Source organism: uncultured Xanthomarina sp. (assembly GCF_963971605.1).
Classification (GTDB): domain Bacteria; phylum Bacteroidota; class Bacteroidia; order Flavobacteriales; family Flavobacteriaceae; genus Xanthomarina; species Xanthomarina gelatinilytica.
Genome location: NZ_CAXATZ010000005.1, coordinates 1 through 115,343 on the forward strand (window position 1 = coordinate 1; position 115,343 = coordinate 115,343).

The 115,343-nt window shown below is 36.4% G+C and carries 107 protein-coding genes (1 of these 107 running past the window's edge); 39 read left to right on the forward strand and 68 right to left on the reverse strand.

Going from position 1 to position 115,343, the window contains the following annotated elements; translation table 11 throughout:
- From AACY93_RS03125 to AACY93_RS03240, 24 genes are all read right to left on the reverse strand, one after another.
- The coding region (locus AACY93_RS03125; protein WP_339611125.1) for an asparagine synthase-related protein at nt 1-948 on the reverse strand (948 nt) is incomplete at its 3' end.
- A 115-nt stretch (nt 949-1,063) separates the two neighbouring features.
- A complete protein-coding gene (gene asnB / locus AACY93_RS03130; protein WP_286854365.1) occupies nt 1,064-2,917 on the reverse strand; it encodes an asparagine synthase (glutamine-hydrolyzing) in 1,854 nt (617 codons plus the stop codon).
- 6 nt (nt 2,918-2,923) lie between these two features.
- Nucleotides 2,924-4,036, reverse strand: a complete 1,113-nt coding sequence (locus AACY93_RS03135; RefSeq protein ID WP_286854366.1) for a glycosyltransferase family 4 protein — start codon at nt 4,034-4,036, stop codon at nt 2,924-2,926.
- Between the two features lie 10 nt (nt 4,037-4,046).
- A complete protein-coding gene (locus tag AACY93_RS03140) occupies nt 4,047-4,781 on the reverse strand; it encodes a class I SAM-dependent methyltransferase (RefSeq protein WP_286854367.1) in 735 nt (244 codons plus the stop codon).
- 9 nt (nt 4,782-4,790) lie between these two features.
- Nucleotides 4,791-5,813: a glycosyltransferase gene (locus AACY93_RS03145; RefSeq protein WP_286854368.1), complete on the reverse strand. Its 1,023-nt coding sequence runs from the start codon at nt 5,811-5,813 to the stop codon at nt 4,791-4,793.
- A 1-nt stretch (nt 5,814) separates the two neighbouring features.
- Nucleotides 5,815-6,600, reverse strand: a complete 786-nt coding sequence (locus AACY93_RS03150) for an FkbM family methyltransferase (RefSeq protein ID WP_286854369.1) — start codon at nt 6,598-6,600, stop codon at nt 5,815-5,817.
- A gap of 623 nt (nt 6,601-7,223) precedes the next feature.
- A complete protein-coding gene (locus tag AACY93_RS03155) occupies nt 7,224-7,826 on the reverse strand; it encodes an acyltransferase family protein (protein ID WP_286854370.1) in 603 nt (200 codons plus the stop codon).
- 2 nt (nt 7,827-7,828) lie between these two features.
- On the reverse strand, nt 7,829-8,737 hold the full coding sequence (locus AACY93_RS03160; RefSeq protein WP_286854371.1) for a glycosyltransferase: 909 nt from the start codon (nt 8,735-8,737) through the stop codon (nt 7,829-7,831).
- A 1-nt stretch (nt 8,738) separates the two neighbouring features.
- Nucleotides 8,739-9,704, reverse strand: coding sequence for a glycosyltransferase family A protein (locus AACY93_RS03165; RefSeq protein ID WP_286854372.1), 966 nt, complete (start codon nt 9,702-9,704; stop codon nt 8,739-8,741).
- Nucleotides 9,705-9,769: 65 nt separating this feature from the next.
- Complete coding sequence (locus AACY93_RS03170) at nt 9,770-10,918, reverse strand: glycosyltransferase family 4 protein (protein ID WP_286854373.1); 1,149 nt, start codon at nt 10,916-10,918, stop codon at nt 9,770-9,772.
- 4 nt (nt 10,919-10,922) lie between these two features.
- Nucleotides 10,923-11,846, reverse strand: coding sequence for a glycosyltransferase (locus AACY93_RS03175; RefSeq protein ID WP_286854374.1), 924 nt, complete (start codon nt 11,844-11,846; stop codon nt 10,923-10,925).
- Nucleotides 11,843-12,541 carry a sulfotransferase family 2 domain-containing protein gene (locus AACY93_RS03180; RefSeq protein WP_286854376.1) on the reverse strand — a complete coding sequence of 233 codons (699 nt, stop codon included), beginning with the start codon at nt 12,539-12,541 and terminating at the stop codon, nt 11,843-11,845. The genes AACY93_RS03175 and AACY93_RS03180 overlap by 4 nt, the downstream gene beginning before the upstream one ends.
- Before the next feature lie 71 nt (nt 12,542-12,612).
- A complete protein-coding gene (locus tag AACY93_RS03185; protein WP_286854377.1) occupies nt 12,613-13,479 on the reverse strand; it encodes a class I SAM-dependent methyltransferase in 867 nt (288 codons plus the stop codon).
- A 103-nt stretch (nt 13,480-13,582) separates the two neighbouring features.
- A complete protein-coding gene (locus AACY93_RS03190; protein ID WP_286854378.1) occupies nt 13,583-14,851 on the reverse strand; it encodes an ABC transporter ATP-binding protein in 1,269 nt (422 codons plus the stop codon).
- Between the two features lie 20 nt (nt 14,852-14,871).
- Nucleotides 14,872-15,009 (reverse strand): hypothetical protein, encoded by a 138-nt coding sequence (locus AACY93_RS03195; RefSeq protein WP_286854379.1) that lies wholly within the window; start codon nt 15,007-15,009, stop codon nt 14,872-14,874.
- Nucleotides 15,010-15,177: 168 nt separating this feature from the next.
- Entirely contained in the window at nt 15,178-15,531 is a 354-nt protein-coding gene (locus AACY93_RS03200; RefSeq protein WP_286854381.1) for a four helix bundle protein, read from the reverse strand.
- 210 nt (nt 15,532-15,741) lie between these two features.
- Entirely contained in the window at nt 15,742-16,605 is an 864-nt protein-coding gene (locus AACY93_RS03205; protein WP_286854383.1) for an ABC transporter permease, read from the reverse strand.
- A 266-nt stretch (nt 16,606-16,871) separates the two neighbouring features.
- Nucleotides 16,872-17,507 (reverse strand): hypothetical protein, encoded by a 636-nt coding sequence (locus AACY93_RS03210; protein ID WP_286854385.1) that lies wholly within the window; start codon nt 17,505-17,507, stop codon nt 16,872-16,874.
- Between the two features lie 722 nt (nt 17,508-18,229).
- Nucleotides 18,230-19,195 carry an SDR family oxidoreductase gene (locus AACY93_RS03215; RefSeq protein WP_286854386.1) on the reverse strand — a complete coding sequence of 322 codons (966 nt, stop codon included), beginning with the start codon at nt 19,193-19,195 and terminating at the stop codon, nt 18,230-18,232.
- Entirely contained in the window at nt 19,182-19,493 is a 312-nt protein-coding gene (locus AACY93_RS03220) for a GIY-YIG nuclease family protein (RefSeq protein WP_286854387.1), read from the reverse strand. The genes AACY93_RS03215 and AACY93_RS03220 overlap by 14 nt, the downstream gene beginning before the upstream one ends.
- A 508-nt stretch (nt 19,494-20,001) precedes the next feature.
- Complete coding sequence (locus AACY93_RS03225; RefSeq protein ID WP_286854388.1) at nt 20,002-20,319, reverse strand: GIY-YIG nuclease family protein; 318 nt, start codon at nt 20,317-20,319, stop codon at nt 20,002-20,004.
- A gap of 221 nt (nt 20,320-20,540) precedes the next feature.
- Nucleotides 20,541-21,830 carry a nucleotide sugar dehydrogenase gene (locus AACY93_RS03230; protein ID WP_286854389.1) on the reverse strand — a complete coding sequence of 430 codons (1,290 nt, stop codon included), beginning with the start codon at nt 21,828-21,830 and terminating at the stop codon, nt 20,541-20,543.
- A 334-nt stretch (nt 21,831-22,164) separates the two neighbouring features.
- A complete protein-coding gene (locus AACY93_RS03235; RefSeq protein ID WP_286854390.1) occupies nt 22,165-24,639 on the reverse strand; it encodes a tyrosine-protein kinase in 2,475 nt (824 codons plus the stop codon).
- Nucleotides 24,640-24,642: 3 nt separating this feature from the next.
- A complete protein-coding gene (locus AACY93_RS03240; RefSeq protein ID WP_286854391.1) occupies nt 24,643-25,437 on the reverse strand; it encodes a polysaccharide biosynthesis/export family protein in 795 nt (264 codons plus the stop codon).
- Between the two features lie 105 nt (nt 25,438-25,542).
- On the opposite strand from AACY93_RS03240, the gene AACY93_RS03245 reads away from it, so the two are divergent.
- From AACY93_RS03245 to secA, 5 genes are all read left to right on the forward strand, one after another.
- A complete protein-coding gene (locus tag AACY93_RS03245) occupies nt 25,543-27,405 on the forward strand; it encodes an ABC-F family ATP-binding cassette domain-containing protein (protein WP_286854392.1) in 1,863 nt (620 codons plus the stop codon).
- A gap of 157 nt (nt 27,406-27,562) precedes the next feature.
- Nucleotides 27,563-28,327, forward strand: a complete 765-nt coding sequence (locus AACY93_RS03250) for a class I SAM-dependent methyltransferase (protein WP_286854393.1) — start codon at nt 27,563-27,565, stop codon at nt 28,325-28,327.
- Between the two features lie 260 nt (nt 28,328-28,587).
- Nucleotides 28,588-29,160 (forward strand): cob(I)yrinic acid a,c-diamide adenosyltransferase, encoded by a 573-nt coding sequence (locus AACY93_RS03255; RefSeq protein WP_286854394.1) that lies wholly within the window; start codon nt 28,588-28,590, stop codon nt 29,158-29,160.
- A gap of 159 nt (nt 29,161-29,319) precedes the next feature.
- Nucleotides 29,320-29,541: a DUF2795 domain-containing protein gene (locus tag AACY93_RS03260; RefSeq protein ID WP_007648604.1), complete on the forward strand. Its 222-nt coding sequence runs from the start codon at nt 29,320-29,322 to the stop codon at nt 29,539-29,541.
- 163 nt (nt 29,542-29,704) lie between these two features.
- Nucleotides 29,705-33,061: a preprotein translocase subunit SecA gene (gene secA / locus AACY93_RS03265; RefSeq protein WP_286854396.1), complete on the forward strand. Its 3,357-nt coding sequence runs from the start codon at nt 29,705-29,707 to the stop codon at nt 33,059-33,061.
- Between the two features lie 134 nt (nt 33,062-33,195).
- On the opposite strand, the gene AACY93_RS03270 is transcribed toward secA, so the two are convergent.
- The 3 genes from AACY93_RS03270 to AACY93_RS03280 are packed head-to-tail and all read right to left on the reverse strand — an operon-like array spanning nt 33,196 to nt 35,810.
- Nucleotides 33,196-34,668 (reverse strand): hypothetical protein, encoded by a 1,473-nt coding sequence (locus AACY93_RS03270; RefSeq protein WP_286854398.1) that lies wholly within the window; start codon nt 34,666-34,668, stop codon nt 33,196-33,198.
- 13 nt (nt 34,669-34,681) lie between these two features.
- Nucleotides 34,682-35,275, reverse strand: a complete 594-nt coding sequence (locus AACY93_RS03275) for a hypothetical protein (protein WP_286854399.1) — start codon at nt 35,273-35,275, stop codon at nt 34,682-34,684.
- On the reverse strand, nt 35,259-35,810 hold the full coding sequence (locus AACY93_RS03280) for an RNA polymerase sigma factor (RefSeq protein WP_286854400.1): 552 nt from the start codon (nt 35,808-35,810) through the stop codon (nt 35,259-35,261). The genes AACY93_RS03275 and AACY93_RS03280 overlap by 17 nt, the downstream gene beginning before the upstream one ends.
- 176 nt (nt 35,811-35,986) lie before the next feature.
- Here AACY93_RS03280 and AACY93_RS03285 point away from each other — a divergent pair, with 176 nt between their 5' ends.
- Nucleotides 35,987-36,541: a DUF2911 domain-containing protein gene (locus AACY93_RS03285; RefSeq protein WP_007648583.1), complete on the forward strand. Its 555-nt coding sequence runs from the start codon at nt 35,987-35,989 to the stop codon at nt 36,539-36,541.
- Nucleotides 36,542-36,993: 452 nt separating this feature from the next.
- Nucleotides 36,994-38,070, forward strand: coding sequence for a methylmalonyl Co-A mutase-associated GTPase MeaB (gene meaB, locus AACY93_RS03290; protein ID WP_286854401.1), 1,077 nt, complete (start codon nt 36,994-36,996; stop codon nt 38,068-38,070).
- Between the two features lie 135 nt (nt 38,071-38,205).
- Here meaB and AACY93_RS03295 read toward each other — a convergent pair whose 3' ends face one another.
- The gene (locus AACY93_RS03295; RefSeq protein ID WP_286854402.1) at nt 38,206-39,150 is read right to left on the reverse strand and encodes an NAD-dependent epimerase/dehydratase family protein; all 945 of its coding nucleotides are present in this window, start codon (nt 39,148-39,150) and stop codon (nt 38,206-38,208) included.
- A gap of 157 nt (nt 39,151-39,307) precedes the next feature.
- On the opposite strand from AACY93_RS03295, the gene AACY93_RS03300 reads away from it, so the two are divergent.
- From AACY93_RS03300 to AACY93_RS03310, 3 genes are read left to right on the forward strand one after another with little or no spacing between them, the layout of a single operon-like run.
- Nucleotides 39,308-40,021, forward strand: coding sequence for a glycosyltransferase family 2 protein (locus AACY93_RS03300; RefSeq protein ID WP_287005542.1), 714 nt, complete (start codon nt 39,308-39,310; stop codon nt 40,019-40,021).
- Nucleotides 40,021-40,641: a lipid-A-disaccharide synthase N-terminal domain-containing protein gene (locus AACY93_RS03305; RefSeq protein ID WP_287005544.1), complete on the forward strand. Its 621-nt coding sequence runs from the start codon at nt 40,021-40,023 to the stop codon at nt 40,639-40,641. Before AACY93_RS03300 ends, AACY93_RS03305 begins: the two co-directional genes overlap by 1 nt.
- Entirely contained in the window at nt 40,638-42,275 is a 1,638-nt protein-coding gene (locus AACY93_RS03310; protein ID WP_287005546.1) for a glycosyltransferase, read from the forward strand. Before AACY93_RS03305 ends, AACY93_RS03310 begins: the two co-directional genes overlap by 4 nt.
- Nucleotide 42,276: 1 nt before the next feature.
- Here the strand turns inward: AACY93_RS03310 and AACY93_RS03315 are convergent, their stop codons facing one another.
- From AACY93_RS03315 to AACY93_RS03325, 3 genes are all read right to left on the reverse strand, one after another.
- Nucleotides 42,277-42,849 (reverse strand): phosphatase PAP2 family protein, encoded by a 573-nt coding sequence (locus AACY93_RS03315; protein ID WP_287005547.1) that lies wholly within the window; start codon nt 42,847-42,849, stop codon nt 42,277-42,279.
- Nucleotides 42,850-42,927: 78 nt separating this feature from the next.
- Nucleotides 42,928-43,155, reverse strand: coding sequence for a hypothetical protein (locus AACY93_RS03320; RefSeq protein WP_007648565.1), 228 nt, complete (start codon nt 43,153-43,155; stop codon nt 42,928-42,930).
- Between the two features lie 22 nt (nt 43,156-43,177).
- Complete coding sequence (locus tag AACY93_RS03325) at nt 43,178-44,554, reverse strand: MATE family efflux transporter (protein ID WP_287005549.1); 1,377 nt, start codon at nt 44,552-44,554, stop codon at nt 43,178-43,180.
- A gap of 120 nt (nt 44,555-44,674) precedes the next feature.
- Between AACY93_RS03325 and AACY93_RS03330 the strand changes: the two genes are divergently transcribed.
- Nucleotides 44,675-45,610 carry a hypothetical protein gene (locus AACY93_RS03330; RefSeq protein ID WP_287005551.1) on the forward strand — a complete coding sequence of 312 codons (936 nt, stop codon included), beginning with the start codon at nt 44,675-44,677 and terminating at the stop codon, nt 45,608-45,610.
- 14 nt (nt 45,611-45,624) lie between these two features.
- Here AACY93_RS03330 and AACY93_RS03335 read toward each other — a convergent pair whose 3' ends face one another.
- From AACY93_RS03335 to bshC, 13 genes are all read right to left on the reverse strand, one after another.
- Nucleotides 45,625-46,392 (reverse strand): hypothetical protein, encoded by a 768-nt coding sequence (locus AACY93_RS03335; RefSeq protein WP_287005553.1) that lies wholly within the window; start codon nt 46,390-46,392, stop codon nt 45,625-45,627.
- Between the two features lie 10 nt (nt 46,393-46,402).
- Entirely contained in the window at nt 46,403-47,344 is a 942-nt protein-coding gene (locus tag AACY93_RS03340) for a nitronate monooxygenase (RefSeq protein ID WP_286854409.1), read from the reverse strand.
- A gap of 72 nt (nt 47,345-47,416) precedes the next feature.
- Nucleotides 47,417-49,018, reverse strand: a complete 1,602-nt coding sequence (locus AACY93_RS03345) for a S8 family serine peptidase (protein ID WP_286854410.1) — start codon at nt 49,016-49,018, stop codon at nt 47,417-47,419.
- Between the two features lie 24 nt (nt 49,019-49,042).
- Complete coding sequence (mnmA, locus tag AACY93_RS03350; RefSeq protein ID WP_286854411.1) at nt 49,043-50,236, reverse strand: tRNA 2-thiouridine(34) synthase MnmA; 1,194 nt, start codon at nt 50,234-50,236, stop codon at nt 49,043-49,045.
- 381 nt (nt 50,237-50,617) lie between these two features.
- Nucleotides 50,618-51,322: a toxin-antitoxin system YwqK family antitoxin gene (locus tag AACY93_RS03355; RefSeq protein ID WP_286854412.1), complete on the reverse strand. Its 705-nt coding sequence runs from the start codon at nt 51,320-51,322 to the stop codon at nt 50,618-50,620.
- A gap of 94 nt (nt 51,323-51,416) precedes the next feature.
- Nucleotides 51,417-53,321, reverse strand: coding sequence for a membrane protein insertase YidC (gene yidC / locus AACY93_RS03360; RefSeq protein WP_286854413.1), 1,905 nt, complete (start codon nt 53,319-53,321; stop codon nt 51,417-51,419).
- Nucleotides 53,322-53,414: 93 nt separating this feature from the next.
- Nucleotides 53,415-55,055, reverse strand: a complete 1,641-nt coding sequence (locus AACY93_RS03365) for a CTP synthase (RefSeq protein ID WP_286854414.1) — start codon at nt 55,053-55,055, stop codon at nt 53,415-53,417.
- A 225-nt stretch (nt 55,056-55,280) separates the two neighbouring features.
- Nucleotides 55,281-55,508, reverse strand: coding sequence for a DUF3820 family protein (locus AACY93_RS03370; RefSeq protein ID WP_040491630.1), 228 nt, complete (start codon nt 55,506-55,508; stop codon nt 55,281-55,283).
- Between the two features lie 12 nt (nt 55,509-55,520).
- Nucleotides 55,521-56,078, reverse strand: a complete 558-nt coding sequence (locus tag AACY93_RS03375) for a hypothetical protein (RefSeq protein WP_286854415.1) — start codon at nt 56,076-56,078, stop codon at nt 55,521-55,523.
- 41 nt (nt 56,079-56,119) lie between these two features.
- Nucleotides 56,120-58,036: a LysM peptidoglycan-binding domain-containing protein gene (locus AACY93_RS03380; RefSeq protein ID WP_286854416.1), complete on the reverse strand. Its 1,917-nt coding sequence runs from the start codon at nt 58,034-58,036 to the stop codon at nt 56,120-56,122.
- 164 nt (nt 58,037-58,200) lie between these two features.
- A complete protein-coding gene (gene guaA, locus AACY93_RS03385; RefSeq protein WP_007648546.1) occupies nt 58,201-59,736 on the reverse strand; it encodes a glutamine-hydrolyzing GMP synthase in 1,536 nt (511 codons plus the stop codon).
- Between the two features lie 149 nt (nt 59,737-59,885).
- Entirely contained in the window at nt 59,886-61,256 is a 1,371-nt protein-coding gene (locus AACY93_RS03390; RefSeq protein ID WP_286854417.1) for an aminotransferase class V-fold PLP-dependent enzyme, read from the reverse strand.
- A gap of 4 nt (nt 61,257-61,260) precedes the next feature.
- Nucleotides 61,261-62,865, reverse strand: a complete 1,605-nt coding sequence (gene bshC / locus AACY93_RS03395) for a bacillithiol biosynthesis cysteine-adding enzyme BshC (RefSeq protein WP_286854418.1) — start codon at nt 62,863-62,865, stop codon at nt 61,261-61,263.
- 211 nt (nt 62,866-63,076) lie between these two features.
- Between bshC and AACY93_RS03400 the strand changes: the two genes are divergently transcribed.
- Together AACY93_RS03400 and AACY93_RS03405 are read left to right on the forward strand one after the other, a co-directional pair.
- Nucleotides 63,077-63,613 carry a DUF2975 domain-containing protein gene (locus AACY93_RS03400; RefSeq protein ID WP_286854419.1) on the forward strand — a complete coding sequence of 179 codons (537 nt, stop codon included), beginning with the start codon at nt 63,077-63,079 and terminating at the stop codon, nt 63,611-63,613.
- Between the two features lie 3 nt (nt 63,614-63,616).
- Nucleotides 63,617-63,817 (forward strand): helix-turn-helix transcriptional regulator, encoded by a 201-nt coding sequence (locus tag AACY93_RS03405; RefSeq protein WP_007648541.1) that lies wholly within the window; start codon nt 63,617-63,619, stop codon nt 63,815-63,817.
- 105 nt (nt 63,818-63,922) lie between these two features.
- Here the strand turns inward: AACY93_RS03405 and rimO are convergent, their stop codons facing one another.
- On the reverse strand, nt 63,923-65,233 hold the full coding sequence (gene rimO, locus AACY93_RS03410) for a 30S ribosomal protein S12 methylthiotransferase RimO (protein ID WP_287005554.1): 1,311 nt from the start codon (nt 65,231-65,233) through the stop codon (nt 63,923-63,925).
- Between the two features lie 170 nt (nt 65,234-65,403).
- Between rimO and AACY93_RS03415 the strand changes: the two genes are divergently transcribed.
- Nucleotides 65,404-66,387: a fibronectin type III domain-containing protein gene (locus tag AACY93_RS03415; protein WP_007648539.1), complete on the forward strand. Its 984-nt coding sequence runs from the start codon at nt 65,404-65,406 to the stop codon at nt 66,385-66,387.
- A gap of 20 nt (nt 66,388-66,407) precedes the next feature.
- On the opposite strand, the gene ftsY is transcribed toward AACY93_RS03415, so the two are convergent.
- The 8 genes from ftsY to AACY93_RS03455 all read right to left on the reverse strand — a co-directional run bounded on the left by ftsY (nt 66,408) and on the right by AACY93_RS03455 (nt 71,383).
- Nucleotides 66,408-67,382: a signal recognition particle-docking protein FtsY gene (gene ftsY / locus AACY93_RS03420; RefSeq protein WP_007648538.1), complete on the reverse strand. Its 975-nt coding sequence runs from the start codon at nt 67,380-67,382 to the stop codon at nt 66,408-66,410.
- A gap of 148 nt (nt 67,383-67,530) precedes the next feature.
- Complete coding sequence (locus AACY93_RS03425; RefSeq protein WP_007648531.1) at nt 67,531-67,683, reverse strand: DUF4295 domain-containing protein; 153 nt, start codon at nt 67,681-67,683, stop codon at nt 67,531-67,533.
- Nucleotides 67,684-67,759: 76 nt separating this feature from the next.
- On the reverse strand, nt 67,760-67,942 hold the full coding sequence (gene rpmG / locus AACY93_RS03430) for a 50S ribosomal protein L33 (RefSeq protein WP_007648529.1): 183 nt from the start codon (nt 67,940-67,942) through the stop codon (nt 67,760-67,762).
- A 24-nt stretch (nt 67,943-67,966) separates the two neighbouring features.
- Nucleotides 67,967-68,203 carry a 50S ribosomal protein L28 gene (gene rpmB, locus AACY93_RS03435; RefSeq protein WP_040491586.1) on the reverse strand — a complete coding sequence of 79 codons (237 nt, stop codon included), beginning with the start codon at nt 68,201-68,203 and terminating at the stop codon, nt 67,967-67,969.
- Between the two features lie 114 nt (nt 68,204-68,317).
- Nucleotides 68,318-69,565 carry a competence/damage-inducible protein A gene (locus AACY93_RS03440; RefSeq protein WP_286854422.1) on the reverse strand — a complete coding sequence of 416 codons (1,248 nt, stop codon included), beginning with the start codon at nt 69,563-69,565 and terminating at the stop codon, nt 68,318-68,320.
- On the reverse strand, nt 69,565-69,906 hold the full coding sequence (locus AACY93_RS03445; RefSeq protein WP_007648522.1) for a hypothetical protein: 342 nt from the start codon (nt 69,904-69,906) through the stop codon (nt 69,565-69,567). The genes AACY93_RS03440 and AACY93_RS03445 overlap by 1 nt, the downstream gene beginning before the upstream one ends.
- Nucleotide 69,907: 1 nt before the next feature.
- Nucleotides 69,908-70,519, reverse strand: coding sequence for a fumarylacetoacetate hydrolase family protein (locus AACY93_RS03450; RefSeq protein ID WP_287005557.1), 612 nt, complete (start codon nt 70,517-70,519; stop codon nt 69,908-69,910).
- Between the two features lie 87 nt (nt 70,520-70,606).
- The gene (locus tag AACY93_RS03455) at nt 70,607-71,383 is read right to left on the reverse strand and encodes a 3'-5' exonuclease (protein WP_287005558.1); all 777 of its coding nucleotides are present in this window, start codon (nt 71,381-71,383) and stop codon (nt 70,607-70,609) included.
- Nucleotides 71,384-71,595: 212 nt separating this feature from the next.
- On the opposite strand from AACY93_RS03455, the gene AACY93_RS03460 reads away from it, so the two are divergent.
- On the forward strand, nt 71,596-72,402 hold the full coding sequence (locus tag AACY93_RS03460; protein ID WP_287005559.1) for an alpha/beta hydrolase-fold protein: 807 nt from the start codon (nt 71,596-71,598) through the stop codon (nt 72,400-72,402).
- A 122-nt stretch (nt 72,403-72,524) separates the two neighbouring features.
- Here the strand turns inward: AACY93_RS03460 and AACY93_RS03465 are convergent, their stop codons facing one another.
- From AACY93_RS03465 to recR, 3 genes are all read right to left on the reverse strand, one after another.
- Entirely contained in the window at nt 72,525-73,838 is a 1,314-nt protein-coding gene (locus AACY93_RS03465) for a dihydrolipoamide acetyltransferase family protein (protein ID WP_287005560.1), read from the reverse strand.
- Between the two features lie 80 nt (nt 73,839-73,918).
- Nucleotides 73,919-75,025 carry a glycosyltransferase family 2 protein gene (locus tag AACY93_RS03470; protein ID WP_287005562.1) on the reverse strand — a complete coding sequence of 369 codons (1,107 nt, stop codon included), beginning with the start codon at nt 75,023-75,025 and terminating at the stop codon, nt 73,919-73,921.
- 10 nt (nt 75,026-75,035) lie between these two features.
- Nucleotides 75,036-75,653, reverse strand: coding sequence for a recombination mediator RecR (gene recR / locus AACY93_RS03475; RefSeq protein ID WP_287005564.1), 618 nt, complete (start codon nt 75,651-75,653; stop codon nt 75,036-75,038).
- 134 nt (nt 75,654-75,787) lie between these two features.
- Here recR and AACY93_RS03480 point away from each other — a divergent pair, with 134 nt between their 5' ends.
- Nucleotides 75,788-77,230 carry a sodium:solute symporter gene (locus tag AACY93_RS03480; RefSeq protein WP_007648509.1) on the forward strand — a complete coding sequence of 481 codons (1,443 nt, stop codon included), beginning with the start codon at nt 75,788-75,790 and terminating at the stop codon, nt 77,228-77,230.
- Here the strand turns inward: AACY93_RS03480 and AACY93_RS03485 are convergent.
- Nucleotides 77,201-77,563 carry a CoA-binding protein gene (locus AACY93_RS03485; protein ID WP_007648508.1) on the reverse strand — a complete coding sequence of 121 codons (363 nt, stop codon included), beginning with the start codon at nt 77,561-77,563 and terminating at the stop codon, nt 77,201-77,203. The two genes, AACY93_RS03480 and AACY93_RS03485, sit on opposite strands and share 30 nt — an antisense overlap.
- A 532-nt stretch (nt 77,564-78,095) precedes the next feature.
- Complete coding sequence (locus AACY93_RS03490) at nt 78,096-79,106, reverse strand: beta-ketoacyl-ACP synthase III (protein ID WP_007648507.1); 1,011 nt, start codon at nt 79,104-79,106, stop codon at nt 78,096-78,098.
- Between the two features lie 172 nt (nt 79,107-79,278).
- Between AACY93_RS03490 and AACY93_RS03495 the strand changes: the two genes are divergently transcribed.
- A complete protein-coding gene (locus AACY93_RS03495) occupies nt 79,279-81,711 on the forward strand; it encodes a prolyl oligopeptidase family serine peptidase (protein WP_007648506.1) in 2,433 nt (810 codons plus the stop codon).
- Between the two features lie 153 nt (nt 81,712-81,864).
- Here the strand turns inward: AACY93_RS03495 and AACY93_RS03500 are convergent, their stop codons facing one another.
- A complete protein-coding gene (locus tag AACY93_RS03500; protein WP_007648504.1) occupies nt 81,865-83,433 on the reverse strand; it encodes a GMC oxidoreductase in 1,569 nt (522 codons plus the stop codon).
- 268 nt (nt 83,434-83,701) lie between these two features.
- Between AACY93_RS03500 and htpG the strand changes: the two genes are divergently transcribed.
- Nucleotides 83,702-85,609, forward strand: coding sequence for a molecular chaperone HtpG (gene htpG / locus AACY93_RS03505; RefSeq protein WP_007648502.1), 1,908 nt, complete (start codon nt 83,702-83,704; stop codon nt 85,607-85,609).
- Between the two features lie 82 nt (nt 85,610-85,691).
- On the opposite strand, the gene AACY93_RS03510 is transcribed toward htpG, so the two are convergent.
- Both AACY93_RS03510 and AACY93_RS03515 read right to left on the reverse strand, forming a co-directional pair.
- Nucleotides 85,692-86,459: a hypothetical protein gene (locus AACY93_RS03510; protein WP_040491583.1), complete on the reverse strand. Its 768-nt coding sequence runs from the start codon at nt 86,457-86,459 to the stop codon at nt 85,692-85,694.
- A 285-nt stretch (nt 86,460-86,744) separates the two neighbouring features.
- Nucleotides 86,745-87,602 (reverse strand): YitT family protein, encoded by an 858-nt coding sequence (locus tag AACY93_RS03515; protein WP_286854434.1) that lies wholly within the window; start codon nt 87,600-87,602, stop codon nt 86,745-86,747.
- Nucleotides 87,603-88,069: 467 nt separating this feature from the next.
- On the opposite strand from AACY93_RS03515, the gene AACY93_RS03520 reads away from it, so the two are divergent.
- From AACY93_RS03520 to AACY93_RS03535, 4 genes are all read left to right on the forward strand, one after another.
- Nucleotides 88,070-89,311: a DEAD/DEAH box helicase gene (locus tag AACY93_RS03520; RefSeq protein WP_286854436.1), complete on the forward strand. Its 1,242-nt coding sequence runs from the start codon at nt 88,070-88,072 to the stop codon at nt 89,309-89,311.
- A gap of 130 nt (nt 89,312-89,441) precedes the next feature.
- Entirely contained in the window at nt 89,442-90,416 is a 975-nt protein-coding gene (locus tag AACY93_RS03525; RefSeq protein ID WP_286854438.1) for a hypothetical protein, read from the forward strand.
- Nucleotides 90,409-90,762, forward strand: coding sequence for a MauE/DoxX family redox-associated membrane protein (locus AACY93_RS03530; RefSeq protein WP_286854439.1), 354 nt, complete (start codon nt 90,409-90,411; stop codon nt 90,760-90,762). Before AACY93_RS03525 ends, AACY93_RS03530 begins: the two co-directional genes overlap by 8 nt.
- 62 nt (nt 90,763-90,824) lie before the next feature.
- On the forward strand, nt 90,825-92,660 hold the full coding sequence (locus tag AACY93_RS03535) for a Xaa-Pro dipeptidyl-peptidase (protein ID WP_339611162.1): 1,836 nt from the start codon (nt 90,825-90,827) through the stop codon (nt 92,658-92,660).
- Here the strand turns inward: AACY93_RS03535 and AACY93_RS03540 are convergent.
- Nucleotides 92,657-93,415 carry a uracil-DNA glycosylase family protein gene (locus AACY93_RS03540; protein WP_286854443.1) on the reverse strand — a complete coding sequence of 253 codons (759 nt, stop codon included), beginning with the start codon at nt 93,413-93,415 and terminating at the stop codon, nt 92,657-92,659. The two genes, AACY93_RS03535 and AACY93_RS03540, sit on opposite strands and share 4 nt — an antisense overlap.
- Before the next feature lie 91 nt (nt 93,416-93,506).
- Here AACY93_RS03540 and AACY93_RS03545 point away from each other — a divergent pair, with 91 nt between their 5' ends.
- Nucleotides 93,507-93,644, forward strand: a complete 138-nt coding sequence (locus AACY93_RS03545; RefSeq protein WP_007648484.1) for a 30S ribosomal protein THX — start codon at nt 93,507-93,509, stop codon at nt 93,642-93,644.
- Here the strand turns inward: AACY93_RS03545 and AACY93_RS03550 are convergent.
- The 4 genes from AACY93_RS03550 to AACY93_RS03565 form a co-directional block, all read right to left on the reverse strand.
- On the reverse strand, nt 93,634-93,972 hold the full coding sequence (locus AACY93_RS03550; protein WP_286854444.1) for a hypothetical protein: 339 nt from the start codon (nt 93,970-93,972) through the stop codon (nt 93,634-93,636). The two genes, AACY93_RS03545 and AACY93_RS03550, sit on opposite strands and share 11 nt — an antisense overlap.
- Nucleotides 93,929-94,687, reverse strand: coding sequence for a peroxide stress protein YaaA (gene yaaA, locus AACY93_RS03555; protein WP_286854445.1), 759 nt, complete (start codon nt 94,685-94,687; stop codon nt 93,929-93,931). Before yaaA ends, AACY93_RS03550 begins: the two co-directional genes overlap by 44 nt.
- A gap of 378 nt (nt 94,688-95,065) precedes the next feature.
- A complete protein-coding gene (locus tag AACY93_RS03560) occupies nt 95,066-96,100 on the reverse strand; it encodes an RluA family pseudouridine synthase (RefSeq protein ID WP_286854446.1) in 1,035 nt (344 codons plus the stop codon).
- 1 nt (nt 96,101) lies between these two features.
- Nucleotides 96,102-96,665, reverse strand: coding sequence for a PASTA domain-containing protein (locus AACY93_RS03565; RefSeq protein ID WP_286854447.1), 564 nt, complete (start codon nt 96,663-96,665; stop codon nt 96,102-96,104).
- A gap of 104 nt (nt 96,666-96,769) precedes the next feature.
- On the opposite strand from AACY93_RS03565, the gene AACY93_RS03570 reads away from it, so the two are divergent.
- On the forward strand, nt 96,770-97,744 hold the full coding sequence (locus AACY93_RS03570) for a D-alanine--D-alanine ligase (RefSeq protein ID WP_286854448.1): 975 nt from the start codon (nt 96,770-96,772) through the stop codon (nt 97,742-97,744).
- Nucleotides 97,745-97,886: 142 nt separating this feature from the next.
- Nucleotides 97,887-98,345, forward strand: a complete 459-nt coding sequence (gene coaD, locus AACY93_RS03575; protein WP_286854449.1) for a pantetheine-phosphate adenylyltransferase — start codon at nt 97,887-97,889, stop codon at nt 98,343-98,345.
- A 109-nt stretch (nt 98,346-98,454) separates the two neighbouring features.
- Here coaD and AACY93_RS03580 read toward each other — a convergent pair whose 3' ends face one another.
- Complete coding sequence (locus AACY93_RS03580; RefSeq protein ID WP_286854450.1) at nt 98,455-100,077, reverse strand: SulP family inorganic anion transporter; 1,623 nt, start codon at nt 100,075-100,077, stop codon at nt 98,455-98,457.
- Nucleotides 100,078-100,179: 102 nt separating this feature from the next.
- Here AACY93_RS03580 and AACY93_RS03585 point away from each other — a divergent pair, with 102 nt between their 5' ends.
- The 5 genes from AACY93_RS03585 to AACY93_RS03605 all read left to right on the forward strand — a co-directional run bounded on the left by AACY93_RS03585 (nt 100,180) and on the right by AACY93_RS03605 (nt 106,965).
- A complete protein-coding gene (locus AACY93_RS03585; RefSeq protein ID WP_286854451.1) occupies nt 100,180-101,916 on the forward strand; it encodes a M14 family metallopeptidase in 1,737 nt (578 codons plus the stop codon).
- Between the two features lie 61 nt (nt 101,917-101,977).
- Nucleotides 101,978-103,507 carry a bifunctional GNAT family N-acetyltransferase/carbon-nitrogen hydrolase family protein gene (locus AACY93_RS03590; RefSeq protein WP_286854452.1) on the forward strand — a complete coding sequence of 510 codons (1,530 nt, stop codon included), beginning with the start codon at nt 101,978-101,980 and terminating at the stop codon, nt 103,505-103,507.
- A gap of 72 nt (nt 103,508-103,579) precedes the next feature.
- Nucleotides 103,580-105,025 carry a RimK family protein gene (locus AACY93_RS03595; protein ID WP_286854453.1) on the forward strand — a complete coding sequence of 482 codons (1,446 nt, stop codon included), beginning with the start codon at nt 103,580-103,582 and terminating at the stop codon, nt 105,023-105,025.
- A gap of 1 nt (nt 105,026) precedes the next feature.
- Nucleotides 105,027-106,253 carry a glutamate-cysteine ligase family protein gene (locus AACY93_RS03600; protein WP_286854454.1) on the forward strand — a complete coding sequence of 409 codons (1,227 nt, stop codon included), beginning with the start codon at nt 105,027-105,029 and terminating at the stop codon, nt 106,251-106,253.
- Between the two features lie 22 nt (nt 106,254-106,275).
- The gene (locus AACY93_RS03605) at nt 106,276-106,965 is read left to right on the forward strand and encodes an N-formylglutamate amidohydrolase (protein ID WP_286854456.1); all 690 of its coding nucleotides are present in this window, start codon (nt 106,276-106,278) and stop codon (nt 106,963-106,965) included.
- Here AACY93_RS03605 and AACY93_RS03610 read toward each other — a convergent pair.
- Complete coding sequence (locus tag AACY93_RS03610; protein WP_286854457.1) at nt 106,946-107,626, reverse strand: M15 family metallopeptidase; 681 nt, start codon at nt 107,624-107,626, stop codon at nt 106,946-106,948. The genes AACY93_RS03605 and AACY93_RS03610 overlap by 20 nt on opposite strands.
- 30 nt (nt 107,627-107,656) lie before the next feature.
- On the opposite strand from AACY93_RS03610, the gene AACY93_RS03615 reads away from it, so the two are divergent.
- The 9 genes from AACY93_RS03615 to AACY93_RS03655 all read left to right on the forward strand — a co-directional run.
- Nucleotides 107,657-108,259: an alpha-ketoglutarate-dependent dioxygenase AlkB gene (locus tag AACY93_RS03615; RefSeq protein ID WP_286854458.1), complete on the forward strand. Its 603-nt coding sequence runs from the start codon at nt 107,657-107,659 to the stop codon at nt 108,257-108,259.
- A 373-nt stretch (nt 108,260-108,632) separates the two neighbouring features.
- On the forward strand, nt 108,633-109,559 hold the full coding sequence (locus tag AACY93_RS03620) for an alpha/beta hydrolase (RefSeq protein ID WP_286854459.1): 927 nt from the start codon (nt 108,633-108,635) through the stop codon (nt 109,557-109,559).
- Between the two features lie 253 nt (nt 109,560-109,812).
- Nucleotides 109,813-110,673 (forward strand): SPFH domain-containing protein, encoded by an 861-nt coding sequence (locus tag AACY93_RS03625; RefSeq protein WP_286854460.1) that lies wholly within the window; start codon nt 109,813-109,815, stop codon nt 110,671-110,673.
- Nucleotides 110,674-110,683: 10 nt separating this feature from the next.
- Nucleotides 110,684-110,842 (forward strand): DUF4177 domain-containing protein, encoded by a 159-nt coding sequence (locus AACY93_RS03630; RefSeq protein WP_007648450.1) that lies wholly within the window; start codon nt 110,684-110,686, stop codon nt 110,840-110,842.
- 4 nt (nt 110,843-110,846) lie between these two features.
- Nucleotides 110,847-111,782, forward strand: a complete 936-nt coding sequence (locus AACY93_RS03635; protein WP_286854461.1) for an alpha/beta hydrolase — start codon at nt 110,847-110,849, stop codon at nt 111,780-111,782.
- Nucleotide 111,783: 1 nt separating this feature from the next.
- Nucleotides 111,784-111,951 carry an Arc family DNA-binding protein gene (locus tag AACY93_RS03640; protein ID WP_007648447.1) on the forward strand — a complete coding sequence of 56 codons (168 nt, stop codon included), beginning with the start codon at nt 111,784-111,786 and terminating at the stop codon, nt 111,949-111,951.
- A gap of 69 nt (nt 111,952-112,020) precedes the next feature.
- Entirely contained in the window at nt 112,021-113,331 is a 1,311-nt protein-coding gene (locus AACY93_RS03645; RefSeq protein WP_286854462.1) for a DUF819 family protein, read from the forward strand.
- A gap of 52 nt (nt 113,332-113,383) precedes the next feature.
- Nucleotides 113,384-114,079: a DUF4369 domain-containing protein gene (locus AACY93_RS03650; protein ID WP_286854463.1), complete on the forward strand. Its 696-nt coding sequence runs from the start codon at nt 113,384-113,386 to the stop codon at nt 114,077-114,079.
- A 92-nt stretch (nt 114,080-114,171) separates the two neighbouring features.
- Nucleotides 114,172-115,343 carry the 5' portion of a transglycosylase domain-containing protein gene (locus tag AACY93_RS03655; RefSeq protein WP_287005575.1) on the forward strand. 1,138 nt of this gene lie beyond the right edge of the window, so only the first 1,172 of its 2,310 coding nucleotides appear in the window; its start codon is at nt 114,172-114,174; the stop codon falls past the right edge of the window.

The following is a 115,343-nucleotide window of genomic DNA, read 5'->3' on the forward strand; positions in this document are numbered from 1 at the left end:
GTAATACGGTAGTGTTATAGGATGCTCGGCTTCAAACACACTTAAGTTGGTTGTCGTCCACCGGTGCGCCCACTGGCTGGTTTTATAAGCGCGTACTTTGGCACTTACATTATCAATTTTAATATCAGCCAAATCCCTTTCAATCCGGGATATCAAATAGCTTTTAAAGTCGCCTTCTAAACTCCAGTGCTGCCATAATTTTTCGGCAAGCTCTAGACCTTTAGGCTTTACCATCTTTTTAAAAAGCAAGGGAACCATATCTGCTTCGGTGCTGCCTTCCGGTGCCCCCCTGTCAAAAAAAACATCGCCCCAATGCCCTAAAGAGAAAACCCCTTTCATCTTTTTTAACTGGGGTAAAACAGCCATTTGTCTAGGATGTGTAAACTCCGAATAACAACCATTTATTGCTGCTAGCTCCTCTATTCTATCCCATAAATACCCTTTTGGGATGTGAAAACCATCAAAAGCAAAACCACAGACCTTAGCTATCTGTGTACTGATGAGATGCTCAGGATACCCCCCTTCAAACGAATAACTAAAGGCATGAACCTGGTTGGGCAAATCCTTTAAAACCAGGGCCTGACTTCTACTGTCCAAACCCCCAGACAAAGGTAAAATAACTGGTTCATCCCCTACCTGTTCCTTAGTGATGGTGGTCAATAAGTCTATATACGCTTCCAAACTCTGTTCAAACGATAGCTCTTGAGGTGTATGGTGCCAGGTAAAATTGGGGGTACTTTGTATTAAGTAACCGGCTGCATCCAGTTCATGGTCATGTCCTGGCAGCAGGCATAGGGTATCTTTCCAAAAGGTATCGGCACCCATAAAAAAACCTGTAGCCACAAATACACAAATAGCTTCAAAATCTAGCTCATGTAGGGTATTTGGCTTTTTTGCAAAGACCTGCTTGGTTGGTAATATGGGGGTGTTTATGGTCGTTATAGTCATAGCAAGCTAATATAACAAAAAGACGGTGGCAACTAGTAGTATCAGTGGGGATTTTTTTTGTAATAACAACCAAATTAACTTCATGAATTATGGATTTTGACTAATTTTAAATTTTTCACTGTTCACGATTCACTTTTAACTTTTCACCTGTCACCCCATGCTCCAACCACCATTTTTGCCAAGCATAAATATGCCAGACGCCCCAAGCATTATCATGTTTATTATCATAAAAATCCTGAACATAAGCCTGCAAAACAGACACATCCATAACCGCTTCACCGTAAAATGGGCGCTCAAAAACCACATGCCTCACATCTGATTGCAACTCGGTGTGTAACCACGTCTTTAAGGGAACGGTAAACCCCATTTTCTTTTGGTTTATGATGGTTTCTGGTACTTCTTTGGCCAATAAGTCTTTCAACTCTTTTTTCAACTCCTGTTTGGAGTTAAGCCTTCCTTTTTGTGACCACGCCCAACCAATATTTTCTTTATCCAAAAAAGGTACACGAACTTCCAAACTATGGGCCATACTGGTCCGATCTACTTTTATTAGCACTCGTTGCAGGTGGGCATAAAATTCATTCCATCGTAGCTGATGCAACAACACGTCTTTGTTCAAACTTGAAAATGTGTATAGGTTTTTCATAGCACTGGAAAACGACGTGTTTGGAAAGACTTTATCCAAAACAACAGGCGGCAAATGCAAATGCTTGTTTTCAATAAAAGCATCCAAACTTTTAAAATAAGGAGCCCAGGTTTTTGTCAATCCTATTTTATTGGTTAGCTGTGCCAACGGCTTTCGTAAGTAAAAAGGTAATTTAAACCACCAACGTTTTTGCAACACATCCAACATCCTAGGATAACCAAAAAACAGCTCGTCACCACCATCACCAGATAACATCACGGTGTGTTTCTGTTTGGCTTCTTTTGAAATCACATAGGTAGGAATACTAGAATAATCCCCAAAAGGCTCTGAAAAAGCTTTAAAATGACTATCTATTTCTAATAATAAATCAGATTCTTTAACTGATACAATATGTTGTTTAATCTCCAAATAATCTGCATAGGCTTTTGCCATGGCACTTTCATTTAATTGAGGATTAGCAACCTCTAATGTAAAAGCCTCTATCTCAGAAATGTTTTTTTTGGCATAAGCACTAATTAATGGGCTATCAATCCCACCACTTAAAAATGTGGCAATGGGTACATCGCTCACTAATTGTTTAGAAACTGTGGTTTGCAAAAGGCTTGATAGTTCCGTTTCTATTAGCTCTAGTTCTTGTGTTTTTGTAAATGTAACTAGAGCTTTCTTAGTGGTATCTCCCTTCCTGTCAATCTGTAGCAACTCACCCGGATTAACCTGAAAAATTCTTTTGTAAATGGTATTTGGAGCCTGCATATACCCAAAACCAAAATACTCTTTTACAATCTCTGGTCTCAAATCCAAGCTTTTACAAAACCAATCATGCTTGTAAATTTGATCAAATTGCGATGCCATAACAACACCTTCATTTGCCACCCCATAAAACAAAGGCTTAATACCTGCAAAATCACGGGTCAGATACAAACAGTCTATTTCCGTATCAATAATGACAATGGCAAACATCCCATTCAGTAACGATATAGTAGCTGCTACGCCTAATACATCTAATAAATGAATCAGGACCTCTGTGTCCGAAGTAGAATGTAAATCAGTTAGTGCATAGGTTTCAGCAAGATCTTGATAGTTATAAAGCTCACCATTAAACACCACCTGATAACGCCCACTCGGACTTTCCTTCGGCTGATTCCCCTGTGCCGAAACATCTAAAATAGCCAACCGATTAAATCCCAACTGGAAACCAGAACCTCGTGTGGTACAGGAAGCATCAGGCCCACGATGTTGGGACAAGTCTAAAAGCGCTTCAAAAGATGCCGACTCCGTTAAGGAGTTATGTTGAAAGGTAAATTCGCCTAGAAATCCGCACATAGCAATTTAAGGTATTAAGGATTTGTAAAGTCTTCGCAAGGCTTCTACTTCGGTTTCCACAGAAAAATGTTGGTGACTAAATGCAATGGCTTCTTGACTAAATTGCTTATATAAATCAGGATTCTGCCATAACTGCAAAAGATGAGTAGCCGCGGCTTCAGAGTCATGCGGCGCTACACAAAATCCAGTTTGGTTATGCACAACCACTTCAGGCAAGCCATCACTATTGGAAACAATAGCTGGTATTCCTTGGGATTGAGCCTCTATAACTGACATGCCTAAAGATTCTGAATAACTCAACTGTAAATAGAAATCATATCGTTTTAACTGTGCTTTTAATTCGCTGTTGTCTAACCTGCCATGGTAGGCAACACAATCCTGTAAATTATACTTATCTATGAGGTAATAAGCCTGTCCGGAATCAGCACCATCGCCATACAAATGATACTGAACATGAATGCCGCGATCTTTTAAAATTTTAACAGCTAACAAGTTACCAGCTATGTTTTTTTCCCAACACATTCTAAAAGCAGAAACAATACGCATAACCTTTGTATCCACTTGTTTTACTGAAGCATCGAATGCATGTCCAAAAGAAATAGGAATTACATGGATCCGTTGTTTATCAATTTGCCATTTTCTGTTTAAATATTCTTTTTGATGTTCACTCATAACAATAAAAGCATCTACCATATTTCCGTATTGAGTATAAAAATCAAACCATTTCTCAGAATACCAGGGCTTAACATAGGTATCGCCACCACGTAGCGTAATAATAACCTTAGGGCGCTTTTTCGATGGCAGTGACAAAAGGCTTATAATTTTCGGAAACAAATAAGATTGTTGTAAATGCAAAATATCTACTTGTTTACGCATGGCCATAATCGAAACATAATCCAAACGAGATTGATTGGAATACCTGATGTTATAAAGCCATTGTAATATTCTACGTTTAGTATAACTTGGTAAAATAGTAATCCCTGTACTGGCTCCTCCTTTAAAAGCATAAATTAAGACTTCCATTAATGATGCTTTTAATGCATCAAGCACAGGAGGGATATAAGGCTGATACGATTCGTTATAGTTTTCAAAAAGCTGTATGGTCTTGATTTTTTTCAAATAAATAAAATTATATAAACCATGAATAAACCTTAAGTTTTAAAGGTAATTTAATATCTTCAATGCGCCAAAGACACATAGACTTATCAGTATATCTTTCTCCTTTTAGCGTATATTTCTCATCAATTACTTCAAGTGGAGTGCCTAAATTAAAAGGAGAGCTTTCTAAATTCAGTTTGCGCCATTCCCCTGTTACAATGTCTTTATTTCTGGAAGTCTCTATAAAAGAAGTTGACAATAAATACGAACTACCACTACACTTAATATTACGAAGGGCTCGATATATATCTTTATAAGATAAATGAACCAAACAATCACGACAGAATATTAAATCTACCTTAGGTATACTACTTGATGTCAAATCTAACTCTACAAATGAAACTCGTTCAGTAGCATATTTCTTTGAATTATCTAAAATCAATGAAGCTACAATATCAGCCCCTATATATTGAACATTGTTTAAATCAACTGCTTGCATCCAATTAAAATCCCCACAAGGAATATCTAGCATAGTTTTAACTTTAAACTGTTCCAATACTTGCTCCAATTCCTTTCTTAATGCAATAGTAACAGACAGTTCAGACCCATCCCCTGACAAACTTTCTGAACTGTTCCAAAATCTGGTTTCTTTATAACTTGTAAAAACCTCCTTTATTGGCTGGTTCTTAAATAATTTAGCTCTTCTCTTGGCGTTTACAAAATCTACTAAAAGATCTGGAACAAAACGTTTTATTAGCTTCCTCATTATATGTAATTATTTTGAATAAGAAATAAGTGACTTTACAATTAATTTTATGGTATCTAAAGGAGAAAGCCTAAAACCAAAAGAACGATTAATAGCTACATAATGGGGTATCAGTTTAGGGAAATAAGCCTTTCTATGCAAAAAATAATCTTTACACAATAAATGCGTCATCTCATTAATGTAATTATAAAATCCAGAAGCCTTAAAAACCCCTTTTTGGTTTGCAAAAAGCAGTTTTTCTTTAATGGATTTAAAAACTTCGAACTCATTATATGCAATCACTTGTCTGAATATAATTCGATCAAGCGTAGTTTCTTCTTCATTTGTTAACGAAACATCTAAATAATTTAAAATACTTCTTTTTATTTTGTAATAATTTTCAAACTTTTGTTTTGCTTTTTTTACAGATACTTGAGAATCGTGAACCCTGTATAGCAACAGTACTTCGGGTAAATTATAAAACTCTCCATAAGCCAATAAACGCACCCATAAATCATAATCCTCTGCCGGTTCTGTACTTGGGTTATATCTAATTTCAAACCTATCAAATATAGCTTTACGCATCATCACGGTAGGATGTCCAAAACATGTTTTTTTCAATAATTGAACTTTAATATCACCATGGTGAATAGGAACTTTTTTAATCTGCCCACTGCCCATAATGCTATATGTTGTTCCGCATGCAACAACTTCAAGATGAGCGTCCATATACGATACTTGTTTTGCAAACCGTTCAGGCAAACTAATATCATCACCATCCATCCTTGCTATATAAACCCCTTTAGCAATGGTTAAACCATAATTCAAACTATTAGTATAACCTGTGTTTTTGGGTTTTTCTATCAAACATATTCTTTCATCTTTAAAAGATTTTATAACTGCTACGGTATCATCTGTAGATGCATCATCTATTATTAAAAACTCAAAATCTGCAAAGGTCTGACCCAAAATACTCGTTATAGTATCTCCAACATATTGAGAGCAATTATAAACAGGCATTAACACGGTAACCTTAGGGTGGACTTCAATCATTTTAAGAATTTAAATCTATATTAAAAAATACCCAATTTTCTCCTTTTTTATAAAATGAGAAATTATAGTTATGCATCACATTAAAAACACGCTCTTCACAACCAGGATAAAACCTATCGTGCAATTCAATAATCAAACAACGTGTTTTAGGTAGCCAGCACTCATAGTTTTTTTCAAAAAGTGCCATTTCCGCTCCTTCAATATCTACTTTTAAAATATCAATAACAGCTATATCACAGGTCCCCATAAGAGTCTGTAAAGCAATTGTTTTTACTGTAGAAACTACTTTTTCCCTATTAGTTGTTTCTGTAGCCAATTTTGTAACAAACCCCCATTTTCCAATACCTTCATCAATAATCTCCAATGTTTCATCTGAAGTATGATGTATTGCCATTGGCAAACATTCAACATGCTTATAAGCTTTTATATTTTTTTTTAAAATTTCAATGTTTGAAGCCTCAGGCTCTATCGAATAAACTTTAGCCTGTGGATATCGCTGTGAAAAATATACAGCAGCCAAGCCTACATTAGCTCCTGCATCTATAATGACTTTTGGTAAAAACGGATAGTCAATTGCATATTCTTTAGCATCAAATATTTGTCTAAAGGTTGAATGATCTGAAGTATCCCGCCTTAAGTATATGGGTTGTTTATACTTTGGCATATATATAATGATGCTGTTCTCATCCTTAAACTTCATGTAGGGAATCCGTCCCAATTTCAATTTTATAAAGGCTTTAACCCCTTCAACCCTATATGTACTAACTACGGTCAATAAATTCATCATATTTAAATGCCTGTCAAAAAAAAAATCTGAAAACTGTGTAAAATTGTTTCTCTTGTAGTTTCAAATATATTAAAATGAAAACGAGTTAATTACTTTTAAATTGGTTTTTATTGATTTACTTGGATAATACTTATCTCTTATCGTCAAAAACCAACCTTCTATTTTATAAGTCATAAAAAAGTCTACCAGGACACTAATTATCAACACTAAAATAAAACTCAAATAGGGCTGAAAACTATAATCCGTCTTTTTAGAAAGATATTGAATCCCCTTTATTATCAGTGTGTGTGTAATATAAATCGAATAAGAACAAAAACCTATCTTACTAATCAAATTTGCCACTCTTTTACTAAACATATAGTTCAGCTTATTATTTACTGATTTGTTTAACAAAAAAAATAATAAAACAATAGAAAAAACAAAATACACTAAACTAAAGTCAACTGTTTTAACAAAAAAGGATGGCAATGGATCTATAAAAGGAGCCCAAGCTATACACAACACAGAAAATAGTAATAGTTTAGTGTCGTTTTTATCAAAAAAAGTAACTAAACGCTTCTTCTTATAAATATATAAATAAGCAATTAAAACCCCCGCCATTAGCGAGTCTATCCTCAAATGTGTCATAGTAAAGTTTCGGGCGGTTTGCGAAGAAAAAAAAAATAAAAATTACTGGTAAACCTTAAAACCAAACTACCAATTAAAAAAGCAATGATTAAAATCACGAAACTATCAACGCTTTTTTTACTATTCAATTCTAATTTCAACCATGATGTTTTATAACCTATAAAAAGAAGCATACATACCAAACCAAAATAAAAATGCTCCTCAACAGCCAATGACCAACTAGCAGAATACAAATAACCCCAACCTGACATATAATTTTGAAAAAAGAAAAAGTCTCCTAACAAGGGAACAAAAGCTTGGTTTCTTAAAAAAAGCAAATACAAAACTAAAGTTAGATAATAAAGCGGATAAATTTTAAACCCGCGCCTTATAAGAAAGCGCTTCGCATCTAAAGAACCTGTTAATATGTATTCTTTAAACAACAAACTAGAAACTAAAAACCCACTCAACACAAAAAATAAATCAACACCAATCCATCCCATATTAACTATAAATTCATGAATATTTGAGTGCCTACATAAAACCAATAGTATAGCTATGCCTCTCAAAAAATCAAGTTCCCGCAATCTATATCCCTTTCTTGATGACAATCCAACCAAACCTATAAAATACCTTTTAAATATAAATACCCAAACCTTAAACCTTCTATCAAATCAAACTTTAGTATAGTAAGAAACAACTTTATTTTTCTACGAAACCCAGGACAATGATTATGCATTAACTGCACATACCGTTTAGCTTCAACTTTATTTATAAGTATCCTATCGGCTTTGGTAAACCGGTGCTTGCCCCACTTCAAAAGCGCTCTGGTAAGGGCACGATATCTCGCATACTGTTCAAAAGGTGCTTCTGTTACAATTAAAGATGTATTACTATCGTGTTTTCGTACACAGGCCAAAACATCTGGCAAGGCATAAAACGGGTAATAATAAGCTACCCGACGCCAATACTCCCAATCTTCAAAAATAACAAAATCCGTATTAAACAACCCAACCTTATCGAACACCTCCCGCTTTAATACAGGAGTTATCATAGATAACCCATTTTTAAACAACAAACTCTCAAAGGCATCCCCATGGTTACCCGTTTGTTTTATAACGCGCCCCGTACGTTTACCATCACTATTTACATACTCTATATTGCCTGTTACAAGTCCAACATCTGGGTGTTCTTTAAATATGGCTAACTGCTTTTCTAATTTGTCATCCAACCAAAAATCATCGTCATCACAAAAACCCACATAGGAACCTTTACTTTTCAAGAGCCCATAATTCCTGCACCCATTGGGACCTTTTAAGTGGGTATCAGCTCTTTTATAATACTTTATTCGGTCATCCTTAGAGCAATAGTCTTTCATAACATTAGCAGTGGCATCCGTACTACCGTCGTCCACAACCAGGCACTCCCATTCCGTAAAGGTCTGGGCCAGAATACTATCTAAGGCCACTCCTAGGTACTTACACCTATTAAAGGTGGGGATAATTATGGAAACAACAGGAAAATTAGACATTCTATAATTTATAAGCTTTAAAGTACCTCTCTATTTTATAATAACCACGTTTCTGTGTCAAAAAAAAGTTTCCTAGTAACTGCAGTTGCATAACCAACCACAGATTATATGGCTTAAAAATTTTAACCAACGAGTTTAAGGCATATTTTGCGTTTGCAATGTCTTTATGCTCTATTGCTCTAAACAAAAAATGAATTAACAATCTATAAAAATATTGTATGAGGTCATTGTCTTTAAGTATAAGACTTCGTTTTAAGTTTTCTATAGCAATATATATCTCAGACTTTTTTAAATCAGCCACGTAAACCTCATTTTTGACTGACTTTGTGGTTTCATGCTGCCTGTATAAAAATAAAGGTTCATGTAATATTATAAAACGCTCTGTTGGTAATTCAAAAAATAATCTGGAAAAAAACTCACTCTCTTGACCTCTCAATATTTGTGGATTAAAAAGAGTTTTGTCAATTAAAAACTGCCGTTTAAACATAACGCAATTGGTTATTATCTGGTTTCGCCAAAGTACAAACCCTTTATATAGTGACATGGCATCATCCACACTCAAAACACCCTGACTATTTAAATTCTTATCCACCTTTGAACCTATGCATATAACGATATCTATGTTTTCACTAAAAACAGATAACTTTGACTTTAGAAACCCCGGCAACATAACATCATCATCATCAAACCATTGTATATAGTCTCCCTTGCTCAACGCAAACCCGTAATTCCTAGCCCCATTACCTCCTGACAAATGCGTATCCGGTCGTTTATGGTAGTGAAAGCGCACATCCTTTTTTACATAGGGTTGCACTATAGCCTCGGTTCCATCGGTGCTCCCATCATCCACCACTAGACACTCCCAGTTTTGGTAGGTTTGTGCCAACACGCTGTCTAAGGTTTCGCCAATTAAGTGCGCCCGATTGTAAGTAGGAATAATGATGGAAACTAAGGGTTGCTTTTGCATAAAAAGAGTTTACCTTACTAAAATACTGAGTTATAGTAAAAATGAACATTAAACAATATAAAAAATTAAATTTCTAATATCCTACAATAATTATCAATTAATTTCTCTACTTTAAAATGCTCATATCTTTTTAATGAATAATCACGTATCTGTTGTAAATTATATTCTTTATTAAAAATCTTTATTAAATTTTCTGCCAACCCCTTGTAATCACCTATTTGAAAAAGCGGTATGGGATAGGCATCTCCTACCACCTCTTTAATACCAGCAACATCGGTTCCAAGAAAGGGTACGCCTATAGCCAAGGTTTCAATAACACTGTTGGGTAAACCTTCATTATGAGTACTTAATATATTACAACTTGTTATACTTAATAGTTCTATGTTATAAGGTGTCCTCCCTAAAAACCTAACGGAATCCTTTAACCCCAACTCTTCAACTTGATTTAAGTAATAGCTACTCATCCCCTTAATACCTTCATCTCCGGCAATTAACAACATTGCGTTCGAATTTGTTTTATCAATAAAGCTTTTCCAGGCTTTAAAAACAGTAATAAAATCTTTTTCTTTAAAAAAGTTTGCAATTACTGAAACTACAAATTCAACTGACCCAACACCAAAATATTCTTTCCAATTAATATTCTCATCAATTGATCTAACCTCTATACCGTTATGTATAGTATGTATATCTAAATCATAAAATTCACCATAAATCTGTTTAAACTTCAACCTTGCATGGTTAGAATTCGCAATAATCACTGGCTTGTTTAATAATGCCTGTTTTAATTGCCATTTCTGTTTAGGCTTAGTCTCTATAACGGTATTTCTTATATGAAATATTGTTTTTTTAGCACCAGAATACTTATGTATTGAACCAAAAAAATAAGACAGGTCATTTTGGTAAGGAAGTACATAATTAATTCTATAAAAACGCAGTAATAATACAGCTCTAATTAAAGGCAAATAACGGTGTAATCGCCACGAGTACTTTTGTAAGGATTTATCCTCTATGAATCTACCATCAATTATTTGAAAATCATTCTCTAATAATTCTTTATCAATAAATTCCTTTTCAGCTTTTGTGGCCCAAATAAAATAAACTTTAGCGCCTTTGTTTTGTAAGCCCTTAGCTAAAGTTATTGCTTGGGTCTGAATCCCTCCATAAGTTAGATTACTAATGGCAAAAAGCACCCTTATTTTATGTTTTCTAAACATATTTCTAAAGTTGCAAAAAAGATATCCACTTTAAAATTATTTTATCCATTGAATAATTTTCAGCAGTTTCAAACCCTTTTTTAATAATTTCGCTCCTTTTATTCTCATTCGATAGTTCCTTTAGGGCATTTAACCATTGATCAGGAGTAGAACAAATAAAACCATTTTTCCCATTTACAATAACTTCCCTATAAGCTTCTATATCACCACATAAAACTATATTTCCTAAAGCAAGAGATTGCAAGACCCTATTTGCAGATTTATATTTTGAAGCCTCATCACCTACAACTGGTATTAAACTAACATTATGTTGACCAATAATATGAAACCGTTCCTCATCTTCCCAGTTAAACCATGGGATGTCTGCTTCTCGCCTGTTAGACATAATAACAAGATCCCAATCAACAGATTTAAAGAGTTTTTTTAATGATTTAACTTGTTCCATCCTATTATCAGTCAACCATCCAAAATATATTGCTTTATTATTATTGCTTGGTATTTTATTTGAAAAATGCTCAACAGCATCGGGTATATAAGTCACTAGCTTGTTTGGGTGTTTATTTTTATATAATTCTGATAAATTACTTGACGGGCATATAATATAGTCAAAATATTGTACAAGAGTAATATCACAGACAGGCAAATCACAATCTATAAAAGCAATCTTAACTCCTTTTAATTTTAAATAACGCAATAATTTTTTTAATGAAAGCTCTTTACGTTTCTGAAGAATCAATAAATCTCCTTTCCTTAAAAACAAAAGCAATTTTAATTTTTCTTTTCTTGTAAGAGCTCTGGTACTATTATATTGTATTTTGGATTGTATACCTTTCTTTATCAGGGCTTCATGCACATTATAACCATGTATTCTTGAACTACCGGTATTTTTATCCCCTATCAAGATCCAAAAAACTCTTTTGTGTCTCATAAAATTTTTCCGAATAGTAATTTTAGATGATCTAGTTGACTTCTTTTATCATCAAATTTAAAATTAAAAAATTCTATATCATCTTGAAAATTCATGTAAACCAACTCCTTGTTTTTATTAGTATAAAATTTTGAATAATGATTCTTAAACTTTTTACCCACTTGTACCTTTATTTTAAAAAAATTTCTTGGCAGATCCATGTCCTTAGTTAATTCTTCTAATTTGTCATCAAGATTACTTTTATCAAAATAAATTATCTTATTATAAAGTATAGGTTTACCATCTAAAAACATATAATCAATTTGAGGAGTTAAATGGTCTCCTCTATATGTTTCCTCCCCTTTATTCATAAATTTCATGAAATCATTTTCAGCATTAATATAGTCATCAAAAGACCCAACAAAACTTTTCGTTTCTTTAAACCAAAAATAATCAGACATCACTTTATCCCATGTATTCCTAACTACAATAAACTTATAATATTCAGCCCATTTTTCTTTCGTTATAAGTTTAAAATCTATTAGCTCTTGAGGCGTTGCATGTTGTAAATAAAGTTTGTTAGTATCATCCCAACCAAAAAGGTTTTCTTCATCTCTTTCATTATTATTTACATCTATACCAAATGCTGTTTCAATAGAAGAACCTGCACATTTAGGAATATGAATAAAAATACATTTATGCTTATGGGATATCATAAATCATTTAATTAATAGAAAAAAAATAATCAGCTAAAATCAATATAAACTTTCTTTTGAAACATATTTTTTTATTTTTTTTGGAATACTAAAACGTCTTGAAAGTAAAAACCTACTTCTTCTTTCCAATTACCAGGATAATAATCAACTAACTCTAAAGCGGTATCTTTTAGCAATAATTGTAACGCGGATTCATCAATTCCAATTGCATCTTCGGGTACTTCTACCCAATTGGGACAAAACCAATGCTTGGAATCATACACAAATTCACTAAATATCCATCTTAACTGATTTGTTCCATGAAACCTGCCTTTTTTATTTTCTCTAATATTCAAGGTTTTCCTATAACCTTCATCCAAATAAAAAAAAGTAATTATTGCCTTTCCTCCTTTTTTAAGAACACGATTAATCTCCTTGAAGTAAAAAACAGCATGTTCTTCATTCAAATGAGTCCAAACAGAAAGCGCTGTCACCAAATCAAAATCACTATCAGCAACTCCCCAAGGAATTAAGTTTTCATTTTGTTCTTTAGCATATTTAGGATTATTAATATCAAAATGTTTAAATTTAGTGTTCAGGTCAAAATAATGTTTTTCACAGAACTCTATGTCCTTTTTCATTACATCTAAACCTAAATATTGCCCATTAGGTTTTATAAAAGGTCTGCTAGACATAGAAAGTAAACCTGCTCCACTTCCTATATCTAATATCCTATTATTGATATGCTTATTAAGCTGAAAATAAAATAAAGATTGAAATAAACCTATTACATGAGCCCATTCAGAATATGAGATTTTACCACCTCTTCTATCTGATAAGTTAGGTATATCATTAATATTATTAGTTCTTACAATTTTATTTTTATCAAATTTTAAATACTCTTTATCTAGCTCTTGGTAATTAGATTTTTTATATTCTTTTTTAAATGTAAACTTCATTTTGAATATTATTAATAGTTAAATACAACTGCATAAGCAATCAAAGTTAAAATGAATAATTTATTTATATAATAAATCAATGTAATTACAATGTTGACACTCATTAAAAATCATTTGAGATTTGCCAGCTGTGATTAGTTAAAAACACACCATTATGCTTTGCTCTTGGTATAATACCTGATCCATAAAAGTCACCACTATCAACATGTAATTCATAAAAATTTTCCTCTTTTAAAATATTCAATCTTTTATTGAAATCTAAAACTTCTAAATTAAGTTTATAAATACCAGGAAAAAGCTGAACTCTATCAATCTCACATACTAATTTAACTATTGGTTTCTTTATATCGAACACTTGATTCGTATGAAAATTATTCAAAATCAATACTACATTATCCCGAACATCCTTTACTTCTATTTTAACAACAACACTTTTAACTTCAGTTAAAAATTTAAACTCAAAATTTAAACTCGAGCTTTTCCCTAATGATAAAGCATGAAGTTTATTTCCATATTTATCAGTCAAGTAAAATTCATTTATTATTAAATTTGAATTCTTAATAGTTAAGTCATTATTAATAGACTTACTTTGATTTAAATAAACATTTACCCCTTCATCTACTTCTCCCATGTAGCTTACATATCCATTTTCAAGCACAATTAGCCTCGTACATAAGTTTTCAACTGCCGCCATATTATGACTCACAAACAAGACGGTTCTCCCTTCTCCCTTAGAAATATCCTGCATCTTGCCTATGGCTTTTTTCTGGAACTCGGCATCGCCTACCGCCAGCACCTCATCTATCACCAAAATATCCGGCTCCAAAAAAGCGGCCACAGCAAAGGCCAAACGCACACGCATCCCGGAACTGTAACGTTTTACAGGGGTATCCACATAGCGTTCGCAGCCCGAAAAGTCGATAATCTCGGCTTCCTTGCTTTTAATTTCGGCTTTGCTCATGCCTAAAATGGCCCCATTCAAATAAATATTCTCACGGCCGGTCAACTCGGGATGAAACCCCGTGCCCACTTCCAACAAAGAGGCAATACGCCCTTTGGTTTTTATCTCGCCCGTAGTGGGAATGGTCACACGGGACAGGATTTTTAACAAGGTACTCTTGCCAGCGCCGTTTTTACCGATGATGCCCAAGACCTCGCCTTGCTGCACCTCAAAATTGATGTCTTTTAAGGCCCAAACATAGTCGCTATCGGCTTTGGTGCTTCGGTCGTTTACAGAACCCACTTTTAAATACGGATCCTCTTTCCCTCGAATGCCAGCCCACCATCTATTCAAATCGTGACTAAGCGTCCCGGTCCCTACCAAGCCCAGTCGGTATTGTTTGCTAATGTTTTCGGCTTTTAGGATAGTCATTGGTTTAATGGTTTAATGGTTTAATGGTGTAATGGTGTAGTGGTGTAATGGTGTAATGGTGTAGTGGTGTAATGGTGTAATGGTGTAATGGTGTAATGGTTTAATGGTTTAATGGTGTAGTGGTGTAATGGTGTAATGGTATGTGTTTTTTCTTTCAAAATTTGGTTTTTATAAGCTACTTAAAATTCTACTACACAACTCCTTTACTACGCGACTCCTCTACTACACGACTACTCTACTACACGACTCCTCTACTACACGACTCCTCTACTACACGACTCCTCTACTACATAACTCCTCTACTACACGAATACACATCTAAAGATTTATCGTTTTGTTTTTATATAGTTTTTATATCCTGTTAATAGTTTTCTAACTTTTAAAAGTTGTTCTTCTATTGGTTTAAAATCTGATGTCATATAATTTAAATCTTGGGCTATAAGCAATTGTGTTTCCAATTCACTTGCCGACCCCATGGCAATACCAACAAATTGATAAAGTTCCTTAAAACCGTTTCGTCCAGATCCTTCTGCAATATTTGAAGGTATGGACACTGCTGCACGACGTATTTGTGAGGTTAACCCAAAATTCTCTGATTTAGGAAAATGCTCTGTAACCTCATAAATCATTTTTACCAATAGCATGGATTCTTTCCAAACATCTAATTCCTTATGTCCCATTCATCCTTCTACTTTACAATTATACAAAATACTATTATCCTAATATACTATTTTACCATTATCCCATTATCCCATTATCCCATTATACTATTATCCCATTACCCTATTATCCCATTATCCTATTATCCCATTATACTATTATCCCATTATCCTAATATCCCATTACCCTATTATACCATTATCCTATTATCCCATTATCCTACTCCACTACTAAACGGTATCAATAAACGTCTTCTCTGTTCTGTTGAATATTACAATCCCCAATAACAAGACCACTAAAGTCACGCCAACTGTATATAATATCCCAAACCAACTAAAAGTACCTGTACCTAACAACATAAATCTAGCCGTTTCAATCATATAGGCCAAGGGGTTATACTCCACCAACCAAGCTATTTTAGGTAATTTTTCGCGCATCAAAGCCAACGGATACATCACGGCAGACACATACATGAGCAGCTGCACCCCAAAACCCACCAAAAACTTGAGGTCGCGATATTTGGTGACCATACTGGAAATAATCATGCCCAAACCCAAACCTATCAAGCCCATAAGCAAAACAAGTACCGGAAAAAACACCATACTGCCATCTACGTGTATGGCAGCTCCATTTATATAATAATAGATATAAAACGCAATAAAAATGAGCAACTGGATGCCAAACTTCATCAGGTTGGAGATGATTATGGACAAAGGCACAATGATCCTTGGAAAATACACCTTCCCAAAAATAGCGGCATTGGTTTTAAAAGTATCACTAGTGGTGGTCAAACAGGTGTTGAAATAATTCCATACGGATACCCCAGCCAGGTTAAACAAAAAAGGAGGTACGGTCCCGGTTTCTATATTGGCTACCTTGTTAAAGATAAGTGTAAAGGTCAGGGCCGTAAACAAAGGCTGTATCAAATACCATAAAGGCCCAAGGATGGTTTGCTTGTACACGGTTACCACATCGCGCTTGACAAACAACAGGAGCAAATCGCGATAGCGCCAAATCTCCTTAAAATTAAAGTCTATTAATTTCCGTTTGGAAGAAATGGTGTATAACCAGGCATCGTCATCTATCTTACTCAATGTGTGTTATTCTTTTTGGTTGTGGCTAATATAATAATTATGAATTAAGAATTATGTATAATGGATTAAGAATTATGGATTGTCGGTTATCTGTTGTCTGGTGTCGGTTGTCGGTTGTGAATGTTGAGGTTTGAGTAGTGGGTTGTTAGTTGTTGGATGTTATATGATTTACTTCGGTACAGGCAGGTTGGGGATTGGAGTTTTGAGCATACAACATATAGCATATAGCATATAGCCTAAAGCATAAAGCATATAGCCTAAAGCCTTCAATCCAAATACCCTTCCTCCAAGAACTCTCGCAATTGGTGCAAAGAATACCAGTCCATATCATTGGGGTACAAATGATCGTAATACACCATCTCAATATGCTGACTCACAAAAAGCTCCCCAAACATATCCACCAAAATAATATACAGGTAATCTATATACTTTTCATAGGGAATCTCGGGATTAGCGTATGGCAACCCGATAAAATGAAAAACAAATTCATACTTATAGGTCTCCCTGTTCATATCCACCGGTAACCACCGCACCCGAGACAGGTGCAAATCAAACTCCATGAATTTGTAATGTTCAAGATCCTTGTTCTTGATATCATCAACAGTGAGTTTTGGCTGAATAAGGGCCGTAAAGACCCAATTGGGAACAGTAGGTGCCACGTTTCGTAAATTGGTAGCAAGTAGCATCCCATCCGGATCGCCATTGGCCGTTAAGATCAATTCAGCCTCAAGTCTATCTTTTGGGGAATGGAGCACATAGGTAAGGCTCGGGTGATAGACTTTCAACTGCCTGTCTAGCTCGTTAAAATAATAGGCTTGCTCATCCTCTGGAAAACCCCTTAAATGATAATAAGCCTCCTGGTATTCTGAAAACCACTCCCAAAATGCTTTTAGTTGTGCCATAATCTTAATTGTTATATATACATGCTTAATCCTAAATTAATCAAAATATTTGTAACAAGGTGCATACCCCTTTAAATGAAAGACTTGCCTGCCGGCAGGCAGGTTGGGTTCTTTTGTATCAAGACAAAAGAACAAATACCTTCCCACTGTCATTTTAAAGCAAGCCTGTCATTCTGAGCGTAGCGAAGAATCTGTAAGCATCAGCGTAGCTAATCCGACAAACCTCCCCTCTTTAGTTAAAGATGGGTAGACAGACGCAGTCTAGACGGGGAGTTTGAATAAAAATTAAGGGGAATGAATTTACCGGAGTGACAACGAAGGTAAAGAAAGGGCCCGCCTGCCTCCTATTTTGTTTGGTATTCGGGCAGGGAGTTTGCTTAAACTAATTATCTAATTTTAAATTACAAACCCTCCGTCTAAACCTTCCGTCGTCGGTTTAGCCACCTCCCTTTAACTAAAGGGAGGAGCCCTGGTTTAGTTATTGTTTTTATAACTAGTTTATTAAATTGATAATATCTCAATTTAAACTTTAATTAAAATACACCTGTTTTAATAATATTCCAACTGTTTTTAGAAATAAAGTAACAACTTGGTTTATTTAGCGCTCCATGAAACAGATTACTCACACACTATTATTTTTATAAATAGGTGTTTGTGAATGCTTTGCATTTGCCACGCTTCGCTCGCAATGACGCTTTCAGAGAAGGACTATCAATGACAGCTTATTTATTAAAATAATCCCAAGTCAATTTTAAGCCCTCCCTAACCGAATACTCAGGTTGGTAGCCCAACAACTTCTCAGCCTTAGAAATATCAGCCAAAGAATCCCGAACATCCCCTTGACGTTCCGGACCGTGGATGGCTTTTAGCTTTGAATCTGCTGCCTCGCTTAAGGCCTGCCACAAATAATTAACTGAAATCCGCTCACCACAAGCCACATTAAACACCTCATTAGAGGCCTCCTTGGAAGCAAAAAACCCTTTGATGTTGGCTTGCACGGCATTGGCCACAAAGGTAAAGTCGCGGGTTTGCTCCCCATCCCCATTAATGGTTGGCGACACACCATCCTTTAAGGCCTGCATAAATAAAGGAATGACGGCTGCATAAGCCCCATTGGGACTCTGCTTGGGGCCAAACACATTAAAATAGCGCAAACCTACCACATCTGTGCCATAGGTTTTACCAAACACATCGGCATAGAGTTCGTTCACGTATTTGGTCACGGCATATGGCGATAAAGGTTTGCCAATCTGCGCCTCTACTTTGGGCAAGGTTTTACTATCGCCATAAGTAGAACTGGAAGCAGCATACACCATTCGTTTTACACTAGGACTGTCTTTTAAAGCAATCATCATGTTTAAAAATCCAGAGATATTAACCGCATTGGTGGTTGCCGGATCGTTTATGGAACGTGGTACAGACCCTAAAGCTGCCTGATGCGATACATAGTCCATGCCCTTCATCGCTTGCTTACAGGTTTCCAAATCCCGAATGTCTCCTTCCATCAATTCAAAGGCAGGATGGCCCCTGAATTCGGTAAGGTTTTCTCGATAGCCGTTGGAAAAATCGTCCAACACCCTTACTTTTTTGGCCTTGTGTTTTAGGAGGTATTCAACTAGGTTGCTTCCAATGAACCCGGCTCCTCCAGTTACTAAATATTTGTAGTCTTTAATTTTATTTTCCATCATTATTAAATATATTTTGATCTTGACCTGTGAAATAAGATTTGAGGCGATTTCCTAAAAACATCTTTCCATAATGTGTTTTAAAATATTTTTCTCGTTTTAAGGCATCCTCTTGAGATATGCAGCCTTCAAAATATATTAATTCAAATGGTCTTCTATGCTTTGTTGATGTCACTTTTCCTTTTTGATGAGCCTCAAATCTTGATGACAAATCTTTTGTATAACCAGTATATTTTTTACCATCCTTTTTTGACAGTAAAATATACACATAATAATATGGAGACTCTAAATTTGTCATCATTTCATGGGTTGAAGCCTGCTCCTCCTGTAACTAAAAAGCTAAGAGTTGATATGTCTTGATTGTGATATGGGTTTTGATACATGATACTTAGTTTGTTGAAAAACTAAAAGTAAGTGTTTTACTGAAACACTAAAACTAAAATAGTTTATAGTTCATTTTATTAGTTGAAATTCAAGAACATGACTCTTCTTTTTTTGTGAGCCCCAAAAATACGGTGTCATTGCGAGGAACGACTTTAGGAGTGACGTGGCAATCCGTAACTTATTTCATCCTACACTTCTAGTCATACTACTAGTGTGAGCCTATCATTTTTTGTTTTAGGATACAACTCATTTAATAAAGTGCTTCATGAAACAGAATACTTACACATAATTATTTTTAAAATTTGTGTTCATCAGTTTAACATAATCCTCCAACCTTCCATAAGATTGCTTCGTCCTTCGTCCTCGCAATGACGGCTTTGGTGGTGAAGGCTCGCAATGACGCTTATTAATTTGCTTATAACACCTCACTCCTCTTCTTCATATCCAAACTCCCTCTTTACCTTCTCATACAAATCAAGCCATTCTGGATTAATACGTTCAATAAGCGATACTTTTTTTGTTCTATTACCAGCTTTTAATTGTTTTTCTCTTCCAATTGCATCACCTATCATTTGAAAAGCTTCAAAATATACCAGTTTATCCAAATTGTATTTAGCTGTAAATGATTTGTGGTTCTGTTTTTCTTTATGTTGTTTGATTCTTGTTACTATATCTGAGGTTACACCTATATATAAAGTAGTGTTGTTTTTGTTTGTTAGGATGTAGATGAAGCCTGGTTTCATGTGATTTCAGTACTTTGTTATAACAAGGCTATTTTAGCATTCCATGAAACAGTTTAGCATTCCATGAAACAGATTACTCACACACTATTATTTTTATAAATAGATGTTTGTGAATGCTTTGCATTTGCCACGCTTCACGTTTAACGCATCACCCGTAAGGACAGGACACGACCTGTCCACCACCACCATCATCACCCATAAGGACAGGACACGACCTGTCCCTACAATCGTCCGTCAACAGTCTCTTTTGGCAGTAAGGACTTGACGTCGAAAATAACACCGATTGGGGATTTTAACTTTTGCAAATCCAACTTCAGGAATTCTTTATGGCACACTGCCAAGACCACTGCATCATAATTCTCACCTAAGTCATTTTTGTGGCACAACAAATCGAAGCCATATTCTTCCTTAACTTCCTCGGAAGAAGCCCAAGGATCAAAGACATCTACATTCACGTCATAACTTTCAAATTCCCTAATGATATCAATCACCCTGGAATTCCGTATGTCTGGACAATTTTCTTTAAAGGTAATGCCCAAAACCAGCACCTTGGCGCCTTTGATGGTCGCTCCTTTTTTAATCATCATTTTCACCGTTTCCGTAGCGACATAAGACCCCATGCTATCATTCATTTTTCGCCCTGCCAAGATGATTTCAGGGTTATAGCCCGATTCGATAGCTTTTTGAGCCAGGTAATAGGGATCTACCCCAATACAATGTCCGCCAACCAGACCTGGGGTAAAATTAATGAAATTCCATTTGGTTCCTGCAGCTTCCAAAACGGCTTTGGTATCGATATCCAAAAGCCTGAAGATTTTAGAGAGTTCGTTTACAAAGGCTATGTTGATATCCCTTTGTGAGTTTTCTATCACTTTGGCAGCTTCTGCCACCTTGATGGAAGGAGCCATATGGGTACCTGCCGTGATAATGGATTTATAGAGGTCATCCACCACCTTGGCTATTTCTGGGGTGGAACCCGAGGTTACCTTCAATATTTTGGTCACCGTATGTTTTTTATCTCCCGGATTGATACGTTCTGGGGAATAGCCTGCATAAAAATCAGTATTGAACTTCAAACCAGATTGGGCTTCTAAAATAGGCACACAGATGTCTTCTGTAACACCTGGGTAAACCGTGGACTCATAAATAACGATATCGCCTTTTTTTAAAACCTTCCCAATGCTTTCACTGGCTTTTACCAACGGCGTAAAAATAGGCTTGTTTAGGTCGTCTGTAGGCGTTGGCACGGTAATGATGTACACATTGGAATCGGCCAAGGCTTCCAATTGGTCGGTGACATACAGTCCGTTTTGACCCTTGTTTTCTGAAAGCAATACCTGTTTTAAATGCTTGTCCTCCACTTCCAAAGTACGGTCTTTGCCTGCTTGAAGTTCGGCAATACGTTTGGTATTGATGTCGAATCCAACCACAGGATACTTTTTGGCAAATTCCACGGCTAAAGGCAAGCCTACATAACCTAATCCTACAATGGTTATTTTATCGTTATTCATAGTCTTATATTATTGATTAATAGCTTTTTTTTTTAATGAGTTAATGTGTTAATGAAATAATGTATTAATAAATGCACATCCCTTCTCACTATTCACCTCTCACATCTCACTTCTCACACCTGTTTTTTGTCACACTGAGTAAGCCTATTTTTTGTCACACTGAGCCTGTCGAAGTGCAATCTAAATATCGAATTGCAAGCAAATTACTTCTTAACAAGCGTCTTCGACCCTTCGATATGCTCAGGACAGGCTCAGCTCAGACTGACAATCCCTTTGCAATTCTCACATCTCACCTCTCACCTCTCACGCCTCACGCCTCACGTCTCAGATAATCTCAAATCCGCTTTAAAAAGGCCTTCACCTTCTTAAAGATGCCCTTATCTCCCGATTCGTGATAGGCATTGCCATACACCCCATAGCCATAACCATAGCCATAACCATAGCCATAGCCATAATTATGATTGGTTTTGTGCTTGTAGAAATTCAAAATGAAATGGATGTTCTTTATTTCCCCAGCACGGTATTTGGCATTGATCAATTGCAACATCCCTTTTTTTGTATAATCCAAACGGATCATAAACAAAGAGGTATCGGCATATTTTACCAATTCCAAGGCATCGGTTACCAAACCTAAAGGAGGGGTGTCCAGAATGATGATATCATAGTTCTCCCTTAAAGTTGCAATCAGTTCTTTTAATTTGGGGCTCATCAACAATTCGGAAGGGTTTGGAGGGATAGGCCCTGCAGGGACCACGTCTAAATTATCTATATGGGTTTGGTATTTGACCTCATCAAAAGGTTTTTCACCTATCAAATAGTTTACCATCCCATTATCGTTACTCAAATTAAAATCATCAAATATTTTTGGCTTACGCAAATCCAGTCCCAGTAAAATGGTTTTCTTACCACTTAGGGCATAGACCGTAGCAACATTGATGGAACAAAAGGTTTTCCCTTCCCCGGATACCGAAGAGGTAATCATGATGGTTCTTCCACCCTCCCTTGGAGCCTTATTTAAAAGGAACTGCAAACTGGAACGGATGGAACGAAAAGACTCTGCCACAGCCGACTTGGGTTTTTCAAAAACCACTAAGTTGTTATGGTATCGGTATTTTCCAATCAATCCAATAATAGGGATTTTCGACAAGCGTTCTACCTCATCGGACCCATGAATGGTATGATCCAATAAAAAGATGACAAAGATGAGAAACATAGGGATAAAAAACCCAAGCATCAACCCCATCATATAATTCAAGGATTTGTTGGGGCCTATCAAGCCCCCACCAATGTCTTTGGCTTCATCTATAATACTGATATCAGATACGTTTGCTGCCTTTACTATGGCTGCCTCACTGCGTTTGTCCATATACACATTATAGGCCTCCTGACTGATATCCAATTTACGTTGGATCTTTAAAAACTCCTGCTGGTCTTCTGGCAAGCCACTTAATTTGGCTTCCAGGTTTGCAATGTTACGTTGCAAGGAATTCATTAAGGTTTTAATGGTGCTCTTGGTCGCATCAATGGTCTCCAACAACACATTCTTTTCGGCATTGATGCGTCGGTCTATATCTTTAAAAATTTCAGAATCTTCCCTCATGGAGTACTCCATGCTTTGACGTTCTATGGCCAAAGCCGTGATTTTGGAAACCGAACTCATGATGTTTGCTTCCTCAATCCCAACCGAACTGGGTGCTGCAATACGTGTATAATCGGTTTTGGTACGCAGGTAGGTTTCTAAGGCGTCCAAATAATTCAGCTTGGTGATTTCAACTTCCTTTTGGGATTCCAAGTCTTTTAATTTGTTGGAAATCTCAGTCATTTCCATAGACACATCAAACACCTTATTCTCTTTACGGAAGGTGTTCATTTCCTCGCCATAATCTTTTAAATTGGCATTCACAGCTGCCAAACTACTGTCAATAAACTTAATGGTATTGGTAGCATAAAGGTTTTTGCGTTCCAGCTCAGACTCGCTTAAAATAACTGCCGTGGTATTTAAATAATCCACAATTTTGGCTTTGTTGGTACCTGCCAAAGACAGTACCAAAACAGAGGCTGAAGAATTGCTGTAAGGCTTTACCCCGATGCCTTGTTTGTAGCCATGGACCACATTATCAAAATTACTGAATTGAAGAAAAAATTCCAGCCCCGATTTAATGGTCCGTTCATTTCTTGGTTTTATCACCCCATGTAAAAAAGGCAGATCGATAAGCTCCCCTATTTGATATTGTTTGCTAAAGGGTCCTACAGGCAAGGAAACAGGAACACGTGCTTTGGTGTCATAGATTTGTCCAGACCCTTTTTCGGATTCAAACTCAGTAAAAATTTCAAAGCTGTCCCCAGACAAAAATCGCACCCCTATAAAATGTCCCAACACCTGTGGCTTGGTCTTATCCAATTCAAAAACAAAAGGGGCATCCTTGTAAACATCCACCTTACGGTATTTCCCTTCCACAAAGTAATTCATATAGGATTTTAAGGAATCCACCACTTTTTCGTTGTGCGTTCGGGTTTGAAGGGTGGTAATGGTTTTGCCCATTTTTCCAGACACCCCTCCCCAGTTGAAGGAAATACTGGTATTGGCCGTAAAAAAGGGATTCTGGTCGTTCTCAACGGAGATTAAGGAATCCAGTTTATAAACGTTTTGTTTTCTAACATTGATAAAATAAGCGATAATTAGGGCTACCCCAATACAGGCCAGCACAAATTTCCACAGGTTTAATACCTTAAATAAATACCCCCTAAAATCGAAGTTGATACTTCCACTCTCTCCTTGGTCTATATCTTCATATTCGTATTCTGCCATGGCCTAAATTCTATCTATTAACAATAGGGTTGTGGTTACTAAAGACAAGGCTGTTACAATGGTGCCAACGGTTTGCATGGTAGTGGTTCCCGTACCCCAGGATTTTTGCTTTAAGGGCTTGACATAAATGATATCGTTGGGCTGGATGTAATAATAAGGCGATTGCATGACCTTGGCATCCAAAAGGTTGACATGATGGATTTGCTGTCCTTGTGGGTATTGCCTAATTACCAACACATCTTTACGGTTGCCCGTCATTTGAATATCACCTGCATTGGCCAAGGCTTCAAATATATTCACCCTGGCTTGGTACAGGGTTTTGGTACCAGTGCTTCCCACTTCCCCATTTACCGTATAGCGAATGCCCGTAAGCTTCACCGATACAAAAATATTGGCTGTTTCCTTAAACTCCTCTTCCAGTAGCTTTTTCTCCAACAGTTGCTCGATTTCTTCTGTGGTATATCCCAACACATTGATTTCCCCCAAAACCGGGATGCGTATGTTTCCATGTAAATCCACCGTAAAACCATCAAAATAGGCTCGTTCATCGCCATCGGCATTTAGGTTTTCTTCGCCAACCGGGTTAAAAATTTGCACATTGTCCTGTTCCAAGGCCTTGACACGGATGTTTAAAATGTCGTTGATCTGAATTCGATAAGGTTTTTGTTTTTCAGTAATCACCTGGGTGCTATCTGTGGCCTGTTCCATATGTTGCAAATACACCAAATCCTTATTTGGAATACAAGACATGATACACATACACAAAAGGATACATCCAAGAACGAAGGGCTGCTTCATGAGGTACTTTATAGTTTATTCACAAATATAACTTTTCAGTAGGAATATCAAAACTAATGTGGTTAATTTTGGTTTTTATACGTTTATTTGCAAAAAATAGCTGTTTTGAACTACTTAACCGTTGAACATATTTCGAAATCTTACGGAGAGTTAACCCTCTTCCAAGACCTTTCTTTTAGCATCCACAAAGACCAAAAAATTGCCTTTGTCGCTAAAAATGGGACTGGAAAAACATCCATCCTAAACATGCTCTCTGGAAAAGACAGTCCAGATTCGGGCAGCATTGTTTACAGGAAAGACATCCAGGTCGCCTTTCTGGCGCAGGACCCGGATTTGAACCCCAACTTAACGGTTGAAGCCGCTATTTTTGACACCAAAAACCCAGTTTTGGATGTGATAAAAGCTTATGAAAAAGCTTTGGAACATCCTGAGGACACCGAAGCATTTCAGAAGGCCTTTGAACAGATGGAAAGTCATCAGGCCTGGGATTTTGAAACCCAATACAAGCAAATCCTGTTTCAATTAAAACTGGAAAACCTAAACCAAAAAGTAAGCACCCTTTCTGGAGGTCAGAAAAAACGTTTGGCTTTGGCCATAGCCCTATTGAAAAAACCGGATTTGTTGATTTTGGATGAGCCTACCAATCACCTGGACCTGGAAATGATTGAGTGGCTGGAGGATTTTTTTGCCAAGGAACAGATGACCTTGTTTATGGTGACGCACGACAGGTACTTTCTGGAACGTGTGTGCAATGAAATTATTGAATTGGACCAAGGGGAACTGTTTACTTATAAAGGAAACTACTCCTACTATCTGGAAAAAAGGGAAGCCCGAATAGAAAATGAGGCTGTGGAACTTGGCAAAACCAAACAACTATTTAAAAAAGAACTGGAATGGATGCGCAAGCAACCCAAAGCCAGAACCACCAAGTCCAAATCGCGCATAGACGATTTTCACGACATCAAACACAAAGCCCAGCAACGTCGCAACGACCATGAGGTGCAATTGGAATTGAACATGGAACGTTTGGGCAGTAAGATTTTGGAACTGCACAAGGTGTCCAAAGCTTACAAAGACAAAATAATCCTGGATGGCTTTGATTACACTTTTCAACGAGGGGAACGCTTGGGGATTATAGGGAAAAATGGAACGGGTAAATCGACTTTTTTAAATCTGATTACCCAAACACAAGCACCGGATTCGGGTAAAATTGTAGTGGGTGAAACGGTACAGATGGGGTATTATACCCAAGCAGGCATTCATGTAAAACCAGAACAAAAAGTTATTGATGTCATTAAGGAGTTTGGTGAGTACATCCCTTTAAAAAAAGGCAGACAGATTAGTGCGCAACAACTCTTGGAACGCTTTTTATTTGACAGAAAAAAACAATATGATTTTGTTGAAAAGCTAAGTGGCGGAGAACGTAAACGCTTGTACCTATGTACTGTTTTGATTCAAAACCCCAACTTTTTAATTCTGGATGAGCCCACCAACGACCTGGATATTGTTACCTTAAATGTTTTGGAAAGTTTTTTATTGGATTTTCCCGGCTGTTTGATAGTGGTTTCGCACGACCGGTATTTTATGGATAAGGTTGTGGACCATCTATTTGTGTTTAGAGGTGAAGGGCTCATAGAAGATTTTCCAGGGAATTATAGCGATTTTAGAAGCTATGAAGACAGTCTGCCACAAGAGTCTTCCATCAACGAAACCAAAAAGGACAAAAAAGAATGGAAAAAAGACAGCAACAACAAACTGTCTTACAACGAGCAAAAAGAATATAAAAATATTGAAAGTAAATTAAGCTCGCTGGAGTACGACAAGAAAGCCTTGGAAGCCAAATTCCATGACGATAGCCTAAGTCCAGAACAGATACAGGACTTATCCCAAAAACTGCAAGAGATCATGGATGAAATTGAAGCCAAGGAGTTACGCTGGTTTGAATTAAGTTCGAAACTGGAGGGGTGAGGGTTGTCGGTTGTCAGTTATCGGTTGTGAGGTGTTAGGTGTTGTGAGATGTGAGTTGTGAGTTGTGAGTTGTGAGTTGAATTTAAAAAATTATGGGATAACTAAAAATCTATAACAAACCTGTCTACCGACAGGCAGGTAACAGACAACAGAAACCGTGTACCAACAAAAACAATACATAAAATTTCTATTAAAGTCCACCAACCAACATGGGGTCCATTCCCCTTTTGTGTACAATCTGGTTACCAAATGTTTTTATGACAGTAAAACCTATCCCGAATACCAAGAGCTAAAAGCCTACCGAAATCAATTGTTATCCAACAAGCAGGTCTTGAACATCACGGATTTAGGTGCTGGTTCCAAGGTATCCAATCATACTACAAGACCTATCTCCTCTATTGCCAAGCACTCCGGAACCTCGTTTAAAAGAGCCAAATTGCTTTTTAGATTGGTGCGGTATTTACAATGTGAACAACTTTTGGAATTAGGCACGTCCCTAGGTATTGCAACCCAAGCTTTGCATATAGGACAGCCCAAGGCCAGCCTGACCAGCATTGAAGGCTGCCAAGCTATATCGGACACTGCCAAGACCTATTTAAAAATCACTGAAAACATCAAACTTCTTGTTGGGGATTTTGACACCCAGTTGACAGCTTTAAAACAAACCCATTTTGATTTGGTGTTTTTTGATGGCAACCACAGCAAGGAAGCCACTTTAAGATACTTTAAAACCCTACTGCCCAAAGCCCACAACGATTCGGTGTTTATTTTTGATGATATTTACTGGTCCAAAGACATGACAGAAGCTTGGGAGCATATTAAAAAACACCCTCAGGTGACAGTGACCATCGATACATTTTTTTGGGGCTTGGTGTTTTTTAGGAAAGAACAGGCTAAAGAGGATTTTGTTATAAGGCACTAGGTGTTAGGTGTTAGGTGTTAGGTGTTAGGTGTTAGGTGTTAGGTGTTAGGTAAATATATTTTTTAAATTTCAAGTTTGAACCTTTTCCTTTAGTTTTACCCCTTATGTACAAAACGTATCACGTTTCACCTTTCACACGTCACTCTTAACCTATAAGCTTTTCTCTTACGCCTTTTCCCTTATATCTTTTTCCCTTATGCCTTATCACTTTTTAACCTATAACCTTTTGCCTTTTCACTTTTTCATTTTAACTTTATCACATGAAAATTTACACAAAAACAGGAGATAAAGGCACCACGGCCTTATTTGGTGGCACCAGGGTGCCAAAACACCACATACGCATAGAAAGTTATGGTACCGTTGATGAATTGAATGCCCATATAGGCTTGTTAAAAGATCAAGACATGGATGCGCACTACAAAGACTTGTTATCGCATATTCAAGACAGGCTCTTTACGGTTGGTGCCATTTTGGCTACAGACCCAGATAAAGCCCTATTAAAAAGTGGTAAGGAACGTTTAAACATCCCTAAAATATCGGATGCAAACATAGAGCGTCTGGAAACGGAAATGGACCAGATGAATGAGAGTTTACCACCCATGACCAACTTTATCCTTCCGGGAGGACACCAAACCGTGTCATTCTGTCACATAGCACGCTGTGTGTGCCGTAGGGCCGAACGTTTGGCAACTGCCTTAAACGATTTGGAACCCATAGAACCAAACACACTTAGGTATTTAAACCGTCTATCTGACTTCCTTTTTGTCTTGGCACGAAAGTTGTCTTCTGATTTAAAAGCAGACGAAATTAAATGGATTCCCGAAAAGTATTAATCCGTCTCTTTCACTGTAAACACCTGAAAATACATTGGCTATTTTTCAGTAAAAACAGTGAGAAAACACGTTCTTTTTTTTCATGAGCAATTAATTGCTTTTTTTCTTGTTTATATGAACTAAAAATTTATTTTTGCAAAAAATAAAAACAATTAAAGAATGTATTGGACATTAGAATTAGCATCATATTTAAGCGATGCGCCTTGGCCTGCAACTAAAGATGAATTAATTGATTATTCCATTAGAACAGGAGCACCATTGGAAGTAGTTGAAAATCTTCAGTCTATTGAAGACGAGGGAGACCAATATGAATCAATCCAAGAAATTTGGCCTGATTATCCAACAGACGAAGATTACCTCTGGAATGAGGATGAATACTAATAAGTAACAAATTATTAAAAAGTCTCGTTCAGAGACTTTTTTTGTGCTTAATTTTTCGGGAAACTTAATAACAAACCGTACCTTTGAGGGTTGTAAAACCTCTAAAAGTACATAACATATATTTATCGGTCCATAAACTGATACAACTAAAAATTACATACAAATGACCCTTTTAGATTCCGTACTAAAAATATTTGTCGGCGACAAGTCGAAACAAGATGTCAAGGCCATCATGCCTTTAGTAAATAAAATAAAAACCTTTGAGGCCGCTTTAGAAAGCTTATCCCACGACGCGTTACGTGCCAAGACCACAGCTTTTAAAGAGCAGATTGCTGAAGCCAGGAAACCTTACCACGAGACCATAGAAAAACTTATGGCCGAAGCCGAAGCCACCGAAGACATTGATAAAAGAGAGGACATCTATCAAGAAATAGATGGCATTAAAGATACCATTTATCAGGTAACCGAAGAGGTATTGAACGAGATCTTGCCAGAAGCTTTTGCCGTTGTTAAAGAAACAGCCAAGCGTTTTGTAAACAACACCGAGATTACGGTAACAGCCAGCACTTACGACAGGGAACTGTCTGGAGAAAAAGATTATGTTAGCTTGGATAACGAGAAGGCCATTTGGTCCAATTCCTGGGATGCTGCCGGAAAACCCATTACTTGGGACATGGTACATTACGATGTCCAACTTATAGGAGGTATAGCCATGCACCAAGGTAAAATTGCCGAGATGCAAACTGGGGAAGGTAAAACCTTAGTGGCCACCTTGCCTATGTATTTAAATGCCCTTGCCGGCAAAGGGGTACACTTGGTAACGGTAAACGATTACCTGGCGAAACGTGATAGCGCATGGATGGCTCCAATTTTTCAGTTCCATGGGTTAACCGTGGATTGTATTGATTACCACCAACCAAACTCAGCTGCGCGTAAAAAAGCCTACCTAGCAGACATTACCTACGGAACTAACAACGAATTTGGTTTTGACTACCTACGTGATAATATGGCCCACTCGCCAAACGACCTGGTACAACGTCCACACCATTTTGCCATCGTGGATGAGGTGGATTCTGTATTGGTAGATGATGCCAGAACCCCATTAATTATTTCCGGACCTGTTCCCAAAGGCGACATCCATGAGTTTGACGCATTAAAACCAAAAGTAGAAGACATTGTTTCGGTACAACGCAAATACTTAACAGGTGTGTTGGCCGAAGCCAAAAAACTAATCGCTGAAGGCGATACCAAAGAAGGAGGTTTTCAGTTGTTACGTGTGTACAGGGGAATGCCAAAAAACAAAGCACTTATTAAGTTTTTAAGTGAAGAAGGAATCAAGCAATTGCTTCAAAAAACCGAAAACCAATACATGGCCGACAACAACAGGGAGATGCCAAAGGTAGATGCCGAGTTGTATTATGTGATTGAAGAAAAAAACAATCAAATTGAACTTTCCGATAAAGGGATTGAATATCTTTCCGGTAGCGACGATCCACAATTTTTTGTGATGCCGGAAATTGGAACCGAAATAGCTAAAATAGAAGCACAAAACCTATCCAAAGAAGCCGAAGCTGAAGCCAAGGAAGAATTGTTTAGGGATTTTGGGATTAAATCGGAACGTATCCATACCCTTAACCAACTCCTGAAAGCCTATGCCTTATTTGAAAAGGACATTCAATATGTGGTTATGGACAATAAGGTCATGATTGTTGATGAACAAACAGGACGTATCATGGATGGACGTCGTTATAGCGATGGATTGCACCAAGCCATAGAAGCCAAAGAAAATGTAAAAATTGAAGCAGCCACGCAAACCTTTGCTACGGTTACGCTTCAAAATTACTTTAGAATGTATCGTAAACTCTCTGGGATGACAGGTACTGCTGTTACAGAGGCTGGTGAGTTTTGGGAAATATACAAATTGGATGTGGTTGAAATTCCAACCAACAGACCCATTGCCAGAGACGACAGAGAGGATTTGGTTTACAAAACCAAACGTGAAAAATACAATGCAGTTATAGATGAGGTCACCCGACTATCAGAAGCTGGCCGACCAGTATTGATTGGTACCACCTCGGTAGAGATTAGTGAATTGTTAGGCAAGATGCTTAGCATTAGAAAAATACCTCACAACGTCTTAAACGCCAAGCAGCACAAAAAAGAGGCAGAAATTGTTGCCGAAGCCGGGAATTCCGGTCAGGTAACCATTGCTACCAACATGGCTGGTCGTGGTACGGACATTAAATTATCGGAAGCCGTAAAAAAAGCTGGAGGTTTGGCCATTATTGGTACAGAGCGTCACGATTCGCGTCGTGTGGACAGACAGTTACGTGGTCGTGCTGGGCGTCAAGGAGACCCAGGAAGTTCGCAGTTTTATGTGTCTTTGGAAGACAATTTAATGCGCCTTTTTGGTAGTGAGCGTATTGCAAAAATGATGGACCGAATGGGCTTGAAAGAAGGTGAAGTGATTCAACATTCCATGATTTCAAAATCCATTGAACGTGCCCAAAAGAAGGTAGAGGAAAACAACTTTGGCGTTCGTAAACGCTTGCTGGAGTATGATGACGTGATGAACTCGCAACGTGAAGTGGTTTACAAACGTCGCCACCACGCCCTCTTTGGGGAACGTTTGCGTGTGGACTTGGCAAATATGATCTACGATACTTCGGAAGGTATTGCCGAAACCAACAAAGCAGCAAACGATTATAAAAACTTTGAGTTTGAACTGATTCGTTATTTCTCCATGAGCTCCCCAATAACAGCAGAAGCTTTTGGAAAACTATCGGTTCAAGACATTGCCTCACAGGTTTATAAAGCAGCCTTTACGCATTACAGGGAAAAAATGACCAGAAATGCCGAATTGGCGTTTCCTGTTATTAAAAATGTGTACGAAAACCAACGTGATAAATTTAAGCGTATTGTGGTACCATTTACCGATGGAGTTAAAACCCTACAAGTGGTAACAGATTTGGAAAAGGCTTATGAAACCGAAGGGAAACAGTTAATCACAGATTTTGAGAAAAACATTACCCTTGCCATTATAGACGATGCTTGGAAAACCCATTTACGTAAAATGGACGAGTTGAAGCAATCGGTTCAATTGGCTGTTCACGAACAGAAAGATCCATTGCTTATTTACAAGTTTGAGGCTTTTGAATTGTTCAAGGACATGATAGACCAAGTAAACAAAGATGTGATATCCTTCTTGTTTAAAGGGGAACTTCCTAGTGAGGAAACCAGTGCCATTCAAGAAGCCAAACAAACCAGAAAAAAGGAGAATTTACAAACACAGAAAGATGAAATCCCTAATCTAGATGAGCGTTCGGCACAAAACAGAGCTGCTGGAAACACACAACGTCAACCAGAGGTTGTGGAAACCATTGTTCGTGACAAACCTAAAATTGGAAGAAATGATAAGGTAACCATAAAGCATGTGATGAGTGGGGAAAACAAAACCCTTAAATACAAGCAAGCTGAACCTTTAATTTCAAGTGGTGATTGGGTGATGCTAGAAGATTAGTTAGCAAACGACCCTGAAGCCAAAACCACAAACGCCACTTACAGTGTTGCCGGTTAAAAGCTTCTCATTAAAATAGTGTTAAAATATAAAGTCCCAAGGTTCACACTTTGGGATTTTGTTTTTAGAAGCCGTAATTATTGTAGGGTCACCTGACTGTACTTGGCATTTACCACAATGGTTTTATCGCTGGCCAAATTGCCTGTGGAAAAAGACGTATTGATCTCGTCTGAAGTTTTTTTGGGATGTTTTAATCTGGAGTATGTTCCTTTAAATTGAAAATTATAATCGGTTTTTGGCAAGCTTAACCTTGCTTTGCTATTTTCCAAAACAATGTTTAGGTTATTGAAAGCAGCTGAGATATGACCTATAATCAAGTCGCCAAAACTCCCATCAATAATGGCATTGCCTTGTAATTCGCCTATAGAGATATTGGATGAATTGGAACTCAAAGCCAATCTGTTAACCATCCCTAAGTCTGCTTTTTCAACATAATTCAGTTTTAATTCCCCCATGTTCCAATAGGAAATTGTCACTGGGGAATAAGAAGCATTGATGGAAGTGAGACTTCCATCAATGCCATTTGCCAAGAAACTGGTATGTGACAAATCGGCTTTTAAGTTGTGAATTACAGAGGCCATAATCAATTCACCATAACGCACATTCAAATTAAGTTTGGCTTTTTTAGGCATCTTGATTTTTATGGTCTTTTTCACTTTTTGGTCATTCATACCAACATCTGAAGCCTGTATGGGTTTTTGACTGTTTGAGCGGATTTTGGCTCGGTTTCTATAAGCCTCTTCCCTAGCCTCCATGGCTTCTTTGCGCTGTTCTTGGGCTTCCATGCGTTGTTCCAGTGCAGCTGCCCTGGCTTCCATGCGTTTTTCAAATTGTTGCCCCCAGGCTTCCATGTCTTTGCCAAATTGCTCTCCAAATTCTTTACCAAATTGTTCTCCCCAAGCTTCCATACGTTTTTGAAAGTTTTTCATTTCCTCGCTGGATTCCACTTGTTTGGCCCAAGCTTCCATACGTTTGGCATATTCCTTACCGTAGGTTTCACCATATTCCTTACTCCATTTTTCCATATAAGCATCGCCTTCCTTTTGATATTTTTCAAAATTGAAATCAGACTTGGTCATGCCTTCGGGCAATTCTGGTAATTTCGGCATTTTGGGCATTTTGGGCATATTGGCCAAGTCTAAAGATTCCATCAACCCATCCATAATGGGCATATTGGCCAATTCAAATTCCAGATCCTGTAAGGCTCCAAAAGATTGCTCGCTTAAAATTTGATGATTATAGGCCCAAGCTTGGTTATCGGCATCTGAAGTAATCGTTACCGAATGGTTAGACCCTTCAACTTGTATTTTCCAATTGTCCAGATAGGTTTTTAACTCTTCCTTGCTTAGAGAGCTGCTCTCCACAAATGCTTCTATCTCTATAAGATCCTTGTTCCAGGTATCTATTTCAATAGTGGTGTAATTGGTATTTAAGTCTATGGTGACCTGATCGGTCACTTTAATGGATTGGGATATTTTTTCCAGTTTTTGTTGGGCTTTTGTTCCAAAGACCGTTAGAAAAAATAAGCTTGTTATGAGTATGTGTTTCATTTTTAAGATTGTTTTATACGTTTGTTCGTTTTCTGATTGAATCGGTTGTTTTTAAAGTTTCCAGTTGCTCTTTTAAACGGTACATGAGGTTTAAACGAAACTTTAAATTGGTAATCAAGGCATTGACGGTTAGCTCGTTGGGTCCGGAATGGGTAAGCTCTAAAGAGATGCGTTTATACTCTTGGTTTAAGGTCTCCAACTGGGTGAGGTAACCATCTATAAGGTCTTTGTTTTCTGGGGTTAGGGTTACTTTGGACAATTCAAAATTGATATTCGCCAAGTAATAATCTTCCACCTTTTTTAGATCTGGTGAAATATCCCCCAAAGTCCTAGTTGGTATTTCCCCTTTGTTGGAATCTGTATCCGTAGGCGTATCCACCACTTGGATGTTTTCTGGTTCTTGAAAGTACTTAAAGGCACCAAAACGCACCCCTAAAACCACAACAATACTAGCGGCTATATACCACCAAGACCATGTTGTTTTAGGAGTCTTGGAAAACTCAGCATCCAATTTCTTGAGAAAACGCGCTTCATGACCTGCTGGCAGGTTTGCCTGTGTTTCATTTTTTTGCTCCTTTTGGAATAACTCCCTAATATCTTGTGCCATTTTTTACCTGATTTAACCGTTCTTGTAATTGTAATTTCCCTCTATATAGCTGTGTTCTTGAGGCGACTTCCGAGATTTTTAAGATTTCTGAAATTTCTTGATGGTCGTAGCCTTCCATAATGTAAAGCATGACCACATATCTGTATTTTTCAGGCAGCTTAAGGATGGCCTCTTTAATGTCGTCCAAAGTAACAGCATCGTCCACCAACCATTTGTCGTTCTCATCTGTATCCACAACTTTTAGGTGCACCTCTTCCAAAGCGACCATTTGTTGGTTTTTGGATTTTAAAGCATCGATACAGGTGTTGATGACAATACGTTTTAACCAAGCACCAAAAGTGACCTCAGCTTGATACTGATGAAGTTTGGAAAACGCTTTAATAAAAGCTTCCTGAACCATATCTTCGGCTTCAGCATCCTGTTTCAAAAATCGCTTTGCCACAATATACATGCCCTGGCAGTACTGGTTGTATAACTGCATTTGTGCCTTGCGATCGTTTTGTTTGCATTTTTCAATAATGCTGCTTTGAAACATGCCTTACTTTTGGTTTTTAATTGGTTTGTTCCCTTTAAAGACGACAGAAAAAATGGGTTGTTGCAAAAAAGTGATATTTTTTTGAAGTTATTAAAATATTTGGAAAGAAATTTGCGTTTCATTTTTACTTAATATATCTTTTAAAGTATCTTTATCTCTCAAAAAAATAGCTAGTTATGAATAGATTTTTAAAATGGATCATTGGACTTTTAGTGCTTGTTGCTATTGGTGTTTTTGTGTACTCTGTTTTAAATGATGGCCTGTTGAAAAAACCATTGAGTCCGAAAAAAATTGTCAGTTTTAAGGTAGATGATATTGAATTGAAGGTTTTTTACAATAGACCTTCCAAAAGGAATCGTGAGATTTTTGGAGCGCTGGTACCTTACAATCAGGTTTGGCGTACAGGAGCCAACGAAGCTACAACCTTTGAAACCAACAAACCTTTAAAAGTGGGTAGCGACTCCCTTCCTGCTGGAAAATATACTTTATGGACCATCCCCAACGACTCCACGTGGCATGTGATGTTCAATAGAAAAGAATACCCATGGGGCGTAGACATGGAAATGAAACCCATGAGAGAGCCTGAGTTTGATGTGGTGGATGTGGAAGTTCCTGTCCAAAAAATTGATACTACCGTGGAACAGTTTACCATTGGCTTTGATAATTCCACTGATAATTTATCTTTAACCATGGCTTGGGATAACACAAAAGTTGTTGTGCCATTGAAATAAATAACCTTTGTGTTGTATAAAGTTTAAAGTTTAAGGTTCTTTGTTCTTTATTCTTTGTTCTTAGATCTAGGTTTAATATTCAAGATTTAAAGTTCAATACCCTACCCTCTATCATCTATCCTCTATACTCTATACTCTACCCTCTATAATCTATACTCTATACTCTATTCTCTATTCTCTATTCTCTATTCTCTATTCTCTATACTCTATACTCTACCCTCTATACTCAATAAGCTATAAACTCCAATCCCCAACCTGACATTACCGAAGGGTACGTTCGTGTGGGTTTCCAATCAACAAACCCTAAGATTCAAGGCGTTGGATTAAGGGTTTAAGCTTGTTTTTACAAGCCATTAAAAATTTAGTTTTACTTCCGAAAATATAATGATATCTTTATCTTTTAAAAGCAATTCAAATATTGAATCTCAACTTTTGAACAAATAATAGCTCAGGTGGCAAAAGAAAAAAAATCGGCATTGGAAGAAAAAAAAGGCATTCAAGAACCTGAAAGCATTAACAGGTCTTCCATTGCTAGGATAAAATCCAAACGTCACAAACAACCCAGTACCGAAGATCTAATTTCCGGAATATTACAGGGCGATATCACAGCCTTAAGTCGGGCCATTACCCTTATTGAAAGCAAGAACCCAGCACATTTTGAAAAAGCGAATGCCCTTATAAAAGGGTGTTTGCCACATGCCAATAAATCTGTGCGCATAGGTATTACAGGAGTTCCTGGGGTAGGCAAAAGCACCTTTATAGAAAGTTTTGGCTTACTGGCTACAAGTCTGGGAAAACAAGTAGCTGTTTTAGCCGTAGACCCAAGCAGCTCGGTAAGCAGAGGCAGTATTTTAGGTGATAAAACCCGAATGGAAGCTTTGGTAAAAGAGCCTAAGGCTTTTATTAGGCCTTCAGCTTCTGGGGAATCGCTTGGGGGTGTTGCCAGAAAAACCCGGGAAACCATTATTTTATGTGAAGCTGCTGGTTTTGACACCATTATAATTGAAACTGTTGGGGTGGGACAAAGTGAGACTGCCGTGCACAGCATGGTAGATTTTTTCCTGTTATTGAAATTAGCAGGAGCCGGAGACGAACTTCAAGGTATAAAACGGGGTATTATGGAAATGGCAGACCTTATAGCCATCAATAAAGCTGATGGGGACAACCTAAAACAAGCCAAAGTGGCCAAGGTGGAATTTAACAGGGCCTTGCACCTGTATCCTAAAAAATCTTCCGGATGGCAACCCAAGGTCATGTTGTGCAGTGCCTTAAAAAATGAAGGCATTCAAGATATCTGGGAACAGATTCAGGATTATGTTTCGCTGACCTCCAAAACAGCCTATTTTAATAAAAAGCGAAGTGAACAAAATAAATTTTGGCTCATTCAAACCATTGAGGAGCATTTGAAATCGAATTTTTTCAATGACAAAGAAATTAAGGTCGCCCTGGAAAAACAACTGCAATTGATTGAAGAAAACAAAACAACTCCTTTTGCTGCTGCAGATTACCTTTTAAGGTTCAAGGTTTAAAATTAAAGACTCAAAAAACACCCTTTGTAAGGGAGCGAAACCCTAGAAATCCATGCAATAACCGTTAGAAATTAAAACTGAGGTTATAAGGTTGTATTCGATACCAAAAACCTTAATGACAAAACTATTGAAATTTTATTTTAAAAAATGGGCCTTGTACCATTCCACCTGCTTTTTAACCCCATCCAACAAGGTGGTTTGTGGGTTGTAAGCAAGCAGTTTTTTGGCTTTATCTATATTGGCTTTGGTACGTAACTGATCGCCAGCCCTCGCTTCCACATGAGCTATTTTAATAGATTTCCCAATTACGGATTCCACAGCTTCAATCCCTTCTTGTGTGGTATGTTCCACCTCTGTGCCCAAGTTGATAATTTCCCCATCAACTGCATGTTCCTTATCGATAATACTTACTATACCATCTACAATATCCCCAACATAGGTAAAACTTCTCAAATGTGTGGCGGAGCCTTTATATAAGGGGAATGCTTGGTCATTAAAAGCACAGGCTATAAGTTTGGTGTACATTTTCTCCGGTCGTTCCCGAGGGCCAATTACCGAATAGAGTCTTAAAGAACAGGCTTTCATTTTCTTTTCCCTTGATTTTTGAAGTACCAACTGCTCTGCTGCCAATTTGGTAACTCCATAATGTGAGGCTGGTTTAGGTGCCATACTTTCAGGAAAGGTGGCTTCCAAACCATATATGGAAGAGGTTCCTATGTTTGCAAACATTTTTAAATTTGGTAGCTGCAAGGCATAATCTATAAGATTTTTGGTAGCCAAGATGTTGTTTGTAAAATAGTCTTCAAAAGTGGATGTTTTGGAAATTCCCGGTTGGGCAGCAAAATGAAAAATATAGGCAACATCCTGAGGCAGTCTTTGCACCAGATCGGCATCCCTTAAATCTTTTTTTATAACAGTTATGCCTTTTTCCAGGAGTGCTTTTTCATTCAATTTCTTTAAGCTTTCACTATAATAAGGCGAAAAATTATCGATTCCCACAACTTGATGTCCCAAACTTTGCAAGCGCTCTGCTGTGTGTGAACCAATAAACCCTACGGCTCCTGTTACTAAAATCTTCATAGATGGTTTGTTAGTTTTATGCTGCTTTAAAAACATAAACCTAGTTATTTAAAATGGTTATTTCAAATGTTTTAAAGCTATTACAAAGAAACATTTTTTTTTTGTAAGATTGGAATTCTTTAAAAAAGAATACATTTGCAGTACCAAGAAACCATTTATGAGTTACGATTTTACCATTATAGTTCCCGTTTATAATGAAGAAGATAATTTAATTCGTGTTGAACAAGCGCTGTTGGATTACACCAAAATTGCAACCAGGAAAACCAAAATCCTTTTTGTTAACGATGGCTCCAAGGATACAAGCCAAGACCTTATTGAAAGCATTTGCAACAGACAAACAGATTTCAATTATATCTGTTTTAAGGAGAACAGGGGTTTAAGTGCTGCCATCAAAGCTGGTTTTGATTATGTTGACACGCCTTTGGTAGGCTATATAGATTCCGATTTACAAACAGCCCCAGAAGATTTTAATTTACTTTTAGAGCACATAGACACTTACGACTTGGTAACTGGAGTGAGGGCCAACAGAAAAGACAGTTTTGTTAAAAACATGTCGTCTACCATTGCCAATGGAATCCGACGTGCCTTCACCAACGATGGCATGGACGATACGGGATGCCCTTTAAAAGTTATTAAAACAGACTATGCCAAACGCATCCCCATGTTTAAGGGGTTGCACCGATTTTTACCAGCCATGATTTTGTTACAGGAAGGAAAAATCATTCAGGTTCCCGTACAGCACTTTCCAAGAATAGCAGGTACTGCCAAGTTTGGCTTATGGAACCGATTGCTTGGCCCTTTAATGGATTGTTTTGCTTATTTGTGGATGAAGAAAAAGTATATTAACTATACTGTAGCTAAAAAAGGATAATGAGCAACTGGATTATATATAGTATTGGGTTTTTGGCTCAAATTTTATTCTCTTCCAGACTTATAGTACAATGGCTCACTTCAGAAAAACAAAAACAGGTAACCACGCCTACCCTGTTTTGGTCCTTAAGTTTAATGGCTTCCTTTTTACTGTTTGTTTATGGATATTTAAGAAACGACTTTGCCATCATGTTTGGACAGGCCTTAACCTATTTTATATACATTAGGAATTTACAATTACAGAATCAATGGCAACGTTTGCCTAAAATCCTTCAGATATTTTTGTTTTTTGTTCCAATTTTCATTGTTATTTTTTATTATAACAACAATGCCATAGATGTGGAATTATTATTTAAAAACGAAGCCATTCCGTTTTGGTTATTGGCCTTGGGCATTGTGTCTCAAGTTGTTTTTACCCTACGTTTTGTGTATCAGTGGATTTATTCCGAAAGACGCAAAGAATCTGCTTTGCCTTTGGGTTTCTGGATTTTAAGTCTGTTTGGTTCTACATTGATTTTAACCTACGCCATTTTTAGGAAAGATCCAGTCCTGTTTGTAGGTCATGTTTTAGGAACCGTTATTTATATTAGAAATCTTGTTTTATTACATAAATCGGCATGATAAAACTTATAAAAAGACATCCTGTTATTAGTATCTGTTTGTTTACAGCCTTTATGTTGTTACCCAATTTAAAGGTATTGGATGTTTCCATCATGGAAGCCAGGAACTTTATCACAGCCAGAGAAATGGTACAAGATGGCAACTGGTTGTTAACCACCATGAACGGCGAACCACGTTACGAAAAACCTCCCTTACCAACCTGGCTTACTGCTGTCTCTGGATTGCTATTTGGTATAAAAAGCACCTTTGCCCTTAGGCTTCCAGCCATTTTGTTTATCATGATTCTTGGAGTGTCCATATTTAAAATTTCAATGTTATTGGTTAAAGATACCACACAGAGCCTGCAACATGCTTTTATTGCCATAACTTCCTTTTATATTATTGCTATTACCATTGAAGCGCCTTGGGATATTTTTACACATGGCTTTATGTGTGTGGCCATCTACAAGTTATTGCTTTTGTTTGAAAAAAATAAATCCTATTGGAAACACAGCTTTCTGGCAGGTTGTTTTATAGGCTTTTCGTTTTTAAGCAAAGGTCCCGTTTCCATGTATGCCTTGATGTTGCCTTTTTTGTTGGCTTATGGTTTTGTATTTAAATACAAGAACGTAAAAGCCAAGGCCTTTTCCTTTTTAAGTGTGATTGTTTTGGCGTTAGTGGTTGGAGGTTGGTGGTATTTGTATGTAAGATATCAAGATCCCGACACCTTTCATGCCATTACAGACAAGGAAACTTCCAATTGGTCCAGTTATAACATCAGACCGTTTTATTATTATTGGAGTTTTTTCACTCAAAGTGGCCTTTGGACCATTCCTGCTTTTATAAGTTTGTTGTATCCTTATTTAAAGACAAGGGTAAACCATTTAAAGGGCTATCAATTTAGTTTGCTTTGGACCCTTTTGGCCGTTCTGCTCCTTTCCCTAATTCCAGAAAAGAAATCGAGATACCTGATGCCTGTTTTAATTCCGTTGGCAATCAATATTGGGTTTTATATAGACTATTTAATCAGACGTTTTAACACGCTCACCGATAAACGTGAAACCTTTCCGGTATATGTTCATTTTGGACTTATAGCTTGTATTGGACTGGCTTTTCCCATTCTTGGCTATGTGTTTTTAAAGGATGCGATAACCAGTCATTTGGTATCCTACATTTTGGCATCAATTGTTTTATTCGGATTGGGGCTAAGCATGTTAGCTTATTTGAGACAAAAAAATATACGTATGGTATTTAGACTTACAATTCTCTTTTTTGCAGGTGTTATACTAACGGTCTTGCCACTTTCCAAAGGGGTGACAAATGAGCAATACCAGTCTATTTCAAATCTTAAAACCGAACTGGAAGCTGAAGGATTGAAATTGTATGCCGAAAATTATGTGTCGCCAGAAATGCTTTGGTATTATGGAGACAAAATTCCTTTTATCTCCTTACACGATGAGGAATCCAAGATGCCAAACGAGAGCAGGTTTGGATTGCTTAGCAAAGACCCTTTAAAGGAAAAAACATTAAACCGATTGGAAACCGATTTTGAAATTAAAAAGCTAAGAACCTATAATTTAAACCGTTTCCCTTCAGATTCCAAACCCTATAACGACAGGCTTTTGAACGTGTTTTATATTTTTGAGAGAAAGTAAGTTAGTGAAGCTTGTATTTATGCTTTAAAAACTGACTTAGTTTATAGAACATAAATCCAGAACCTGCTCCAAACACAAAACCACTTAGCACATCCAGAGGGTAATGAACACCTATATAAATCCTGCTATATCCCATTAAAGCAGACCAAAAAAGCATGATAAAAATAAGGTATCGGTATTTATGCCTTAGCAGCAAACCTGCAAAAACAGCAACTGCCATGGAGTTGGAGGCATGACCAGAAAAATAGCCATATTTACCACCACAATGTGGTTTTACCAATCGCATGACACTTTGTAAAGCTTCTTCATGACAAGGTCTAGGACGCATGAGCCCATGCTTAAACAAATTGGTGATTTGGTCTGTAAAAGTGACCATAAGAGCTACAACCACCAAGGTTACCAAAAACATTTTGGGTGACTGCTGCCTAAATATTAAAAACAACAACACAGCATAAAAGGGTATCCAATAAAACTTGGTGGTATAAAACATCCAAAAAGCATCCCAAGTGGTACTTCCTAAGTTGTTAAGGTATAAAAAAAGGTCTGTGTCCAGTTGTAAAAGTTGTTCTAACATATAAAAAGTGCTAAAGTACTTAAAGTTATAAGTGTCTATAGTTATAAGTTTCTAGAGTACTTAAAGTTTTAATTATTATTAATCTTCATAGCGGGAAATTTCCCTGTCGTAAAAATCGGTTGCTTGTTGGATTAAACTTTCAGCCTCCATTTCAAGTTCTTTTTGATCGTGCTGATCGAAATCTTCCAACCATTCCACATCATCATTTTCAAGATTGATTATAAATCTAGGGAATTCTGTGTGTATCACAAAAATGGCTGTTGGATAATCGGTGTTATCACCTAGTAAAAATTTTGGAAAGTCCATATCTGTTGTTAGTAGTTAGTTGTTAGTTGTTAGACAAAATTAATTTTTTAGTTAGATAATTAAATCGAACATACAATAAAATAGCAGCTGTTGTTAATCCTGCCAATAGGCCCAACCAAATTCCAAAACTTCCATATGCATCCTCTTTTCCCAAGAAAAAACTAATAGGAAACCCTATGACCCAATAAGAAACAAAGGTCATAATAGTTGGTATTTTTACATCTTGCAAGCCTCTTAAGGCTCCAAGCATGACCACCTGAATGCTATCGCTAATTTGAAAAAAGGCTGCAGCAATCAATAATTTTGAAGCAATGCTTACCACTTCGGTATTGTCTGCCAGGTTTTCCAAATCGTTAAAATCCACATACATTTTAGGTAAATGCTTATGAAACGCAAAAAAGACAACAGCAAAAAAGACAGCAAATATGGTTCCCAATAAAAAAATGGAAAAGGCAATACGTCTCAGTTCTTGATAGTTTTTTAAACCTTTTTGGTTTCCAACGCGTATCATAGAAGTGACACTCAGTCCCATGGCCACCATAAAGGTCATGGACGACAGGTTTAAAGCTATTTGATTTGCTGCCTGTGGGTTTTTGCCCAACAAGCCACTTAACCAAATGGCTGCTGTAAAAATGGCCACTTCAAAAAACATTTGCATGGCACTTGGAGCACCCAAGTTCATCAGTTTTTTTAGCATCAATTTGTTTAATGAAAAAAACTTGATGTTGGTAACATAGGCTTTGGATTTTTCTTTTCCTTTAAGCAACCACCAAATATATGCCACCATGACCACTCGTGATGCCAATGTACCATAAGCAGCTCCAACTATGCCCAGTTCAGGAAAACCAAACTTTCCAAAAATCAACACATAGTTTAAAAACACGTTTACCACATTTGCCAAAATAGTTGCATACATGGGATATCTGGTCATGGACAAACCGTCGCTGAACTGTTTAAAGGCCTGAAACACTATTAATGGAATTAATGAAACGGCCACCAAATTTAAATACGGAATAGCAAGTTCAACCACTTCCAAGGGTTGTTTCATTAAATACATGAGGGGTTTTGCAAAAAACACCAATAGGAACAAGGAAACCCCTAAAACGGTACATAAAAACAGACCGTGTTTGAATGCCGATTTCCCTTTTGAAAAATGTTTGGCTGCATCTGCTTCGGCAACCAAAGGCGTAATGGCAGTAGAAAAACCTATCCCTAAAGACATGGCAATAAACATAAAACTATTACCAAGGGACACAGCAGCCAGTTCGGCAGTTCCCAATTGCCCAACCATCACATTGTCTATAAACTGCACAAAGGTATGCCCCAACATGCCCAACATGACAGGAGCCGACAGTTTCCAGTTGTATTTAAACTCTTTGGTGTAGTTGCTTAAAACCATTTGGCAAAAGTAATATTTAGCTTTTTGTAAAACTAACCATCAGTAGGTTTTTATAACAGATTAACATCCTGTTAAGAATTTGGTTTTATCGCTTTAAGTATCTTGCTTCAAATTTTATATATGAAATTTATTTACACCATAGGAATTTCGCTTATTTCACTGTTTAGCTTTTCGCAGGAAACCCCAGAATTATTTTTAGCAGAGCTCACCAAACAATTCCCTAACGTTAGGGATTTTACCCTATCGCCTAATGGCAAAGAAATATTGTTTACAGCACAAAGTGTCATGGGCAATTTATCTGCCATTGTTTCTGTTAAAAAAGAAAACAACATTTGGTCGCAACCTGAAATCGCTTCGTTTTCCGGGATGCATTTTGATTTGGAACCATATTTTGCTTCAAATGGATTGACACTCTATTTTGTGTCCAGCAGACCCTTAGACCAAAGTCAAATCCAGCAAAAAGATTTTGATATTTGGTTTGTGGAACGAGCCACTTTAGACGCTGCTTGGTCTGAACCAAAAAATATAGGAAGCCCCATAAATACGGAAGATGGAGAGTTTTACCCTTCCATTGCAAACAATGGGGACTTTTATTTTACACGAGACAATCCAGATTTAAAAACGAAGGATGATATTTATATTAGCGTTTATGAAAACAATAGGTACCAAAAACCCAAGAAACTACCTATGTCCATAAATACCGAAGGGTACGAATACAATGCCTTTATTGCTCCAGATGCCTCCTACATTATTTTTGGAAGTTATAACCGAAAAGACGGTTTTGGAAGTGGGGATCTATACATCAGTTTTCAAACAGAGGACGGATGGACACCTGCTGAAAATTTAGGAGCAAACATCAATTCCAACAAGATGGATTACTGTCCTTTTGTAGATACCAAAACGAATACCTTATACTTTACAAGCAAACGCGACCATACAAAGGTACAACAGGAAAAGACCTTAACCACTGAAGAATTTATAAGCGAATTGCATAAAGCCGATAATGGCTCCAGTAGGCTGTATCAGGTTTCTATTGATGCCTTATTGAAGCAATAGTTATACTGCAACATTTAATCACTTGTTTGATAACTCGATACAACAGACTTTAAGACCACATAGGCATCCACTTTTTCCCCATCCAATTCAGCTGGCAACCACTCGCCTTTTGTATTGTTTATCTTATCTTCCAATATAATCCTGAAATCTTGGTTTAACAAGGGTTCATTTGCTCTTAGGTCTCCAACAGTCCCATCTTTTTTAACTAATATGGAAATATCTGCATAAATAGCTCCAACAGCATTGGTGTTTTCTTTTTTGGAATTAATATAGGTATTTGTAATATCGATATTCAAATTTGAGATCCCTCCAAGGTATGCTGGTGGACAATCAAGGGTTTTCCAAACTGATTTTCCATCAACAAGCACTTCATATTTTGTATCGGTTCCACATGCACTGGAAAATATAAGGGTATCTGTGTCATGGTTATAGCTATGCAGCAATACCCCAAAATAATCGTAATACTTCCAAATCCCTACTTTTTTATTTGCTTTATAAGTCCCTTCGTTTTTTAAGTGATTTGTTCCTGCATACCATGCCTTCCAAACACCATTTTTTTCACCATACAGATAAGTGCCGACAACTAGTGGTTGTTTATAAATATAATCCATGATCTTATAAATACCATGTTTGGTTATTTTATCTGATTTTAAAACTTGGTATGTTGCCGTTCCAAAAGACACTTTTTCCGTAACCTTTTTAACTTTTTCAGGTTTTTGGGCTGTTGCCAATGATATACAGAACGTCAGGCACAACAATATTGGAAGGCGTTTTAATTTCATAAGTAGGGTTTTAAAGTGTAGCAACAAACTGTTTCGCTTCCTCAAATTCCTGCATCATGTCTGCCACAATTTGAGCAGCTGGTTTAATGTCATGTATCAAACCAGCAATTTGGCCTATTTCCAATTCGCCATCATCCAAATCGCCTTCAAACATGCCCAGTTTTGCTCTTGCACGACCTAATAAGTCTTTTAATTGTTCAGGTGTTGGAGCTGTTTTATACAATTCCTGAATCTCGTTGTAAAATTTATTTTTCACCAAACGTACAGGTGCCAATTCTTTTAGGGTTAATTGGGTATCGCCTTCTTTAACATCCACAACCACTTGTTTAAAGGCTTGGTGTGCCGAGCTTTCTTCGCTGGCCACAAAACGGCTGCCCACTTGCACGCCATCGGCTCCTAAAACCATGGCTGCCAACATGGCTTTTCCTGTAGCAATTCCTCCAGCTGCAATTAATGGAATTTGCAAGTGCTCCTTTACCATAGGAATTAATGTTAAGGTAGTGGTTTCGTCCCTTCCATTGTGTCCTCCAGCTTCAAATCCTTCGGCAACCACAGCATCCACACCTGCTTCTTGAGCTTTTAATGCAAATTTCACACTACTTACCACATGTACCACAGTGATGCCTTTGTCCTGTAACCAACTGGTCCAGGTTTTAGGGTTTCCTGCCGAGGTAAATACAATCTTAACATTTTCTTCCACAATAATATCCATGATCTCCTGGATGTTTGGATACAGCATAGGCACATTGACCCCAAATGGTTTGTTAGTGGCTTTTTGGCATTTTTGAATGTGTTCCCTTAAAACGTCAGGGTACATGGATCCTGCCCCTATTAATCCTAATGCTCCTGCATTGCTTGCAGCCGAAGCCAAGCGCCAACCGGAATTCCAGATCATGCCGGCTTGAACGATTGGATATGTGGTATTGAAAAGTTGTGTGATTCTGTTTGTCATAAATATATTGTTAAAAGAGCTTTCGACTTTGATCAAGATAATTCTTGAAACTGATTCTATATTGAGATTGTATTATTTTTTGATGATTTTTTTGGTTATTGTCTCTTTTTGAGTATTGATTTTTAATAAATAAACCCCATTAGCTAGGGAGGACATGTTGATTGTTGTAGACTGGAACACCTTTGCTTCCATGACTGCTTTTCCTAAGATGGTATATACAATAACCTGAACATTTGTTTCTGTAGAAGGCATCTTGAGATGCAGTTCATGCCATACAGGGTTTGGATATATTTGAATGTTATGTTGGAGGTTTTCAGCCTCCGGAAGGCTTAAGCCTTGATTTAAGGCTGTGGCCAAATTGGGGATTCCATATCCCAAAGTATAGTCTGGTGTTAGGTATTGTGAGGCCGATTCCCGAACCAACTGCATGATTTCGGCATTGGTTAAATCTGGTAAGGCTTCCCATAAACAGGCTAAAGCACCAGCCATAATAGGTGCACTGAAAGAGGTGCCATTGGCGGTTCCTATGTTGTTGTTTGACCAAATTACAGCACTGGCTTGGCCTTGAGTCACCACATCTGGTTTTTGGGTAGGTTGAAAGATGCTGCCTTGAGAGCTAAAACCGGCATAATCTCCATTGGCATCCACAGCCCCTATGGTAAAAACTCCAGCTGCATCGGCAGGAGCATTCAATCCATTTGTACCAGCATTTCCTGCAGAATTAACAACCAAGATGCCTTTTTCAAAAGCGATATTGGCCCCTTTGCTAATGTAGGTGGTCAATCCGTCCAAATCTGCATCGGTATGATTGTAATTGGCATTGTCATAAGTTTTATATCCCAAAGAAGAATTGATGATGTCCACTCCCAAACTATCTGCACGTTCGGCTGCTTCTACCCAAAGACTTTCCTCTACGGGATTTTCGTCTGGTGCATTTTCTGTTCTAAACAAATAATACGAAGCATCTGGTGCCGTACCAACATAAGACCCTTCCACATAGCCAGCCATGGTGCTTAAAACCAAGGTTCCGTGGGAACTGGAGGTATTGGCGTAAACATCTGGATTTCTATCAAAAAAATCATAAGCTCCCAAAATACCATTGTTATCCCTTAAGCGCTGGAAAGCTCCCATGGTATTCACATTGGGAAAACCAGCATCAATTACAGCAATGACCATTCCGTTTCCTGTGTGGTTGCTTTGATGCAAAACATCCCCTTGAATCATTGTTATTTGATTGGCAGCTTGACCATAATCAAAACTGGTTCGTGCTGTTTCAAACTCAAATTTATTTTTTGGAATTTCCACTCTTGCATTTAAGCTTTTATTAGCGAAAATAATGTGATCCACATAAGGTAACGCTGCCAAATTATTGATATCTGTTTCCGTACCACGAACATGAACAGCGTTGAACCATTTGGATTTAGCCAAAACCGTAATACCCGATTGCTGTTTTAATTGCGAAATATAGTTTTCGTTTACTGGAACATCCCGAGAGTCTATAGAAACTCCATGAGCCATTTTTCTATCTATGGCTTCTTGGGTTAAAATAGAAATAGGATTTGCCAAAGCTTGAGCCACATTCTCTTTATCTGTTAAATACACCCAAGCATCTTCTTGGGAAAAAACATGAAATGGCATGCAGAGCAGTATTAAAAAAAGTAGTCTTGAGGTCATGAGTATCTTATTTACTCATGCAATTTAAGAAATTACTCCAGAACCAACTAATTCATCGTTAAGATACCATGCCACAAATTGTCCTTCGGTTATGGCAGATTGTGGTTCTTGAAACTCTACATACATACCTGAATCTACTTGATGTAAGGTCGCTTTTTGCAAAGGTTGCCTGTATCGAATCCTCGCCATAACATCCATGGTCTCATCTATTTGTAGCTTCAAGTCTTCACGAACCCAATGCAACTCGTCGTTTGATACAAAAAGTACCTTTTTAAACAATCCTGGATGTTGCTTGCCCTGACCTGTATAAATTATGTTGTCTTCCACATTGGTGTCAATAACAAAAAGCGGTTCCACAGTCCCTCCAACAGCTAAGCCCTTGCGTTGCCCTTTGGTAAAATAATGTGCGCCTTGGTGTTTGCCAACCACTTTACCATCTTGTTTTTTGTAGGATATCTTTTTGGACAGATATTGCAATTCTTCGGTCTTGGATTGAAACTTGGGCAATTCCTGATTGTAAGCTTGAAAATCGTCTGAAACCTCAACAATAATACCTTCTTTAGGTTTTAATTGTTGCTGAAGAAATTCTGGCAACCGGACTTTACCAATAAAACAAAGTCCTTGAGAATCTTTCTTTTCGGCAGTAATCAAACCTTGTTGTGCTGCAATCTCCCTAACCTCTGGTTTTTGCAATTCGCCAATAGGAAACAAGGCTTTGGCCAATTGCTCTTGGGATAGCTGGCATAAAAAATACGATTGGTCCTTATTGGCATCTGCTCCAGCCAAGAGTTGGTGTATTTGTTTACCATCTTTTTCAATGGTGTGTTTTCTACAATAGTGTCCCGTTGCCACATAATCTGCTCCAAGATCCAGGGCTATTTTCATAAACACATCGAATTTAATCTCACGATTGCACAGCACATCTGGATTTGGGGTTCGGCCTTTTTCATATTCATGGAACATATAGTCCACAATACGCTCTTTGTATTGCTCGCTTAAATCGACCGTTTGAAAAGGGATTCCCAATTTATCTGCCACCAACATGGCATCGTTACTATCGTCCAACCAAGGACATTCGTTGGAGATAGTTACAGAATCGTCATGCCAGTTTTTCATAAACAGGCCTATAACCTCATATCCTTGCTCTTTAAGCAGGTATGCTGCCACACTGGAATCGACACCTCCAGAAAGTCCAACTATTACACGTTTTTTCTTCATAATTTCAGTTTGCAAAGATAGGTATTTTAGATAAATCTATCTCATTTTAACGGTTTATTAATTAAAGTACAGCTGCTTAATACTATCGCTTTCAATAGGTTACCCAAAAGCCCTGATTTTTAGTTCCTAAAAGTTTTCAAAATGACAATAATTTTTCCTATTTTTACGGTACTTATGTTTAGGTGAACTCCCTACTTCGATTGATTAATAGCTTACTCAACTTGTGATTTACCTAAAAAGTAAAGCTCCTTATGAAAATAAGGAGCTTTTATATTTTGCCACACCCGAGACTGCAAGTAAAACAGTTACAAACACTCCTTAAAAAAGGTAAAAACAAAGCTTCAAGGCAAAGTTTTTAGGGTTTGCCAGATTAAATAGGTGTTAGTCTTTCTTTAAATAAGGATTTTTGGAATAGCGCGTAAAATCTTTTTCTTCGTTTAATTCACCTTCTTTATAGTATTTCCATATTCCATCTTTTCTATCGTTTTTATATTGACCTTCAATTTCCAATGTTCCATTGGCATTATAAAATTTGGCTTCGCCATGTAACTCCCCTTGGACATAGTGATAGCTTTTCATAAGGTTTCCATTTTCATAAAACCAAGTGGCTTTTCCATGGAGTTTGCCTTCCTTATAAAATCGGTTTTCAGCTATTTGTCCACTTTGGTAATAAACCAAACTCTCTCCATGCAACTGTCCTTGGTTGTTATAATGTTCCAAAGTCATGACTTGGTTAGAGTTGTTGTGATAGTAGGTCCAAGCTCCAATGTATTTTTTTTCTTTCATCAAACCTTTGCTAATAATCATTCCGTTTGATGCATAGAAGGTCACTTCTGCTAGATTGTCGTTCTCATTAAATTGTTTGGTAGCTGTTAATACTGCTTCGTTATTGATGTTTTTGTAAAATTTAAACAACCCTATTTCTTTGCCATGTTTGAATGCGCCTTCATACCTAAGCACATTGGTATTGTCGAACGTTTTTTTCCAGACACCATGTCTTTTCCCATTTTCATCAAACTGGTTGATGTTTTGAGCCATGATAAAGGTAGGGATAACCACAAGTAAAAGAACCAGAACCTGTTTCATATTAAAAATATATATTTTGTTTAATTGCTATTATAACGTTTGCTAACTTAAAATGTTATTTAACAAAAAAGCTGCCAAATATGGCAGCTTAAAATTATTTTTTACGTTTTTGTTGCGCTTGTTTTTGCTGCTCTGCCTGTTCCATCATTTGTTCCATTTTTTTCTGGAAACGGTTTTGCTTTTTAGGTTTCTTTTTATTGACCTGAATTTGCGCATGGATTTTATCTTCGTCCAGGATGTAATTCTTGATTACCAACATGATTCCTATACTAATGACGTTGGAAATGAAATAGTACAAACTTAATCCTGATGCGTAATTATTAAAGAAAAACAACATCATTAATGGCGACAGATAAATCATGAACTTCATCATCTTTGCCATGTCTGGCATGCCTTCCTGTGTTGGCTGTGAGGCCATTTGCTGTCCTGTTGTCATTTTCATGTAAAAGAAAATAGCAATGGCAGCCAAAATTGGAAATAAACTTACATGGTCTCCATAGAAAGGAATTTTAAACGGTAAATACGCCACAGCATCATAAGAAGATAAGTCGTCTGCCCAAAGGAAACTTTTCTGTCTTAAATCGAACGCTGTTGGGAAGAACATAAACAAGGCATAGAAAACCGGCAACTGAATAAGTCCTGGCAAACAACCACTTAACGGACTTGCCCCAGCTTTGTTTTGAAGCGCCATAGTTTCCTGTTGTGCTTTCATTTTGTTGTCTTTGTATTTTTCCCTTATGGCATCCAATTCTGGTTTTAAGACCTTTAATTTGGCCTGTGACAAAAATTGCTTGTACTGTACAAAAGACATTAACAGCTTTATAAGAATGGTCATGACAATAATGGCAATTCCATAAGGCAAGAAACTACTTAAAAAGCCAAATAATGGAATAAACAAGGCTTTGTTGATCCATCCAAAAATACCCCAACCAAACGGAATGCTTTCATCTAGGTTATCGTCATATTTCTTTAATATCTTACTGTCTGTAGGTCCAAAATAAAATTTTAAAGGTTGGTTTATTTCACCTGCCTGAAAAGTCAGTGGGAACTTGGTGATAAATTGTTTGGTAAAAACAGTGTCAATATCTTCGTTTGCCACCAAATCTTCAGAAGCAATATTTACACGTTTTATAGGTTCTTTAGAAACCATAATGGAACTAAAGAAATGCTGTCTGTAAGACAACCATTTAACATCTTCTATAAGCTCCTCATCACTACCTGCTTGAGCCAGTTTGTCTATTTTACCTTCGTCGTATTGATAGGTTAAGCGTGTGTAACGGTTTTCGTAGCTAATGCTTTGGTCGTGGCGATAGGCTTTTAAACTCCAGTTTAAATTCACTTCCTGAGAACTGTTGATGACGTTATTCAAGCCTTTGGATTGAATGGTAAAATCTACCATATAATCGTTTGGTTTTAACTCATAACGATACTCCAAGTATTTTTCCGGAGATACTTTCAGTTTCATGGAAACCACAGTGTTCTCTCCATTCTTGGTTACAGTAGGCTGAAAATAGAGGTCTTTGGTATTTAGAATGCGGCTATCGGTTGTACCGAAATTAATATTGAAATCGGTATTGCCATTTCTAACCAGGTAGATAGGAACCGAATCGAAATCGACAAACTTTTTTAGTTTAATTTCAGATAAATAACCTCCTTTATTGCTGAATTTTAGGGCTAGCACATCGTTTTCAACAACAGTTTCGTTGTTGGTAGCCGATGGAAGTGTGGATGAATAAGCAAAAGCTCCCAATTTATTGTTTAGGGCTACCAATTGCAAAGAGTCTGTTAGGGTTGCGGCTGAAAAATCCTCAGCAGTGGTAACAGCTACATCATTTTGTTCAGCAGCTTTTTTCTCAGCTTCCAATTGTTCTTGCTTGGCCTGTTCCTGAGCTGCTAGCTCTTCTTCAGTTGGTTTATTCATGTACATCATGTACACAAGTATCCCAAAAATAAGTACAAATCCGATAATCGAATTTAAGTCAATTTTCTTTTCTTCCATATTTATCTCTTCTTGTTAATTGAAGAAAACCTTGGTGGTTTATTAATTTCCCTATTTTAGGGACGTTTGGATAAGTCAAAAACCAATCCGTTTTTATTTTTGTGCCATACTGGCACTTTTTCCTATTTTTTTATGTTTTAAAGCTGCTTTGATAAAAGCCACGAACAACGGATGTGGGTTGGCAACCGTACTTTTGTATTCTGGATGGTATTGCACACCTACAAACCATGGATGTTCTGGGATTTCAATAATTTCAACAAGTCCTGTATCTGGATTTAAACCAGTTGCCAACATACCAGCAGCTTCAATTTGCTCTTTGTAACTGTTGTTAAATTCAAAACGGTGTCTGTGACGCTCTAAAATGGTGTTGGCTTTATATACTTTTTGTGCCAATGAATTCATTTTTAAATCGCAAGCCCAAGCACCAAGTCTCATGGTTCCTCCTTTATCGGTTACATTTTTTTGTTCGTCCATTAAGGCAATCACGGGATGTGGTGTTTTGCTGTCCATTTCTGTAGAATTGGCATCTTTTAAATTCAGGACATTTCTAGCAAATTCTATAACAGCCATTTGCATGCCCAAACAAATCCCCAAGAAAGGAATGTTGTTTTCCCTAACAAATTTTACAGCTTCTATTTTTCCTTCAATTCCTCTTTCACCAAAACCTGGAGCAACCAAAACCCCATCTAAATGAGAAAGTTTTACTTTAATATTGTCCTGGTTTAAATATTCGGAATGAATGGGTTCTACATTTACCTTTACTTCGTTTTCTGCTCCAGCATGAATAAAAGCTTCTAAGATAGACTTATAGGAATCCTGAAGTTCTACATATTTCCCTATTAAACCAATGGTAATTTCGGTTGTTGGGTTTTTATGACGTTGCAAAAATTTATTCCAATTAGTTAAATCTGGCGTATAGCTTTCCAAGGCCAGTTTCTTTAAAACCACTTTATCCAAACCTTGTTCCAGCATTAAATTTGGCACATCGTAAATGGTTGAAGCATCTATGGATTGAATAACAGCTTCTTCGCGTACATTACAGAATTTGGCCAATTTACTTCTTAGCTCGTCTGGCAATTCGTGTTCTGTTCTACACACCAGGATATCTGCCATAACACCAGATTCCATCAAGGTTTTTACACTGTGCTGGGTTGGCTTGGTTTTTAATTCTCCAGCTGCCGATAGAAAGGGTACCAAGGTTAAATGGATCACGATGGCATTGTTGTCTCCCAAATCCCATTTTAACTGACGTACAGCTTCCACATAAGGTAAGGATTCAATATCACCAACGGTTCCACCAATTTCAGTGATCACAATATCGTAATCTCCAGATTTGCCAAGTATTTGAACACGTTCCTTAATTTCGTCTGTAATGTGGGGAATGACTTGAACGGTCTTCCCTAAAAACTCTCCACGTCTTTCCTTTTGGATAACGCTTTGGTAAATTCTCCCAGTAGTCACATTGTTTGCCTGACTTGTTGGTACGTTTAAAAAACGTTCGTAATGACCTAAATCCAAGTCGGTTTCTGCTCCATCATCCGTTACATAGCATTCTCCATGCTCGTAAGGATTTAAAGTCCCTGGATCGACATTGATATAAGGGTCCAGTTTTTGGATGGTTGTTCTATAACCTTGTGCTTGAAGTAATTTTGCAAGAGAAGCTGCAATTATGCCTTTTCCTAAGGAAGAAGTCACACCTCCTGTTACAAATATGTATTTTGTAGTCGTTGTCATGTTGCGCTGTTAAACGCAGGCAAATTTACAATTTTAAGTTGAGAAGTTTCAAGTTTATACGGTTATTTGTTTGGAAAATTAATGGTTTACTGTAAGCACCTTGTTTCATGGTACCAACAGCTTAATATTGGGTAATGTTTTTTAAAATAAGCTTTTAAAAACATATAAGCACTCAATACCTAAAACCATTTTTAGATTAAATTTACATTTGGTACAGGTTAGAATTTATTTGGGAAACTGGCGTTTTATATTTCTTATTAACTCTTCCAAGCCATTTAATTTTAATTCATACACTGTTTCCAACATCTGTCCCAATGGTCCTTTAGGAAACCCTTTGTTATGATACCAAACCACATAATATTCTGGTAAATCTATAAGATAACGGTCTTTATATTTTCCAAATGGCATTTTGGTGTGTGCCAATTTAATTAAAAACTCTTTGTCTGGTTGTATCAAAATAAATAGTTAAGATTTAAATCCTGAAAGCTTCAACAATTCTTCCTGCACATGCTGTTCCCAATGGACTTGAGCTTTTATATCCCTTGAAAAATCCGTTTCCATATCGTATACATTCTGCATCAATTTCAAATCTGTTTGAATTTGATAATGTATCGAATCTAAGGTTTCAACTAGATTTTTTGAAACTTTTAGTTTAGATAATTGCTGTCTAAACCTCCTTGCATGTAATTCCGTAATATCAAAATGCAATTGTTCATGCGACAAAATGTGTGAATTGGCTCTTTCTGATTTTACCCATGATTTTTCAGGGTAAAAACTGGTTTTTACTTCTGTGCTAAACCCAATGATCTCATCGTTTTCTTTTTGAATGGCATAGTGAAAGGTAAGTCCTGAAGCCGTTATGGCAACCACATCTGTGTCTGGATCTGGTTGGTCTTTAAAATCGTTCCATGACAACTTGAATGTTTCCGACCAAGTGATGCCAGGCACATTTTGTGAAAAGACCAAACAATTAACAAGTACAAAAACCACCAAAAATCCTCCTTTATGCCACATTGTTTTCATAATACATTTATATTATTAAGTGGCACCAGGCCTTGAAGTATTTAGTTTACTTCAACAATTTTTAAATCTTGATATTTAACCAAGTAAACCGTATCGTTATAATAACCACCTAAAAATTTCTTTTTATAGGCAAATTTGTTCTCAACATATTCTGTTAATGGAGCTTCCGTGACAGAAAGGTATAAGTCTTCTGAACTTACCAAACGCAATACCACATCCATGGTTATATCAAAACCGCGGACTGCTACTTTGTTAGGCGTAATGCCATAACGCTTTTCGTATGCTTTTACAAAGGAATTATTATCGTCTTCATTGTAAGATTTGGAAATGGTTGGAAAATGAAAGTCCAAATGTGACAAATGGTAATTTGAAACTTCATCGTCTTCAAAAGCTGCATTCATATTGGTGGTAACCAAAACAATGTTGCGCTCCTTATTTTTCATGGAGTTCAATTTGCTGGTGACATTGGACACAAATCCTGGGTTATCAGACTCTAAAAAGACAACATTTTTCCCAGGCTTTAGACTCCCTAAAATATCTTGATCCAAGATATAAAAGGCATCTTCTCCTTTTCTATTTTTTCTTGAAAATACTTGTGACGCCGACAAAAAGGTGCGTTTCAGGTTATCACTGACTTTGGTATGCTTTGCATCAGACACAATGATCACATGTTGCTTGATACTATCGTTTTTTACAAAATCAACTATTTTATCATAAAGTAACGATTCAGAAGGCCTGGATTGAAACACATTTTCTGTAAGTGTCACGTTTTTGGTGATTGGAGATATTACAGGAACTTGGTACGTTTTTAATTCTGAAGCTACTTTCTCTATGTTGTTTTGCATAAAGGGCCCAATAACGGCATCCACATCACTAAATTCATTGGTGTTTAAAATATGTGACACTTCACTTAATAAATTCTTAGTGTCGTAAACATCCACTTTTAAATTAACTCCCAACTTTTTAAGTGAGTCCAAAGCCATTAATGCTCCCGAATGGAAATCCATTGACATGCTAAGAAATGGATTTGAGGTAAGTTCTTTTTTTGCGTCTTGTATAGAGTCTGCATCCACTTTATTAAGTTGAAACGGCAGCATGATTACAAGATGTTTTGTATTGGAACTCTTGATACGATCTGTTAGATCTATTTCCTGTTGCTCTGTATTTGTGGTTTCCCCTACTGTTGCATTGTAAGGGATTTTTAAAATCATCCCTTCTTTTAAACCAGATTCTTTAAGGCCTGGATTTAAAATTTCCAATTGCTCTTGCTCCACACCCAATTTCAGTTTCAGTCTGTAAAAGCCTTCTTTTGGCAAGACTTTGTAATATGAATAGGCTTCGTCTATAGGTTTTTCTTCATTTTTATTCATGTTTGGCACATGTATTTGGTCTCCAACATTTAAAACCTCTCCCATATCTGGGTTCAATGCTTCCAACTGATCGATGGTAATCCCAAATTTGTAGGCAATACGCCATTTACCCTCTTTTGGTAAAACTGTGTATATTTTTGTTGTGCTTTCCGGTTCTGAAACTGTAAACACTTTTTTGTAAACCGGAATTTTTAAATCATCCCCTTTACGGAGGTTATTGGCATATAAAAATGTGTTGTGCTTTTTGATATCAGCCTCTTCAACATCATATTCTTTGGCTAGGCTATATAGGGTTTCTTTACGCTTTACCTTATGCTGTTTAAACCCAACCAATTCCTTTTCAATAGTGGCTTGAGGGGCTGAATTTGAACTTTTGGAATTGGGAATGATTAAAACTGTGTTTGTTTTGATTCCTTTTTTGGCATCTGGATTCAAACCATAGATATCTTGCGTGCTTACTTGATAGCGTTTGGCAATACTTTCAATGGTTTCCCCTTGCTTAACTTTATGTGTTTTAAAGTTTTGAGCTTGACTGGAAGCACAACCCACAATTAAAACCAAGAATAAGATGTATATTATTTTTTTCATATTATTAATTATACGGTCTAAATGGCGCTAGGCTTTTTAATTATTCAAAAAAAAAGATTGCAACATAATACCTTAATTTTACAAGCCCACAAGGTTTATAAATCCTTTGGGCTAAATAATAAAATAGCATTATTCAATAAAATTCCAGATATCCCAGGAATTTATTATTCCCACTCTATGGTTGCAGGTGGTTTTGAACTAATGTCGTATACTACCCTATTAACGCCTTTTACTTTATTTATTATATCGTTTGATGTTTTTTGCAAGAATTCATAAGGCAAATTCACCCAATCTGCTGTCATCCCATCCGTACTTTCAACAGCTCTTAAAGCTACACATTTTTCGTAGGTACGTTCATCTCCCATCACTCCAACACTATTTACCGGTAAAAGTATGGCTCCTGCTTGCCAAACTTGGTCGTACAGACCCCAAGTTTTCAGTCCATTAATAAAGATGGCATCAACCTCTTGCAATATACGCACTTTTTCGGCAGTGATATCCCCTAAAATCCTAATGGCCAGTCCTGGTCCTGGGAATGGATGACGCCCTAATAAGTTTGCGTCCATACCCATGGAAGCTCCTACACGACGTACTTCGTCCTTAAACAATGCTTTTAGAGGCTCCACAATTTTTAGTTTCATGAAATCTGGCAATCCACCTACATTATGATGGCTTTTAATGGTAGCACTTGGTCCTCCTGTTGCTGAAACACTTTCAATAACATCTGGATAAATAGTTCCTTGAGCCAACCAAGTAACATCTGAAATTTCATGGGCTTCATCATCAAACACTTCAATGAACACGCGACCAATAGCTTTACGCTTTTCTTCTGGGTCGCTTAATCCAGCAAGTGCTTCCAAAAAGCGTGCCGAAGCGTCCACACCTTTTACATTAAGTCCCATGTCCTTATACTGATCCAGAACTTCCAAAAACTCATTTTTACGCAACAAACCGTTATTTACAAAAATGCAATACAGGTTTTTACCTATGGCTTTATGCAACAACATGGCTGCTACGGAAGAATCCACACCTCCTGAAAGTCCAAGAACCACCTTATCGTTACCTATTTTTTGCTGTAGCTCTTCCACTGTCTCTTCAACAAAAGATTGTGGTGTCCAGTCTTGATTTACCTTGGCTATATGCACTAAAAAATTTTCCAATAACTGTTTCCCATCGGTTGAATGGTACACTTCAGGATGAAACTGAATGGCATAAGTTTCTTCTCCTTCAATTTTAAAAGCTGCATTTTGCACATCGTGCGTACTTGCCAATAAAACACCCTTAGTTGGAAGATGTTTGATGGTATCGCTATGGCTCATCCATACCTGACTTCCTTCGTTGATATTTTTAAAGAAGGTTTCATTGGGTTTTATGTAGGATAATTTAGCCCGACCATATTCCCTAGTATCCGAAGGCGCTACTTCACCTCCAGAAAAATGGGCTAAATATTGTGCGCCATAACACACAGCCAAAACCGGTTTTTTACCTCTGATTTTTGATAAATCTGGATGAAGTGCGTTTTCACCTCTCACGGAAAAAGGGCTTCCTGAGAGTATGACAGCCTTGTATTCTTCAAGCTTGTCAGGAATTTTGTTAAATGGGTGAATCTCACAGTAAATATTGAGTTCCCGAACTCTTCGCGCAATTAGTTGTGTGTATTGCGAACCGAAATCTAAAATAAGTATGTTGTTGTGTTGCATGCGCAAAAATAGTAATTGATTTTTGAATAGCTATTTATGATTTATACTTTTTTGCCACGAATTTAAGTATGCTTTATGACTTGTATCTTTTCTACGTATTGCCGAACTTGTTTTCAGCATGCCATACATTCAATAATTTAAAACAATGCTTAATTCATGGTTTCCAAAATCAACCGAATATCTTCTTCAGTGGTATCTGGATTGATAAAACAAAAACGTGAAACCGTTTCATAGGTATCTCCATTTTTCCATTTGGTTGGTGTTACCAGGGCAAAGCCTTTTTTATGATTTTCGTAGGTCCAATGGGTATAATCCTCGGGTTTCCATCCTTTTCTCCTATAAAGCACACAGGATAAGCTTGGTTCCCTTACCAATTCCACATGAGGGTTTTCCTCTATCATTTTGCCAGCTATTTGTGCCAACTCAATCCCTCTTTCCACAGATTGTTTGTATCTGTCCGTTCCATGGGTAGCCAAAGAAAACCACAAAGGCAATCCACGTACACGACGCGTTAATTGAATTTGATAATCGGTAGGATTGAATCCATGTGCGCCTTCGTCCTTAAAAATATCCAGATAAGAACCTTGTTGCGAATGTGCATTTTTGGCCAGTTCTGGTTTTTTGTATATAACTGCGCCACAATCGTAAGGTGAAAACATCCATTTATGAGGATCTATGGTGATACTATCTGCACGTTCAATACCGTTAAATAAATGTCTTACGGAATCGGCTGCCAAAGCGCCTCCACCATAAGCTGCATCCACATGGAACCAAATGTTTTCCTTTTCACAAATATCGGCAATACCTTCTAAATCGTCAATGATTCCAGCATTGGTTGTGCCTCCAGTTGCCACAACTGCAAAAAGTCTTTTGCGTTGGTGAAAGTTTAGGTTATCTATGGTTTTTCGCAGATCGGCTCCAGTTAACCGTTCTTCAGAATCTACCAAAAGAATGTCCACATCTGCCACTTTTGCCATGGCTTTAATTGAAGAGTGCGCTCCAATAGATGTAATGATTAAGCCTTTCTCCCTTTTATAAGTTTCGTCTTCCCGCCAATGTTCCCTGGCTGTAACAATTGCTGATAAGTTGGCAGCTGTTCCTCCACTGGTAAAAACCCCAAAAGCACCTTCTGGCAAACCTGTTAAGGACACAATCCATTTCATGGCTTCGTTTTCACAAAAAATACCACCAGCACCTTCCATCCAATATGCACCATGAATGCTTGAGGCAGAGGTTACCAAATCGAACATAATGGCTGCACGCGTTGGGGAAGCTGGCACAAAGGCCAAGTTTCTTGGGTGGTCTACAGGCACATTGGCTTTAGACAGGTATTCTTTCCATAAATTGAATGCATATTCGCCACCAACACCTTTTTTGGTTACAGTTTCGCCTACAAGTTCTTTAAGTTCTTCGTATTTTTTAGGTTTTCCTATAGGATGCTCTGTAGCAGAAATTCTGCCAATGGCATATTTCATTACATCCAAAGTCATTTCTATCAGGTCTATATCTATTTTGTGCATGGATTCACTCTAAGTTTAATATTAAAAATTGCTGTTTTAGAGGTTGCAAATTTAACATTAACTGCTGAATAAATTGGTCTCCATATTCCAAATAAAACTCAGAAAAATTGGCTTGACGTTCTTGAAGGCTGTGATTTGGGAACAATTCGTTTTGAAGAGCCACAACGCGATCTAAAATTTCCTTTAATTGTCGCTTTTGGGCTTTAAGCAATCTTTTTTCCAGGTTTTCCAGACCTTTAATTTGTTTTCTCTCCTGAGCTGAAACGGCTCCCAAAAAAGATTTATCGGATTTTTTGGCTATGGCATACAATGCTTTAAATTGCTTTTTTAAAAAGGTTTTTTGTTCTGAAAAATCGATGTTGATTTCAGAGTGTTTTCTGGTTACCTTTTCAATTAAGTCGTCCTGCTTTAAAAACAAATCGGCTATCTCAAGGTCTAGTTTTTTAAGTTTCTTCTGCTGTTTTGCTGAAATCAATAAGGCCGAATTGCGAAGCAATAACATAGGAAAAGGGACTTGCTGTGCTTCAAAATTGGATTTTAATTGAAGCCAGTAAGCCAATTCCCCTCCTCCTCCAATATAACAGAGGTTTGGAAGGACGACTTCTTGGTACAAAGGCCTTAAAATAACATTTGGGCTAAACCTTTCCGGTGCTTTATTAAGATGTTGTAGAATCTCACTCTCGCTCCAAGTGATGTCTGTGTTCAATACTTTATAAACCTCATCTTCAAAAACAATACGTTCCCTTAGGTTATCTTTTAAATAGAAGAGATTGATTTCCCGTGGATTGACCTGTATTTTATAGTTTGGTGTTAAGTTGTTAAGTTGTTTGGAAGTTTCAGATACCTTTTTGAAAGCAGTTTGATTGATTAATTCCTCTTTTAGATAAGGAATAAACAAGCGTTTTAATCCAGCGTCGTTTCCATCAAGTATCACCAAGCCTGTTTCGGCAAAAAATTCATTTACCAAATATCTGGTAGCTTCGGTTAAATTGTTGTGTTTGGTATAAGTTTCACGAAACCAATTATTTAAACGTTCTGCATTTTTACCACTGTTTAAATAGGAAGAAAACAATTCAGATACTTGCTCCAAGCCTTTTAAATCCAATTCCCCAACAGCACCAGATGCTTCTCTATTCCAACTTATTTTTTTTTCATTAAGATTGAAAAAATTAATTTCCTCAAAATCATGATCCTCTGTAGCCATCCAATAAATGGGTACAAAATGAAGCTCTGGATAAGTTTCTTTTAGCTCTTTACACAGGTTGATGGTAGCTATAATCTTATAAAAAAAGTACAAAGGTCCCGTAAATAAATTTAGCTGATGACCTGTAGTAATGGTGAAGGTATTTTCATCTTTCAAGGCTTCTATGTTTTGAAGCGTCTGGGATGAGATATTTATATGTTGATACTGATTTTTCAAACTAGATACCAATGCCGTTCTTGATTGCCCTTGTACAGACTTCCTTTTTTCCTCGATTTGAGATTTAAAATTCCCCACATTAGGGAACCTGTTATAAAAGGGTTTTAGAAAATCTTTATTATCTAAATAATCACAAATTAAACTTGAAAAATAATTGGTGTCTTTAAAAGGAATACAGTCTGTTGGCATAGTGACGCTTTGCAGTTTTAAAAAAGTAAAGATACGGTTTCTTGTCTTAAAAATAACTTAAAAGTTGCTAGGCCGAACCTAATGGTATCTATGTTTATAATTTAAACGCATGGAGATGACTTTAGGTTAAAATTAAATATTTCAATAAATATTTATTGTTTTTCAATAAATTTTTATTGATATTTGTTGTGTAATTCTAAAACATGTAAAGATGTCCAAAACAAATAACTTTGTATTTATTGGTCTTAAGATTATATCCTGGATCATTTTTGTTGGTCTATGCATAGAAGCTGGAGGCTTGGTTGTTAATTTTTTCTTTAGTCTTTTCAAGCCTGAATTTATTCCCAACTTATATCAAAAATTAGATTTAAGTAAGCTCTATGTCCTTAACAAATGGACTTTTTTTGGGATGTATGGTTTTGTGTTGCTTATTGCAATTCTAAAAGCCTATCTATTTTATTTGGTAATAGTACTGGTTACCAAAATTGATTTATTGAAACCCTTTAATCTTTTTGTTTCCAAACAGATTTTACAAATTAGCTATAATACCTTTGCTATTGGAATTTTAAGTTATATAGCCAGACAAACCGCCAAATACCTTCAGCATCATGGCTACCAAATAGATATGCTTAACAAGTTTTGGGCAGACAGCCAAGCATTTATTATAATGGCAGCTATAATTTATATCATTGCCCTTATTTTCTCCAAAGGGGTTGAACTACAAACCGAAAACGATTTAACTGTATAAACCATGGCCATAACTGTAAATTTAGATGTGATGATGGCCAAGCGAAAAATGTCGCTGAATGAGCTTTCAGAAAAAGTGGGATTGACCTTAGCCAATTTATCCATCCTTAAAACCGGAAAAGCCAAAGCCATCAGGTTTAGCACATTGGAAGCTATTTGTGAAGCTTTGGATTGCCAGCCTGGAGATTTGTTGGTGTATGAATAAGCGCAAAGTTGGATTTTTCGAGGTTAAATAATCCCATTCCAGCAACAAACAGAATCCATTCTATTATACAGATTCTTTGCTTCGCCTTGAAATAGAAGATGAGACTTAGTTAATAACAGCAACCTCTCCATATAGGTCGAAATCGGTTGCATCAGTAATTGTTACAGTTGTAAATTCACCAGTTTTTAAATAGGTTTTTGAGGCATCTATAAGTACTTCGTTATCCACATCTGGAGAATCGAACTCGGTTCTTCCCACAAAATAATTGCCTTCTTTTCTGTCGATAACCACTTTTAAGGTTTGTCCGATTTTAGCTTGGTTCAATTCCCAGGAAATTTGTGATTGAATTTCCATGATTTGGTTGGCACGATCCTGTTTTATGTCTTCTGGCACATTGTCTTCCAAATTGTAGGCATGGGTATTTTCTTCATGACTGTAGGTAAAGCAGCCCAAACGCTCAAAACGCATATTTGAAACCCATTGTTTTAATTCTTGAAAATTTTCTTCGGTTTCTCCTGGATAACCAACAATAAGTGTGGTACGAATGGTCATTTCTGGAACAGCCTCCCTAAATGCTTTTAAGAGTTTGGTTGTTTTTTCTTTGGTAGTACCACGACGCATGCTTTTAAGAATATCATCTGATATATGCTGCAACGGAATATCCAGATAGTTACAAATTTTTGGCTCACGTTTCATCACCTCCAACACATCCATAGGGAATCCTGTAGGAAAGGCATAATGCAAACGAATCCACTCGATGCCTTCCACTTTCACAAGGTTTTCAAGAAGTTCTGCTAGATTTCGTTTCTTATATAAATCCAGTCCATAATAGGTTAAATCCTGGGCAATAAGAATTAATTCCTTAACGCCTTTGGCTGCCAATTTTTCAGCTTCAATAACCAGTGTTTCTATTGGAGTGGATTTATGTTTGCCACGCATGATAGGAATGGCACAAAAGCTACAAGGTCTGTCGCAACCTTCAGCAATTTTTAAATAAGCATAGTTTTTTGGTGTGGTGGTTAATCGTTCTCCAATAAGTTCATGTTTATAGTCTGCACCCAAGGCTTTTAATAAGCCTGGCAGTTCCGTAGTTCCAAAATACTGATCCACATTAGGGATTTCTTTCTGTAAGTCTGGTTTGTAACGTTCACTTAAACAACCTGTAACAAAAACCTTATCAACCTCGCCATCTTCCTTTTTCTGCATAAAATCCAGAATGGTATTGATACTTTCTTCCTTGGCATTATTGATAAAACCACAGGTATTAATTACCACAATGTTTCCTTCCTCTTCATGTGCAACCTCTTTGCCACTGGCTTTTAGTTGTCCCATTAACACTTCGCTATCGTACACATTTTTACTACAGCCAAGGGTTACCACATTGATTTTATTCTTTTTAAGCGATTTTGTTCTCATAAGCTTTTCCCGAAAATAACGGGTGTTTGAATACTATTTCGTTTTTTTACAGGCTGCAAAGATAAGCTTCTTTTTAGAGTTAATAACACTAAATATTTTTTGAATGACGAAACCTTTAATAAGACATTAAAATTTTATATTAGCTGTCAAAATACCTCACAAAATTTATTATGAAAAAATTTTTCATCCTACTTTCCATAACATTATTTGTATTTAGTTGTTCAAATGATAACTCAGATGATACTAATGATCAAATTACCTGTGCTTCTCCAGCTAATATATCAATCAATTCAATTACAGTCAATTCCGCAACACTAAATTGGACTGCAAATAATGCTGTTTCTTATGAAATTGAATATGGAGTTTCTGGATTTACCCAAGGACAAGGAAATACTATTTCGACTTCTGGATTAGGTTACGAATTAACTGATCTTGCACAAGACACTTCCTATGATGTTTATCTGACAACAAAATGTAGTGACACAAATTTTAGCGATGTCATAGGTCCTGTCATATTTATTACAGAAACAGCATGCCAGAAACCAACTTCCCTAAATGTAGATTCTGTTGATATATGTAGTATTTCTTTAAATTGGGATTCAAATGGAGAATCGGATTTCAAAATTGAATACGGCATAACAGGTTTTAGTTTGGGCACTGGAAGAGTTTTAAATGCAACAGATAATTTTACAACAATTGATACATATCTTGAAGCAGGAACCACCTATGATATATATGTTAAAGCCTATTGTGGTATAGATGGTTTTAGTGCGTCTTCTGATCCCTTGGTTGTAACTACAGCTTCTCAAGATTTAGCTGGATCCTATCATGTTACTGTTACTAGAGATGACGGATTTTCTTATGATCATGGAATTGAAACTATTGTTTTAGTTTCTCCTAATTATTATAAAACAGAAACAACTGGCCTATGGCCTAGAGGTTCATTTTCTCCAGATACAGATCAAGGTTTTAATTTTAGAAACTCTTGTGGTGAGATTGAAGTTCCAGAGCAACAATTATTTCAAGGTGCTTATGCTAATATGATGTATGGTAATTATGCCGAAATCAAACCAAATGGCGATTTAATAATATTATACAACATTGATTTAAACATCGAATATCCCGGTTTCTATGCTGAATACGTAAAACAGTAAATTCAATATATATAACATTTTTATTTAAAAAACGAATCCACAAACTCGTATTTGTTGAATACTTGAAGATCTTCGATGCCTTCCCCTACTCCAATATATTTCACAGGAATTTGAAACTGATCGCTAATACCAATCACGACACCACCTTTGGCTGTGCCATCCAATTTGGTCACGGCAAGTGAGGTAACTTCAGTAGCTGCAGTAAACTGTTTAGCCTGTTCAAAGGCGTTTTGCCCTGTAGAACCATCTAATACCAATAGGACATCATGAGGTGCATCGGGTACTACTTTTTGCATGACACGTTTTACTTTGGTTAGCTCATTCATGAGGTTTACCTTGTTGTGCAAACGTCCAGCCGTATCAATAATTATCACATCTGCCTGTTGTTTAACGCCAGATTGCACAGCATCAAATGCTACAGAAGCTGGATCGCTACCCATGGCTTGTTTTACCATAGGCACATCTACGCGATCTGCCCAAACCTGCAATTGATCTATGGCTGCAGCCCTAAAGGTATCTGCTGCACCTAAAACCACATGCAAACCTTGTTTTTTAAATTGATAAGCCAACTTACCAATGGTGGTTGTTTTTCCTACCCCATTTACTCCAACAACCATTAACACATAAGGTGTTTTACCTCCACCTGCAGAGTCAGGCAATTTGGGAATGGTATACTCGGTATCTTCCCCAGAATTGGTTTCACTTAATAAGCCAGCTATTTCCTCACGTAGGATTTTATTTAGCTCATCGGTTCCCAGATATTTGTCCTGTTGCACACGAGCTTCTATTCTTTCAATAATTTTTAGGGTTGTGTTTACACCAACATCACTGGTTACAAGGATTTCCTCCAGATTATCCAGAACCTCGTCGTCTACTTTGGATTTTCCGGCAACAGCCTTGCTTAACTTATTGAAGAAATTGGTTTTGGATTTCTCCAATCCTTTATCCAGTGTTTCTTTTTTTTCAGAAGAAAATATTTTTTTAAAAAAACTCATGTTATGTCAATTCAATTACGTTTCTTAAAACAAAAGCCTTGCCTTAATTGCTTGGCTGAACAATTGTCATTCTTTAGTGGTGTAAATATAAAATAAAAGCTGCTCTCTAAAATAGAAAGCAGCTTAAAAAATTGTATAACAAGCAGGATTATTGTTTAGATAACCACTCGTTTACTTGTTCAGGTGACATAATTGATTCAACAAACATGTAAGCTCCTGTTTTAGGAGATTTCACCATTTTTATAGCTTTTGTTAATCTTTTAGATCCTGTTTGTAACGATGCAACTGATTTCTTTGCCATGTTTTATGCTTTTTAAAACTTAAAATAAGTTTTCTAATTTATATTATTTGACGTTTTTATTTCTAAAAACCTCTAATTATTTAATTTCTTTGTGAACAGTCATTCTCTTTAAGATAGGATTGAATTTTTTAATTTCCATTCTATCTGGCGTGTTCTTTTTATTCTTGGTAGTAATATATCTAGAAGTTCCTGGTTGTCCAGACTCTTTATGCTCTGTGCATTCTAAAATTACTTGTATTCTGTTACCTTTCTTTGCCATTTTCTTAACTTTTAATTGAGGCTATTATTTATAAAACCCTTTAGATTTAGCTTCTTTAATTGCAGCTGCAATACCAATTTTATTGATTGTTTTTAATGCTGCAGTTGAAACTTTTAAAGTTACCCACTTATCTTCTTCTGGAAGATAAAAACGCTTTTTAATAAGATTTGCATCAAATTTACGCTTTGTTTTGTTCATTGCGTGAGACACGTTGTTTCCAACCATCGCTTTCTTTCCAGTAAGTTCACAAACTCTTGACATTTCTTCTAACTTTAAATATTGTTATTTGTTCCTGTTTTTCAAAAAATCTTTTGAGATGTTTTTAAACAGGCTGCAAATTTAGTAAAACTTTACAATATCAACAAACTAAAATTGTTACTTTTTTAAAATTTCTTTTTGAAGCATTTCAAAAGCTTTGTTTACAGCTTTCCTAATAACTTTGGTTCGATGATTCCCCAAATGGAATTCTTCTGAAAAAACCCTGTCTTTTGTAGCAATAGCTATAAAAACGGTTCCCACTTCAGCTACCGAATCCCCTTTGTCTGGGCCAGCATTTCCTGTTGTTGCTATGGCGTAATCCGATTTAAACAAATCCAAAACCTGTTTGGCCATGGCCTCAGCCACTGGCGCACTCACAACCGAATGTTCCTTAATTAGTGATTCCGGCACTTTTAAAACATCTATTTTGGCTTGTGTGGCATAACTTACCACTGAACCTTTAAAATATTTTGATGCTCCTGGAATTTTAGTAAAGGATTCTGCTATTTTCCCTCCTGTACAACTTTCTGCAGTGGCAACGGTTTTCCCCAAATGTGTAAGCTGGTTAGCAAGAATGGCTTCTATGGAATCGTCTGATTCAAAGCCCACAAACACATCCTTTATCTGTGGCAAGAGCAGGTCTATTTGTTCTTGCATGCTGGACTCCACCAAGGCTTTGTCCATGTGCTTTGCAGACAAACGCAGCCTAACCCTTCCCAAGCCTGGCAAATACGCCAGTTTCATAAAAGCAGGTAACTGGTCTTCCCACGTTTCAATTCTTGCAGCCAAGGAACTCTCGCCCAAACCATAGGTTAACAAAGTGGTATGCTTGATATATGGAAACTGATAGGTTTCCCTTAATTTGGGAATGACCTGGTTTTCCATTAGGGCTTTCATTTCAAAAGGAACACCAGGTAGCGAAATAAACACTTTTCCGTTATGTTCTATCCACATGCCTGGGGCACTTCCATTCACGTTCATCAACACTTGTGCTTTTGAGGGCACAAGTGCCTGATCGATATTTACTTGTGCCAAAGGTTGTTTGATGTAATGTTCCCAAAGGTGTTCTATGTTTTTTAAAACAGCTTTGTTTTGCACCAAGGTATCATTAAAATACGCTGCAATGGTTTTTTTGGTAATATCATCTTTTGTTGGCCCTAAACCTCCAGTGATGATGATGATATCGGCATTCTCTTCAGCTTCTTTTAAAGATTTTAAAATATGGGCTTTATCATCCTGCACAGAAGTGATTTGGTATACCGAAATACCTTTATTGTTCAAAACCTTACTTATATAGGCCGAATTGGTATCTACAATTTGACCAATAAGGATTTCGTCTCCTATGGTAATGATTTCTGCCTGCATTACAGATTAAAGTCTGCTTTTAATTCTTTGGAAGCGTTTTCTATAGCCGTTAATACAATTTCCAGTTTCCCAGAGATATCCATACCTGTTTTTTCAAATTTTCCCCAGTCTTGAACTTCAATTAAATCTTGAAGCACACCCAGTTCAAATAAATCCACAGTGGGTTTCATTTTGTGCGCAGCTTGATACGCAGTGTAATAATCCTTGTTTGAAACGGCTTCTTTTAAACGATCTGCATCTTCGGGAACTTCTTCTAAAAATGCGGCTGCCAATGTAGCAATAAATTCTTCGTCGTTATCTGCCAATTCGCGTACCCTAAATAATTTGTAGTGTTTTTCCATGTTATTTTACTTTTATTGAAAACATTTGTTTGCTTTCTATAAATCCCTCTAATTTATCGTTAGCAGATACACTTCCAACTCCTGCTGGAGTTCCTGTAAAGATAATATCTCCAATCTTTAAAGTAAAATATTTTGAGATATATTCTATCAATTCATCTATTTTCCAGAGCATGTGGCTGGTATTTCCAGCTTGTACCACTTGTCCGTTTTTTTCTAAGGAAAAAGACAGGTTATTTATGTCCTTGATTTCTTCTATAGCCATCCAATTGCCTACAACTGCTGCCCCATCAAAGGCTTTGGCTTTTTCCCATGGCAATCCTTTTTCTTTAAGTTTTGCCTGTAAATCCCTAGCTGTAAAGTCTATTCCCAGCCCTATTTCGTTATAGTATTTGTGGGCAAATTTTTTATCAATATACTTTCCCACTTTACTGATTTTTACCAAAACTTCCACTTCATGATGTACATCGTTGGTAAAATCTGGTATAAAAAAAGGCTGTTTCTTTAATAAAACAGCTGTATCTGGTTTTAAAAACACCACAGGATCTGTTGGTTTTTCGTTATCCAACTCCTTGATATGGTCTGTATAATTTCTTCCAATGCAAATGAGCTTCATATTTCTGTCATTCCTGCGAAGGCAGGAATCTCTTTTTTATTATTAATTTCTTGCTTTATGGATTCCTGCCTTCGCAGGAATGACAAACTAATCTAATTTGTTGTTAAGGTCCCTTAATTTAATTGAAGTGAGCACTTTTTTAGTGTAAAGTGGGAAATCGGCATTCAGTAACCAACCAAAATAACCAGGTTCGGTCTCTAAAATATCCACAACACGTTTGCCTTTGTGTTTTCCAAAAGAGAAACATTCTTCCCCTTCTTTGTTATAGATTAAAAATCCGGCAAAATCTGCAAACTTTTTTCTAGAGCTAAACTCTGCTAAAAACTTGGTATTGTTTTCCAACTCGTCATACTTGGCTACTTGGGCTTTTAAAACTTCATAAGTGGCCAAAGTATCTGCCTCTGCGCTATGGGCATCTTCCAGGTTTTTATCGCAATAAAATTTATAGGCAGCCACTAAGGTTCTTTGTTCCATTTTATGGAAAATGGTTTGCACATCAATGGACATTCTGTTTTTCATGTCAAAATCGATGTCTGCGCGCAGCATTTCTTCAGCTAAAAGTGGGATATCGAACCTGTTGGAGTTAAAACCACCCAAATCTGAATCCTTTATCAGGTTGTGTATTTCCTTTGCCAGCTCCTTGAAAGTGGGTTTGTCTGCCACATCCTTATCTGAAATCCCATGGACTTTTGTCACTTCTGGAGGAATGGGAATGGTAGGGTTTACCAATCGTGTATAGCGTTCTTCTTTGCCATCTGGATAGACTTTTAAGATGGAAATTTCCACAATTCGGTCGTTGGTAATATTAACTCCCGTGGTTTCCAAATCGAAAAAACAGATGGGTTTTGTAAGATTGAGTTGCATGTGTTTTAAAATTTGTGCAAAGATACTTAGAATAAATAAAAATGGCTACCTATCAACTAAAACTAATTGCCGAAATTTGGCTTTATTGGATAATTAAGCGACCTTCGTTCTTATTAAAACCAGTCAAAGCCAATCATTATTGCAAATAGCGAAACCAAGGCGTAAAAGTTGACCAAGAATAATTACAGAACAATCACTCTTTTAAATAGAAAATGAAAAAAACATTCTCTTTAGCATTACTCTCAATCTTACTCATAAGCTGTAAAAACAAGCCACAGAATAACGATCCCATTCCAGAACACGACAATTTCACAATAGCATCCAGTCTGGTTGATGAAACTAGAGTAATTAATGTTTGGCTACCTCCTACTTATAAAAATGGTAGCGATTCGTTTCCAGTTTTATATATGCCAGATGGTGGCATCAAAGAAGATTTTCCACATATTGCAAATACCCTTGCAAAGCTTATAGAAGAAAAAAATATTCCACCTTATATTCTTGTTGGTATTGAAAACACGGAAAGAGGGAGGGACTTAACCGGTTTTTCAGAAGTTGAAGCCGATGCGCAATACTGTCCACTAACTGATGGTGCCAAGAATTTCCGTGGATTTATAACCGATGAGTTGATGCCCAAAATCAACAACACTTATAGAACTACAAACAAAAAAGGGATTATTGGAGAATCTCTAGCAGGACTGTTTGTTATGGAAACCTTTTTGATAGCGCCTGAAGCTTTTAATTTTTATATAGCCATGGATCCATCTCTTTGGTGGAACAATTTCAATTTGGTTAAAGAAGCCAACAACCATTTAGCCGTTTTCCCTTCTGATGAGAAAAAATTATGGTTTGCAGGTTCTGGTGCAGAAGATATTTCCAAACACACGCAAAAGCTCGCCAAGATTTTAGAAGCTGAAGCTCCCGAAAATATGACCTGGACCTACCAAGATGAGCCTAACGAAAAGCACAGTACCATTTTTAGGGCTACCAAAAAAAAAGCAATGGTTTGGGCTTTGAATTAACCTTAAGACAATACTATTATTAAAACAAAAAAGCACCATCCTAAAATGGTGCTTTTCTATATTATATAAGACTCTTAGACAACACTTCGACAAGCTCAGTGTGACAACTTGGAATAACCGTTTTATATCTCCCTATTGGAATCCCAGCCTTCTAAATAGTCTTTAACAGCTTTTACAAATTGGCCTCCAAGAGCACCATTTACAACTCTGTGGTCGTAAGAATGGGATAAGAACATTTTGTAACGGATACCAATAAAATCGCCTTCAGGAGTTTCAACAACTGCAGGTACTTTTCTAATGGCTCCAAGGGCCAAAATACCAACTTGTGGTTGGTTGATAATTGGCGTTCCCATAATACTACCAAAGGTTCCAACATTGGTAACTGTATAAGTTCCTCCTTGAATATCGTCTGGTTTTAACTGGTTTAATCTGGCTCTATTGGCTAGATCGTTAACTTTTTTGGTCATACCTACCAAATTAAGCTGATCGGCATCTTTTATAACCGGAACAATCAGGTTGCCATCTCCCAAAGCAGCAGCCATACCAAGATTAATGTGTTTCTTCTTTATAATGGTGTCTCCCTGAACGGAAATATTCATCATTGGAAAATCGCGTAAGGCTTTTGCTACGGCTTCCATGAAAATTGGTGTAAAGGTTAGGTTTTCGCCTTCACGTTTTGCAAAAGCATCTTTCACTTTCTTTCTCCAGTTCCAAATCTTGGTCACGTCGGCTTCTATAAAGCTTTGCACGTGAGCAGAGGTTTGAACCGATTCTACCATGTGATGCGCAATGATTTTACCCATTCTGGTCATTTCTATAATTTCGTCGTCACCACTAGCCACAACAGGAGCTGTTTTTTCTGTTTTGGCAGGAGCAGCTTTTGGAGCTTCCGGTGCTTTTTTAGGCTGTGGAGCAGAGCTTCTAGACTCTAAATGTGCTAAAATGTCGTTTTTGGTAACACGACCATCTTTGCCAGTACCTGAAATGGCATCTAATTCCGCTTGGGAGATGCCTTCTTTTTTGGCAATATTTTTAACTAAAGGAGAATAAAACCTCTCTTCCGAAGAACTAATGGCTGTTACGGTTTCTTTGGCTGTTTCAACCGTTTGCGCTACTTGAGCCACAGCTGCTTGATCTGCGACTGCGTCTGGTTTGCTTTCTGCTTTTGGAGCAGCTGTTTCTGCAGAGCCTTGCCCTTCAGTTTCAATAATTGCAATTACTTGACCTACTTGAACCACATCGTCCACATTGAAAAGTTTTTCAACCAAAACACCTTCAACTTCACTAGGCACTTCGCTATCTACTTTATCTGTTGCAATTTCTAAAACTGCTTCGTCTGCTTCAATGGTATCACCAACTTCCTTTAACCAAGAAGTAATGGTTGCTTCTGCAACACTTTCCCCCATTTTTGGGAGTTTTAATTCAAATTTTGCCATATCTGTAATGGAACTGTATTTTTTTAAATTATGACTGCAAAATTAATGAAAAATCATTGAATCTATTACAGTTTCTTTAATTAATTATTTTTTAGCTGAATGACTTCACCACGACTTTTAGAACTATTGCTACCCAATACAACCTGAGAGTTTTTAAGTATAAATTTAAAAGTACTTGGATGTTTTATGTTGTTTTTAGAAACCAATTCTATCGCTTTTTTATATCCTAAATACTCCATATCCAGAATATATTCAACATTGGGAACGTAGTTAGCAAGATGAGCTTGTGTTTCCATGTTTTTAGGCAAAACCTTTTGTAGTTGAGGGTTTTCCTTGTTGGAAATTAAAACATATTCTTTTACACGACTGGTAGACTCTTCGCCTTTTGGATAAAAAATGGACACTACTTTAATACCAATCCAAATTAACAGGTTAAACAACCAATTGGGCTTGTAATGTTTTTCAAAAAACAATTGCATGGCTCCATTAAAACGTTTGGCATAGGCTTTATCCTTTAAGGTGCTTTCGCCTTTAAAATGTATAACTGTGGTGGCAGGATGGTAATAGTTTTGATATCCAGCCTTTAACACTTTATAAGACAGATCTATGTCTTCGCCATACATAAAATAATCTTCATCCAAGCCTCCAACTTCCAGGTATATGTTCTTTTTTACTATCATAAAAGCACCAACCAACATGGCTATTTTTCCTGTTTGGTCTGGTCCCAAATGATGGGCATAATACGGTTTTGAATAACCCAATAGCTTTTTAATGGAAACCATTGGGGTTGGGATGTTACGTTTGCTTTCAGGAAGAAATTCACCTTTACCATCTATTAACTTACAGCCTAAAAGACCTAGATTTGGCTTGGTATCGGCAAATTTCAACAATATCTCAAAAGTGTCTTCGGCAACAATGGTGTCTGGGTTTAAGATGCATAGATATTCCCCTTGTGCCTGTTTAATCCCTAAGTTATTCCCTTTAGAAAACCCATCATTGGATTTATTTTCAATAAGCTTCACCTTGGGAAATAGCTGTTTGACCATCTGGCAGCTATCATCTTGGGAATTATTGTCCACCACAATAATTTCTGCATCCAAATTGGCAATGGCAGCTTCTACGCTTCTTAGACAAAGCTCTAAAAAATAGCGCACATTATAGTTTAATATGATAACGGATAATTTCAACAGTATATAATCAGGATTTTAAGGATGCTTCAAAAGGAATGCGATTGATAATGCTTCGTCCAAGGGTAATTTCGTCTGTATACTCCAATTCGTTTCCAACCGAAATCCCTCGAGCTATGGTTGAAGTTGTTACATGATAATCCTGAATTTGTTTATAAATATAGAAATTGGTGGTATCTCCTTCCATGGTGGAACCCAAGGCAAAAATAAGTTCCTTAACGGTTCCCTGTTTTACTTTTTCCACTAAAGGCTGAATGTTTAAATCGTTAGGCCCTATACCATCCATAGGGGAAATTTTCCCACCCAACACATGGTACAATCCCTTAAAGGAGCTGGTGTTTTCTATAGCCATAACATCGCGAATGTCTTCTACCACACAAATGATTTCGTGGGTTCTGTGAGGATTGGCACAGATTTCGCAAATGTCCTGATCGCTAATATTGTTACAACTTTTACAGAATTTTATGTCGGTTCTCATGGCTTTTAATGCTTTGGCCAACTCAAGGGTTTGATTTTCAGGTTGCCTTAACAAATGCAGCATGAGCCGTAACGCTGTTCGCTTACCTATTCCTGGCAACTGCGACATTTCCTGTACTGCTTTTTCCAAAAGTTTAGACGAAAATTCCATAGCTGCGAATTTACTACTTCGTATGAAATTACACTAATTTTATAACATTCTTTTTAATTGCCACTTCTTGCGTAATAAAAATTTGGATTTTGCCAGATAATACGTGTAATTTGAACACCAGAAACCTCTTTCTTATGAATGCTACTCAAATAATATTACTTATTTTATCCTACTTTGGAGTGCTTATTTTAATTTCCTATTTCACTGGAAAGACATCTGGAAATGATGCCTTTTTTAAAGGAAACAAACAATCGCCTTGGTTTGTAGTGGCTTTTGGGATGATTGGCGCCTCGCTTTCCGGAGTGACATTTATCTCTGTACCTGGCTGGATAGAGGCTTCTCAATTTAGTTACATGCAAGTGGTTTTGGGCTATATTGTGGGTTATCTGGTTATAGGAACAGTGTTACTCCCTTTGTATTACAAACTTAACCTTACCTCCATTTACACATATTTGGAAGAACGATTTGGAAATTATTCCTATAAAACTGGAGCTTCATTTTTCTTGATCTCAAGAGTGGTTGGAGCCAGTTTTAGACTCTTTTTGGTTGCCAATGTATTACAGGTAATCTTGTTTGATGACATAGGTATCGCTTTCTGGCAAACCGTTATAATTACCGTTTTATTGATATGGTTGTACACCTTTAAGTCTGGAATAAAAACCATTGTATGGACAGATACCTTACAAACTCTTTTTATGCTTATTGCAGTAGGTGTTACCATTTATTTTGTAAGTGGTGAATTGGGCTTGGATAGTGGCAACATTTTAGGTTTTATCTTGGATAGCGACTTGTCTAAAACCTTCTTTTTCGACGATTTTAAATCCAGTAATTACTTTTGGAAGCAATTTATCTCTGGAGCATTTATTGCCATAGTAATGACTGGCCTGGACCAAGATATGATGCAAAAAAACCTGACCTGTAAAACGCTGAAAGATGCCCAGAAAAACATGTTTTGGTTTACCATTGTTTTAACCGTTGTGAATTTCATCTTTTTATGTTTGGGTTTGCTACTAACGGTTTATGCAGCACAAAACGGTATTGATGCCCACAAAGACGATTTGTTCCCTATTTTGGCTAAAAACCATCTGGGCATTGGTGTGTTTGTATTTTTCCTTATAGGATTGATTGCAGCTGCTTACAGTAGTGCCGATAGTGCTTTAACAGCTTTAACAACTTCTTTTAGCATTGATATTTTAGATATTGAAAAGAAACTGGGACCTGAAGCACAAATAGCCAAACGAAAGCAGATCCATGTGCTTTTTTCCATTGTTTTAATTCTTGTGATTGTTTCCTTTAAATACCTTATAAAAGATGAAAGTGTTATTGCAAAACTCTTTGTTTTTGCAGGTTATACCTATGGACCTTTACTTGGACTTTATGCTTTTGGTTTGTTTACAAAATGGCAAGTAAAAGACAAGCTAGTTCCAGTAATCGCTATTCTTTCGCCTGTTCTATCTTATATAATAAGTGTGAACAGTTCAAAATGGTTTGGTTTTGAATTTGGCTTCTTTATTTTAATTTTAAATGGGTTATTAACCTTTTTAGGGTTAATACTGATTCGTAGAAAGCAGCACTAAAGTGCAGGCCACTTCAAAATCAATGTTGTTCATTTTTAAAATATTATAAAACTCTGGGTTTTCGGTACCTGGATTAAAAATCACACGTTTTGGTTTTAGGGATAAAATATAATCGTAATAAGGTACCTGGTTTTTAGGATTTAAATAAAGTGTAACCGTATCTATGTCCTTAAAAGTCATCAAATCTGTGTTTATGTTTACTCCTTGAACAAGCCCTTGTTTTAAACCTATGGCCACGACCTCATGTCCAGCTTGTTTTAAACGATTCATTGCTATGTGAGAATATCTGCTAGGATTTAAGGAAGCTCCAAGAACCAATGTTTTTCTATTCATCTGTTAAAGTCTGTTAAGTGTTGTTAAAAAAAGTAACATATCTCAAATTTAAGCGTCTATTAATTAAACACAAAATATGTTGTCTTAAAATAATACAACAATATATTTGATAGCCTACATAATAGTTGATGGTTAGTGTTAAGTCTGGCTATTAAATGGAGAAAACCCAAAGCTTTTTGCTTTGGGTTTTTGATGTAAAATTGTTAAATGATAGTTAAAAACAGATTCCCATGAAATAAAATGGCCTTTTATACGTCTATAATAATAAGTGATAAGTTTTTAAGTAATCTTACTATAAAAAACTTTTTATGGTTAGTGTTAGTTAAAATTGGTTAGTAGTGAAAAACCCGAAACAAGTTTGTTTCGGGTTTTTTGTTGGATTAAAGCTTAGGCATTAGTCTGTAATAACTTCTTCCGTTTTCCAGATACTGCATATGCCATTATAATTTGGTTGCTTTCATTAAGTATTAAAAACAAACTTTTAAATATTCCCTTTCTTTGGTTTGGGAATATCTGTCTGTGCTGGAACCTATTACCATTTAATAATAACACTTCCCCAAGTAAAACCACTACCAAAAGCAGCAAGAACCACAGTGTTGCCTTCCTTTATTTTTCCAGCTTCCCAAGCTTCTGTTAAAGCAATAGGAATGGAAGCTGCAGTGGTATTTCCATATTTTTGAATGTTATTAAACACTTGGTCATCTGAGAGTTTAAACTTATTTTGAATAAATTGAGAAATTCTTAAATTGGCTTGATGTGGAATTAACATATCAATATCGCTGACTTCCAAGCTATTTTTTTCCAACCCTTCATGAATCACTTCACTAAAACGCACTACGGCATTTTTAAATACAAACTGTCCGTTCATATAAGGAAAATAACTCTCGTCTTCCGGGTTGTTTTCAGCTAAAATATCTGTTACCCAACGTGTTCCCATGCCAGGAGCTTTTACCACCAATTCTTCGGCATATTCTCCTTGCGAATGTAAATGCGTGGACAAAATACCTTTGGTATGGCTTTCTTCCCTTGTTAAAACAGCTGCTCCTGCACCATCTCCAAAAATAACCGAAACGCCTCTGCCTCTATCGGTTTTATCCAAGCCATGGGAATGCAATTCACTACCAATCACCAACACATTTTTATACATGCCTGTTTTAATGAAATTATCTGCTACAGACAAGGCGTACACAAAGCCAGAGCATTGGTTTCGCACATCCAGTGCGCCAACCGTTTTGATGTCCAGTTCTTTTTGGACAAAAACACCAGGTCCAGGAAAATAATAATCCGGACTTAAGGTTGCGAAAATAATAAAGTCAATATCATCTTTATCTATACCTGAACGTTCTATAGCTATTTTGGCAGCTTTTACTCCCATTACAGAGGTGGTATCTCCAGAGCCTGGCTTTACCCAACGTCTTTCCTGGATACCAGTACGTTCTTGAATCCATGCATCACTAGTGTCCATCATTTTGGACAAGTCATCATTAGTCACCACATTATCAGGAACATACTTTCCTAAACCAATAATTTTTGAATTATACATAAATAAGCAATTTAGTCGTTTAATCAGGTTTGCAATTTAATCATTAAAAGTAGTATTCGCATAATAATTGATTTTAAATATGACATTCTTAAAAAACCGTCATTTTTAACACGTTTTTAATAATTACATACCGAAGTTTTAGTAGCTTTAAAAACCAAAAACATACATCAATATGAAAACATCTTTATTTTATTTGTTTTTGTTTGTGACTACCTTAAGTTTCGGACAAGAAAACCTTAGCTATCAAAAACCACCACAAAGCATTTTAGAATTGGCCGAAGCGCCTCTAGCTCCAAGCATTCAAATAGACAGTAAAGGAAAAAACATTGTTTTTCTGTACAGGAGCAATTTTAAAAGCATTGAGGAACTTTCTGAAACCGAGATGCGTTTAGGAGGTTTGCGTATCAATCCTGTGACCAATATAGGCAGCAGAACCAGATACTTTATAAATTTAAAAGTAAGGGTTGGCCAAGATGGCAACATACAAGACGTTAATGGTTTGCCTGAAAACGGTCGTTTTGCAAACTTTTCTTGGTCGCCAAATCAAGAGTATATGGCCTTTACCAATACGGTAACTTCAGGGGTTGAGCTTTGGGTATTGGACATTGAAAATGCCAAAGCCAAAAAACTAAGCCAGGCCAATTTAAATGCCAATATGGGAAGGCCTTTTACTTGGTATAAAGACAGCAATTCGCTTTTAGTGACCACGCTTCCAGAAAATAGAAAGGATTTAATAGATACAACAGAAGCCATTCCTACAGGCCCAACAGTTTCTGTAAGTGAAGCTGGTGTAGAAGCACAGAACAGAACCTATCAGGATTTGCTTAAAAACAAAAATGATGAATACAATTTTGAACTTTTAACCCAAGCAGAACTCCACAAAATAAACATGGATGGCTCTTCTAGTCTTTGGAAAAAAAGCGACATGTATCGCGATGTATCTTTTTCACCAGACGGCAATTATGTAATGGTCACTACCATTAACAGACCTTTTTCTTATTTGGTCCCTTATTACAGGTTTCCTTCAACTACCACTATTTACAAAGCCAATGGCGACTTTGTAAACACCTTCTTAGAAGTTCCTTTAATTGAAGATTTGCCAAAAGGGTTTATGGCAGAGCGTACAGGAAAAAGAGATGTAAACTGGCGAAACGACAAACCAGCAACCTTAGTTTGGACGGAAGCCCTGGATGGTGGAGACCCAGAGAACGAAGTCCCTTTTAGAGATGAAGTATTTATGCAGGACGCGCCCTTTACAGGTAAAATAACATCACTTTTAAAAACCAAAGACCGTTTTAGATATATTCAATGGGGAAATGACAATACGGCTTTAGCACATGATTATTGGTGGAACACCAGAAACACCAGAACCTATCTCTTTAATCCATCCAACAACAAACAAGAACCAAAAATAGTTTTCGATAGGAATTATCAAGATGTTTACAACAATCCTGGGAATTTTGTAAGTACCAAAAATGAGTTTGATGAGTATGTTTTGGAACTGGATAACAATAACGCATATCTTATAGGTGATGGTTATAGCGACGCTGGAAAATTTCCTTTTATAGATGAGATTAATCTGGAAACCCTACAAACCAACAGACTGTATCATTCAAAATTAACAGATCAAGTTGAAGACATTACCATGGCCTTAAATGCCAAACAAGGTGAGTATGTGGTTAGGATTGAATCAAAAAACCAATTTCCAAACTATTATATAAGAAACATAAAAAAACGCATAGGCTTACAACCATTAACCCAGTTCGAAAATCCGTTCAAAAGCATTCAAGATGTTCAAAAAGAAGTGATAAAATACAATCGTGCAGATGGTCTGGAATTAACCGGAACACTTTATTTGCCTACAGATTATGAAGCAGGCAAAAAGTATCCCATGATTATGTGGGCTTATCCTCAAGAATTTAAGGACAAAAGCAGTGCTGGACAAAACACCAAAAGTTCCAATGAGTTTACCTATCCTTGGTATGGTTCTCCCATATATTGGGTAACCAGAGGTTATGTGGTTTTGGACGATGCTTCTTTTCCCATAGTTGGTGAAGGAGACGAAGAACCTAACGACACCTTCATAGAGCAATTGGTTGCCAATGCAAAAGCTGCCATTGACGCTGTAGATGCTTTGGGATATATAGACAGGCATAAAGTAGCCGTTGGTGGTCATAGTTATGGTGCATTTATGACAGCCAATTTATTATCCCACTCCAACCTGTTTGCTGCAGGAATTGCCAGAAGTGGCGCTTATAACAGAACCTTAACCCCTTTTGGTTTTCAAAGTGAGGAGCGCAATTATTGGGAAGCGCCAGAAATTTATTACAACATGTCGCCTTTTATGCATGCAGACACCATGAAAACCCCTTTACTTTTAATTCATGGCGAAGCCGATAACAACTCTGGAACCTATCCGTTGCAAAGTGAACGTTATTTTAATGCTTTAAAAGGATTGGGAGCCCCTGTAAGATTGGTAATGCTGCCTAAAGAAAGTCATGGTTATGCTGCCAAAGAATCCATCCTGCACATGCTATGGGAACAAGATAAATGGCTGGAAGACCATGTAAAGAACAATACTGAAACTAAAAGTGGAACCAATTAAAAGAAACTGATTAAGCAACCTAAAAAAACCACCAAATTGGTGGTTTTTTTCTTATTGTCAACCCGACTTATTTATTTGAATAAATACCATGTTTTTTTAAGATTCTTCCCTATGCCCTTATTAACAATAAAATCTTAATTGCATGCTTTTCACCTATGCTTTTTTGGGTTCTATTTTGCTCATGGCATGCTCTGTAATGGCCGTAATGGACAATGACGGATTCACTCCTGGATTGGCAGAAATCATGGAGCCATCACAAACCAACATATTTTGGTAACCAAATACTTTATTATGTTTATCAATTACTCCCTTTGAAGTATCTTTTGCCATCACTGCACCTCCTAAAATATGCGCTGTAGTTGGTGTTCCCAACATAGCATCCGTAAAATTGGCATATGGAATACCCTTCACTTTTTCTGCTACTTGTTTTCCCAAAGCCATAGCTTCTGGAATAAAAGCGCTTGGTTTGGTTCCAGATTCCTTAACCGTTTTCATTTTGGTTAATTTGCCCAATTTAATTTGTAACGTGCTATCCAAGGTTTGCATAAACAATAGAATGGTAGTACGTTGTGCATATTTTTTGGAGAAGATGGTTTTAAAAAATCGGGTAGGTTGTTTAAAAAACAAACCGATAATGCCTAGCAACCTAAATAGAGCAAATTTTTTATAGATGGTTGGCATGGTTAAAGCCTTAGAAAAACTGGAACCTTCTCCATATCTTACAGGTTCCAAATGGCTATTTTTATCTGTATGCAGAATGGAACCAATGGCAATCCCTTTAGAATAATCTTTCGGATTTTTATCTGTAGAAGTTACCAATAACAAAGACTCATTATTGGTTCGGATGTTTTTCCCTACAACGTCAGATAACTTTGGCAAAGAGGTTTTTTTCAATTTTAAAAGCAATGGAACCGTTCCCATAACGCCTCCTGAAAAAATTACTCCTTTGCTTGTAACGCTTGCTCTACTTTTTTTTCCCATGCTTGACTTAAAATCAATTCTATAACCATTGGAACCATCATCCTTTCCTAACACAGAAACATTAAACACTTCCTTTTCTGCAAGAATTTTGGCTCCAAGCTGTTGTGCCAAATACAAATAGTTTTTATCCAAGGTGTTTTTGGCATTATATCTACAGCCTGTCATACAGGCTCCACAAAACACACAACCAGTCCTGTCTGGTCCTTTACCTTTAAAATAAGGGTCAGGTACAGTTTTACCAGCTTCCCCAAAATACACAGCTACTTTGGTGGCTTCAAAATGAGTTTCTTTTCCAATGTCTTTTGCCAAATCTTTTATCAGTTCATCCGAAGCATACAATTTTGGGTTGGTATTGGCCCCCAACATCTCGTAGGCCTTCGTGTAAAAAGGCTTTAGTTGGCATTCCCAATCATTTAAATGTGCCCAACTTCCAGTATTAAAGAATTCCTTTTTGGGAATTGGCAAGGTATTCGCATAGGTTAAAGAGCCTCCACCAACACCCACTCCAGACAGTACAGTGACATGATTTAAAAAGGTCATTTTAAAAAAACCATATAGGCTAACTCTTGGTTCCCAAAGCCATTTTTTTAGGTTCCAGTTGGTTTTAGGGAAATCCTTGCCCTTAAACCATTTTCCTTTTTCAATAATCAGGACTTTATAGCCTTTTTCAGAAAGCCTTAAAGCACTCACCGAGCCTCCAAAGCCACTACCAATAATTACATAATCGTAATCCAATTGCACAGTATTTCAGTTATTAGTATAAAATTTAAAGATAGCACTTAGAATAATATTTATTTTCAAAATATTTAAAAATTCAAAAAACTTGTTTTTTTATATCAAAAATCGTCAACCTCCAATTATAAATCATTGTGTCAGTTTGTCACTTATTCAGGCTTGGCATTTTTGTTGTTTTATAGATTGCATCAAAAACAAATATATTATTAACAGGATTCCCTTCTTTACTGAAACGGGTTCAGCACATGCAAGGGAATGATAAATACCATAAATTATGACAAAAGGAAATATTAATGTTTCGGTAGAAAATATCTTTCCATTAATTAAAAAATTCCTGTATAGCGATCACGAAATCTTTTTACGTGAGTTAATTAGTAACGCTACAGATGCTACTTTAAAACTGAAACATTTAACAAGTATTGGAGAAGCTAAAGTAGAGTATGGTCAACCAAAAATTGAAGTAAAGATTGATAAAAAAGGCAAAAAATTGCACATTATCGATCAGGGAATTGGTATGACTGCTGAAGAAGTTGAAAAATACATTAACCAAATTGCATTTTCTGGTGCTGAAGAGTTTTTGGACAAATACAAGGATTCCGGAAAAGATGCTGGCATTATAGGACATTTTGGACTTGGATTCTATTCTGCTTTTATGGTTGCAGACAAAGTAGAGATCATTACCAAATCTTACAAAGACGAACCTGCTGCCCACTGGACTTGTGATGGGTCTCCTGAATTTTCTTTGGAGCCTTCCAAAAAAACAGAGCGAGGCACGGAAATCATTCTTCATATAGCTGAAGATTCAACCGAATTTTTAGAAGAAGCACGCATTCGTGAATTGCTTACCAAGTATAACAAGTTTATGCCTATTCCCATTAAATTTGGAACCAAGGAAATAAACGATCCGGATTTTACCCCTAAAACCACGAAAGACAAAGATGGCAAGGAAACTACAGAGCCACACAAAAAAATAACCGTTGATAACATCATCAACAACCCAAATCCTGCTTGGACCAAACAACCAACAGACCTAAAAGACGAAGATTATAAAAGTTTCTACAGGGAATTGTACCCTATGCAGTTCGAGGAGCCTTTATTCCACATTCATTTAAATGTAGATTACCCGTTCAATCTTACAGGGATTTTATATTTCCCAAAGATGACCAACGATTTAAACCTTCAAAAAGATAAAATACAACTTTATCAAAACCAGGTTTTTGTAACAGATAATGTAGAAGGCATCGTGCCAGAATTTTTAACCATGTTACGTGGTGTCATCGATTCGCCGGATATTCCATTAAACGTATCGCGTTCTTATTTGCAGGCTGATGGTGCTGTAAAAAAGATTTCATCTTACATTACCAGAAAGGTTGCAGATAAATTAAAATCGTTGTTTAACGAAAACCGTAAAGATTTTGAAGCCAAGTGGAACGATATTAAAATCGTGATTGAATATGGGATGCTTTCAGAAGATAAATTCTTTGAAAAAGCTGATGCCTTTGCGCTGTATCCAACAGTAGATGGTACGTATTATACCTATGAAGAGCTCTTCAACAAAATAAAAGCAAATCAAACAGACAAAGACGATAAATTAGTGATTTTGTATGCTTCCAATGAAGATGCCCAACACAGTTATATTGAAGCTGCCAAAGCCAAAGGTTACGAAGTCTTGTTATTGGATTCCCCAATTGTGAGTCATTTAATGCAAAAACTGGAATCCACAAAAGAAAACATTACTTTTTCCCGAGTAGATGCAGACCATATTGACAACTTGATCAAGAAAGAAGATACCAAGATTTCCAAATTAACCGATGAACAGAAAACTGAACTGGAAACCCTTTTAAAAGAAGTGATTCCTGCAGAAAAATTCTCGGTTCAACTAGAGACCATGGACAGCGAGGCCACTCCTTTTATGATTACCCAACCAGAATTTATGCGCAGAATGAAAGAAATGCAACAAACTGGTGGTGGTATGTTTGGAATGGGCAACATGCCAGACATGTACAACTTGGTTGTAAACACAAACTCTGAATTGGTTGGTGAAATATTGGCCACCAAAACCAAAAAGAAACAAGAACGTTTAATAAACCAAAGTTTGGATTTGGCCAGATTGTCTCAAGGACTTTTAAAAGGTCAAGAACTTACTAATTTCATTAAGCGTAGCTACGAGATGATCAAGTAAACTTGATTGTTATATAAAACTAAAAACCCACCTTTTAAACTTTAAAGGTGGGTTTTTTTATCAGTGATGTGTGATTGGTTGTTTAATCGCCACTTAGGTTTTTATTGTATATCCAAATTTCATCAAACGTATCTTCAATAAGATGGTCTCTTGCTTCCAGAAAATCCTGGAAACTGTTTTTTTCATAAATTTTTTCGAATGCTTCTTTAAAATTTGGTCCCTCTTTATCAAACTCAGTCCAACTTTTATTAAAGCTAACAGATGCCACATGTCTACCCAGGTTTCCTTGTATAAACTCGTTGTAATACAATCCCCAAGGGTTATCGCCTGGCATGGATTTTATTGTGCTGCTCACTTTCTTAAAAAAATCTTTCATTAAATATTGACCATCATTTTTAAGCTCCATGATTCTTACAAATAAAATTGGATACTTAACACTTTCTCCAGCAAGCATAGCTGTATTGGATAGGTCATCGTCTTGCGTCCAATATTCAACAGTGTGAATTTTTTTAATATAAGGCATCACATTGTCCCTCCAATCTATATCATGTGCTCCTTCAGGTCTGGAATCGTTGTGTTTAAACATCATGGGACCCATTTGCCAGATTAAACTTCCTGCATTTGGCCCAGAGGAAATATTATAAACAACAGCCTTATGTGGCCCGTTTTTATGATACATTTCGTTGTGCTTTCTCATGTTTTCTTCAAAGACTTTTAGATTTGTATAATCTGGAGTCAGCAAAACTGTTTCCCACATGGAATAATTTTTCGATTCTTGAGCTTCAGCTTGATATGAAACCCCTAAAACCATGACTAGCATCCCTATAGATGCAATACATTTTTTTAACATAATTTAATAATTTAATTGATTAATAGCATTACTTGCAACCCTTGCAAATAGATAAGTAAATAACTTTAACTGATAATGATATAATAAAAAGGTTGTTACAAACCCATTTAAGATAAAGATCGGTGTTTGGAGATGTTTAAAGATAGACGATTACAAGTCGGATTATCAAGCGCTTAGGGACGAAACAAGGGTTTTATTGTCCGAAGGAAAGGTTTTATTTATCAAAAAAAAAAAGCCACTTATACTTTAAGTAGCTTTTTAGAGGTTTTATTTTAAAATTAAGATTTAAAAAGTATCGTTATTAGACTCTAACACCGAAATTGTAGCTTTTGGATCAATTTTATAAATTAATGCTCTAACAATTTCAAGTTTTTTTGTGTTCCTAGTTATTAAAATTAATTTTCCATTTGAATCGTAATGAATTAATTTTAAGACACTTTCGGTTATCTCTTTATTTTCCAATATCGTTTCCTGAATTAATAAATTTTTTGATGAAAACACCAAAAGTGTCATACTTTTAAGTGATTTTTTAATATAATACGCAATGGTTTTACTTATAGCTATAATAGCTATAATACTATAAGCTGCCATAGTAAAATCCTCAAAAACCAAAACTCCTAAAAAGATTACGATACCATCAATAATTAAAATTAATTGATTGTATGGAAGTTTAATTTTAGTTGCCAATATCCTAACTAAAATATCATTTCCTCCAGTTGTTGCTCCTGCGTTCATTACAATAGAAACTGCCAAACCAATAATAGCCCCTCCAAAAACAGACGAAACTAGAACATCTTCAACATAAACTTTGTTTTTTAATAAAGATGAGAATGTATCTATATAAAATGAAACCAAAACCATTGAAAATGCCGTCTTTATTCCTGTTTTTACACCTAAAACTTTGGTTCCCCATAAAAGCAAAGGAATATTAACCAATAATGCCAAAAGTCCAATTGTTAAACCAGTAAGTTTATTTACTACAATACTTAAACCCAGAATTCCTCCAGGGACAATATTATGTGGAATAATAAATACAACATAAGCAATTGCCAAAAGTACAGAGCCCATAAACACCCATGTATAGCTTTTTAGCTCTTTAAGTAAAATCTCTTTTTTTAATATTAGTGTTAATTTATTTTTCATGGTTTGCCGTAAAAAAAAATCCCTTTGATTGTAACGTAGATCAAAGGGATTTAAAATTATAATTTTATGTTATTTTATTCACTTTGATAAATAAGTATGTGCTTACACATATGTTTACGTGTATTATTAATTGACTTACAAATTGATATTACCCTAAATAAATTCATTTTAAATTTGTTATAATAAAAAAGCGTTCTAACTTTTTGGTAGAACGCTTAAATCTTTAGTTTAAATATAATGTACGTTCTAGCCTTTGGAAAATTTCCAATTCTTCTTACAAATACTATGTACGCGATTTTTTCTCATTTAGATGTCGCAAATCTATAATAAATTTTTTAAGTCGCATTACAGATTTTGTATTTTATTATCAGAAGCATTCTAAAAAAGCGTGTTGTTCCTTTTATGAAATATGTAAACAAAAATTAATTCCTTTAAATTTCAACTATCTTTGTAAAAAATAATCATACATGTCGTTTAAAGACTTACAACTTATAAATCCACTTTTAAAAGCCATTGAAGAACAAGGCTATACCATTCCCACGCTCGTGCAGCAGAAAACCATTCCGTTGGTTCTGGCAAAAAAAGATGTGATTACCTCTGCACAAACCGGAACCGGAAAAACGGCTGCGTTTGCATTACCCATATTACAATTGTTATTTGAAAAACAAGATGCTCCCAAAGGAGGCAAAAAAATTAAAGCGCTCATAGTAAGTCCTACAAGAGAATTGGCTTTACAAATTGGGAATAATTTTAAGGCATATGGTAGGCATACCAATTTAAGGGCAACTGTTATTTTTGGTGGTACGTCCATAGAACCCCAAATCGATGTCCTAACCAAAGGGGTTGATATTTTAGTGGCAACGCCTGGAAGACTGATTGATTTACACAAACAAGAGATGGTCGATTTAAGCCACGTTGAAATTTTGGTACTGGATGAAGCAGACCTCATGCTGGATATGGGATTTATTGATGATATAAAACATATTGAAAGCTTATGCCCTAAACAAAAGCAAATTTTATTGTTTTCGGCAACCATGCCTTTTAAAGTAGAGCAATTGGCAAACACCATCTTAACACAACCAGAACGCATAGAAGTGGCACAAACCTCTTCTGCAGCAAAAACAGTGGGACAAATATTGTATTATGTACCAAAACGCAATAAAATAGAACTGTGTTTGCATTTGTTAAGAAACGAAATTAAAGGAAGTATCCTTATTTTTAGACGTACTAAATTTGGAGTAGACAAATTAGAACAAACCCTTATTAAAAATGGATATCAGGTGGAAACACTACATGGAGACAAATCGCAAACCGATAGACAAACGGCTTTGAAAAAGTTTAAAAGTAGCATGGTAAACATCTTAATTGCTACAGATGTGGCTGCCAGAGGGATAGACATCAATGAATTGGATGCCGTTATTAATTTCGATTTGCCAAACATACCTGAAACTTATGTCCACAGAATTGGAAGAACAGGACGTGCTGGAAACTCTGGTATGTCTTACTCGTTTTGCAGTGCAGACGAAAAAAACTATGTTCAAACCATTCAGCAATTGATACAGATCCAAATTCCGGTTGAAGAACAGCATCCTTATCCATTGGACCCAAAAGCCAAAGCCATTGTTCATAAACCCAAACAATCTGGAAATAAACATAAAAAGGGCAGAAAAAGCCAAGCTTCAAAAAAGAAAAAGAAACGCTGGTACTAATTTTGATCTAAAAAGCAGACCAGAGAGTCATGTCTTTGACATTTTTTCACTTAAAATCCTGTTAATATCAATGAACAGGATTTTTTTTAACTATCTTTAAATTTCATTTTCAAATTTGTCCATAAAGCTTATGTTTAAGCAAAGTATCTTATTATTCTTTTGTTCAATTACCAGTTTTGCGCAAACCATTATTATCGATTCACAAACCAAGCATCCTGTGTCTTATGCAACCATTTCTTTCGGGAACGGACAAGGGGTTTTTGCAGACGATGAAGGCATGTTTGTTTTTACAAAGAAAATATATCCAGACATTGATTCCCTTTTTATTTCCGCATTAGGATTTAAAGATTTACATATATCTTCGGAAACAGTATCAGACACACTACAACTCCAACCATTTATAGATGAATTGGACGAGGTTGTGGTTCGTGCCAAAATAGACAGAAAATATAAGGAAGAAACCATTAAACCTTATCTGGATGACGATTATTATGCCTGTTGGCTTCCAACCATTGAATCTGAAATTGCCGTATATTTTAAAAATCCAGATACCAAGCTCAAAAAATTAACAGAAATACAATTTCCCATTGCCTTGGAATCTGTGGACTGGGAAAAGAGACATAAAGCAAATGCTGAAAAAAAACCTTTTTCCACATTGTTCAAAGTGAAAGTGTACCACAATAACAATGGATTTCCAGGCAAACCCTTAAGCTACGAGAACATGGTATTTAGAGTCACTGAAAAAGATGGAGATGCTTATGCCATGGATGTCTCTGCTTACGATATTTATATTCCGGATTCCGGTTTTTTTGTTTCCATACAGGTATTGGGTTATACAGATGATTCTGGAAAACTTTTGCCAAATAAAAAATATAAGGAAATAAAATCTAGAGGTCAGACCGTAAAAATTCCAACCAATTTTAGACCACTTTTGCCTTTTACCAACGAAATACCTGAAAACAACACCTATATTAAACGGGTGTTCGTTAACCATAATCAATGGATTCAATTTAAAAAAGAAAACATTAACGATTCCAGTTTGTTAAAAGCAGGATTGAACAATTATGGCATCGGAATCTCCTACAAAGCGTTTAAAGATGAGTAATCCTTGGCACCTATACCTTATGGCTTTTTTATATATCTCAGCTGGTATCATGCATTTTATAAGGCCTAAAATGTACATGAGAATCATGCCAAAGTACCTACCCAACCATAAGTTTTTGGTTTTATTAAGTGGTATTGCAGAAATAGTTTTGGGAATTGCTTTATGTTTCAATAGCAGCAGAACCTTTGCTATTTATGGCATAATAGCCATGTTAGCAGTGTTTTTATTGGTTCATGTCTACATGCTTTCAAGTGAAAAAGCAGGAGCAGGCATCCCACAATGGATTTTAATTTTAAGAATCCCTCTCCAGTTTGCGCTTATGGCTTGGGCTTGGTTATATCTCTAACTTGCTTTTACAATTAAAAAAAACGACCTTAGTAAACATCAAATAAATACATTTTTTAGAACATGAAAACATCATTAAAATTAGTACTCAATGTCCTGTTTTTAGTAACCTTCCCTTTTTCTTTTTCACAAGAAAAAGCGACTCCGGTTTTTGAAAATGGTGAAGCTCAAATTGTTCCAGCATTCAGTAAACCTGAAAGCTGGATTAGACACGATTTATGGGTTGAAACAGAATTCGATACAGATGGCGACGGCAAATTGGACCGAATGCATGTATCTGTTACCAGACCACCACAAACAGATACAGAAAATTTAAAACTTCCTGTTATTTATGTGTCAAGTCCTTATTTTGCTGGTGTAGCACAAAATGAAGAAGGTTTATTTTGGGATGTAAAGCACGAATTGGGCGAAGCTGCCAAAGAACGAGTGCATCCTGAGGTAAAGCGTATGGGACAAAGACCTGTAATTTCTAACTCGCATATTTTAAAATGGGTACCAAGGGGTTACATCGTGGTACATTCATCGTCACCCGGAACAGGTCTTTCAGATGGTTCGCCAACTGTTGGTGGCGACAACGAATCCCTTGCTCCCAAAGCTGTAATAGAATGGTTAACCGGCAAAGCGAAAGGTTATACCGAACGTGAAGGCAGCGAAGAGGTTATAGCCTATTGGTCTACTGGAAAAGTTGGCATGACAGGTACATCTTATAATGGCACTATTCCGTTAGCTGCTGCAACCACTGGAGTTGAAGGTTTGGAAGCCATTATACCTATTGCGCCAAACACATCCTATTATCATTATTATAGATCCAATGGTTTGGTAAGATCTCCAGGAGGTTATTTAGGGGAAGATATCGACGTGCTTTACGATTTTATCCATAGTGGCGATGAATCTAAACGCGCTTATGGCAATCGCGTTATTAGAGATACCGAAATGAAAAATGGCATGGACAGACTAACGGGTGATTACAACGATTTCTGGGCCGGACGAGATTATATAAACGATATGGAACCTATGAAAGCTGCATTATTGATGTCTCATGGTTTTAACGATTGGAATGTGATGCCAGAACACAGTTATAGAATTTATGAACAGGCAAAAAAACAGGACATTCCTGCTCAAATATATTATCATCAAAATGGTCATGGTGGACCTCCTCCAATCAGCATGATGAACAGATGGTTTACCCATTATTTACACGGTATTGACAATGGTGTGGAAAACGATGCCAAGGCATGGATTGTTAGGGAAAATGATGCTCCAGATAGCCCAACTTCCTATAAGGACTATCCAAATCCAGATGCTTCGGAAGTGACTTTATTTCTTGAAAATGGAGGCTTAAAAACAGGCTCCTTAACCATTGAGAAGCCTAAAAATCAAGGAAAAGAAAACTTGGTGGACGATTATCAATTTTCGGGAGACGATTTGGCACAAGCTGAAAGTTCAAACAATCGTTTGTTGTACGTAACCCAAACGCTTTCTAAAGATGTGCACCTTTCTGGTTTAGCAAACGCAACCATTACTTTGGCCAGTAGCAAACCTGCAGCCAACTTATCGGTTTGGTTGGTGTCTTTACCTTGGAATACGGATATAAACGCTAAAATTAATGATAAAATTATTGCTCGAGGTTGGGCAGATCCACAGAACCACAAATCTTTAACCGAAAGTGAGCCTTTGGTGCCTGGGAAATTTTATACCATATCATTCGATTTACAACCAGACGATCAAATTATCCCTAAAGGGCAGCAGATTGCTTTAATGATTTTTTCCAGTGACAATCAATATACCTTATTGCCAAATCCTGGAACAGAGTTGACTATAGACTTAGAAAAAACGTCACTTCGTTTACCTGTAGTTGGTGGAGAAAAAGCCTTAAAAAGTGCAATGGAAACCCCTTAAAAAAACTCACGATATTGCATGATTCTAAAATCCAGGGTATTGAACTCTGGATTTTTTTGTTTAAGCTGTTTGTACAAAGGCATGCTTCCAACAGCTCTGTTGGCTGCTCCCGAAGGTGCTGTTAAGGAAACGGTTTTAATGATTCTTTTGTCATTTTTAAAAGAGCTTTGCGATTGAGGAATCTCATCATTCCAATTACTTGTCATGGATGCTTCACGCAGCCTGTCTTGAGCATTGTCGAAAGGCTCAGAATGACATAACTCAAATTGATGGATTCTAGGGACTTCATTGGAAACCAGTTCCAATTTCAGATTGTATTCCTTTAAATGTTTTCTGAAAAAATATTCTGGGCCATTTTTACTGTTTCCACCTGTAAACAACAAGGTGTCCACATTTGGAAACTCCTTTAAGTAGCCAACCAAATCCCTTAACACAATATTTTGCATGCCTAAATCCGAAGCATCTATTTTTTCGCGTTCGGCACTTTCAACCATATCGCAAATACCTATTCCTCTATCCAATAAAAATTGCTTGCGTTGGTATATGGCTTCTTTGGTGTTTTCATATTTTAAACCCAACTCAAATATGGTGTCTAAAATTTTCCATAACTGACCATCACTGCTTCCGTAGCAAAAATCGACATCTGCTGGTTTTAAATCTCCAATGGTGAATCTAGGAGGTGGTAACGTGCCAACAATTAATTTGGTAGCATGTTTGGGGATAAAGGGTTTGTATGGATGCTGATGCTTGAACATGAAATGCTTGATTTATATGCTTATTTTTTGTATGTTATATTAAATAAAAAAGTTTAATTAAAAAAGAATCTCATTTTGATGAGAACATATTATGGGAAAAGGAGACAAAAAAACCAAGAGAGGTAAAATTCATCGAGGCACTTTTGGTGTAAGACGACCACGAATAAAAAAACGTCCTCGATTGGAAGATCAGTTAAACGTTAATAAGAAGGTTAGCCCTAAACCTTGATATAAGTAGCCAGTTTCTTGCCAATGGCATAGGCACCTACTATGGACAGAACAACTATTAGAATGTTGGAGAAAATATAGACTGTATAAAGTAAAACATTTTCTTTAGAGTTGATGCAAAATGTGTCTGTGATACAGGTTTCAAGTGTTTCTTCGTAAATTTGAAGCAACAAAAAACTCAACACAAACAAAACCAACAGGGCAACCAAAATATATTGAAACGTTTTGTTTTTAGGTTTTTTACCAGTAGGTTTAAAAGCGTTTCGCTGGTCTTCGGTACGTTTGTTATCTTGTAAAGACCAAACGGTTTTCTTTGGAGAGTTGCTCATGAAATCTGTAATTTTCAAGGTTAAAACCTTTAATATCTTCTAAAGTTTTGGCATTGGTATCTATAATATAACGTGCCATCAAGCCTCTTGCCAGTTTGGCATAAATTCCAATGGTTTTATAGTCGCCATTTTTAAGTTCCTTAAAATCGATTTCTATTACTGGGACTTTCAGGGTTTTGGAATCAATGGCTTTAAAATATTCGTTACTGGCTAGGTTTAGAAACAGTTCGTTGTCTTCCAATTCCTCATTTAGGGCTTTGGTGACTTTCTTTTTCCAGAATTCATAGAGGTTTTTATTTTTTCCAATGGAAAGCTTGGTTCCCATTTCCAATCGGTAAGGCTGTATCAAATCCAAAGGTTTTAAAACGCCGTATAAGCCAGAAAGGATCCTTACGGCATCCTGTAATTTATCAATGTTTTTTGTATCTAAAGTATACACATCCAAGCCTCTGTACACATCGCCATTAAAAGCATAAACGGCTGGTCTGGCATTGTCTTTTGTAAAAGGTAATTGCCACTCTTGATTGCGCTGGTAATTTAATTGCGCTAAATCGTCTGAAATGCTCATGAGTTTAGACAAACTCTTAGCTGATTTTTTTTTAAGTAATTTATTGATGCGTTCAGAATCTGACAGAAACTGTCCTTCAGATGTTTTTGTAGTTGGCAATTTAGATTCAAAATCGAGTGATTTTGCTGGTGATAATACAAGCTTCATATGTCTTCAAATTTGCTATTCAAAGTTACGGATAAAACCATAAAATAACGAATTCAAAATGTTATAATGAAGCTAATAAAGTTCTATTCTTGTAAATTTATAATTATTTAAATTCAACAAGAGATTCCATAAAGGGCTACTTTGTTTAAAGTTTTGTACTGAACAATTTTCCAATTCTTTCTAGGATAGTTTTCTTTTAATTTTGATAAATCCTATTCGAACTTATCTTGGATTACATATAAATTTCCATTCTTATTACCGTTAGGATAAAAAGTAAAATCTCCAATATAATTTATTGAATCTTCCTGAACTTTAAAACGGGATTGAAAATTCTTTTTTCATTTTTCTAACATGTTAAGTAAATCCATAAAACAAACACTACATCTCCTGATGCTTCACATAATGCCTCCATTTTTCGATACATTGCTGCATATCTTGAGGGATTTCAGAATCAAACCTCATGAATTTTCCAGTTTTAGGATGTGTAAAACCTAGGGTTTTTGCGTGAAGTGCTTGTCTTGGTAAAATTTTAAAACAATTTTCAACAAACTGCTTGTATTTGGTAAAGGTGGTTCCTTTTAATATTTTTTCGCCTCCATAACGTTCATCGTTAAACAAAGTATGTCCAAGATGTTTCATGTGCACACGTATTTGGTGTGTACGCCCAGTTTCCAGTTTACAAGACACTAAGGTTACATATCCTAAACGTTCCAACACTTTATAATGTGTGACTGCTGGTTTGCCTTTGTCTTCGTCGTCGCCATAAAATACCGTGTTTTGCAACCTGTTTTTTGGGTGGCGTCCAATATTGCCTTCTATGGTGCCTTCATCTTCTTCCATGTTTCCCCAAACAATAGCCACATATTCCCGTTCGCTGGTTTTATCAAAAAACTGTTTGGCCAAATGTGTCATGGTCTCTTCGTTTTTGGCAATAACCAAAAGTCCACTGGTATCTTTATCGATTCTGTGCACCAATCCTGGACGATTACTGGAATTGTTGGGCAGATTATCAAAATGGTAAATCAAAGCATTTATTAAAGTTCCAGAATAATTGCCATGCCCTGGATGCACCACCATGCCTGCATCTTTGTTTACTACCAGCAAGTCGTTATCTTCATAAACAATGTTTAAAGAAATGTTCTCAGGAGTCAATAAATTCTCGTAAGGAGGATGCTCGAAAAGCACACGAATCACATCAAAAGGTTTTACCTTATAATTGGATTTTACTGGAACATCATTTACGTAAATGCTTCCATTTTTAGCTGCTGCCTGAATTTTATTACGTGTGGCATTTTCAATAAAATTCATTAAATATTTATCTATTCTTAGAGGTTGCTGTCCTTTTTCTGCAGTAAAGGTGTAATGTTCGTATAAATCGTCATCACTGTCTTGCTCTGGTGTAAAATCTGTCATGTTATTCTGAAGTTGGTCTGGTACCATTACCTAAGACCAAGTCTATTTTAGAGGTTTTTGGAAGCATATCTCCTGGCTTGATTTTTTCACCTTCAAAGCTCATATCCAAAACCATATCCTTGGCAATATTATCCACATAAGTAAGCTTCCCTATTTCAAAACCTAAAGCTTCTAAGGTAGGTTTAGCCTGCCTAAACGTACGTTCCTTTAAGTCTGGCACCAATACTTTTCTGTAGCCAGAAGGGTTTAGGGTTAGATAAATTTTTCTGTTCTCTTTTACTTTTTCGCCAGCAATAGGATCTTGATCTATTACCGAAAACTTAGGGTAATCTGGGTTGTAGTTGGAAGAATCCAAAATTTCCATAACCAGGTTGTTTTCATTCAATTCCAATTCTGCCACTTCTATGGATTTTCCCTTTAATTCTGGAACGGTCTCAAATTCACCATGATTGGTAGTTACTTTTAACCATTGTAACATAATAAAAGTCAAAACAAAAACAGCTACAACAGCTAAGATAAGTTGTTTAAAAAAGGTTTTACTTTTTAGAAAGTTTAAGAGGCTCATTTAAATTTATTTGTGCAACAAAGATATAAAAACAGAACTGTTTTTTCTTTTGCTTTTAATGTGATATTTTAGCTTAACGGTTTTTTCCATCGTTTCTTGTTTATATGAAAAAAAATATTGCCATCATTATGGGAGGTTTCTCTAGCGAATATGAAATCTCATTAAAAAGTGGAAACGTAGTTTACCAAACACTTAACAACGAAAAGTATGCAGCTTTTAGAATTCATGTTTTTGAAGACAAATGGGTTTATGTTGATGATGCAGACCAAGAATTTCCTGTAGACAAAAACGATTTCTCAATTACCATTAACCAAAAAAAAATAACATTCGATTGTGTGTTTAATGCCATTCATGGATCTCCTGGCGAAGATGGCTTTATGCAAGCCTACTTCAAGCTATTGAACATCCCTCAAACCAGTTGCGACATGTATCAAGCTGCACTTACTTTCAACAAACGGGACTGTTTAAGTGTATTAAAGCCTTATGGAATAAAAACAGCCGAAAGTTTTTACGTGAATCTAGGCGATGAGATAGATGCCAATGCCATAGTTAAAAAAGTTGGTTTACCGTGTTTTGTTAAAGCCAATAAGGCAGGAAGCAGTTTTGGAATCACCAAAGTTTATAAACTTGAAGATATGCATCAGGCCATTGACGTGGCTTTTAAAGAAGATGATGAAATTATAATAGAATCTTTTTTGGATGGCACAGAAGTCTCTGTTGGTGTTATTAAATACAAAGGTGAAACCACTGTATTGCCTATAACGGAAATTGTAAGCGACAACGATTTCTTTGATTATAAAGCCAAGTATTTAGGCGAATCGCAAGAAATAACTCCAGCAAGAATCAGTGATGACATGGCTGAAAAAGTAAGCAAAACAGCCAAGCAGGTTTATGATATTTTAAAAATGACCGGTTTTAGCAGAAGCGAATATATTTTTAAAGATGGGGAACCACATTTACTGGAAGTAAACACAGTTCCTGGTTTGACCAAAGCCAGTATTTTACCTCAACAAGCTGCTGCTGCAGGAATTAGCTTAACAGATTTGTTTGAGAATGCCATTGAAGAAGCCCTTAAATAGGAAACAAATAGGCCATCGTTGTTTTCAGTAAATAAATAGTATATTTGGTAAAGAGATTCCCTTCCTGAATCATAAAGTGGAATTTTGAATCTATTGAACATAGAATTAATTAAAAAAAATTTCTGCAATCGCAAGAAGTATTATGAAACGAGCATTATTTCCTGGATCTTTTGATCCATTAACCTTAGGCCATTTTGACATTATTAGCAGAGGTGTTCATTTGTTTGATGAAGTTGTAGTGGCCATAGGCATCAATGCCGACAAAAACTACATGTTCACCTTAGAAGAACGAAAACAATTTATAGAAGCAGCTTTTAAACATGAGCCCAAAGTAAAAGTGGTAACCTATAAAGGCATGACCATAGATTTTTGTAAGGAAATTGGTGCCGAATTCATTTTACGTGGCCTCAGGAATCCAGCCGATTTTGAATTTGAAAAAGCCATTGCACATACCAACAGAAAACTTTCAAAAATAGAAACCGTTTTCCTGCTTACAGCTGCAAAAACATCTTATATCAGCTCCAGCATAGTTCGCGATGTTATAAGAAATAAAGGTGACTACACGGTTTTAGTGCCAGACAGCGTTAAGGTCAATCAATAAGATGACATTCAACGTCTCAAAGACACCCCTTAAATCCAAACCTATGTAAAAAAGCTCAGTTCATATTTGGAAAAATTGCCAACTGAAGACTAAAACCAACAGCTGAAAACTAAAGTTTATATTCTGAGAGCGGCTTCGGAAAATCTTCAGGGTTTGCTGCCAAATGGTATCTTGGGTCGTCTATGGCTTCTATAATTACCTCTCTGAATTTTGGTGAAGCTTTATACATCAAGGCCTTGCAATCCTCACTTAAATGTTTGAGCTTAATGGTTTTTCCTTCGGCTTCATATTTTGCTACAATATTAAAAATGGCTTCCAATGCAGAATGATCACTAACTCGAGATTCCACAAAATCTATTTCAACTTTATCTGGATCGTTTTTGGCATCAAACTTATCATTAAAAGCTTTAATGGAGCCAAAGAACAAAGGTCCCCAAATTTCATAGACTTTGGTTCCATCGTCCTTAAAGCGTTTTCTGGCACGAATGCGCTTGGCATTTTCCCAAGAAAACACCAAAGCACTTACAATAACACCTGCAATTACAGCTATGGCCAAATCGAACACCACTGTTAAACCAGACACTAAAATAAGTACAAACAAATCTGTTTTTGGAATCTTGTTCATGATCCTAAAACTAGACCAAGCGAAGGTACCAATAACAACCATAAACATTACCCCAACCAATGCAGCTATGGGTACTTGTTCTATAAGTCCGGATGCAAATAAAATAAAGCCCAACAAAGCCAAAGCAGCCACAATTCCAGAAAGTCTGGTTCTTCCACCTCCTTTTATATTGATTATGGATTGCCCAATCATGGCACAACCTCCCATACCACCAAACAATCCAGTAACAATGTTTGCACCACCTTGGGCCAAACATTCCCTATTGGTATTCCCTCTGGTTTCGGTCAATTCATCAATTAAATTTAATGTCATTAAAGATTCTATCAATCCTATGGCAGCAAGAATTAAAGCATAAGGCCCAATAAACTTAAGGGTTTCCCATGTAAAAGGCACTTTATTGAAAATATCAGTTTGGAAACTAGGCAAACCACCTTTTAATCCTTCTCCTCCTCCATCACGAATAAAACTTCCAACGGTTGCCACATCCAGATTTCCAAAAATCACTATGGCAGAAACCACCAAAATAGCAATTAAGGCTTCTGGTAATTTTTTGGTTACTTTAGGTAGTCCAAACATGATTCCCATAGTTAAAGCCACAAGTCCTATCATGGTCCATAGCTTTGGCCCATGCATCCATACTTCTTTTCCATCTTCATAGGTCATAAACATGCCCAATTGCGAGAGAAAAATTACAATTGCCAAACCGTTTACAAAACCCATCATCACTGGATGAGGAATAAGCCTTACAAACTTACCAAGCTTAAATACACCTGCCAACATCTGTATGATTCCCATTAAAACAACCGTTGCAAACAGATAGTACAGTCCCAGCTGTTCCCCTTCTGCTCCCATGGCATTTCCTTCGGCAACCAGGCTTACCATAACAACTGCCAAAGCTCCCGTGGCTCCACTGATCATTCCTGGTCTTCCCCCAAAAATAGAGGTAATTAAGCCTATCATAAAAGCAGCATACAAACCAACCAATGGGTCTACTCCAGCAACGAAGGCAAAGGCTACTGCCTCTGGAACCAAGGCCAATGCAACAGTTAATCCAGATAAGATATCGTTTTTGGCATTTGCAGTTCGTTTTCTTATAAACTCAGTCATGTTCTAGTGTTTTTTTTGGAGGTGCAAAAATAGACTTAATATGGTTAAACACAAGGTTATATTATTATAAATTGTTTAGTTTTATACTTTAAATCTTTCCATATGAAAAAAAACCTTGTTTTAGTATTTACTTGTTTGTCTATCAATTTTTTATCATCCCAAAGTCCTAAAGAGTTTTTAACGGTTTTTGAAAAAAGTGAAGGAAAAGAAACAGGAACTTATTCAGAGGTTATTCGTTTTTATAAAAATTTGAGTGCTACTTATCCTGAAATATCCATGCAGGAAATGGGCTTAACCGATTCAGGTTTGCCATTACATATGGTTGTATTCAATACGGATACCTACTTAGATTTTTCAGAAATAAAGAAAAGCAAACGAATTTTACTCATCAATAATGGCATCCATCCAGGGGAACCTGATGGTATTGATGCTACCATGATGCTGTTTCGGGATTTGGCGCAGGGAACCATCAAGATGCCAAAACATACGGTTTTGGTAACCATTCCCATTTACAATATTGGTGGTAGCTTGAACAGGAATTCTGGAACACGAGCCAACCAAAATGGACCTAAAGCATATGGTTTTAGAGGCAATGCACGAAACTACGATTTGAATCGGGATTTTATAAAATGCGACACAGACAACGCTAAAAGTTTCGCCCAAATATTCCATTTGGTACAACCCGATGTTTTTATAGACAATCATGTCAGCAATGGCGCAGATTACCAATATACCTTAACGCATTTGTTCACGCAGCACAATAAATTGGGTGGTACTTTAGGTGAATACCTAAATCAGGAAATGATGCCTTTATTGGAAAAAAAACTTGCTGATAAAGAATGGGACATCACACCTTATGTCAATGTGTTCAATCAAGTTCCTGAGGTAGGTTTTTCTCAGTTTATGGATTACCCAAGATATTCTACAGGTTATACGGCTTTATGGAACGTGCTGGGAATGATGGTTGAAACGCATATGCTAAAACCTTATAAACAACGTGTAGAAGGTACATATGAATTGATGATTAGCATGCTTGAAATTATTGAAGAAAACCATGAAAAAATAGCCTTATTGAGAAAAAGTTCCTTTTATAATTTTAAAGAAGGAACTGCGTACCCTTTAGATTGGCAAATTGACACTACAAGGATTTCAACCCTAAAATTTAAAGGCTTTGAAGGGAAAATGATTACAAGCGAAATTACAGGATCTCAACGCTTAAAATACGATAGAGACAAGCCATTTACCAAAGATGTCATATATCAGAATTATTTTAAACCAAGCATTCAAGTTACAGTTCCTAAAGCTTATGTTGTGCCTCAAGGCTGGCATGACGTTGTTGAATTATTAAAATTGAATCAGGTACAAATGAAACGTTTTGAAAAAGACACAACCCTTACTGTAACATCCTATAAAATTGCAGGATTTGAAACCAGAAAAAACGCTTATGAAGGTCATTACCCTCATTACAATACAACCATAAATGCTTCAGTGGAAAACATCACTTTTAGAAAAGGAGATTATTACATTGCTACCAACCAACCTGCTAAACGCTATTTGCTGGAAACTTTAGAGCCACAAGCTCCTGACTCTTTTTTTAACTGGAATTTTTTCGATACCATTTTACAACAAAAAGAAGGATTTTCACCTTATGTTTTTGAAGATACGGCCAAGGTTATGCTGGACAACAATGATCAATTGAGAACTGAGTTTCAAAAGAAAAAAGAAAATGATAAAGATTTTTCTGCAAATTGGTACATGCAACTAAACTGGCTCTATCAACAATCAATTCATGCTGAAAAAACATATATGCAATATCCTATTTATAAGATTAATGAATAAGATAGACTTTAATTTTTCAGTTATATTTTCATTTAAATTTACATAAAATTAAACTATAAAAATGAAACCTCAAGACATAGAAAACATAGAATTACAGTATTTAACCTTGGACGATTATCAAGAACTGAAAGGAGCCATGCAAGAAGCTTACAAGTCCATGCCAAACTTATACTGGAGAGAACACCAAATTAAAACTCTGATAGACAAATTCCCAGAAGGGCAAGTAGTTATAAAAATCAATAATCAAATTGCTGGGTGTGCCCTTTCCATTATAGTGGATTACGACAGTATTGATGACATACACACCTATGAAGACATAACGGGCAATTACACCTTTAATACGCATGATGCCGATAAAGGAGATGCACTATATGGAATAGATGTTTTTATAAAACCAGAATTTCGTGGCTTGCGCTTAGGCAGAAGATTGTACGATTACAGAAAAGAGCTTTGTGAAAAATTAAATTTAAGAGGTATTGCATTTGGTGGTAGGATTCCAAATTTTCATAAGTATTCTAAAGAGATGAGTCCTAAAGAATATATAGATAAAGTGAGGCGAAAAGAAATTCACGATCCTGTTTTAAACTTTCAAATTTCCAATGATTTTCATCCTGTCCGAATTTTAAAAGGGTACCTAGAAGGCGATAATGCTTCTGGAGAATACGCAGTTTTATTGGAATGGGATAATATTTATTACGAAAAACCTTCAAAAAAAGCGGCTACCAAGAAAAAAATTGTTCGCTTAGGTTTAATTCAATGGCAAATGCGTTTATACAAAGATTTGGAAGAATTAATGCAGCAAGCTGAATATTTTATTGATGCTGTGTCTGGATATCGTTCAGATTTTGCTTTATTTCCTGAGTTTTTTAATGCTCCTTTAATGGCAGAAAACAATCATTTATCAGAGTCTGAAGCCATTCGTGAACTGGCAAAGCACACAGAATCCATCGTTCAAAAATTTTCAGGGTTTGCCATTACCTATAACATCAATATCATTACAGGAAGTATGCCAGAGGTTAAAGACGATTTGCTGTATAATGCTGGGTACTTATGCAAAAGGGATGGTTCCATAGAACGTTATGAAAAATTACACGTCACTCCTGATGAGGCTAAGGTTTGGGGACTGCAAGGAGGCACACAACTAAAAGCTTTTGATACCGATTGTGGGAAAATTGGTATTTTGATTTGTTATGATTCTGAATTTCCGGAACTAAGCAGGATCTTGGCAGATGAGGGTATGGACATCTTATTTGTGCCTTTTTTAACAGATACACAAAATGGTTATTCAAGGGTTCGCCACTGTGCACAAGCTAGAGCCATAGAAAATGAATGTTATGTGGCCATTGCCGGAAGTGTAGGTAATTTACCTAAGGTCCACAACATGGATATTCAATTTGCACAATCCATGGTGTTTACACCTTGTGATTTTTCGTTTCCTGCAAACGGAATCAAGGCTGAAGCCACAACCAATACCGAAATGATTTTAATTGCAGATGTGGACATTGATTTGCTTCGAGAACTCAATCAATTTGGTAGTGTTAGAAACTTGAAGGACAGACGAAAAGACCTTTTTGAACTACGCAAAAAATAATTTCAGTTCTTGTAAATGGTATCGATAAATAATCTAATTTTGTTAAAAATATATATCGCGATTTCGCTTTAAATGAATAAATACATTGTTGTCAATCAACCTGAAAAATGGCATTTTTCGATTGAGAATATTACCGTAATTTCTTCGCAAGAATATCTTACAGACCCCAAGTTTTCATTATTAAAAAATGCTCGTATTTTTAATCTTTGCAAAGACTATTCGTATCAATCCAAAGGTTATTATGTGTCTCTATTGGCTGAAGCTAGAGGACATTTACCCATTCCTACCGTAAAAAACATAGTGGATTTAAAAGCTTTGAAACTGGTACGTATCGTATCTGATGAGTTTGATGATGTGATTCAACAAAGTTTAAAAAACATCAAATCCCAAGAATTTACCCTTAGTATTTATTTTGGTCAAAATGTGGCCCAAAAATACAAGGAGCTCAGCACTTTGTTTTACAGGCATTTTCAAGTGCCTTTTTTAAGGGTTAAATTCAATCACACCACCAAATGGAACATCCAAAACATTAGAGCCATTTCAGAATCTGAAATCCCTTTGGAGCATATGGAAAGTGTTCATGTTTTTGCCAATCAGTATTTTTCAAAAAAACGTTACGACACCCCAAAATTAACCACCTCTGATTTTGACTTGGCCATTTTGGTTAACCCTAACGATCCTGCACCACCAAGCAATGCAAAAGCCCTTAAAAAATTTGTGGACATAGCTGAAAAAATGAATATTTACGCAGAGATAATAGAACCTAAAGATCTTTCAAGGCTATCGTCTTTCGATGCTCTATTTATTAGGCAAAGCACAGAGGTCAATAACGAAGCATATGCATTTGCCAGAAAAGCGCAGCAAGATGGTATAGCCATTATAGATTATCCAGATGCCATTTTAAAATGCTGCAACAAGGTATATATGGCCGAAGCCTTAAACAATGCCAATATTGCCACTCCAAAAACGGTTATCGTACATAAAGAAAACAAAAACGAGGTCTTGGGACAAGTTGGCCTGCCCTGTGTTTTAAAAGCACCAGACTCTACTTTTTCCTTTGGTGTAAAAAAGGCTAAAACAGAAGAAGAATACAAGCATTTGGTGTCTAACATGCTTAAAGAATCAGATCTTATTATAGCTCAGGAATTTTGTCCCTCGGATTACGATTGGAGAATTGGTATTATAGACAACGCACCTTTTTTTGCATGCAAATATTATATGGCCAAAGGACATTGGCAGATTTATAATTGGGATGCCAAGAAAAAAGACGATCAAGATGGCAATGCCGACTGTTTACCCATTGAAAAAGTGCCAAAAAATGTGCTGGACATGGCTCTAAAATCTGCTAAACTTATGGGAAAAGGACTTTATGGTATAGACATAAAAGTAGTGAACAACAAACCAATGGTTATAGAAATAAACGATAATCCAAACATCGATTTTGGTGTGGAGGATGCTTATTATGGAGATGATGTGTATATTAAAATACTTACAGCTTTAAAAGACAGATTGGATTAACATGAGTAAAAAATATCATTTGTTCGAAGTATATGGCATAGAGTTGGAATACATGCTGGTTTATAAAAACACGTTTAAAGCTGCTCCAATTGTTGATGAACTTTTAAGTGCAAAAGCTGGAGAACAGGCATCTGATGTTGAAAATGGAGCAATTGCATGGAGCAATGAATTAGTAGCTCATGTGGTGGAATTAAAAACCAATGGACCAAGTGACAATTTAGATGCTTTGTCGGATTTATTTCACAAAAATGTCCTGGAAATCAATGCCATTTTAAAACCCTTACAAGCCCATTTGCTGCCAACTGCCGCACATCCTCTATTAAACCCACTAAGAGACACAGAGCTCTGGAAACACAGCTACAGTGAAGTTTATGAATTGTACAATAGAATTTTCAATTGTAAAGGGCATGGCTGGAGCAATGTACAGAGTACACATATAAATTTACCCTTTTACGACGATAAGGAGTTTGAAAAACTCCATGCTGCCATTCGGGTTGTATTACCGCTTATTCCAGGTTTATGTGCCAGTTCACCCATACTTGAAGGTAAAAACACTGGGTTTAAAGATGCACGTTTGGAATATTACAAAACCAACCAAAAGGAAATCCCAGAACTAACCGGATTGGTTATCCCAGAACGTGTGTTTACAAAAGTGGATTATTACGCTACCATTTTTGAGCCTATTAAAAAAGCCATTAAACCACATGACACCAATAACATTCTAGATCATCATTTTTTAAATTCCCGTGGTGCCATAGCGCGTTTTGACAGAAATGCCATAGAAATAAGATTGGTTGACATACAGGAAAGCCCAAAAGCAGACATGGCCATCTGCGTCTTGATTATTGAAGTGCTTAAATTGCTTGTAAACAAAAAGCTGGCTCCAATACAACAACAAAAAAAATGGCTAAAACAGGAGCTTTTTAATGTGTTAAACCCCATAATTAAAGATGCTGAAAACTATCACATTTCCAACTTGGATTATTTGAACTTATTTTTAATCCATGAAACTGTATCGGTAAAAAACCTTTGGAAACATTTATACGGTTTGGCAAAAGATCAGATTCATGAAACGCATCATGAAAGCATTGAAACCATATTAAATGAAGGTACTTTGGCCACCAGGATTTTAAAAGCTGTAGGAACAGATTTTACTGAAGCAAAAATTAAAAACGTTTATTCAAGGTTAGCGGATTGCTTACAAAAAAACACAGTTTTTTTGCCATGAAAAAATCAAACAACCCAAATACATGAAACTGGTAATTACCTGTGAACATGGTGGGAATTTTGTTCCAAAAAAGTACCAGCCTCTTTTTAAAAAGCAAGAAACTGTTTTGCAAACACATAGAGGTTTTGATCCTGGAACCTTGGATTTGTTTCAATTCTTAAAACCTCTCTCCCATTTTTCAATATTCAGTGATACCAGTCGCTTGTTAATTGAACTTAACAGATCCTTACACCATAAAGATTTATTTTCGGAATTTTCAAAAACTCTTTCAGAAGCAGAAAAAAAACAATTAATAGATGATTGCTATTTGGTTTATAGAAATAACGTTGAAAATAGGATAAGAACGTATCTAAAAACCAATGAAACGGTCTTGCACTTATCGATACATTCTTTTACACCAATATTGAATTCCGTAGAAAGACATGGAGATATAGGTTTACTGTATGATACCAAAAGATCTTTGGAAAAACAATTCTGTAAAATCTTTAAATCGCATATTGTGGCAGAAAACCCTAAGTATTTAGTCAGGTTTAATTACCCTTATCTAGGTAAAGCAGATGGTTTCACAACCTACTTAAGAAAACAATTTCCTATAAATTATTTGGGAATTGAGCTTGAAATCAATCAAAGATTTTCCAAAAACAACCAGATGGGTTCGCAATTGAAAGCAGATATGTTTAATGCTTTGCTAATTACTTTACAGGAAAATTAAAATAAGTTTTAGGATAGGGCTCGTTACGTAAGGTAAAATGCCACCATTCTTTGGAATAATTCCTGAAACCATGTTTTAACATAACCTTTTGCAACAACTGTCTATTGGATTTTTGGGAATCAGAAATATCTTGATAATCGATCCAAGATGCTTCACCAAAAAAGTCGTAAGGGCTTCCCATATCCAATTCTTCATAAGTCTCAGCATTCACTATGGTTACATCCAAAGTACTGCCTCTACTGTGTCCAGATTTCGAGGCTATATAACCTTCTCGAAACAAGTGCCTCTTTTTTACATCTGGATAAAACTGTTGCTTGTTTAAAGTATCGTTCCATTGTTTGGCCCAAACCATAAAATGGTTTACTGCCTGTTGTGGTCTATAACCATCAAAAACCTTTAAACACAAATTTTGTTTTAAAAGCTCTTCCTGAACTTGCTTTAAGGCTAAGGCAGTAGGTTTGGTAACAATTAATTTATTGGTATGATAACCTTGAATGGTGTCTCCAACAAAATTATTTGTTGAAAAATAACGCAATTCCACTTTTAAATCAGGTATCACATCTGTTGCATAAACAAATCCTTCAGGTAATGTTTGTTTTTTTTTGTTTGTTAAAAACAAACAAAGTACAAAAGAAGCTAGTATGATTATTTTTATTTTCATAGGGTTATGGCTAATTTAGAAAAAAATTAAATGATGGATTTGTTTTCTCAAGAAAAAAACATGTTAAATTTACCACAAGCTAAGTTGGTTTATGTACCGGAGTTTTACCATAATCCGGAGGCAGACAGTATTTTTAAAGACTTATTGCAACATATTCCATGGCAGCAAGACCATATAAGCCTTTTTGGAAAAACCTATAAGCAACCTAGGTTAACAGCCTTGTATGCAGAGAATGACAAGACCTACACTTATTCCGGCATCACCATGAAACCTCATCCTTTCAATAAACTGTTATTACAGATAAAAAACGAGGTAGAGATAATTTCCAAACACAAATTTAACTCTGTACTGATCAATTTATATAGAGATGGTAACGATAGCAACGGTTGGCATGCAGATAATGAAAAAGAACTGGGCAACAATCCCGTAATTGCCTCCCTAAGTTTTGGAGCCAAACGTATGTTTAAATTTAAGCACCGAACATTGAACACAGAAAATCACAAACTGGAATTGGAACATGGCAGTTTATTGATTATGAAAGGTGAGATGCAACATTATTGGCTGCACCAAGTTCCAAAAACCAAAAAACCCATTGGAAAAAGAATCAACCTCACCTTTAGGTATATCGCATAAAAAAACCGAGGTCCCTCAACCTCGGTTTAGTTTAATTTGCATCTTTATTATGTAGTTAGATTTAGGGTCTCTAGTATCAACAACATAATGCAAATATTAATTAATTAATCCATTGAACTAAAAAGTAATATTTTAGTACACTTCAAATGTAAAATTTAATTTGAATATTGACGTTTAAAAGCTATTATTTTCGATGAAATGCATCTTTTTTTAACATTTAAGGGTGAAATAACATAAATTTCCGACAAAATACACTGTTTTAAAGTTCAAAATTGGATACATTTTAAAACATTAAAACATAATTTTAAGCTAATTTTACGTTTATATTTGGAATCGATTTTTTTAAGATTTTAATTTTAAAACCATCATAGTTATGAAACTCAAGTGTCTTTTAATGTTTTTTGTTGGTCTAAGCAATTTGGTAATATCCCAAGAAAACAATTTTAATACAGAAGATGTTTCCGTAAATAGCTTCATAGATGGCACCTTACTTACACCCAATGACATCAACAATCCGCCATTGGCCATTATAATTGGGGATTCTGGTCCAACCGACCGAAATGGAAACCAAAATTTTCAAAAAAACAATATTCTAAAAAAATTGGCAGAAGGTTTAACAAACCAAGGCATAGCCACATTTAGATATGACAAACGCATCGTAAAACAGATTAGAAAAGGAAGGGTTGATAAAAAAATTGGTTTCAATGATTTTGTTTCTGACGCAATTTCAATCGTCAATTATTTCAAAGAAAAAAACACCTTTAAAGAGCTATATATAATAGGTCATGGCCAAGGAAGCTTGGTTGGGATGCTTGCATCCAAAGAAAATGTATCCGGATTTGTTTCCATTGCAGGTTCAGCAAAACCTATAGACCAAGTGATCCTGGAACAAATAAAACTAACCGTTCCTGGACTGGAAGACGCATCCAAAGTGGCTTTTGAAAAATTAAAAGCTGGAGAAACCACTGCCAACTATCCTCCTGCATTGGAATCCATATTCAGCAAAGAAAACCAAGTCTTTATGAGCAGTTGGATGCAGTACAACCCTCAAGAGCACATTGCAGAATTACAAATCCCTGTTTTGATAATAAATGGCACCAAAGATTTACAGGTTCCTGTAGCTGAAGCCCAACTGTTAAAAAACAACGCTCAAAATGGCAACTTGTTATTAATTGAAAACATGAACCATGTTATGTTTCCCATACTAGGGGACAATCTTGAAAACTCCAAATCCTATAACGAGTCTTTTAGAAAGTTAAGTCCAGAGCTCATTCCAGCCATTACAGATTTTATTAACTAAAATCTCTCATCTACTAGTATAAAAAAGAAAAGCATCCTAAAAAGGACACTTTTCTTAACTAACCAACCAAAAATATGAAATACTACCTTTTTATAAAGTAACCACACTCTTTAAAAAGTTTTTAGTGTAGTATCAATTTACATGACATATTTCAATCATCGTGCCAAACTTAATTTTGAAGGCAAATAATTTTTACATATCTTTATGATATCATTTTAATATCATAATAAATTAACCAACTAAATATCATCTCATGAAAGAAGAAAAAATTATTGTTCCTGCCAATGGCTATTTAATGCTATTTGTGTTTTTAGTATTATTTATTGGTGGTATAGCAGCTGTAGTTGCCTATAAAAATCCATGGTTTGTCTTATCCATTGCAACTGCCTTGTTTATTGCCTTAGGGTTTATCATGGTACAACCCAACAACTCCAGGGTTTTATTACTTTTTGGAAAATATGTGGGCAGCATTAAAAAAAATGAGTTTTATTGGACAAACCCGTTTTATACCAAAAAGAAAATTTCTTTACGTGCCAGTAATTTTGATAGTGAACGTTTAAAAGTGAATGACAAGTTAGGCAATCCAGTAATGATAAGCACCATTTTAGTGTGGAGAGTACAAAACACCTATAAAGCAGCCTTTGATGTGGACAATTACGAAAATTTTGTGCGTGTGCAAACAGATGCTGCAGTTAGAAAACTAGCAAGCATGTATCCTTATGACAATTTTGCCGATGAAGGCCTTGCCGAAGACATTACCTTAAGATCCAGTGTTAATGAAGTGAGCGAAGCTTTGGAAAAAGAAATAGACGAACGTCTTTCCATTGCAGGAATAGAAGTTCTGGAAGCCAGAATTGGCTATTTGGCTTATGCGCAGGAAATTGCCAATGCCATGTTAAAACGCCAACAAGCTACTGCCATAGTTGCAGCAAGACATAAAATTGTTGAAGGTGCAGTCAGTATGGTGGAAATGGCTCTTGAAGAATTAGGCAAAAAACAAATTGTAGATTTAGACGAAGAACGCAAAGCAGCCATGGTTAGCAATCTAATGGTTATATTATGTGGTGATAAAGATGCATCACCTATTGTAAATGCAGGTACTTTAAATCATTAAACTTAAAATTATGAAAGAATATAAAGTCATTTCCTGGAAAATGGGCTTAAGCAAAAACAACGAGCGCTTGGAAGAAACATTAAATCAACACGCCATGTCTGGTTGGAAAGTGGTACATATATCCGAAAATTCTGCGAGAATAGTCTTGGAACGTGATAAAAACAGGTAAACACATGAAACAGTTTTTATTCTTTACCATCTTATTGTATGCTGTTTTCTCATTTTCTCAAGAACCTATGGTTTCAGAAGACATTTTGTTGAGGAACGATAGCATCCAGCTTCCTGGCACCTTAACATATAACAACACGTTAAAAAGTCAGCCCTTGGCTATTTTTATTCATGGTTCTGGGAATGTGGATAGAAACGGCAATCAAGCTGGAGCAAATATCAAAGCCAACTATATCAAACAATTAGCCGATAGCCTTAATGCCAAGGGGATTGCCTTTTACAGATACGATAAAAGAAGTGCCACCAAAGAAAACATCAAATTTATAATGGACGATATGGATTTTTATGGGTTTGTGGAAGATGCTAACCTGGCCATTTCCAAATTTAAAGACGACAACCGATTTAGCAGTATCATACTCATTGGGCACAGTCAAGGATCCTTGGTTGCTATGTTGGCTGCACAAAAACATGTTGATAAATATATTTCGTTGGCTGGCGTTAGTGAAGATATGGGAACCTTCATTATTAACAGCTACAAACTTTACAGTGAAGAAATGGGACAAATGGCGAAAGAACATATTAATGAGCTTAAAGAAACTGGAACCATAGAAAACGTAAATCCTGCACTGGCACATTTGTTCAGCAAACCCAATCAACCATTTTTCATCTCGTGGATGGCCTATAACCCTTCCGAAGAAATAAAAAAACTTGATATCCCAATATTGATTATAAACGGCACAAAAGACCTTCAGGTAAAAGTGCAGGAAGCCAATAAATTGCATGAAGTCAAACCAGAATCTGAAATTGTGATCATAGAAAACATGAACCACATTTTAAAAAACATAGAAAACGACCAGGATAATATGAAAACTTATTTTTCACCAGACTATCCCTTGTCTGGAGCACTTATAAATACAATTGAAGCTTTTATAAAAAAATAACATGTCAAAAAAGAAAGCCTTTGCATTAAGAATCAATGAAGAGATGCTGAAAGCTATTGAAAAATGGGCTTCAGACGAGTTCAGGAGCACCAATGGACAAATTGAGTGGATACTCATGCAGCAGCTCAAAGAACACAACAGAGAACCAAAAAAAACAGAAAAAAAGTAACTTTAAAAAAGTTGCTTTTTTTATACCCATTTATTTTGGTATTTTGCAGCATCTTAAAAAATACAGAACATGCAACAAGCTCCAATTTTTACAGACGATACGATTGTTTTTGGACTCCTAATGCTTACGTTAGGTTTTATTTTTTATACAGAATCCATTAAAACAGGGTTTTGGCCAAAATTCTATAAAATTGTTCCTGGCCTCTTTATGGCATATATGTTACCAGCCGTTTTAACCACTCTTGGACTTATTGCCCCAGAATGGGAAACAACTTCAGATTCTGGCGAAGTGATAAAGCACAGCACCAGCTTATATTATGTTTCCAGTAGGTATTTATTACCTGCAGCATTGGTGTTAATGACCTTGAGCATCGATTTAAAAGCTGTATTTAATTTGGGCTGGAAGGCCTTGGTTATGTTCCTTACAGGAACTGTAGGGATTGTAATTGGAGGACCCATTGCCATTTTATTGATTTCTATGGTTTCTCCAGAAACTGTTGGTGGTGTTGGGCCTGATGCCGTTTGGAGAGGTCTCTCTACCCTAGCAGGAAGCTGGATTGGTGGTGGAGCCAACCAAACAGCAATGCTTGAAATTTTTGAATACAACCAATCCGAATATGGTAAAATGGTATTTGTGGATATCGTGGTTGCCAATATATGGATGGCCATAATTTTAATAGGAATTGGAAGATCTAAAGCTATTGATAGATGGTTAAGAGCAGATAATTCTGCCATAGAAGCTTTAAAGGAAAAAGTAACCACCTTTGCCAAAAGCGTCAAACGAAATCCCTCTTTAACAGACATCATGATTATTGTTGCCATTGCTTTTGGAACTGTTAGCATCTCTCATATGTGTGCCAATTTCTTAGCACCTTATTTTGAAAGCGTGGTCAACAATATAGAGTCTAAAACCCTTAGAAACACCTTTACCTTTTTAGATTCCCAGTTCTTTTGGATGATTAGTATCGCAACACTTGTTGCCATATTACTGTCCTTTACAAAAGCCAAAAATTACGAAGGTGCAGGAGCCAGTAAATTTGGAAGTGTTTTTATCTACATCCTTGTGGCTTCCATAGGTATGAAAATAGATTTAATGTCCATTTTTGATAATCCTGGATTGATTGCTGTAGGCTTGGTATGGATGAGCATACATGCCATGTTATTGATACTGATTGCCAAGCTTATTAGAGCTCCTTATTTTTTCTTAGCTGTTGGAAGCCAGGCAAACGTTGGTGGCGCAGCCTCTGCTCCTATTGTGGCTTCGGCATTTCATCCATCTTTAGCCACTGTTGGTGTGCTTCTAGCTGTGTTTGGTTATGCCATAGGAACCATTGCTGCCATAGGCTGTACTATTTTAATGAAATTCGCTGCAGGAGGTTAGTATATCTTTAATTTTTATATGATATTTGCGCTCCAAAATTCTTAATAGTAATATGAAAAAGTTAGCCCTTGTTTTTGTTCTTGTGTCTTTAATTTCTTGTGGAAAAGATCCTGACTTAATTGTTAAAGGTCATGTAAAAGGTTTAAAAAAAGGAACAGTATACCTTGAAAAGGAAAAAGACTCTTCCATCACTATTGTAGATTCTGTTTCATTAAATGGGGTTTCGGAGTTTGAATTACAAAGCGATCTGGAATCTCCTGAAGCTTTTTATTTACGTTTGGACAAAAACAACAGCAAAGAAAACAATACGCGAATTGTATTTTTTGCTGATAAAGGTGTTACAGAAATCAACACCACTCTAAAAAACTTTGTGACAGATGCTAAAATAACAGGTTCTACCCAACAAAAGCTTTACGAAGATTTTTTAAAGGTGATTACCAGATACAATGAGAAAAACCTAGATCTCATCAAGGAAAATTTTGATGCCAAAAAAGCAAACGACTCTGCTAAAATTGAAGCCAGCACAAAAGCTATGAATAATTTAACCAAAAGCAGATATTTGTATGTGGTAAATTTTGCCGTAAACAATAAGGATAGCGAGGTAGCTCCTTATCTGGCTTTAACAGAAGTTTACGATGCGCAAATAAAATGGCTGGACACCATAAACAATGCCCTAACACCAAAAGTTAAAGCTTCTAAATACGGTAAAGCTTTAGATGGGTATTTAGCCATAAGAAAAGCTGAATAAAAGAGTACCAATAGCAAATTTTCATATTTAATACATTCATTTTATACGCTTCTTTTTAATATGTCGTTTCTTTGTAAATAGAAATTGACACCATGTTTTCTAAAAACCAGAAATTAAAAACTTGGGCAAAACGGATTGCCTATGGCTTTTTTATAACTTTTGCAGTACTACTATGCTTTTATGGCAGTATTTATTTTGGCTTTTGGGGAGAAATTCCTTCAGCCAAAAAATTGGCAAACCTTAAGCAAAGCCAGGCCACACAGGTTCTGGACACCAACAACGACCTGATAGGAAAGTTTTACATTTACGACAGACAGTCCATAAGCTATAACGATTTCCCACAACATCTAATCGATGCGCTAATAGCAACCGAGGACACACGTTTTTATGAACATAATGGTATAGACAATACCAGTTTATTAAGGGTGTTTTTTAAAACCATATTGCTTTCCGATAAATCTTCGGGAGGTGGAAGTACCATTACCTTACAATTGGCCAAAAACCTATATGGACGAAAAGATTACGGTTTTTTAAGTATTGTGGTCAATAAACTTAGGGAAAGTATTGTTGCCAGACGTATCGAGGACATTTACTCCAAAAAGGAAATTCTTACTTTGTATTTTAATACAGTTCCGTTTCCAGACAATACCTATGGCATTGAAAGTGCTTCACAAAAATTTTTCAACACAAAAACGCGACTTTTAAACCTCTCTCAAGCAGCAACCCTTGTTGGAACCTTAAAAGCCAATACTGGCTATAATCCTAGATTGTACCCAGAGAGTTCGCAACAACGTAGGGATTTGGTGATTCAATTAATGAAAAATCAAAACTTAATAACAGAGCAGGAAGCAAAAGCCGTAATCAATAAAGATATTGAACTGGATTATCAATATTATGCACCAAACCAAGGTTTGGCTCCTTATTTTAGAGCAGAAATCAAAAAGCAGTTGGATGCCATTCTTCAAGAAAAAAAATATAAAAATCCAGATGGGGAAGCTTACAACATCTATCATGATGGTTTAAAAGTCTATACCACTTTGGATAATAATTTGCAACGCTATGCAGAAGAGGCCATGCAAGAACACATGGCAAGCTTACAACGTCAATTTGAAAAAGCTTATGGACAAAATGCGCCTTGGTTAAAAAACAAACCTGCTTTTTTGGCAGCCAAAAAACGTTTGAAAACATATAGAAAGCTAAAACAGCAAAACTTATCAGACAAAGCCATTGAGGATTCCTTGAACAAAAAGCATAAAACCGAATT

Bases quoted from the DNA above. Each gene is read 5' to 3' on its own strand.
- asnB (WP_286854365.1), bottom strand. From the start codon at position 2,917: ATGTGCGGATTTCTAGGCGAATTTACCTTTCAACATAACTCCTTAACG.
- AACY93_RS03140 (WP_286854367.1), bottom strand. From the start codon at position 4,781: ATGAGGAAGCTAATAAAACGTTTTGTTCCAGATCTTTTAGTAGATTTT.
- AACY93_RS03145 (WP_286854368.1), bottom strand. From the start codon at position 5,813: ATGATTGAAGTCCACCCTAAGGTTACCGTGTTAATGCCTGTTTATAAT.
- AACY93_RS03150 (WP_286854369.1), bottom strand. From the start codon at position 6,600: ATGATGAATTTATTGACCGTAGTTAGTACATATAGGGTTGAAGGGGTT.
- AACY93_RS03160 (WP_286854371.1), bottom strand. From the start codon at position 8,737: ATGTCTAATTTTCCTGTTGTTTCCATAATTATCCCCACCTTTAATAGG.
- AACY93_RS03165 (WP_286854372.1), bottom strand. From the start codon at position 9,704: ATGCAAAAGCAACCCTTAGTTTCCATCATTATTCCTACTTACAATCGG.
- AACY93_RS03170 (WP_286854373.1), bottom strand. From the start codon at position 10,918: ATGTTTAGAAAACATAAAATAAGGGTGCTTTTTGCCATTAGTAATCTA.
- AACY93_RS03175 (WP_286854374.1), bottom strand. From the start codon at position 11,846: ATGAGACACAAAAGAGTTTTTTGGATCTTGATAGGGGATAAAAATACC.
- AACY93_RS03180 (WP_286854376.1), bottom strand. From the start codon at position 12,541: ATGATATCCCATAAGCATAAATGTATTTTTATTCATATTCCTAAATGT.
- AACY93_RS03185 (WP_286854377.1), bottom strand. From the start codon at position 13,479: ATGAAGTTTACATTTAAAAAAGAATATAAAAAATCTAATTACCAAGAG.
- AACY93_RS03190 (WP_286854378.1), bottom strand. From the start codon at position 14,851: ATGACTATCCTAAAAGCCGAAAACATTAGCAAACAATACCGACTGGGC.
- AACY93_RS03200 (WP_286854381.1), bottom strand. From the start codon at position 15,531: ATGGGACATAAGGAATTAGATGTTTGGAAAGAATCCATGCTATTGGTA.
- AACY93_RS03210 (WP_286854385.1), bottom strand. From the start codon at position 17,507: ATGGCACAACTAAAAGCATTTTGGGAGTGGTTTTCAGAATACCAGGAG.
- AACY93_RS03215 (WP_286854386.1), bottom strand. From the start codon at position 19,195: ATGATGGAAAATAAAATTAAAGACTACAAATATTTAGTAACTGGAGGA.
- AACY93_RS03220 (WP_286854387.1), bottom strand. From the start codon at position 19,493: ATGATGACAAATTTAGAGTCTCCATATTATTATGTGTATATTTTACTG.
- AACY93_RS03225 (WP_286854388.1), bottom strand. From the start codon at position 20,319: ATGAAACCAGGCTTCATCTACATCCTAACAAACAAAAACAACACTACT.
- AACY93_RS03230 (WP_286854389.1), bottom strand. From the start codon at position 21,830: ATGAATAACGATAAAATAACCATTGTAGGATTAGGTTATGTAGGCTTG.
- AACY93_RS03235 (WP_286854390.1), bottom strand. From the start codon at position 24,639: ATGGCAGAATACGAATATGAAGATATAGACCAAGGAGAGAGTGGAAGT.
- AACY93_RS03240 (WP_286854391.1), bottom strand. From the start codon at position 25,437: ATGAAGCAGCCCTTCGTTCTTGGATGTATCCTTTTGTGTATGTGTATC.
- AACY93_RS03255 (WP_286854394.1), top strand. From the start codon at position 28,588: ATGAAAATTTACACAAAAACAGGAGATAAAGGCACCACGGCCTTATTT.
- AACY93_RS03260 (WP_007648604.1), top strand. From the start codon at position 29,320: ATGTATTGGACATTAGAATTAGCATCATATTTAAGCGATGCGCCTTGG.
- secA (WP_286854396.1), top strand. From the start codon at position 29,705: ATGACCCTTTTAGATTCCGTACTAAAAATATTTGTCGGCGACAAGTCG.
- AACY93_RS03270 (WP_286854398.1), bottom strand. From the start codon at position 34,668: ATGAAACACATACTCATAACAAGCTTATTTTTTCTAACGGTCTTTGGA.
- AACY93_RS03275 (WP_286854399.1), bottom strand. From the start codon at position 35,275: ATGGCACAAGATATTAGGGAGTTATTCCAAAAGGAGCAAAAAAATGAA.
- AACY93_RS03280 (WP_286854400.1), bottom strand. From the start codon at position 35,810: ATGTTTCAAAGCAGCATTATTGAAAAATGCAAACAAAACGATCGCAAG.
- AACY93_RS03285 (WP_007648583.1), top strand. From the start codon at position 35,987: ATGAATAGATTTTTAAAATGGATCATTGGACTTTTAGTGCTTGTTGCT.
- AACY93_RS03295 (WP_286854402.1), bottom strand. From the start codon at position 39,150: ATGAAGATTTTAGTAACAGGAGCCGTAGGGTTTATTGGTTCACACACA.
- AACY93_RS03300 (WP_287005542.1), top strand. From the start codon at position 39,308: ATGAGTTACGATTTTACCATTATAGTTCCCGTTTATAATGAAGAAGAT.
- AACY93_RS03305 (WP_287005544.1), top strand. From the start codon at position 40,021: ATGAGCAACTGGATTATATATAGTATTGGGTTTTTGGCTCAAATTTTA.
- AACY93_RS03310 (WP_287005546.1), top strand. From the start codon at position 40,638: ATGATAAAACTTATAAAAAGACATCCTGTTATTAGTATCTGTTTGTTT.
- AACY93_RS03315 (WP_287005547.1), bottom strand. From the start codon at position 42,849: ATGTTAGAACAACTTTTACAACTGGACACAGACCTTTTTTTATACCTT.
- AACY93_RS03320 (WP_007648565.1), bottom strand. From the start codon at position 43,155: ATGGACTTTCCAAAATTTTTACTAGGTGATAACACCGATTATCCAACA.
- AACY93_RS03325 (WP_287005549.1), bottom strand. From the start codon at position 44,554: ATGGTTTTAAGCAACTACACCAAAGAGTTTAAATACAACTGGAAACTG.
- AACY93_RS03330 (WP_287005551.1), top strand. From the start codon at position 44,675: ATGAAATTTATTTACACCATAGGAATTTCGCTTATTTCACTGTTTAGC.
- AACY93_RS03335 (WP_287005553.1), bottom strand. From the start codon at position 46,392: ATGAAATTAAAACGCCTTCCAATATTGTTGTGCCTGACGTTCTGTATA.
- AACY93_RS03340 (WP_286854409.1), bottom strand. From the start codon at position 47,344: ATGACAAACAGAATCACACAACTTTTCAATACCACATATCCAATCGTT.
- AACY93_RS03345 (WP_286854410.1), bottom strand. From the start codon at position 49,018: ATGACCTCAAGACTACTTTTTTTAATACTGCTCTGCATGCCATTTCAT.
- mnmA (WP_286854411.1), bottom strand. From the start codon at position 50,236: ATGAAGAAAAAACGTGTAATAGTTGGACTTTCTGGAGGTGTCGATTCC.
- AACY93_RS03355 (WP_286854412.1), bottom strand. From the start codon at position 51,322: ATGAAACAGGTTCTGGTTCTTTTACTTGTGGTTATCCCTACCTTTATC.
- yidC (WP_286854413.1), bottom strand. From the start codon at position 53,321: ATGGAAGAAAAGAAAATTGACTTAAATTCGATTATCGGATTTGTACTT.
- AACY93_RS03365 (WP_286854414.1), bottom strand. From the start codon at position 55,055: ATGACAACGACTACAAAATACATATTTGTAACAGGAGGTGTGACTTCT.
- AACY93_RS03375 (WP_286854415.1), bottom strand. From the start codon at position 56,078: ATGAAAACAATGTGGCATAAAGGAGGATTTTTGGTGGTTTTTGTACTT.
- AACY93_RS03380 (WP_286854416.1), bottom strand. From the start codon at position 58,036: ATGAAAAAAATAATATACATCTTATTCTTGGTTTTAATTGTGGGTTGT.
- guaA (WP_007648546.1), bottom strand. From the start codon at position 59,736: ATGCAACACAACAACATACTTATTTTAGATTTCGGTTCGCAATACACA.
- AACY93_RS03390 (WP_286854417.1), bottom strand. From the start codon at position 61,256: ATGCACAAAATAGATATAGACCTGATAGAAATGACTTTGGATGTAATG.
- bshC (WP_286854418.1), bottom strand. From the start codon at position 62,865: ATGCCAACAGACTGTATTCCTTTTAAAGACACCAATTATTTTTCAAGT.
- AACY93_RS03400 (WP_286854419.1), top strand. From the start codon at position 63,077: ATGTCCAAAACAAATAACTTTGTATTTATTGGTCTTAAGATTATATCC.
- AACY93_RS03405 (WP_007648541.1), top strand. From the start codon at position 63,617: ATGGCCATAACTGTAAATTTAGATGTGATGATGGCCAAGCGAAAAATG.
- rimO (WP_287005554.1), bottom strand. From the start codon at position 65,233: ATGAGAACAAAATCGCTTAAAAAGAATAAAATCAATGTGGTAACCCTT.
- AACY93_RS03415 (WP_007648539.1), top strand. From the start codon at position 65,404: ATGAAAAAATTTTTCATCCTACTTTCCATAACATTATTTGTATTTAGT.
- ftsY (WP_007648538.1), bottom strand. From the start codon at position 67,382: ATGAGTTTTTTTAAAAAAATATTTTCTTCTGAAAAAAAAGAAACACTG.
- AACY93_RS03425 (WP_007648531.1), bottom strand. From the start codon at position 67,683: ATGGCAAAGAAATCAGTTGCATCGTTACAAACAGGATCTAAAAGATTA.
- rpmG (WP_007648529.1), bottom strand. From the start codon at position 67,942: ATGGCAAAGAAAGGTAACAGAATACAAGTAATTTTAGAATGCACAGAG.
- rpmB (WP_040491586.1), bottom strand. From the start codon at position 68,203: ATGTCAAGAGTTTGTGAACTTACTGGAAAGAAAGCGATGGTTGGAAAC.
- AACY93_RS03440 (WP_286854422.1), bottom strand. From the start codon at position 69,565: ATGCAGGCAGAAATCATTACCATAGGAGACGAAATCCTTATTGGTCAA.
- AACY93_RS03445 (WP_007648522.1), bottom strand. From the start codon at position 69,906: ATGGAAAAACACTACAAATTATTTAGGGTACGCGAATTGGCAGATAAC.
- AACY93_RS03450 (WP_287005557.1), bottom strand. From the start codon at position 70,519: ATGAAGCTCATTTGCATTGGAAGAAATTATACAGACCATATCAAGGAG.
- AACY93_RS03455 (WP_287005558.1), bottom strand. From the start codon at position 71,383: ATGCAACTCAATCTTACAAAACCCATCTGTTTTTTCGATTTGGAAACC.
- AACY93_RS03460 (WP_287005559.1), top strand. From the start codon at position 71,596: ATGAAAAAAACATTCTCTTTAGCATTACTCTCAATCTTACTCATAAGC.
- AACY93_RS03465 (WP_287005560.1), bottom strand. From the start codon at position 73,838: ATGGCAAAATTTGAATTAAAACTCCCAAAAATGGGGGAAAGTGTTGCA.
- recR (WP_287005564.1), bottom strand. From the start codon at position 75,653: ATGGAATTTTCGTCTAAACTTTTGGAAAAAGCAGTACAGGAAATGTCG.
- AACY93_RS03480 (WP_007648509.1), top strand. From the start codon at position 75,788: ATGAATGCTACTCAAATAATATTACTTATTTTATCCTACTTTGGAGTG.
- AACY93_RS03485 (WP_007648508.1), bottom strand. From the start codon at position 77,563: ATGAATAGAAAAACATTGGTTCTTGGAGCTTCCTTAAATCCTAGCAGA.
- AACY93_RS03490 (WP_007648507.1), bottom strand. From the start codon at position 79,106: ATGTATAATTCAAAAATTATTGGTTTAGGAAAGTATGTTCCTGATAAT.
- AACY93_RS03495 (WP_007648506.1), top strand. From the start codon at position 79,279: ATGAAAACATCTTTATTTTATTTGTTTTTGTTTGTGACTACCTTAAGT.
- htpG (WP_007648502.1), top strand. From the start codon at position 83,702: ATGACAAAAGGAAATATTAATGTTTCGGTAGAAAATATCTTTCCATTA.
- AACY93_RS03510 (WP_040491583.1), bottom strand. From the start codon at position 86,459: ATGTTAAAAAAATGTATTGCATCTATAGGGATGCTAGTCATGGTTTTA.
- AACY93_RS03515 (WP_286854434.1), bottom strand. From the start codon at position 87,602: ATGAAAAATAAATTAACACTAATATTAAAAAAAGAGATTTTACTTAAA.
- AACY93_RS03520 (WP_286854436.1), top strand. From the start codon at position 88,070: ATGTCGTTTAAAGACTTACAACTTATAAATCCACTTTTAAAAGCCATT.
- AACY93_RS03525 (WP_286854438.1), top strand. From the start codon at position 89,442: ATGTTTAAGCAAAGTATCTTATTATTCTTTTGTTCAATTACCAGTTTT.
- AACY93_RS03530 (WP_286854439.1), top strand. From the start codon at position 90,409: ATGAGTAATCCTTGGCACCTATACCTTATGGCTTTTTTATATATCTCA.
- AACY93_RS03535 (WP_339611162.1), top strand. From the start codon at position 90,825: ATGAAAACATCATTAAAATTAGTACTCAATGTCCTGTTTTTAGTAACC.
- AACY93_RS03540 (WP_286854443.1), bottom strand. From the start codon at position 93,415: ATGTTCAAGCATCAGCATCCATACAAACCCTTTATCCCCAAACATGCT.
- AACY93_RS03545 (WP_007648484.1), top strand. From the start codon at position 93,507: ATGGGAAAAGGAGACAAAAAAACCAAGAGAGGTAAAATTCATCGAGGC.
- AACY93_RS03550 (WP_286854444.1), bottom strand. From the start codon at position 93,972: ATGAGCAACTCTCCAAAGAAAACCGTTTGGTCTTTACAAGATAACAAA.
- yaaA (WP_286854445.1), bottom strand. From the start codon at position 94,687: ATGAAGCTTGTATTATCACCAGCAAAATCACTCGATTTTGAATCTAAA.
- AACY93_RS03560 (WP_286854446.1), bottom strand. From the start codon at position 96,100: ATGACAGATTTTACACCAGAGCAAGACAGTGATGACGATTTATACGAA.
- AACY93_RS03565 (WP_286854447.1), bottom strand. From the start codon at position 96,665: ATGAGCCTCTTAAACTTTCTAAAAAGTAAAACCTTTTTTAAACAACTT.
- AACY93_RS03570 (WP_286854448.1), top strand. From the start codon at position 96,770: ATGAAAAAAAATATTGCCATCATTATGGGAGGTTTCTCTAGCGAATAT.
- coaD (WP_286854449.1), top strand. From the start codon at position 97,887: ATGAAACGAGCATTATTTCCTGGATCTTTTGATCCATTAACCTTAGGC.
- AACY93_RS03580 (WP_286854450.1), bottom strand. From the start codon at position 100,077: ATGACTGAGTTTATAAGAAAACGAACTGCAAATGCCAAAAACGATATC.
- AACY93_RS03585 (WP_286854451.1), top strand. From the start codon at position 100,180: ATGAAAAAAAACCTTGTTTTAGTATTTACTTGTTTGTCTATCAATTTT.
- AACY93_RS03590 (WP_286854452.1), top strand. From the start codon at position 101,978: ATGAAACCTCAAGACATAGAAAACATAGAATTACAGTATTTAACCTTG.
- AACY93_RS03595 (WP_286854453.1), top strand. From the start codon at position 103,580: ATGAATAAATACATTGTTGTCAATCAACCTGAAAAATGGCATTTTTCG.
- AACY93_RS03600 (WP_286854454.1), top strand. From the start codon at position 105,027: ATGAGTAAAAAATATCATTTGTTCGAAGTATATGGCATAGAGTTGGAA.
- AACY93_RS03605 (WP_286854456.1), top strand. From the start codon at position 106,276: ATGAAACTGGTAATTACCTGTGAACATGGTGGGAATTTTGTTCCAAAA.
- AACY93_RS03610 (WP_286854457.1), bottom strand. From the start codon at position 107,626: ATGAAAATAAAAATAATCATACTAGCTTCTTTTGTACTTTGTTTGTTT.
- AACY93_RS03615 (WP_286854458.1), top strand. From the start codon at position 107,657: ATGATGGATTTGTTTTCTCAAGAAAAAAACATGTTAAATTTACCACAA.
- AACY93_RS03620 (WP_286854459.1), top strand. From the start codon at position 108,633: ATGAAACTCAAGTGTCTTTTAATGTTTTTTGTTGGTCTAAGCAATTTG.
- AACY93_RS03625 (WP_286854460.1), top strand. From the start codon at position 109,813: ATGAAAGAAGAAAAAATTATTGTTCCTGCCAATGGCTATTTAATGCTA.
- AACY93_RS03630 (WP_007648450.1), top strand. From the start codon at position 110,684: ATGAAAGAATATAAAGTCATTTCCTGGAAAATGGGCTTAAGCAAAAAC.
- AACY93_RS03635 (WP_286854461.1), top strand. From the start codon at position 110,847: ATGAAACAGTTTTTATTCTTTACCATCTTATTGTATGCTGTTTTCTCA.
- AACY93_RS03640 (WP_007648447.1), top strand. From the start codon at position 111,784: ATGTCAAAAAAGAAAGCCTTTGCATTAAGAATCAATGAAGAGATGCTG.
- AACY93_RS03645 (WP_286854462.1), top strand. From the start codon at position 112,021: ATGCAACAAGCTCCAATTTTTACAGACGATACGATTGTTTTTGGACTC.
- AACY93_RS03650 (WP_286854463.1), top strand. From the start codon at position 113,384: ATGAAAAAGTTAGCCCTTGTTTTTGTTCTTGTGTCTTTAATTTCTTGT.